The following is a 113625-nucleotide window of genomic DNA, read 5'->3' on the forward strand; positions in this document are numbered from 1 at the left end:
TATGGCCGCGGCGTCAAACTGATCGGCGCCACCGCCCATTACGTCACCGCCGACCTCGACGAAGGCCCGATCATCGAGCAGGATACGGCGCGCATCACCCATGCCCAGTCGCCCGATGACTATGTTTCGATCGGCCGCGACGTCGAAAGCCAGGTGCTGGCCCGCGCCATCCACGCCCATATCCACCATCGCACCTTTATCAACGGCAATAGAACAGTGGTCTTCCCTGCAAGCCCCGGCAGCTACGCTTCCGAACGCATGGGTTGAACGCGGTCGAGACCCACATCTCTTTTGCTGACAGACGACAATCTCCCGTTGCCTGCCAGCAGCAAGTATTTGATTATCGCCTTCAATAGGTAATCGAATCATGCTGCGGGAGGGGTGTCATGACCGACGAGGCGCTTGTTGATCGCATGTCACTGCCGCGTCCCAACGTGACCGTTGCCGACGCGGAAGAGATCCTTCTTGCCCATTACAGCCTGTCAGGCACCATCGCCGAACTCGGCAGTCAGCAGGATCGGAACTACCGCGTCGATAGCGATCGCGGCCGCTACGTCCTGAAGATCTGCCATGCCGCTTACGAGACCCGCGAACTCGAAGCGCAGAATGCAGCGATCCATCACCTCAAGAGCAAGCAGGATGCGCCACGCGTTCCCAATGTGATTGCCAGCAATGAGGGGCGGGAGATCGTCGTGCTGACGGTGCGCGGGCAGGGCTACCAAGTCCGGCTGCTGGAATATCTGGAGGGCCAAGGGCTGACGGAACTGACCTACCTGGCGCCGGCTTCCGTTGCTGCGCTCGGCGCGCTCTGCGCCAAGCTGGCGCAGGCGCTTGCCGATTTCAACCATCCCGGCCTCGACCGCAGCTTGCAATGGGATCTGAGGCGGGCCGGGCCGGTCGCGGTGCAACTGCTTTCCGCCATCACCGACAGTGCCGCGCGCGACCGGATCGCCAAGACCATGGTGATGGCCGTTCGCCGCATCCAGCCCTTGGCGCCGTCGCTTCGGCTGCAGGCGGTGCATCACGACGTCACCGGCGATAATGTCGTCGGTCATCGCAGTGCCCATGGCCAAATCATTCCCGACGGAGTGATCGATTTCGGCGACATCATCCGCGGCTGGCTGGTCGGCGACCTCGCCGTCACCTGCGCCTCGCTGCTGCATCACGCCGAGGGCGACCCTTTTCATATCCTGCCTGCCGTCACTGCCTATCAGGCGATCTATCCGCTGACCGAGGAGGAATTGAAGGCGCTCTGGCCATTGATCGTCGCCCGCGCGGTCATCCTCGTCGCCAGCAGCGAGCAGCAGATTTCGGTCGATCCCGACAATGATTATGTCCGCGGCAATCTCGATCGCGAGCGGGCGATCTTCGATACGGCGATGTCGGTTCCCTTCGAATTGATGGAAGCAGCAATCCTCCAGGCAGCCGGCGGGAATGTCGCTGCCCCGGAAACATCAGGATGGTTGCCGCTGCTGCCTGACATCGATCCCACCGGGATCGCCTATGTCGACCTTGGGGTGTGCAGCCCGCATTTTTCCGCCGGCAACTGGCTGAATGCCGACATGGACTGGCGGCTGCTTGCCCGGGCCGCAACCGAAAACGGCACGGCAGCAACGCGCTACGGCGAATATCGGCTGTCCCGGGCGGGAACCGCCGGGAGACAGGCGACCTGCGCCCTGCATATCGATATATGCCTTGCCGCCGGCAGCGCGGTTGCCGCGCCCTTTACCGGCCGCATCGGCTGGAAGGACCAGCATCTGACGCTGACCGGCGACGGCATGACCCTGCATCTCGACGGGCTCGACCTCTCGGTCGAGGACGGCGCCGAGGTTGCCGGCGGCGAGCCGCTCGGCGCGGTCGTCGGCGAGGCTTCATCGCTCGGTGGGCTGCGCGTCCAGCTTTGCAGCATCGCGGGGCTCGAGCCGCCGCTCTTTGCTACATCGCGCGAGGCGGCGGCTTGGTCGGTGCTCTGCCCTTCTCCCTCGCTGCTTCTCGGCCCTGGGGCCGATGCGCCGAAACCGGAAACCGCCGAGCTGCTCGCCAGGCGGCAGGCACATCTGGCCGGGGCACAGAAGAATTATTACGCAGCGCCGCCGCAGATCGAGCGCGGCTGGAAGGAGCATCTGTTCGATGTCGAGGGCCGCGCCTATCTCGACATGGTCAACAACGTCTCCATTCTCGGCCATGGCCATCCCAAGCTTGCGGCGGCGATCAGCGCCCAATGGCTGCGGCTCAACACCAACTCACGCTTCCACTATGCCGCGATCACGGAATTTTCCGAGCGGCTCGCAGCACTTTCGCCCGACGGGCTCGATACGGTCTTCCTGGTCAATAGCGGCTCGGAGGCGAACGATCTGGCGATCCGGCTGGCGCAGGCTCATAGCGGCGCGCGCAACATGCTCTGCCTGCTCGAAGCCTATCATGGCTGGTCGTCGGCAAGTGACGCCGTCTCCACCTCGATCGCCGACAATCCTGAGGCTCTGACCACCCGGCCGGACTGGGTGCATGCCGTCGCGTCGCCGAATACCTATCGCGGCGCATTCCGAGGTCCCGATACGGCGGCCGGCTATCTCGGCGCGATAACGCCGGTGCTGGAGGGGATCGACGCTGGCGGCGAAGGCCTTGCCGGCTTCATCTGCGAATCGGTCTACGGCAATGCAGGCGGCATTCCGCTGCCGGACGGGTATCTCGCCCAGGTCTATGCACAGGTGCGCGCCCGCGGCGGCCTCTGCATCGCCGACGAAGTGCAGGTCGGTTATGGCAGGCTCGGCCATTATTTCTGGGGCTTCGAACAGCAAGGGGTCGTGCCCGACATCATCACCATCGCCAAGGGCATGGGTAACGGCCATCCGCTCGGCGCCGTCATCACCACGCGGGAGATCGCCAGGTCGCTGGAGAAGGAGGGCACGTTCTTTTCCTCCACCGGCGGCGGCCCGGTCAGTTGCGTCGCCGGCATGACGGTGCTCGACATCATGGCCGAGGAAAAGCTGCAGGAAAATGCGCGAGAGGTCGGCGATCATCTGAAGGCGCGGCTTGCCGCACTGATCGACCGCCATCCGATCGCCGGCGCCGTGCACGGCATGGGCCTCTATCTCGGGCTCGAATTCGTCCGCGACAGGACGACGCTGGAGCCGGCGACCGAAGAGACGGCAGCAGTCTGCGAGCGGCTGCTGAGCCTCGGCGTCATCATGCAGCCGACCGGCGATCACCAGAATGTGCTGAAGATCAAACCGCCGCTCTGCCTCGGCATCGACAGCGCGGATTTCTTCGCGGACATGCTGGAAAAGGTGCTCGATGAAGGCTGGTGACAAGGGCTTGCGGCCTTAACCAAATCGTTCATTTCAGGGCATTTCGATTTTTAATGAAACGGCCCATTGCCTGAATCAGCCGGGCTTCCTATCTCTGCTGCGGCGATCGAAAGAGTTTCGATTCTGTCATGCGAATTTTACGAAGAGCTGATATGTTTCTTTCCGTAAAGTTCGGCTGGGATGGAATGAATTTTTTCGGATCGTCGATATTTTGACACGTTTCGGAATATGTTTCTGACAGGCTGCAGGGTAATCTCTACCAAGTTAGTAGATTTATCGGTGACAGCCATCGCCGGTCCTGGGCTCTTCCGGGACCTCTCAAGTGCAACGCCAACGCAAGGAACGAGCATGATAGACATCGATATTCTCGCCGACCTTGGGCGATCTGTGCTTGGCAATGACCGTCCGGGCGCCCTCTCCCGCCCGAACTGTCGAATGTGACGTTCGTCCTCCTTTCAACGGTACCAGACAAGTCAATTCGCCATGGCTGCGCATGTCGCGCGGCAGGAGTTCTATCTATGAAGAAGCAAGTTATCGAATATGCAGGCGTTCCCGTCGGGATCGTCATTCCCGATGAAGACCGGCTGAAATTCATCGCCGTGAAGTTTCATGTCCACGACCTCGACGAGCAGCGTTTCGGCTCGCCCGACGAGGTGCGGCTGGCCATCCACGATCTGATGACCCGCCGTCATCCGAAGCCGCTTCATGCCTGAGGGCATGAGGCCGGCAATAGCATTCACGGCTTTTTTCGATGTCCGACCGGTCCCGCCATTTGGGGCCGGTCTTGTTTTTTAAGAGCAATTGCCGTCCTATCGGCGGCCTATCCGCATAAGGATCCGCCCTTGCCCGATCTTCTGAACCTCATCACCGACATCGAAGGCGTTTCCGTCGGCCATGCGACCGACCTTGCGCTCGGTTCCGGCGTCACGGTCATCGTCTTCGACGAACCGGCCGTCGCCTCCGGCACGGTGCTTGGCGGTGCGCCCGGCGGGCGCGACACCGGCCTGCTCGATCCGTCGATGACCGTCAATGCCGTCGATGCCTTCGTGCTTTCCGGCGGCTCGGCTTTCGGGCTGGATGCCGCCGGCGGCGTGCAGGCGGGCCTGCGCGAGCTCGGCCGCGGTTTTGCCGTCGGGTCGGTGCGCATTCCGATCGTGCCGCAGGCGATCCTGATGGACCTGCTGAACGGCGGCGACAAGGATTGGGGCCTTCACTCGCCCTATCGCGACATGGGTTACACGGCACTCCAGGCTGCGGCCAAGGGCACATTCGCGCTCGGCACGACAGGTGCCGGGACGGGAGCGACGACGGCCACCGTCAAGGGCGGGCTCGGCTCGGCCAGCGCCGTCAGCAGCGCCGGGTATCGCGTCGCGGCGATCGTCGCCGTGAATGCGCTCGGTTCGGCAACGATCGGCGACGGGCCGCATTTCTGGGCGGCGCCTTTTGAAAAAGATGCGGAATTCGGCGGGCTCGGCATGCCTGCGGTGGCCGACCACCGGATGCGGCTCAAGGGCATGAACACGCCGGCAACCACGATCGGCGCAGTGGTGACCGATGCGCAGCTGACGAAGGCCGAGGCGCACCGGCTTTCGCTCGCCGGCCATGACGGCCTTGCCCGAGCCCTGCTGCCGGCGCACCTGCCGCTCGACGGCGACACCGTCTTTGCCGCTTCGACGGCGAAGCATCGAAGAGACGACATGGCGAGCCTGATGGAGCTGTGCCACCTCGCGACCATCGTCATGGCCCGGGCGATCGCCCGTGGCGTCTACGCCGCGACCGCCCTTCCGGTCGAGGGCGCACAAAAGGCCTGGCGCGACCGCTATCCGAGCGGCGGCTGATTGAATAGGGTCAGACTCTCTACAGATCCAATATGCCCAATGGCGGAGAGACGTGAATGCAGATCCGGGCGCTGATGTATTTCGACGAGCTGGTCAGGACCAATTCGATGCGCCAGGCGGCCGAAAACCTCAATGTCGCGCCGACGGCGATCAGCCGGCAGATCGAGAACCTCGAATATCATTTCGGCGCGCCGCTCGTCGAACGCAGTGCCCGCGGCGTCAAGCTGACGGCCGCCGGCGAACTGCTTGCCGCCCGCGCCGGCCGGACGTTGCGCGAACTCGATCACGTGCAGCAGCTGATCGAAGACCTGAAGGGCCTGCAGCGCGGCCGTGTCAGCATCTATGCCAATGGGGCGACCGTCGCCAATCTGCTGGCGCCGGCGCTTGCCGAATTCAGCCTGAAATATCCGAAGCTGCGCTTTACCGTGACAATCACCAGCGCGCGGCAGGCGGTCGATGCGGTCAACAGCGCCGAGGCGGATATTGCGGTGACGCTGTTTGCGCCACCGATGTCCGGCACCAAGGTCCGGCTGCGCTCCGAGATTGCCTATGATCTCATCGTCACGCCGCAGCATCCGGCCGCCGCGCATACCGAGATCCCTATCGGGCAACTTGCCGACTACGCATTGGCGCTGCCGGATCAATCCTTCGGCTTCCGCCAGGCTTTCGATGCGCTGTTCGAGAAGGAGGGGTTGAGCATCGATCCCGTCTTCGTCACCAGCTCGCTCGAAATGCTGAAGGAACTTGTGCTCAGCGGGGCTGCGGCCACGCTGCTGCCGGCGCTGACTGTCCGCCGCGAGATCGAGGCGGGTCAGCTCCTTGCTATTCCGCTCGCCGGTAAGACCGGCATCCGCACCCATGTCGATCTCTGCGTTGCACCGGACCGGCAGCTGTCCTTCGCCGCGACGAAACTGCTCGACTTCATCGAAAGGTTCATGCGCGAGCGCACGAACCGCCGGGCCGAGACGAAGGACTGACGCTTCGAGCTTGCATTGCCCCCAGATTTACGGTGTAGCTTTTTCGGCTACACTGGGCACACAAAATCGTCATTGTGTGTGCACCGGCATAGTGTCACTCTCCTCGCAAAAGGTCTTCGTCATCGACGCGCGGCCAGATAAGGGAACATGATGATCAAGCTTTCGTTTGCGCCTTCAGCGCGTTTCGCCCGGCGGCTTTCGCTCGGTGCTGCGCTTTCGGCCGGCCTGGTGATGACGGCAATGACGCCGGCCGAGGCGGCGAAGACCACGCTTAATCTCGGCATGAGCGTCGAGCCGACCGGTCTCGACCCAACGATCGCAGCACCCGTCGCAATCGGCCAGGTGACCTGGCAGAACGTGTTCGAGGGCTTGGTGACGATCGACCAGGCTGGTAAGATTCAGCCGCAGTTGGCGAAAAGCTGGGAGATCTCTCCCGATGGCCTGACCTATACGTTCAAGCTGCAGACCGGCGTCAAATTTCATGACGGCGAGGTTTTTGATGCCGCTGTCGCCAGGTTTTCGCTCGACCGCGCCCGCGGCGCGGATTCGATCAATCCGCAGAAGCGCTTTTTCGCCTCGATCGCCTCGATCGATACGCCCGATGCCGAAACGCTGGTGTTGCATCTTTCGGCGCCGACCGGCAGCCTGATCTACTGGCTCGGCTGGCCAGCCTCGGTGATGGTCGCGCCGAAGACGGCTGCCGACGACAAAACGACGCCAGTGGGCACCGGTCCCTTCAAATTCGCCAGCTGGGCGAAGGGCGACAAGGTCGAACTCGCCAGGAATGCCGATTATTGGAACAAGGATGCGGCCGCCAAGCTCGACACGGTGACCTTCCGCTTTATCGCGGATCCGCAGGCGCAGGCGGCAGCGCTGAAGTCCGGCGATCTCGATGCCTTTCCGGAATTTGCAGCACCCGAACTGATGAGTTCCTTCGATGGCGATGCGAGGCTGGTCACCAGGATCGGCAATACAGAGCTCAAGGTCGTTGCCGGCATGAACAATGCCAAGAAGCCGTTCGACGACAAACGCGTCCGCCAGGCGCTGATGATGGCTATCGACCGCAAGACGGTAATCGATGGCGCATGGTCCGGCCTCGGCACGCCGATCGGCAGCCACTACACGCCGAACGATCCAGGCTATCAGGACATGACCGGCGTGCTGCCATACAACGTCGAAAAGGCGAAGGCGCTGCTGACCGAAGCCGGCTATCCCAACGGCTTCACCTTCACGATCAAATCGCCGCAGATGGCCTATGCGCCGCGCAGTGCCCAGGTGATGCAGGCGATGTTTGCCGAGATCGGCGTAACGATGAATATCGAGCCGACCGAATTTCCGGCGAAATGGGTCCAGGACATCATGAAGGACCGCAACTTCGACATGACGATCGTTGCCCATGCCGAACCGCTCGACATCGACATCTATGCCCGCGATCCCTATTATTTCAATTACAAGAACGCCGCTTTCAACGCGCTGATGAAGAAGGTCCAGGAGACGACCGATCCCGCCGCGCAGAATGCGATCTATGGCGAAGCGCAGAAGATCCTCGCCGAGGACGTGCCGGCGCTCTACCTCTTCGTCATGCCGAAACTCGGCGTCTGGGACAAGAAGCTGAAGGGGCTGTGGGAGAACGAGCCGATCCCTTCCAACGTACTCTCCGGCGTTTCCTGGGACGAGTAGGCGGCGAGTTCGTGCGGATTGAGAGGCATGGGATGAGCGCAGGGAAGCTGCATAGCGAAACGCTCAATGCTGGTCGCAACCCTCTCCGTCCCTCATTGCTGGGCTCGACACAGGAATCCAGCGCGCCCAAGTCCTTGGGCGCGGGAGACTTCCGTGCCTGGACGAGAGTTATTCACGGCGCAGATGCGCCGTGGCTGGATTCCTGTGACGAGCACAGGAATGAGGGAGGGCGGGGAAGCCGCCGTGCCGCATCGAAAGCGTGGCACGCATGATCCCCCTCCTCGCCCGCCGCTTCGCCGGTCTTCTCGTCACGCTGGCCGTCGTTTCGCTGCTGATCTTCGCCGTCATGGACCTTCTGCCCGGCGATCCCGCCTCGATCATGCTCGGCACCTCGGCAACACCGGAAACGCTTACCGCACTGCGCCACGATCTCGGGCTCGATCAGCCGCTGCTGCTGCGCTACGGGCAATGGTTGACCGGCGTGCTCTCCGGCAATCTCGGCAATTCCTTAACCTATGGCGTGCCAGTCGCGGGATTGATCGTCGAGCGGCTGGCGGTGACGCTGCCGCTGGCGCTGATGGCGATTATGCTTTCTGTGGCGATTGCCCTGCCGCTCGGGGTGCTGGCCGCCTCGCGCCGCGGCGGTGTCTTCGACATCATCGCAACGCTGTTTTCGCAGATCAGCATCGCCGTGCCCGCCTTCTGGGTGGCACTGCTGTTGATCATTCTATTTTCGACGATGCTCGGGCTGATGCCGGCCGGCGGCTTCCCGGGCTGGAGCTCCGGTCTGCTGCCGGCATTGCAGGCGCTGGTTATGCCCGCCGTCGCGCTGGCGATGCCGCAAGCGGGCGTGTTGACGCGGGTGGCGCGCTCGGCGGTGCTCGATACGATGCATGAGGATTTTGCCCGCACCGCCGTGGCGAAGGGACTGTCACGCAGTGCAGTGCTTTGGCGGCATATCGTGCCGAACGCGCTGATCCCGATCCTGACTATGATCGGGCTGCAATTCACCTTTCTCGTCGCCGGCGCGGTGCTGGTGGAAAACGTCTTCAACCTGCCCGGCCTCGGGCGGCTCGCGCTGCAGGCGCTCTCCCAGCGTGACATCATCGTCATGCAGGATGTCGTGCTGTTCTTCGCAGGCCTGGTCATCGTGATGAATTTCATCGTCGATCTCTCCTATCTGGCGATTGATCCCAGGATGAGAAAGGCGGCCTGACGCATGGCACCGATCGTATCCACCGCAATCATCAGCCGCCGCCGGGTCTTTAGATTTAGCCGGCGAATGAACCTAATTGCAGGGTCTGTCATCATCGGCCTGCTGGTCGCCGTTGCGCTGCTGTCGCTCGTCTGGACACCGCTGCCGCCGGCGAAAATGCAGATCATCCACAAGCTGCAGCCGCCGCTTGCCTTCGGCCTGCTCGGCACGGACCAATTCGGCCGCGATGTGCTTTCGATGCTGATGGCGGGATGCTGGAATTCACTGTCGATCGCCATCACTGCGGTTGCGATCGGCGGGACGCTCGGCTCGATATCAGGCATCTCGGCGGCGGCAATCCGCGGTCCCTTCGAGGCGTTGCTGATGCGGATCTGCGACGTCATCTTCGCGCTTCCGCCGATCCTGTCGGCCATGGTGCTCGGCGCCTTTCTCGGGCCAGGGCGGTTCACCGCGATCACCGCGATCGCCGTCTTCATGATCCCGGTTTTTGCCCGTGTCACACTCGCGACCTCGCTGCAGGCCTGGAGCCGCGACTATGTGACGGCGGCGCGCGCGATCGGCAATACACGCCTGACCATTTCGCTGCGCCATGTACTGCCGAATATCATCAGCCAGATCATCGTGCATGGTGCGATCCAGCTGGGGCTGGCGATCCTGACCGAAGCGGGTCTCAGCTTCCTCGGGCTCGGCATGGCGCCGCCGGCGCCGACCTGGGGCCGGATGCTTGCCGATGCGCAAACCTATCTGGCGCTCGCCCCCTGGCTGGCGATCCTGCCCGGCCTTGCCATCGCTGTGACCGTCTTCGGCTTCAACATGCTCGGCGACGGTTTGCGCGATCTGCTCGACCCGCGCGAGGCGAGCCGCTGATGTCCTCCCAAGACGAAAAGCCCGAAAGACCATGCCATGACCGAAACCGACCTCACCATCCGCCAACTCAGGCAGCGTTTCACCGATAAAAGCCTTTCCCCTCTCGAATACTGGCTCGCCCTCGAAGACCATATCGCCGCCTGGGAGCCGTCGATTTCGGCGCTCTACCTCTACGATCCGGAATCGGCGCGCGCCCAAGCGAAAGCTTCGACGGAGCGCTGGGCGAAGGCAGAAACGCTAGGTCCCCTCGACGGCATCCCGGTGACGCTGAAGGAACTGATCGCCACGAAGGGCCAACCGGTGCCATCAGGCACAAGGGCAGTGGAGCTCAAACCGGCAGAGGCCGACGCGCCGGCCGCGGCCCGGCTGCGGGAAGACGGCGCGGTGATCTTCGCCAAGACCACCTGCCCCGATTACGGCATGCTTTCCTCCGGGCTTTCGAGCTTTCATCCTCTCAGCCGCAATCCCTGGAACACCACGCAGAATCCCGGCGGATCGAGCGCCGGGGCTTCCGCAGCGGCAGCGGCCGGTTACGGACCGCTGCATATCGGGACCGATATCGGCGGCTCGGTGCGCCTTCCCGCCGGCTGGACCGGCATCTTCGGCTTCAAGCCAAGCCATGGCCGCATTCCGGCCGATCCCTATTATGTCGGGCGCTGCGTCGGGCCGATGGCACGCACAGTCGAGGATGCGGCCTTTTCGATGGCGACGCTGTCACGGCCGGACTGGCGCGACGGCACCAGCCTCCCGCCGAACGATTTCAACTGGATGGATCTCGACATCGACCTGTCGGGCATGACGATCGGGTTGATGCTCGATGCCGGCTGCGGGCTTGCGGTGGACGACGAGATCAGGGCCGCGGTCGAAACGGCGGCGAAACAATTCGAGGCGGCCGGCGCGACCATTCTATCGGTCCAGCCAGTGCTGACACGTGCAATGCTGGATGGGCTCGACAATTTCTGGCGATCCCGGCTCTGGGGCGATATTGCTGATCTCGACGAGGAGCGGCGCGACAGCATCTTGCCCTATATCAGGGATTGGGCGAAGGGTGGCGCCGACATCCGCGGCGTCGATGCGGTCAGAGGCTTCAACCAGACGATCGAGATGCGCAAGAGCTGCGGACGGTTCTTCACCGAGGTCGACGCCCTGCTTTCGCCGACCAATCCGATCATCTCCTATCCGGCCGAATGGGCATCTCCGACCAATGATCCGGCCCTGCCGTTCGAACATATCGCTTTCACGGTGCCGTGGAACATGTCGGAGCAGCCGGCCGCCTCGATCAATTGCGGTTTCTCCCGCTCAGGCATGCCGATCGGGTTGCAGATCGTCGGGCCGCGCTTCGACGACATGCGGGTGCTCAGACTGTCGAAAGCCTTCGAGGACTGGACGGGTGGGGTAAGATCCTGGCCGCGGCCTCCGATCAGCTGACCGGGCGGCGATACCCGGTCGGTTGCTCGTAGAGCCAGCCGATGCGCTCGACCGCGGCCTCGAAATTCTCGCGCGCCACCGTCATGCTATGGCCGTTGGCGTGCAGAATGGTTTCCGGATCTTCGAAGACGGCGACATGACCCTTCCAGAATACCAGGTCGCCACGGCGGATTTCGGATCGGTCGATCGGCTGGCCGAGGCCTGCCGCCTGCATATCGGTATCGCGTGGCGCAGCTCTGCCCGTCATCAGCATCGCCAGCTGGACGAGGCCGGAACAATCGATGCCGAGGCCGGAACGTCCGCCCCAGAGATAGGGCGTTTCCAGGAAACGGGCTGCGATCTCGACGTAATCGGCACCGTCGAGCGTGCCGATCGGCTGGACGTGTTTGGCGAAGATCGCGGTTCCATCCTCCAGCACGACATAGCGATTACCGCGCGCTTCCGCCTCGCCGGCCACATGGACGCGACTTCCCATGGATAGGATCGCCTGGTGGGGTTTGCGCAGCTCCGGTTCCGGATAAAGGAAGGTGCGCTGGACGGTGACGAAATGGGTCGGCGCCGGCCTGCCTTCCGAAAGCGCTTCTGCGGAGAGATAACCGACATAGCCGTCCGAAGCGGCTTTCACCCAGCACCAGCCGTCGGCGCGATCGAACACCGTCACATCCTCGCCAAGCAGCACCTCGGTATCGATGCCGCGCGCAAGGTCTGGTTCGGGGCGCAAGGCCGCGACCGGAACGGCAATGCGGGCCGGGGCGCCTTCGACGAAGCGCAACGCCTCCACCTTGCCTTCAAGTCCCGCTTCAGCGAGATCCGGCCGATAGGCATGCAGGCGGCGGTCGAGCATCGTCATTGAGTTTCCTTTTCAATTGGCCTCTCAGAGCGGCAGCCGGCGGGCCTGATCACGGACGAGGTCGCCGAGCTTTTCCAGGTATAGCGCGCCGCCGACGGTACGCTTGATGATCACGCTGCGCCGGTCGGCATCGTCGCGCACACGATCGACCAGGCCCATCTCGCCCATCGTGTCCAAGGCGCGGGTAATGACCGGCTTGGTGACCTCAAGTGTCGCGGCAAGCCCGCGCACCGTATGCGGCGGCGGCACCAGATAAATATGCAGCAGGATCGCCATCTGGCGCAACGTCAAATCGCGGTCATCGTGGCGGACCTGATCGAGCGCCACGCCATGCCAGAGCCCCAGCGCCTGCGAGGCGGTCAGTTCGATCGGCACGGCCCCTCCGGAAAATCGTTACGCTAACGTTTCATTTTCCGGCAGTTGCCATGGACATGCAAGAGGCGGCAGCAATTGCCGCCCGGCAGGGTGAATAAAATTTTAACGATCGACAGCGGGGGCAGCGCATGAAAAGTCATGCCACCGCCCCTCAGCCCTCGTTTGCAGCCGTCAGCGCAGGCTCTCGCGGATATGATGGAAGAGCGCGCGGATGGCCTGTGCTTCACCGCCGCCCGGCGAATGCGGCCGCTCGGACTGGGCCCAGCCGTAAATGTCGAAATGCGCCCAGCTCTTCGCCTTGCCGACGAAACGCTTGAGAAAGAGCGCCGCGGTGATCGCTCCCGCCATGCCGCCGGCCGGCGCGTTGGTGAGATCGGCGAATTTGGCGCGGATATCCTTGTCATAACCGGAATAGAGCGGCAGCCGCCAGATCGGATCGTCGGTTTCCAGGCTCGCTTCGGTCAGGTCATGCGCCAGATTGGCGTCGTCGGTGAAGAAGGGCGGGAGATCCGGACCCAGCGCGACACGGGCCGCACCGGTCAGCGTCGCCATGTCGATCAGGAGATCGGGCTCTTCCTCGTCGGCATAGGCGAGCGCATCGGCAAGGATAAGACGGCCTTCGGCGTCGGTATTGTCGATCTGGACGGTCAGTCCCTTGCGGCTCTTATAAATGTCGCCGGGGCGGAAGGCATTGGACGAGATGGCGTTTTCGACGACCGGGACGATGACACGCAGATCGACCTTCAGCTTAGCGTCCATGATCATCAGCGCGAGCCCCATGACATTCGCCGCGCCGCCCATGTCCTTCTTCATCAGCAGCATGGAGGCGGCGGGCTTGATGTCGAGGCCGCCGGTATCGAAGCAGACGCCCTTGCCGACAAGCGTCACCTTGCGATGGCCCTTTTTGCCCCAGCGCAGCTCTAGAAGACGCGGCGCATCGGCACTGGCGCGGCCGACGGTATGAACCAGCGGGAAATTCTGCTCGAGCAGCTCGTCGCCCGTGATAACCGAAACCTCTGCCTTGTAATGTGCAGCCAAACCACGGAACACGGTTTCGAGTTGGTTCGGCCCCATGTCATTGGTCGGCGTATTGATGAGGTCGCGGGCGAGAAAGACGCCGGCAAGCTGGCGCTTGATGTCGGCACTGTCGGCATCGCGGGGGATCATCAGCGTCGCCGCCGGCGATTTTTCAGACTTGTAACGGTCGAAGCGGTAGCTGCCGAGACCAAAGCCGAGCGCCAGGCGATTTGCCGTCAGCGGTGCGGTTTCGATGTGCCAGTCGCCGGCGGGCAGCGCCCGGGCGAGCCTGCCGGTGATGTAAGGCTGCTCGGACGGATTGGTGCCGAGACCAAAAAGCGCGCCGCCGAGATGGCCTTCGGCCGTCGGAATCAGCAGCAGCGACCCGCTTTCGGCCTTGTAACCCGCCCTCTGCGCCCAATCGAGCGCGATCGGATCAATCGTGCCAGTCTCAATATGGGCAGGGGTGACGGCAAAGATCGGCAGCGTCGAACCGCCCTTCGTGTTGAAAGGGGTCGGTCTCTCGATGAACTGATAGGGGGCCATGATTGTCCTTCGGCGGTCGTAAGGAATCACTCCTTAACGGTCTGTTAGGGTTAACAGACTATTGCTGGAGCGAAGATTGCGTCAAACCTTTCCCTGTTCCGCGTTCGAGGTCAGGCGCCGATTTCGGAATCCAGGGAACGCGTCATGCCGGCCTCGCTCACCACCACATTCACCCATCGTCTCCTGCAGGGCGTTGCCGCATCGCTGCTCGTCCTGGCACTCGCCGGCTGCTCGACGACCAAGGATCGGATGACGACAGGCTCGGTGCCGAAGCTCACCAAGCCGGTTGAAGAGATGGACGCGACCGAGCTGCGCTCGGCAACCGACCGCCTCGGCCAGGCCTATGAAAAGAACCCGCGCGATCCGGTCACCGGCGTCAACTACGCCAATCTGCTGCGCATGAACGGCCGTGATGCGCAGGCGCTCGCCGTCATGCAGCAGGTGGCGATCAGCAATCCCGCCGACCGCAACGTGCTGGCCGCCTATGGCAAGGCGCAGGCGGCGGCCGGCCAGTTCCAGCAGGCGCTCGACACGATCGGTCGCGCCCAGACACCGGATCGTCCGGACTGGAAACTGATCTCGGCCGAAGGCGCGATCCTCGACCAGATGGGCCGGGCAAGCGATGCCCGGCAGCGCTACCGCGACGCGCTCGACATTCAGCCGAACGAGCCCTCCATCCTTTCCAACCTCGGCATGTCCTATGTGCTGACCGGCGATCTGCGCACCGCCGAAACCTACCTGCGCTCCGCCGCCGGCCAACCGACAGCCGACAGCCGCGTCAGGCAGAACCTTGCGCTCGTCGTCGGCCTACAGGGACGTTTCCCGGAAGCCGAGCAGATCGCGCGGCGCGAACTTTCGCCGCAACAGGCCGATGCCAATGTCGCCTATCTCCGCGGCATGCTCTCGCAGCAGAATTCCTGGCAGAAGCTTGCCGCCAAGGACAAGACGCCGGGTGCCGCGGACGGCAGCAACACCAACTGACAATGGTCTTAGACAAAAATTAGAGCATGATGTCGTCCGAAAACCGCTCACACTTTTCGGCATCATGCTCTAGCGGGCGCTCAGGCCCGACAGAATAAGACGCAATCCGAGGCCGCCCATGACGGCGCCGGCGGTCCGGTCGATCCAGCTCTTCGCGGCGAGATAGAGCCGCCGCGGATGGCGGGCCGAAAAGGCCAGCGCCACGATCGAATACCACCCCGCTTCCACCGCAAAGACGCCGAGCGGCAGCGCAATCATGAGATCGAGCGGCACCGTCCTCGGAAGGAGCGCGGCAAAGAGGCTGGCATAGACAATAATGGTCTTCGGGTTGCTGAGCTGGGTCAGTAGCGCGGTCATGAAGCTCCGCCTCGGTGCGCGGTGGCTATCGCCGGCTTCGCACACCTCCAGCGGCTCTCCAGCACCTCTCCAGATATTGACGGCGATATAGATGAGATAGGCGCCGCCTGCGACTTTGAGCAAGATATAGAGCCATTCGAATTGCGACAGCAGCGCCGTCAGACCGGCGAGCGCCAATACGGCAAAAACCACGCCGCCGGCGCCCATGCCGATTGCGGCCGCGAGACCATCCAGCCGCGACCGCGAAATGGCAATCCTGGAGACGACCACGAAGCTCGGGCCGGGACTCATCGCTCCGACCACCAAGGCTGCCATGATGCTGATGAAAACGCCTGCGGAAGACATTCAAGAACCCTCGTTCGAGATCGAAGGTATCGCATTATTCCTTAAATCGGAATCGATTTAACCGGCGGCAAGATCAGAACTTGTCTGACACCTGGATGCCGGCCGGGCCGAGGATGACGGCGATCAGCACCGGCAGGAAGAACAGGATCATCGGCACCGTCAGTTTCGGCGGTAGGGCGGCCGCCTTCTTTTCCGCTTCGTTCATGCGCTCGTCGCGCCCTTCCTGGGCGAGAACGCGCAGCGCCTGCGCCACCGGCGTGCCGTAGCGGTCGGCCTGGATCAGCGCTTGCGTGACCGAGCGTACAAGCTCGATCTGGGTGCGCGTGGCAAGATTTTCGAGCGCCACGCGGCGATCCGGCAAGAAGGAGAGCTCGGCCGTGGTCAGCACCATCTCCTCGGCGAGCGGTGGCGACTGCTCGCCGAGTTCTTCCGACACGCGACGCATCGCCGCCTCGATCGAGATGCCGGATTCGACGCAGATCAGCATCAGGTCGAGCGCATCCGGCCAGGCCCGCTTGATCGAGTGCTGACGCTTGCCCATGCGGTTCGAGATATAGATGTTCGGCGCGTAAAAGCCGACATAGCCGATGCCGATGACGGCAAAGAGGCGGATGGGCATGCCCCTTTCGGGCAGATTGCCGAGGCCGAAGACCCAGAAGGCGGCAAGCGCCAGGAAAAGGAACGGCAGCAGAAAACGCGCCACGAGGAAAGTATTCAGCGCATTCTCCGAGCGAAAACCGGCAGCACGCAGCTTGTTGACGGTATTCTCGTCGACGAGCGCCTTGCGCAGGTTGAAACGCTCGACGATCTGGCGGACCGAGCGATTGTTCTGGCTCCTGAGCGAGGCTTTGCCGGCGCCGGTTTCGGTGTTCATACGGGCGCGCTCGCGTGCGCGGATCTGCTCGCGCTCGGTCGAAACGGCCTTCATACGCTTGTTGAGATCGCCGCGCTCGAAGAAGGGGACAGCGATCGTATAAAACGTGGCGAAGACCGCAATCGCGACGAGGAGCGCGATCAGCATGCTCGGATTGGTCAGGGTTGCGGCAAGGTCCTGCGACATGGGGCGTCCTTCCGGCTAAATGTCAAAATTGACCATGTTGCGCATGACGAAGATGCCGATCGACATCCAGATCGCCGAGACGCCCATGATGAAATGGCCGCGTGGATCGGTAAAAAGGATCATCATGTAGCTCGGCGAGGTGAGATAGACGAGGGTCGCGACGATGAAGGGCAACGCACCGATAATGACGGCCGACGCCTTGGCTTCCATCGACAGCGCCGAGACCTTGGCCTTCATCTTCCTGCGCTCGCGTATCACCTTGGAAAGGTTGCCGATCGCTTCCGACAGATTGCCGCCGGCCTGCGACTGGATGGCGATGACGATGGCGAAGAAGCTGACTTCCTGGAGCGGCATGTGGGCCGTCATGCGGGCGCAGGCGTCGGGGATGCTGAGACCCACCTGCTGCGCCTCGATTACGCGCCGGAATTCGCTCTTCACAGGCTCGGTGCCTTCGGTGGCGATAAGACGGATCGCATCGTTCAGCGGCAGGCCTGATTTGATCGAGCGGGTGATCACGTCAAGCGCATTGGGGAGTTCATTGAGGAACTTGTTCTGGCGGCGCTTGATCAGGAAGCCGACGATCCAGCGCGGCAGGCCGAGACCGGCGACGACGGCGATCCCGATTATCACCATCAACGATACACCGATGATGAACGCCATGAGCAGCAGCACGCAGGCGAAGATGGCGCTGATGAGATAGAATTTCCCGACCGTGATCGTCAGGCCGGCCTGGACCAGCCGGGATTTCATCGTCAGGGTCTTCTTGGTCTTTTCGTGCTGGCGCTTTTCCAGATCTTTGAGATTGTCCTGCACCGATTTTCGGCGCTTCGACATTTCCTGCACCCGGTCGCGGGCAGCCTTGACCTTGACCCGGTCGCTTTCGGCCGATTTGACGCGGTCGATGCGGCTTGCCGATTTCTTGTCGGCCTCGATCCGGGAATACATCAGGGCATAGGCGACTGCCGCCGCGGATACGGCGGCGAGGACGACGATTGCCAGCACTATCGGATCGAACCCGAACATTTCGCCTAGTCCTTCGATTTCGCTTCCATCGCGTCGAGGGCGGCGGCAAGACGCTTTTCCTCGTTGAAATAGCGGGCGCGATCCCAGAAATGCGGTTTGCCGACGCCGGTCGACATGTGCCGGCCGATCAGGCGGCCGCCGGCATCTTCGCCTTCGATCTCGTAACGCATCAGGTCCTGGGTGATGATGACGTCGCCTTCCATTCCGATCACCTCGGTGATCTGGGTGATGCGGCGCGAACCGTCGCGAAGGCGCGCCGCCTGGACGATCACATCCACCGAGCTGGAAATGATCTCACGCACCGTCTTTGCCGGCAGAGTGAAGCCACCCATAGCGATCATCGATTCGATACGGCTCAGGCATTCGCGCGGCGTGTTGGCGTGGATGGTGCCCATCGAGCCGTCGTGACCGGTGTTCATCGCCTGCAGCAGGTCGAAAACTTCAGGTCCGCGCACTTCGCCGACGATGATGCGCTCGGGACGCATACGCAGGCAGTTCTTGACGAGATCGCGCATGGTGATCTCGCCCTCGCCTTCGATATTCGGCGGGCGCGTTTCCAAACGCACGACATGCGGCTGCTGCAGCTGCAGTTCTGCGGTATCCTCGCAGGTGATGACGCGTTCGTCCCTGTCGATATAGTTGGTAAGGCAGTTCAGCAGCGTCGTCTTGCCGGAGCCGGTACCACCCGAAATGACGACGTTGCAGCGCACCCGGCCAATGATCTGCAGCACAGTCGCACCCTCAGCCGTGATCGCACCGAAACGGACGAGCTGATCGAGCGTCAGCTTGTCTTTCTTGAATTTGCGGATGGTGAGCGCAGGCCCGTCAATCGACAGCGGCGGCGCGATAACGTTGACACGCGAGCCATCAGGCAGGCGGGCGTCGCAGATCGGGCTCGATTCGTCGACGCGGCGTCCGACCTGGCTGACGATGCGCTGGCAGATCGAGAGAAGTTGCGCATTGTCGCGGAAGCGGATCTCCGATTCGATCGTCTTGCCGCCGACTTCGATGAAAGTCTGGCCGGCGCCGTTGACCATGATGTCGGCGATGTCGTCACGCGCCAGCAACGGCTCTAGCGGACCGTAGCCGAGGACGTCGTTGCAGATATCCTCGAGCAGTTCTTCCTGCTCGGAGATCGACATCGCAAAGTTCTTGATGGTGATGATGTCGTTGACGATGTCGCGGATTTCCTCGCGCGCGCTTTCGCCGTCGAGCTTGGAAAGCTGCGAGAGATCGATCGTATCGATCAGCGCAGAAAAGACCTGCGCCTTGGTGTCGTAATATTCATCAGTGCGGACAGGGCGCTTGCGCTGCGGCGTCTGCATCGGCGGCGGCGTCACCTGCTGGCGTGCGGGTTCGCGAGAGGGTTCGACCAGAATGGAGGGGGAAGAGGCCGCAGGGGCGGCAGCCGGAGCCGACGGCGGGGGAGCAATCGCCCCTCCGACCTTTCCGGACCCTTCATTTCCGCGTTTTCCAAACATGCCGCTTAATCCAATCTGCTTGTTCTAGTGCGTTTCCGTTTTCTCCGAGTCACGGAAATGCTCTATCTTTTTGTTTTGACGCAATTCCCGGCAAAAGCGCTTCGCGATTTGCCTGGCGAAACCGCTGCACAGTTTTGCTGGAATTGCTCATCGTCTACTTACGCTTCAGGAGGCCCAGCAAGCCGCCCTTCTTCGCCTTCCTGATTGCAACACGGCCGGTGACGATGTGCGCGATCTGCGAAAAGGTCTCCGCCGTCGGCGATTTTGGGTCGACTTCCGAGATCATCCGGCCGCTATTGGCGGCGTTGCCGAAAAGATTGATGTCGAAGGGGATGATCGCGATCGGATCGATCTCCAGCGGCTCACAGAAATCCGACGGTGAAATCTCCGGGCGCTTCGGCATGCCGACCTGATTGAGGACGAGATGCGGCGGCTTGTCGTTCGGCCGCATCTTGCGCAGCGCATCCAGCATGTTCTTGGCATTGCGCAGGTTGGCGAGATCGGGAACGGCGGTGATGACCACCTCGTCAGCGCTCGACAGCACCGAGCGTGTCCATTCCGACCATGCATGCGGAACGTCGAGCACGGTGACGGGCGCGCTGCGCTGCAGAACATCGAGCACCGGCTGGAAAGCATGGCCGTCGAAATCATAGGCGCGGTCGAGCAGCGAGGGTGCTGCAAGCAGGGAAAGATGCTCGGAGCATTTCGTCAGCAGGCGGTCGAGGAAGACCTCGTCGAGACGATCGGGCGCAAAGACCGCTTCGGCGATGCCGAGCGCCGGATCCTGATCGAAGTCGATGTTCGCCGTGCCATATGGCAGGTCGAGATCGGCCAGGATCGTTTCAGTGGAGAAGAGATTGGAAATGCCGAAGGCGCAATTATGCGCGATGGTCGAAGCGCCGGTGCCGCCTTTCGAGCCGATGAAGGCGATGCTGCGGCCGAGCGGCTCGGCTTCTGGATCGACGAAGATCGAGGCCATCGCCGTCAGAATATCAGGCATGGCGACCGGTTGGACCATATATTCGGAGATGCCGTTACGGATGAGTTCGCGATAAAGCGCGATATCGTTGTAGTAGCCGACGATGACGACCTTGGTCGTCGGGTCGCAGACAGCGGCGAGCGGCGCAAGCTCGGCGAGGAGGCTGCCCGCGTTCGCCTTGGTCTCGAGGATGATGAGGTTCGGCGTCGGGGCGCCGGAAAACATATTGGCGGCAGCGGCGATGCCGCCGCTGGTGATGCGCAGGCTGACCTTGGCCACACGTCGATCATTGGCGCAGCGTTCCATGACCTGCTGCAAAGCCTCACTCTCGCAGAAGGCATGCACGGAGATGCGTGGCAGCGGCCGCATGTTTTCCAAATCCGCCATGCGCACGGCCTCCTCGGCGTGGCGAAGCTCGCTCGGATTTTTGATTTCGTATTCGATCGCGCTCATCATCCCGTTCCGTCTCAGAAGCTGCTGTCGCTGCCGGTGACCTCTTCGATCGTCGACGTGGTCGTCCGGTATTCCTGGATAGCATTGTTGCGCCGCTGTGCGTCGATCGGCGTCATGCCGCGGGGCGCCACCAGATCCTCCGGATTGGCGATCTGGGCGGCGAGGTTGTTCTGCGAGGCACAGCCGAAATTATAGTAATTCTGGTTGGTGAAATCGTTCGAGATGTCTTTCGGCCACTGGCCGCATTGAGTGGTGATGGCAGTGGTGCCGGTAAAGCTCAGCCGGATCGGCGCCGCATCGCCGGGCCCGACCGCGGCATAGGAGGTATTGACGATTTTCGAGCTTGCGATTCCCCTTGAGGCCAGCTCGGCACGGACCTGATTGCGCAGCTGATAGGCTGCCGCCGAATTCGGCGAGCCTTGCGGCGACAGCACATAAACCGGACCCGAGGCGCGGGCGATATAGTTTGCGGCAAAACCGCGAATGAGGTCGCGCTGGGCGTTTGTCAGCCGGCGATCGGTGGAGGCGACGGGTATATCGACCGTCTGTTCCGCTTCGGTCACGATGATCGGATGGCGGGCGCGATAGTCGTCGGGAATGCCGCCGGTCGTCAGCTGGTCGTGCGGGCCGGCGCATCCGGAAAGCACGGCCAGCGCCATGGCGACCGCGGCAAAAAGCCCCTTCTCGATTCCGAGGCGGGGTGTCGTCGAATTGATATGGGCCATCGCCTGATCTCTGTTCTCTTCCATTGCTGCCGATCCTGCCCCGCTCATTTGTAGATGAACCCGATCGATCCGTGGAACTGTGCATCGGCGACGGGCGCCTCGCGGCGGCCATAGACCTTGTTGACGCGGTTGAGGAAGAAGGTCGCACCGTCGTTCTCGGGGCTGAAATTATCGTCCGGCCGATTGAGTTGATTGCGCGCCACCGGACGCACCAGATAGGGCGTCGCGATGATGACAAGCTCGGTTTCCTGACGCTCGAAACCCTTCTGGCGGAAGAGCGTACCGAGCAGCGGGATTTTCGAAACACCGGGCGTGCCGCCCATCGTCTGCGAGACGTTGTCACGGATCAGGCCGGCCAGCGCGATGGATCCGCCCGAGGGCAGTTCCACCGAGGTTTCCGCCGAGCGCCGCTGATAGGTCGCGCCGCTGCTGCCGGCGACCGGTTCGGAGACATTGGTCTTGATCTGCAGGCTGATGCGTCCCGATGAGAGCACGACCGGCTTGAAGGCGAGGTTGATACCGTAGTTGAACGGCACGACGGTGACGTTGCCGTTGCTGTCGGTTGTCGAATAAAGCTGTTGGCCGCCGGAATTGAAGGTCGCGGCCTGGCCCGATATTGCCGTCAGCGTCGGCTCGGCGAGCGTCTTGACGACTTTGGCCTGCTCCAGCGCGTTGAGGTAGGTGGAAATGTCATATTTTCCGATCGAACTCTTGAACAGCGCCGCCAGGCCGCCGCCAACGACGGATGTGGCGCTGTCGGCGCTGGGGCTGCCAAGCTGGGCGACCGTCATGCCGGAGGAATTGGAAACCAAATTGTCGAAGCCGAGTTGCTTCAGCACCTCGCGGCGGACCTCGGCGATCGTCACCTTCAGGGTGACCTGGTCTTCGCCTTCGATCTGCAGCAGGTTGACGACCTGCGAGGTCTGGCGGCCTTCGGCAAAGAGCGCCACCGAGCTGTCGCCGCCGGTACCCGATGCCGTCTCGGTTCTGGTCGTCGCTTCGCCGCCCTTCAGGAAGACCTGCGCCAGATCGGCCGCCTGCGTGGCATCCTGCGGCGTGCGCACGGTGCCGGTCAGCACGATGTTGTCGGAGACGATTTCGACATTGATGTTGGAGTCTGGAATGAAGCGGTGGAGATTGACTTCGAGGCCGGAAACATCGCGCTCGATCTCGATGTCGAGATTGACGATCTCCTGCCCGCCGGCGCCGAAAACAAAAATATTCGTCTGGCCGACCTTCTTGCCGAACAGGTAGATGCGCCGCGAGGTGCGGGTGACGGCATCGGCCATGGTCGGATCGGAGACGAGAATATCATGCGCATCCTCCGGCAGATCGACGACAACAGCCTTGTTCAGCCCAAGCTTCAGCCGACGATGGGCATCGCGGCCGGTCTGCGAGATGCGGACCAGGTTTTCGGAATCGGCACGCGCCTCGCTTGAGCCCAGAAACGGCGCGAAAGAGGCCGGCGCAATACCGGAGACGCCGACCGCCAGCGAGAAGAAACCTGTCAGGAGAAGCCCGGCGCGCCGCGTTGAATTGCCCATTTGCACGTTCTTTTACTCCGCCTTCGGCGCGGCGCTGGCATCGGTGACGATGGCGCCCGATTTGATGACCTGAATGCTCGCACTGCCGTTGTCGCCGCTCAGCAGATAGTCCGCAGCGCTGGTATCTTGCTCCTGCGCATCGGCGACCGAGCGCAGCGCCAGCGACAGCCGGTCCGCCATCTGCTGGGCGACAGCGAGAACCTTGGTCTGATCCGGCGTAAGCTCGAGTGTGGCGGTCGTGCCGACCACGGCCTTCGAGCCGTCGTCCTTTTCCTGGATCTGCTGGTCGATGGCGAGGACGCGGACATTGCTCAGCACGGTTTCGGTGATGAGCTTATTGGCCTCGGTACCCTTGCGGACCATGATGACGTCGACGCGGTCGTTCGGCAGGATGAAACCGCCGGCACCGGTTGCCACCGATATCTCGGTCGCGACGGCGCGCTTGCCGGCCGGCAAGAGCGAGGAAAGGATGCGGCTGTTGGAATCGGCGACCTTTTCCGGCCGGATCGGTTCGCCTTCGAAAATCGGCAGACGCACGACGGCACCCTGCAGACCCTTGATCGCGTCCGGCTTGTCGGCTTCGGTGATCAGGCCGGGGACGACACCGCCCTGCGGCCAGGGCATCCAATGAACCGACTTATCGTCAAGCCTTTCGCCGACCGCCAGATTGGCGCTCGAGACGAGGATGTTGACGGTCGGCTCCCTCTCGATGACCGACTGAACCTGGGTGACGACACCGCCACTGCCTGCCATTTGCATCGCCAGGAAGCCGGCAAGGCCGGCTGCCACCACGGCGACAGCTAGGATTATAAGGCGGGCCGGTTTCATCGATCATTCCTCAGGGCACGATATGTTCGCCCTGCAGAATGCTCAGCAATTGGTATAATTATGGTTAATGGAACGCTTACATTTTAAGTTAACGGGCATTTAAAATGCCGTTATTTCAGGCTTTCCAGCGTGGTGAGGAAGAGCGGCGAGGACGGGAAGGCCATGAAGCCGCCGATCGCGATTGCAATGCCGTAGGGGATCTTCTTGGCGAATAGGACCGAATTCGGCACCGGCAGGCCGATAGCGAGGATCGTGTTCGACTGCGCTCTCACCATCAGGATCAACAAGGTGATGAAGCCGCCGATTATGGCAACATCGGTCATCAGGAAAAGAAGGGATTCGTTCAGACCGAACCAGAGCGCGGTGGCGCTCAACAGCTTGGCGTCGCCGCCGCCCATCACATTGAAGGCAAAAAGAGCGAAACAGGCGGAAAAGACGATGGCGGCTGCGGCGAGATGCATGCCGATCGCTTGCAAGCCAAGGCCGGAAAGGGGCGCGAGAACGAAGAAGGAGGCGATGAGGATCAAGGAAACGCGATTCGGGATCGTCATGGTGAACAGATCCGAGAAGGCCGCCATGGCCAGGCAGAGTGGCAGTATCACGAAGACTGCAGCTGCGATCATGCGTATACCCGATCCTGACTTGATGCGAAAAGGCTCACGGCTGTTCAGCCTGTGAGCCCGCTCGATAGTTCGGCCGAAGCAAATCCGGCCGGTATTAGGCAGAGGCCGCGTCGGCAACGCTCGTCTTAGTTGGCCGCCGAAGTGGCGCTGTCCATCTTGGTGCTCAAGCCGTTGAACGTGTTGCCGATCTTTGTGCCGAGCGCGGTTGCGCCGGTGATGAGCGCTACGGAAATGAGGGCGGCGATCAGGCCGTATTCGATTGCGGTCGCGCCGGATTCGTCCTTCAGAAAACGGCTAAAAAGCTTGGTCATGGTAACTCCTAACTCCAGTTGATGTTCAGCACGTCCGCCAACTGTTGCCGTTGATCGGATGACTGCAACCTAGCGAATGGGCGTTTCTATCGACTTAAGGAAAAGAGTTAACGAGATTTGAACGAGACAACATGCCTTTGTAGAGTAAGTATTTTCTTACGGGCTTACCTCAATATTTAACAATATTCCCGTTATACCACCTCCATTCATCCGGAAATAGCACATAGCACGATGTCCAACCGCCGCGTGCGCCTCAGAGGCCGTGCCATATCGGATCATCGCGCCTCATTCCGGAACAAGGCTGCTGGCTTAAGGCTTCGTTCACCATTTTTTTCCATTCTATGTCGATATTGCGCTGTGATCGTGAAAGAGGACCAAATGTCATCGAGCGGCAAATCTATTTTCTTTGCCGGCATGATCGCCGTTTTCGGTGTTTCGGGAGTTTCCGCGGCCGCAGACGATGACATGCTGCGTGTCTATATGGATCACGCGCGCGTATTGAAGCTCGATCGCCCCGTCAGCAAGGTCATCGTCGGCAATGCCAAGGTCGCCGATGCGACCGTCGCCGACGCCAAGACCATCGTGCTGACAGGACGCAGCTTTGGCACCACCAATCTGGTGCTGCTTGATGCCGACGGCAATGCCATCCTCGACGAGCGCATTCTGGTGTCGATCGATGAGGGCAATACGGTGCGCGTCTACCGGCAGACCGAACGCTCCGTGCTGTCCTGCACGCCGAACTGCGAACAGCACGCGCAACAGGCGGCGACCGGCACCACCTCGCCCTGATCGGCTTCCCGCCCTTACTTTAGCCATTCGTTAAAATCGTCGCGTCAGACTGAAACGGAAAATCAACGAACGGACCCTAGTGTGGCGGACAGAGAATGTCGCTCGGGTCCAGGCAATGACGGTAATTGATCAGAAGACGGATAAGGCGCACTCCCCAGCGCCGTTCCGATTCCTGCGGTTTCGCGCTCTCGCCCGCTCGCGCGAGGGGGCTGCGGCGATCGAATTTGCCTTGCTCGCCATTCCCTATTTCCTGGTGATTTTCGCCATCCTCGAAACCTTCGTCGCCTTTGCCGCCGAGGAGCTCGTCTCCAACGCCGTCGATACGATGAGCCGGAAGATGCGAACCGGGCAGATCACCTATAATCTCGGCCGCACGACCGATATGAACCAGGCGCAGTTCCGCCAGGCCTTTTGCAATGAGATCTCGATCCTGATCCGCTGCTCAACGACCGAAGTGGCGACGCCGAGCAAGCTCTACGTGGATGTGCAGACGTTCAATACTTTCTCGGCCATTCCGACAACGGTTCCCAAGCTTTCCACCGACAAATATGCCGACATCAACACGGCTGCCTTCAAATATACACCGGGCGGCGCCGGCACCATCAACATGGTCCGCGCCTACTACCGCTGGGAAATCATCACGGATCTGGTCCGGCCTTATATCACGACGATACGGCCCTCCGACGGTTCGATGCCGAATTATTATCTGATCGTCGCCACCGCGGCCTTCCAGAGCGAGCAGTATCCATAATGGTGCCTCTCAACCCGTTCATCAGGCTGGTATTGACGGTGCGGCGGCTGGCACAAGACCGCAAGGGCGCCGGAGCGATCGAATTCGCGATCCTCTTTCCTGTGCTCATTATGCTCTATATCGGCGCTTTCGAGATCACGGTCGGCCTCAGCGTCAGCAAGCGGGCGACACGCGCCGCAAGCACGGTGGCCGACGTCGTCACCCAGCAGCAATCCGTCACCAAGAGCGCGCTTGCGCAGATGCCGTCGGTCGCAAACTCGATCTTCGTGCCCTACAATACGACGTCGCTGACGCTGAAAATCACCGGGATCACCATCGACGCCAGCGCCAATGCGAAGGTGCTCTGGTCCTGGGCGCAGGATGGGACGGTGCCCTATGCCAAAAACACGGCCGTGAGCAATGTGCCGTCCGATATGAAGACGGCGAACAGCTTCCTTGTTCGCACCGAGCTCAGCATCCCCTATACGATGTTCCTGTTTGCACCGAACTTCATGCCGGACGGCATGCGGACGATCACCATCAGCCGCAGCTATTTCTACCGCCAGCGGCAAGGCGACTCGATCCCTTGCGGCGACTGCTGACGCCCCTTCTCGAATTTGCCAAGCCGGCCGCAGCATTATATGGCTGAGGCTATGCTGCCTCCGACGTTTCCGGGGCGGTGATCGGCTCTTCGGGTGTAAAATGGCGCGTGCCTTTCTTTTCGTTCTGGATTCCTTCGGCGTCGGCGGAGCGCCGGATGCGGCGGCCTATGGCGATGAGGGCGCCGATACGCTCGGCCATATCGCCGAGTTTTGCGCGGCGGGAGCCGGAGATCGCGCCGGATTGCGCAGCGGGCCGCTTTGCCTGCCCAACCTGTCGGAACTCGGACTGATGCAGATCGCCCGCTCCGCCTCCGGCCGGTTCCCGGCCGGCATGCCGATCCCGGAGAAGGTCTACGGCATTTACGGCGCCGCCACCGAAATCTCCCGCGGCAAGGATACGCCGTCAGGCCATTGGGAGATCGCAGGAACACCCGTCAGTTTCGATTGGGGTTATTTCCCGACGGAGGGCGATGCCTTTCCCGAGGAACTCATCGAGGCTCTCTGCAAGGAGGCCGGCGTGTCCGGCATTCTCGGCAATTGCCATGCTTCGGGAACGGAGATCATTGCCCGGCTTGGCGAGGAGCATATCCGCACCGGCAAGCCGATCTGCTACACCTCCTCGGATTCGGTCTTCCAGGTGGCGGCGCATGAAGTGCATTTCGGCCTCGATCGTCTGCTCGCCTTCTGCCAGGTCGCCCGGGGACTGCTCGATCGCTACAATATCGGCCGTGTCATCGCCCGGCCCTTCGTCGGCCATTCCAGCTCTACCTTCCAGCGCACCGGAAACCGGCGCGACTTCTCGGTGCTGCCGCCGGAGCCGACGCTGCTTGACCGGCTGGTCGAACACGGCCGGCACGTGCACGCTGTGGGAAAGATCGGCGACATCTTCGCGCATCAAGGGATTTCGCGCCTCATCAAGGCGAACGGCAACGAGGCGCTGATGGATGCGACGCTCTCCACCATCGACGAGGCCGGGGACGGCGATCTGGTTTTCACCAATTTCGTCGACTTCGACATGGTTTACGGCCATCGGCGCGATGTGCCGGGTTATGCCGCCGCACTCGAAGCCTTCGATGCACGCCTGGCCGAAGTCCACAAGAGATTGAAGCCGGGCGATCTCGTCGTGCTCACTGCCGATCACGGCTGCGACCCGACCTGGCGCGGAACGGACCATACGCGCGAGCGCGTGCCTGTCATCGCCTATGGTCCCGGCATTCGGTCGCGTTCAATCGGCGTGCGCCGCAGCTATGCCGATATTGGCGAGAGCATTGCGCGCCATCTCGGCATTCCGGCCGGACCGCATGGAAGGAGTTTTCTGTGACGTCGCATTTGAAGAAGGTCGAATTGCACTGCCATCTGGAGGGTGCGGCTCCTCCAGAACTGACTGCGGCGCAGGCGCGCAAATACGGCGTCGACATCAGCGGCGAGCTTCGCGGCGGAGCCTATGTCTGGCATGACTTCGCAAGTTTCCTCGAATGTTACGACAAGGTTTCCGAGGTCTACAGGACCGAAGAGGACTATGCGCTTCTGACCGAGACCTATCTCGACGAACTGGCGGGCATCAATACGATCTACAGCGAACTCATCGTTTCGCCCGATCATGGCAAACGCATCGGCCTCGGCGCCGATGCCTATATATCAGGGATCTGCGAGGGCATCCGGCGGGCCAGGGAAAAGAGCGGCATCGAGGCCCGGCTGATTGTCACCGGCGAGCGGCATTTCGGTCCGGAGAGCGTGATCGGTGCGGCCGAATACGCAGCAAAGGCCGGCAATCCTTTGATAACCGGCTTCAACCTTGCCGGTGAGGAGCGCATGGGCCGCGTCGCCGACTATAGCAGGGCCTTCGATATCGCCCGCGATGCCGGACTGGGGCTGACCATCCATGCCGGCGAGGTCTGCGGCGCCTTCAGCGTCGCCGACGCGCTCGATGCCGTGCGCCCCTCGCGCATCGGCCATGGCGTGCGCGCCATCGAAGATGTCGATTTGGTGAAGCGGCTAGCCGATCTCGGCACCGTGCTCGAGATCTGCCCGGGCTCCAATATCGCGCTCGGGGTCTTTCCCGATTTCGGCTCCCATCCGCTGCGCCGGCTGAAGGAAGCCGGCGTGCGGGTGACGATCAGCTCGGACGATCCGCCTTTCTTTCATACATCGCTTGCGCGGGAATACGAACTTGCCGCCGAGGCTTTCGGCTTCAGCGACGCCGAGATCGATGCCATGACGCGAACAGCGATCGAAGCGGCCTTCGTCGACGAAGTGACACGCGAGGCGCTGCTCGCCCGGCTTTGAGGCCAAATGTGGAGCGAGGCTGGGGAAGATCGGTGCAAATTGGCCGCCACTCTTGCGGTCGGGCCGATTTCCGTGAAAGAAACATTCGATAGAAAGAATGAAAGGCTTCCCCATGGACGGCGTCACGGTCATCGATCATCCGCTTGTGCAGCACAAGCTCACCATCATGCGGCGCAAGGAGACATCGACGGGAAGTTTCCGGCGATTGCTGCGCGAAATCTCCACACTGCTCTGTTACGAGGTGACCCGCGATCTCGAACTGACGATGGAAACGATCGAGACGCCGCTGCAGACGATGGAATCGCCGATCCTCGAGGGCAAGAAGCTGGTCTTCGCCTCGATCCTGCGCGCCGGCAACGGGCTGCTCGAGGGTATGCTGGATCTCGTGCCCTCCGCCCGCGTCTCGCATATCGGCGTCTACCGCGACCACGAGACACTGCAGCCGGTCGAATATTACTTCAAGGCGCCGGAAGATGTGGCCGAGCGCCTGATCATCGTCGTCGACCCGATGCTGGCAACCGGCAATTCCTCGATCGCCGCAATCGACAAGCTCAAGGAACGCGGCGCCCACAATATCCGCTTCCTCTGCCTGCTCGCCGCCCCGGAAGGCATCCAGAACTTCCGCGCCGCCCATCCCGACGTTCCCGTTTTCACCGCGTCGATCGACAGCCATCTCAACGAGAAGGGCTATATCATGCCCGGCCTCGGCGATGCCGGCGACCGCATGTACGGCACCAAGTAAACTTCAGCCTTCTTTTACCAAATCGAAAGAGTTTGCGGCCCGGCGGCTCAATCCGGGCCGTTTTTATTGTCGGTATTAGCAACTTGTCAGCACTTGGAGCGTAGCAAGCTTGAAGAATGAGGCCCCGCATGAAGCGGGGTTTATACAGGAAGGATTTCTGTTTCATGCTCGTGCGTACCGTCATATTCGCCAGTATCGCCGCGGTGCTGGCCACACAGGCGCCTTCCTTCTTCGGAAGCACCAGCCAGCAGCCTGCCGACGCTCTTTCCGCCAATTACATCTCAACCGAAGGCGACAAGCCCGCAGCACCCGCGCCGGTTTCCGCCGGCAATGCGATCCGCCTGCAAGCGGATGCCCAGGGCCATTATACCGGCAGCTTCAAGATCAACGGCAAGCCGGTGCAGGGCCTGATCGATACCGGCGCGACCTATGTCGCGCTCAACGAGACGCTTGCCCGCCGGCTCGGCTACACGGCCAACCAGCTCGATTTCCGCTACGGCGTCAACACGGCCAACGGCCAGACGAAGGCGGCGCATGTGATGCTCGACCGGGTCGAAATCGGCGGTATTCGCGTGCGGGACGTCGAAGCCTTCGTCCTCAAGGACGATGCACTGACAACGACGCTGGTCGGCATGAGCTTCCTGCAGAAGCTCGCCTCCTATTCCGTCGCCGACGGTTCGCTCAGCCTCAAGCAATAACCGCGTCAGATCCGGGTCGAAATCACCGGCGTCAGCTCCGGACTGTCTTCGGTGATGCGGTAGTGCGCGGCAAGGGCGGCCGCTGCCCTTGCCGCCGCTGCGTCGTCGGCGGCATGAACCAGCGCGATCGGCTCGCCCGCGCTGACGCGGGTGCCAAGCGGCAGCAATTCTGAGAAGCCGACGCGATGATCGATCCGGTCGGCCGGATGGCGTCTGCCGCCGCCGAGATCGATGACGCTGACGCCGATGCCGCGCGCGTCGCATGCGGCAAGCCAGCCGGATCGGGCGGCTAGGACAGGCTTTTCCACAGGCGCCCTGACGAGGTACTTGTCGGGGTTTTCCATGAGATCGGCCGGACCACCAAGCATGGATACCATGCGCGCGAAAACCTCCGCAGCCTTTCCCGATGACAGCACCCGACGCGCCATCCCCTCGCCTTCGTCGGAGGACGCGGCAATCCCTGATTTCACCAGCATCTCGGCGGCGAAGGCGAGAACGACGGCCTCAAGCCGCGTGTCCGCCTTCCCACCCGCCAGGAAAGCCAGACAATTGCGCATTTCAACGGCATTGCCGGCGGCATCGGCGAGCGGCTGGCTCATGTCGGTGATCAGCGCCGAGGTCCTGACGCCTGCGCCATTGGCAACCTCGACCAGCGACCGCGCCAGGGTCTCCGCCTGGGCAGGGTCGGCCATGAAGGCGCCGTTGCCGACCTTGACGTCGAGCACCAGCGTTTGAAGCCCGGCCGCAAGTTTCTTCGACAGGATGGAAGCGGTGATAAGCGGAATGGAATCGACGGTGGCGGTCACGTCGCGAACGGCATAGAGCCTGCCGTCGGCCGGCGCCAGGGCGCCGGTCTGACCGATAATGGCGCATCCCACCTGCTTCACGACCTTGTGAAACTGGTCCGCATCCGGGGTGATCCTATAGCCGGGAATGGATTCGAGCTTATCGAGCGTACCGCCGGTATGGCCGAGGCCGCGGCCTGATATCATCGGGACTGCGAGGCCGCAGGCGGCGGCGAGCGGCGCCAGCATCAGCGAGACATTGTCGCCGACGCCTCCGGTCGAATGTTTGTCGGCGATCGGGCGGTCGATATCCGCCCATTGCAGCCGATCGCCGGAATCGGCCATCGCCAGCGTCAAGGCCACGATTTCCTCACGTGACATGCCCTTGAACCAGACGGCCATGGCAAAGGCGCCGATCTGGCCCTCGGACAATCGACCGGCGGCAAGCGCATCGATGAAAGACCGGATATCGGCAGCGTCGAGTTCGCCGCCGTCGCGCTTGCGCCGGATGATCTCCTGCGGGATCATCTCAATAGCCCGACGCCGCCGCCGATGCCGGCTGCGCTCCGCTGAGAACCGCCAGTATATCGTCGAGCAGGCCGGAAGCGCCGAAACGGAAGGTCGAGGGCATCGCCCAATCCGGCGCCATGATGGTTTCGGCAAGGCTGAGATAGAGCGCCGCATCGGCCACCGAGCCGATGCCGCCGGCCGGTTTGAAACCGACCTTGCGTCCGCTTTCACGAATGGCCCGGATCATGATGTCGGCGGCTTCGAGCGTCGCGTTGACAGCGACCTTGCCTGTCGAGGTCTTGATGAAATCGGCGCCGGCTTCGATGGCGAGTTCGGAGGCGCGGCGGATCATTGCCGCCTCCTTCAATTCGCCGGTCTCGATGATGACCTTCAGCAGAACCGGCCCAGTGCATTCTGCGCGGATGGCCTTGACCATGTCGGTCACCGCCTTCTCATCGCCAGCTATGAACTTGCGATAGGGGATGACCAGATCGATCTCATCGGCGCCGTCGGCAATCGCCTCGCGCGTTTCGGCGGCGACATCGGCCACTTCCATCTCGCCCGCCGGGAAATTGACCACGGTCGCGATGCGCACGGCATGGCCGGTGCCGAGAATATTGCGGGCCTGGGCGACGAAGCGCGGCCAGATGCAGATCGCGGCGCTGTTGCCATAGGGCGTCTGCGCGCGGGCGCAGAGCGCGTCGATCTGCGCCTCGGTGCAATCGTCCTTCAGATTGGTGAGATCGAGAAGGGAAAGGGCGACAGCCGCCGTTTCCCGGATGGAATGGCTATTCATTTTCACTTCCTCTGGAGCATGAGGCCGAAAAGTGTGAGCGGTTTTCGGACGACATCATGCTCTCACTATTTAATGTGGAACAGGATTCAGATTTTAGGCCGACCCGGCCTAAAATCATCCTGTTCTGGCCGCAATCATCTCTTTCAATATGGCGGCGAGACGGGCGCCGCCGATGGGCGCCATGTCCTTGGTTTCTTCGTGGCTGAGTTCATTGCCGGTCATGCCTGCTCCATAGTTGGTGATAACGGAGGCGGCCGCAACCCTAAGGCCCAGCATTCTTGCGATGATCACCTCGGGTACCGTCGACATGCCGACCGCGTCGGCGCCAAGAATGCGCGCCATGCGGATTTCGGCCGGCGTTTCGAAGCTTGGACCGGAGAACCACATATAGACGCCCTGCGCCAGCTCGATCTTGAGCTTTGCCGCAGCCCTCTGCATCGCGGCGGCAAGACCGGCATCATAGGCATTGGTCATGCCGACGAAACGGTGATCGCTTTCCTCGCCGATCAGCGGGTTCATGCCGGAATAGTTGATATGATCGGTGATCTGCATCACCGAACCGGGCGGCATGTCCTCGCGCAGCGATCCGGCCGAATTGGTCAGGATTAGCGCCTCGACGCCGAGCGCCTTCAGCACCTCGATCGGCAGCCGCATGGCGTTGGCATCGCCCTTCTCGTAATAATGGACGCGGCCGGAGAGCATGACGACGGGCACGCCGCCGAGCCGGCCGGCGACGACCTCACCCGCATGGCCGGAGACGGCGCTGACGGGAAAGCCCGGCAGATCGCGATAGGGAATGCGCACGGCGCCGTCCAGCTGACCAACGAGAGAGCCGAGGCCGGAGCCGAGCACGATGCCGTGGCGCGGGTTAATGGTGCCGAGCAATGCGGCGAGCAGATCGACCGTCGCCCTCATCCGAGTTCGGTCTCGAAGCTGAAGGGAAGAAGCTCGTCCATCGTCATGGTTTTCTGCACGCCCATCTCATCGCAGAGATAGATCTTCGTGTCCTTGGAGGCGAATTCGGAGATCTTCTGGCGGCAACCGCCGCAGGGCGGGCAGAGCGGCAGCTTTTCGGCAATGACCGCCATTTCGACGATCTTTTTGGCGCCGCCCATGATCATGGCACTGATCGCCGTCGGCTCGGCGCACCACCCTTGCGGAAAGGACAGGTTTTCAATGTTGGCGCCGGTATAGACCTTGCCGTCCTCGGCGCGAATCGCTGCACCGACCGGAAATTTCGAATAGGGCGCATGGGCAAAAGCCATGGCGCCGCGAGCGGCTTCGAACAGGTCGTGAGACATATCAACGCTCCTTCGTATAGGGCACACCGCCGGCCTTCGGCGGGGTCGCAACGCCGATGAAGCCGGCAAGCAGGATGCAGGTGAGGATGTAGGGCAGCGCCTGGAAGACCTGCACCGGCACCTCGCCGATCAACGGCACCTGCTTGCCCTGCATAAAATTGGCCAGCGCATCGAGGAAGCCGAAGAGCAGGCAGGCAAACATCACAGGCACCGGCTTCCACTTGGCGAAGACGAGAGCGGCGAGCGCGATATAGCCCTTGCCGGCCGACATGTCCTTGATGAAGGCGGCGGACTGGGCGATCGCCAGATAAGTGCCGGCAAAGCCGCAGAGGATGCCGGCGCACATGACGGCGCGGTAGCGCAGCCAGGCGACCGAGATGCCCGCCGTATCGACCGCACCCGGGTTTTCGCCGACGGCGCGCATGCGCAGGCCGAAGCGCGTGCGGTAAAGCACCCACCAGGAAAACGGCACGGCAAGAAAGGCAAGGTAAGTCAGGATATTGTTGCCCGAGATGACATTGGCATAGAGCGGGCCGAGGATCGGCACACTATGGATGGCATCTGCGCCCGGCAGGATGATCGGCGCGAAGCGCGCTTCCGGCGACAGCTGCGGCGTGCGCCCGCCCTGGCCGAACCAGGCCTGGCCGAGCACGATGGTGATGCCGGCGATGAAGAAGTTGATCGCCACACCCGAGACGATCTGGTTGCCACGGTTGGTGATCGAAGCAAAACCATGCACCAGGCTGAGCGCCACCGAGCAGAGGATGCCCGCACCAAGCCCGAGCCAGGCCGAACCGGTGAGATAGGCAATACAGGCGGCAGCAAAGGCCGAGCCCAGCATTTTACCCTCAAGGCCGATATCGAAGATGCCGGCGCGTTCCGAAAACAGGCCGGCGAGAGCGGTGAAAATAAGCGGGATCGACAGGCGAATGGTCGAGCTCAGAACGCTGATGAAGATGTCATAATAGTCCATCGTCCGCTCCTCAGGCTCGCTTGAACTGTCGATAGAGGTGCACCATCGCCGGCCGGAACATATATTCCAGCGCGCCGGCGAACAGGATCACCAGACCCTGGATGACCAAGATCATCTCGCGGGTGATGTTCGGCATTTCGAAAGAGATCCAGTCGCCGCCCTGATAAAGGATGCCGAAGAGGATCGCGGCGAAGATGATGCCGAGCGGATGATTGCGGCCCATCAGCGATACCGCGATACCGACAAAGCCGGCGCCGCCGACGAACTCCACCTGCAGGCGGGCGGAAGAGCCCATGACCGGATTGAGCGCCATCATGCCGGCGAGTGCGCCGGAGATGAGCATGGCGATAATGACGATACGTGCGTAGGGAATGCCGGCATACTCGGCAGCCGTCGAGCTCACACCCAGCGTGCGCATCTCGAAGCCGAGCTTGGTACGCCAGATCAGAATCCAGACAAACCAGGCGGCAAGAAGGGCGATGACGAAGGAGACGTTGAACGGCGCAGCACCTAATTTGCTGCCGAAGATGCTCATGACCCAGCCAAGCTTGGGAAGCTGCCCGCCTTCGAGGAACGTGCGGGTTTCGGGCGCCATCTTGCCGGGCACGATCAGCACATGCACCAGCAGGTACACCATCAGGGCGGCGGCGATATAATTGAACATGATCGTCGTGATGACGATATGGCTGCCGCGCTTGGCCTGCAGGAACGCTGGGATGAAGGCCCAGGCAGCACCAAAGAGCCCGGCGCCGATGACGGCGATCGGCATCGTCACATACCACGGCACGTAACGATCGAGCGCCAGCGCCACCAGCGCGCAGCCCAGTCCACCGACATAGGCCTGGCCTTCCGAGCCGATGTTGAAGAGACCGGCATGGATGGCGACAGCCACGGACAGACCGGTGAAGATGAAGCTCGTCGCATAGTAGAGCGTGAAGCCGATGCCTTCGCCGCTACCGAACGCGCCTTCGATCAGCAGCGACAATGCACCGAGTGGGCTCTCGCCGATCAGCCAGACGACGAAGCCGGAGATCAGGAAGGCGACGATGAGGTTCAGAAGCGGGATCAGGCCGTAATTGATCCAGTTTGGCAGCGGAACGGAAGCAGTGCTCATAAAGGCCTCACGCGGCAATGCCGGCCATCATCAGGCCGAGGGTCTGTTCACCGGCATCGGGCGTCTTCTCGCCGACCACATGGCCGGCAAACATGACAAGGATACGGTCTGAAAGGGAGCGGATTTCATCGAGTTCGACGGAGACGAGCAAGATCGCCTTGCCCGCATCGCGCATTTCGATGATCCGGCGGTGAATGAATTCGATGGCGCCGATATCGACGCCGCGGGTCGGCTGGCCGATGATCAGCATCTTCGGGTCGCGCTCGATTTCGCGGGCAACGACGATCTTCTGCTGGTTGCCGCCGGAGAAATTCGCCGTCTTCAGCCGCGGGTTCGGCGGGCGGATGTCGTATTTTTCGATCTTCTCCATCGCATCCCTGCGGATCGCTTCGAGATCGAGCAGCGGACCTTTGCTGTAGCCCGGTCGCCGGTGATAGCCGAGCACGGAATTTTCGTATTCCTCGAATTTCAAAACCAGGCCCATGTGGTGGCGGTCCTCGGGAATATGGGCGAGGCCGAGTTCGCGCAGGCGAGCGGGATCGGCCTTGTCGATCGTCCGGCCGTCGAGAAGGATTTCGCCGGAGGCCGGCTTGCGGATGCCGGCAATCGCCTCCAGCAATTCGGACTGACCGTTGCCGGCAACCCCGGCAATGCCGACGATCTCGCCGGCACGCACATCGAAGGAGACATTGTCCACCATGGTAACGCCGCGATTGTCCTTGACCGTGAGGTTGCGGACGGAGAGCACAGCCGCTCCAGGGTTCGCCTCGCCCTTCTGCACGCGCAGCAGCACGCGGCGGCCAACCATCAGCTCGGCAAGCTCCTCCACCGTCGTTTCTGCCGTCTTGCGGGTCGCGACCATTTCGCCGCGGCGCATGACGGAGACGGTATCGGTGATCGCCATGATCTCGCGCAGCTTGTGGGTGATGAGGATGATCGTCTTGCCCTGATCGCGCAGCACCTTGAGGATGCGGAAGAGGTGATCGGCTTCGGCCGGCGTCAACACGCCCGTCGGCTCGTCGAGGATGAGGATCTCGGCGCCGCGATACATCGCCTTCAGGATTTCGACGCGCTGCTGCAGGCCGACCGGCAGCTCTTCGATCAGCGCGTCCGGATCGACCTCGAGGCCGTATTCCGTTTCCAGCCGCTTGAGTTCGGCGCGGGCCGATGCGACGCCTCTCGCCAGCAGCATGCCGCCTTCGGCGCCGAGCATGATATTCTCCAGCACCGTGAAATTATCGACCAGCATGAAATGCTGGTGCACCATGCCGATGCCGGTGGCGATCGCCGCCTGGCTGTCGCGGATGCTGACGGGATTGCCGTTGACGCGGATCTCGCCGCTGTCGGCATGGTAAAAACCGTAGATGATCGACATCAGCGTCGATTTGCCGGCGCCGTTTTCACCGATGATGCCGTGGATCGTCCCCTTGGCAACGGTGAGGTTGATGTCCTTGTTGGCATGGACGGCACCGAATTTCTTGTCGATGCCGACAAGCTCGATAGCGGGCTTATCTGTCACTGTAGGCTCCAAATAAGAAAAGGGCGTATGGCGAAAATCCCCTCCGCCATACGCCCGATCTCAATCGTCGATTACATCCGGGCGCGGATCACTTCGGGCAAGCGTTGTCCGAGGTATAGTCGTGAACCTTGATCGTGCCTGCGATGATATCGGCCTTGGCCTTGTCGACAGCCGCCTGCATTTCCGGCGTGATCAGCGACTTGTTGTTGTCGTCGATCGCGGCGCCAACACCATCTTCCTTGACGCCGAGCGCCTGGACACCGCCGGTGAACTTGTCGTTCTTGGTGTCGGTATAGGCATTGTAGACGGCGAGGTCGACGCGCTTGACCATCGAGGTCAGGACGGAGCCCGGATGCAGATGGTTCTGGTTGGAATCGACGCCGATCGACAGCTTCTTGTTGTCGGCAGCCGTCTGCAGAACGCCGAGACCGGTGGCACCGGCTGCCGCGTAGATAACATCGGCGCCCTGATCGATCTGGTTCTTGGTGAGTTCGCCGCCGCGAACCGGGTCATTCCAGGCTGCGCCCGTGGTGCCGGTCATGTTCTGGAAAACTTCGACATCGGCCTTGGCGGCACGTGCGCCCTGCTCATAGCCGCATTCGAACTTGCGGATCAGCGGAATGTCCATGCCGCCGACGAAGCCGACCTTGCCGGTCTTCGACGCCATGCCGGCGAGAACGCCGACGAGATAGGAGCCTTCTTCTTCCTTGTAGACCACCGAGCGGACGTTCGGCTTGTCGACGACGGAGTCGACGATGATGAACTTGGTGTCGGGGAATTCGGCTGCGACCTTCTCGATGGCCGAAGTCCAGGCGAAGGAAACGGCAACCACCGGATTGAATCCGCGGCTTGCGAAGTTGCGGATGGCCTGCTCGCCCTGGGTGTCGCCGGTCGGCTCGAAGTCGCGATAGGCAATGCCGGTCTCGGCCTTGAACTTCTCGGCACCGTTGTAGGCCGCCTCATTGAAGGACTTATCGAACTTCCCGCCGGTGCCGTAAACCAGCGCCGGCTTGACATCGGCGGCAAGCGCCGTCGTCGACATGGCAGCCACGGCAAGGAGAGTGAGAAGGGATTTTTTCATTGTGCAGCCCTGTTGTTGCTATTCGTTAGGGGTCCTCCCGCAAGTCCTTTCCGGACATGTCTGCGGAACCACCGACCTCCCCCCGGAGGCCTGGCTGCGCGCATCCTTGCATGGCTCACGGAAAAATTCACCAGAAATTTTTCGGCTGGTAAAGATTTGCAGGGATTGCCGAAAATCCGTTCCCGGGGGCTGATTTTTAGACATCTCCGCCGCCTGGATGCCAAATTTCCAGCCAATCCAACGGCCACGCCGGGGCTACGGAAACATCGGCGCCGGATCGGAGTGCCCGCCGATCCGCGGAGGAAAACGGCTTGCCTATGCAGTGAAGCGACCAGCCACCGGCGGCTTCTTATAGCCGATCATCCAGAGAAGCAGCGCAATCACCAGGAAAACGGCAAAGGCAGGCTGCAGCATCAGCCACTGGAAGATGAAAGTATAGAAACGCGGATGGATATAATAGGAAAGGGAGGATTGCAGCGATGTGAGGGTTGCCGGGCTGACATCCTGCCAGGCATCGGAGATCGGCGTCACCACCACCGAGGACGCCGCAACCGACTGGATCGAATCGATGGTCCCGGCAATAACGGCCGCCGCAAGCGCGACAAGGCTGGCCAGACGCAACAGGAAACGCATCAATTCCTCCGACGCTCGTTATGCCGGACAATCCCGGCCGGCCGCGCCATTCTCCACCTTGAGAATTACATAGTCGTCGATGGGGTGAAGCACAATGGACGGGCGGAGGCGAGTTTTATCGGAAGAAGTCAAAAAACTGTTAGATTTCGGTTGATCGACAAAAATTCATCGGTATATATCGCGCCGTTCCGACGATTTGCTCCTATCCAGGCGCGAACGCCCAAGAAGGACAGGTGGCCGAGTGGTTTAAGGCGCACGCCTGGAACGCGTGTGTACGTGAAAGCGTACCGTGGGTTCGAATCCCACCCTGTCCGCCATACTCCTCGTTTTCGATATCGATTTCAAACCGTGCCGAGAGCGGGACGCGGAAGCGTCTTTCGTCGGTCTACCGCGATCAGCAACGTCCCGATCGCCCCCCGCATCTCAAAGGCGCTGCAGCAGGGCACGTCCGATCGGCTTCGGAGTCTCGCTGCGCAACACCAGAGATGTCGTCACGGATCCAAAACGGGCGATCGTATCGACGATCGTTTCGAGTTCTCCCGGCGACGGGACCAGCACCTTCAGGAGAAAGCAATCCTCTCCGGTCAGGCGCAGGACTTCCATGACTTGCGGCATTTCGGCAAACTGCTTCAGACAGGCTTTGATATGTTCGTGTGTCGTGCGCAGGCGAAGCACGGCCGTCATTCCAATTCCCAAAGCGGTGGGGTCGATCCGGGCGGAGTAACCGACAATGATACCACGGTCTTCCAGCCGCTTGACCCGCTCGGATGCCGCCGGCTGAGAAAGCCCGACCCGTCGACCGAGTTCGGAAATCGCAATGCGGCCATTTTCCTGCAACGCCTCGATGATCGAGACATCGGTTGGATCGAGCAGCACCCGATTGTTTTCCTGAAAAGCCATGGGAACACCTTGAAATCATCGGAGAAGGACGCCGTTTTCCGATGATCATTCATTCCGGCGCAAATGAAAATGGATCATTTTCATCCGCAGGAATGATCAGAGGAAAACATATGAAGGATATCATCATATTGCCGGGGATCGGTGATTCAGGCGATGCTCATTGGCAAACCCGCTGGGAAATCTCGAACCCGGCAATGCGACGTTTTCAACCAGCCGACTGGGACAAGCCCGACTTGGCGGACTGGATTTCGGCCCTCGATCGCGCTGTGGGCGCATCGGCAACCCCGCCGCTGCTCGTTGCCCACAGCCTTGCCTGTCTGCTGGTTGCTCATTGGCAGCAACTCTCACCGCTTGACGTTGCCGGGGCTTTTCTTGTGGCGGTCCCGGATCCGAAGTCCGCTTCATTCCCGGCCGAAGCGGCCGGATTCGGCAATCCACCATCGAAAAAGATGCGCTTCCCCACTCTGATTATCGCAAGCGCCGACGATCCTTTCGGCTCGCTCGACTATGTCCGGACGCGAGCCAACCTCTGGGGTAGCGGTCTTGTTGAGATCGGCCCTTTCGGCCATATCAACGGGCAGAGCGGCCTTGAGAACTGGGGTCAGGGGAAGGCCTTGCTGACGGCCTTCTCCGCCGGATTGGCAAGGTCGCACCGGGCATGAACTGGCTCGCAAACGCGGGGTTCGGCTTTCGAAGACGTCGTTCCGATGGTGGTGCCCGATGCCGGAAGCCTCGATGCTGCCGGACGCCGCTGCGGCGTCCGGAGCGCGGCCTCTCGGCTTGGCAGCATGAGCGAGGCCGAGCTATGGCGGAAGCATCCATGTGCGCGGATACTGCCGAAAGAACGGCGGTTATGTTCATGGATATACCAGAAGACGTTGGTTATCGCCCGCGGCGCTGTAGGCCCTATTCGAAAATTTCCGAGACGCTCGTGGCTGCGACCGCATTCCCCTGACGTCCTCCCATAGGATGCCGCGGAGCCGCGGAACTCAGCAGTTTGCGAGCCAGGACGATCGAAACGTAGCATAGGCCGAATATCGACGCCCATTGGCAAATCACCAGTATTGCCAAAGCGATGAGGTTCAGTTTTCCGTCCGAAAAGATGCTATCGGCTTCGTATGACATCGATGTTGCTGCCGTCATCAATATCATAGCACAGATGAAGGGCAGAAAAAGTCCGGCAAACAGCCGTAAAAACGTGGGAAGCAAACCGCGTTTCCCCCGGCTGAAAGCAGCTGAAAGCCCGCTTTTGGAGCCCGCAATTCCGGCGATAGGCCAGGTTCCGACAAGGGCAAGCAGCAGTGGCAGGATAATTGCGATCACCGCAAGACATAAGAGTAGAAATACATTCCTTGATAGAGACGCGGCCCCGCATGCGACAGGGCCACCAATCCCGATTCCAAACACGACGAGCACGATAAGCAAGTTCTTCCAGATGTAGCCACCAAAGCCACGCATACCGCCGGTCAGGTTTGAAACTTTCCCGTCTCCATTCAATATTGCTTTCTGAATGAAGAATGCAAAAGACAAGGAAACGAAATATTGCGCTGAATTACTTTTGTTTCCGCCGCTGTAATCATCAAAAGCGACCAGTGCGCAATTGACTGCAACAACAACACAAACAAAAGACAGATTACGTCTTATAAAGGAAATCGCTTCACCTAGCATTGCATCCCTGCCATTCTTCGCCTTTGGATGGAAGATATCGTCATTAAACATGGCGCTGTCAAACGTCGATCTTTCTGTTCAGCAAGTGCCTGTATCGCCACGCCGCGGAAGCCAGCAATCGGTAGTATCGAGGTGTGGCGACGGTATCCGATTAACGTCCTGACAACGTAGCCAAGATTCCTGATTTTTTACCATGCGGCTTCACCGCGTCTTTGCACGTTTGGGTTTATCTTCGGCCAAATTAAAAAACGGAGATAAAACAGGTGGAAGAACTTTCGGTCAAATCGAAGATCATCAAATCCGTCTATTTCAGCCAGAAAGACGGGCGGCTGAGGATTTGCTTCAAGAATGGCGAGGAGCGGCTGTTCGAAGGCGTTCCGTCCTCCGAAGCCCACGCCATGGCGGTGGCGCCGTCTCCCGGCCATTATTACCTCGACCGGATCAGAACACGGTTTCGGCGATTGGCTGCCTGACAAGCAGAGGAATGCCGCCGGCCCACGTCAGGGATTACGCAGGATCGGGACACGTCCGGTGGATATTAACAGCCCTTTAACCGTGCTAACCATCTTGGTTGGATCGCTTCGGCCGGAAGGCGGCAACGTGTCGGCGCTGCCGGCTTCTTCGAGCTCGGCTAGCCGGGAGGCTCGGTGGCGGACCCCAGCCAGGAAGCCGGGCCTCCCCGTCAGGCAATTTTTGCTGATCGTGATCGTATGCCCGGGCCGTTGCGGTCGCCGTTGCCCCTGAACTAGCGATTTGGGGCTAATCCTGTGAAAAACTCCAATTATCGTATCCGGACTCGACAATGCTTTATTAGAATGATTGCATAAATCTATCGGATAGGACCAAGGGGGTGACGATGTTCGAGACTCTGCTTGAGATGCAGGAGCGTGGCGTACGGGACCGTGCGCGTGGCCGCAGCCTAGCCGACAATCCGATGTCGAAGCCGGATATCCTGCCGATCACCGATTTCCAGGAATGGTACTCGATGTTCGACGCCTGGCGCTTCGGCTGGTCGATCGAGGATGCGATGGCCGGGCATAACAATGCGCCGCGGGATGGCGGCGCCGTGTCGCTTGCCTACACCAGAACGGTCTGATCGATCCGGTCCTCGGCGCCGAAGAACTTCAGGTAGCGCTCGACCTCTGCCGGGTCGCCTGTCGCCTTCTGCGGATTGTCGGAGAGTTTAACCGCCGGATGGCCGTCGGCGTCGCTGACCTTGCAGACGACCGAGATCGGATTGAGGCCTGAGATCTCGGTCGGCGCGCAGCCGGAAAAATCGTTCGTCAGGTTGGTGCCCCAACCGAAGCTCATGCGCACGCGGCCTTCGAAATGCCGGTAGGTGTCGATGATGGCGTCGACATCGAGACCGTCGGAGAAAATCAGCAGCTTCTGACGCGGATCGCGGCCCATCTTCTTCCACCAGTCGATGATCTTTTCACCGCCCTCGATCGGCGGGGCGCTGTCGGGGCGGAAGCCCGTCCAGTCGGCGACCCATTCCGGCGCGTCGCGCAGGAAAGCGGCAGTGCCGAAAGCATCCGGCAGGACGATCAGAAGGTTGCCGCCATAGAGCTTGTTCCAGTCGCGAAGGATCTTGTAGGGCGCGTTGCGCAACTGCTCGTCGGTTTGCGCGAGGGCAGCAGCCACCATCGGCAGTTCGTGCGCATTGGTGCCGACGGCCTCGAGATCGGAATCCATCGCCAGCAAGACATTGCTGGTGCCGGTAAAGGCCGGGCCGATGCCTTCCTTCAGCGCCTCGACACACCAGCGCTGCCAGAGGAAACTGTGACGGCGGCGGGTGCCGAAATCGGAGATGCGCAAGCCCGGCAATTCCTTCAGCCGCTCGACCTTCGACCACATCTTCGCCTTGGCGCGGGCATAGAGCACATCGAGGGTGAAGGGACCGAGTGCCCTCATCGCCGAGCGCGACCGCAGCTCGTTGACGATGGCGAGTGCGGGGATCTCCCACATGGTGGTTTCTTTCCAGGACCCGTGGAAATCCAGGACATATTGCCCGTCTTTCTTCGACAGCTCATATTCGGGGAGCTGGAAGTTGGAAAGCCAGGCAAGGAATTCCGGCTCGAAGATCTGCGCGCGGCCGTAGAAACTGTTACCCGCCAGCCAGATCATCTCCTTCTTGGAGAGTTTCAGCGTCCGGGCGTGATCGAGCTGTTCGCGCAATTCGCCTTCGTCGATCTCATCGGCGAGCCGCACACGCTTGGTGCGGTTGATGAGCGTGAAGGATGCGTTCACGTCCGGGTAAAGCTTCCAGATCATCTGCAGCATCAGGAGCTTATAGAAGTCGGTGTCGATCAGGCTGCGGATGATCGGATCGAGTTTCCAGGCGTGATTGTAGACGCGTCTTGCAATATCGGTCCTGGCCATAAAATTCCTGCCCCTGTCCACTCCGGTCAGGTGCTGCCAAACTCCCGGGTGTTGCCAAGTTCCGGGCCGGCGCACGAACCGGCTCGTGCGCCTTGTTATCGAAAAATCGACAGACAAAGTCCAGACAAAACAACAAGCATCCCGCCGCGCATGGCGGCGGGACGCAAGGCGTCGTCCACCGAATATTTATTGTGCCGGCGCCGCAGGTTGGGCCGGTGCTGCGGGCGCAACACCGGGGGCGGCCGGTGCCGTGTTCTGCGTCTCGGTCGGAACCGCAGTGCCGTTTTGCAGGGTTGGGGCAGGTGCCGTGGCGGGCTGCTGCGACTGCAACTGCTGGCCGGGCTGCTGCGGCGCCACCTCGTTTGCTTCGCGCTTGCCCCAAATCTCGACGGGGATCCAGACGACGAAAGCGAGCACCAGTGCGGCGAGCAGCACCAGCAGGATGCGAAAGCCCGCGCGCCCCTGCCTTGCCTTCACCGGCGGGATCTGCTCTTCCCTATGAAGCTTGCCGTCGGACTTTTCCCAGCGTGTTTCCGTCTGATGCGCCATCATCGTCTCCTTCCGCTGTCTGGACAGGCCGATCCGGCCCACAGAACTTCCGCAGAGAAAACGGTCGGCTGTGTCGAAGGTTCCCGATGCCCAACGCTCGTCGCGATCGTTCAGATTCGCTCTTAGCGCTTTAGACCATTGTTTTGTACGCATACCGTTGCGGCAAAAGCGCTTCACGCTTTGCCTGGGAAAACCGCTGCACACGTTTGCGCGACATGCTCTAATAGCCGACGCCGCGGTCGACCAGGAATTGCAGCGGCTCGCCGTGCTCGAAACGGGCGATCTGAGTCTCGACGTGACGGAACAGCGCGTTTTCTTCCGAAACCGCCGCGTCGTGCGGCGTGATGAAGACATTTTCCAGTTCCCATAACGGGTTGTCTGGGCCAAGCGGCTCCGCCTCGAAGACATCGAGGGAAGCGCCGCCGAGGGTGCCGTCGCGGATGGCGGAAGCGATATCGGCTTCGACCTGGCTCTTGCCGCGGCCGGCATTGATGAAGACCGGCCTCCCGAGCGCGCCGTTGCGGCGGAGCTTTTTAAATAGCCCGCTATCATAAAAACCTGTCGTCTCAGGCGTCAGCGGCAGCAGGCCGACAAGGATATCGGTCCGCCCGAGGAACGCGTCCAGCGCGCCGGCATCGAAGGTTTCGACGCCGTCGATCTCCTTGCGGGTGCGCGACCAGCCGATGACGTCAAAACCCATCACCTTCAGCTTAGCGACCGCATCCTGGCCGAGCACGCCGAGGCCCATGACGCCGACCGTCACCTCGGCCGCCTCCGGCGCGATCAGCTTGGCCCATTCACGGCGCCGCTGATGGCTGTCATGCGCATATTGCCCGCGCAGATGCATCAGGCACTGCATGACCACCCATTCGCTCATGCGGGTCGTCAGGCTGCGATCGACAAAACGCACGATCGGGATTTCGGGCAGGCCGTCCATGCCGATGATATGGTCGACGCCTGCGCCGCCCGAGAAGATCACCTTGAGGTTCGGCGCCCGTGCGAAAAGGTCAGCATCCGGTTTCCAGAGCAGCGCATATTCTGCTTCGCTGAGATCACGCCCCCGATCGGCCGGATCGGCGAGATTGATGCTGCCGCGATCGGAAAAGGCCGTCTCCAGCGCGCGGGCAACGCCTTCGGGATTGAACTTGATATCGACGAGAACGGGAGGAGGTGTCGGCATGATGATCTTTACTGCTGAACGGCTGGTGTCGGCACCGCCTCGATGTTGAAGGCGGCCGCCATCAGCGCCTTGGTGTATTCGTCCTTCGGAGCGCGGAAGATTTGCGATGAGGGGCCCTGCTCCACCACCTTGCCGAAACGCATGACGATGACGTCGTTGGCCAGCGCCTTCACCACCTTCAGGTCGTGGCTGATGAACAGATAGGCGAGGTCATGCTTCTTCTGCAGATCGCGCAGGAGATCGACCACCTGGGCCTGAACGCTCATGTCGAGCGCGGAGGTCGGTTCGTCGAGCATGACGAAGCGCGGTTTCAGCACCATGGCGCGGGCAATGGCGACGCGCTGGCGCTGGCCGCCGGAGAATTCGTGCGGATAACGCCAGCGGGTCAGGGGATCGAGACCGACTTCCTCCAGCGCCCAGCAAACGCGCTGGTCGCGCTCTTCCGCTGTCAACGAGCGCTCATGCACCTTCAGCCCTTCGGCGACGATATCGCCGACCGACATGCGTGGGCTGAGCGACCCGTAGGGATCCTGGAAGACTACCTGCAGCTGGTTGCGCAGCGGCCGCATCTCGCTGAACGAATAGCCGGCTATATCCTTGCCGACAAAGGCGATCCGCCCTTGCGAGGAAATCAGCCGGGTGAGCGCCAGGCCGAGCGTGGTCTTGCCGGAACCGGACTCGCCGACGACACCGAGCGTCTGCCCGGCACGCAGCGAAAGATCGATGCCGTCGACCGCCTTCACGTGATCGACGACGCGGCGCATCAGCCCTGCCTTGATCGGGAACCAGACGCGAATGTCGGAGCCTTCCATCACCATCGGCTTTGCGGGGTCGGCAAGCGGCGGCTCGCCGCGCGGTTCGGAGGCAAGCAGATGGCGGGTATAGTCGTGCTTCGGATTGGCGAAGACCTCCTCGACCGTTCCGGTTTCGACGATCCTTCCCTTGGTCATGACGCAGACGCGATCGGCGAATTTGCGCACGATGCCGAGATCATGGGTGATGAACAGCATCGACATGCCGTGCGTGGCCTTCAACTGCCGGAGCAATTCGAGGATCTGCGCCTGCACGGTGACGTCAAGCGCCGTGGTCGGCTCGTCGGCGATCAGCAATTCCGGCCGGTTGGCGAGCGCCATGGCGATCATCACGCGCTGGCGCTGGCCGCCTGACAATTCGTGCGGATAGGCCTTCAACCGCTTTTCCGGCTCGCGAATGCCGACCTGGTTCAACAATTCCAGGATGCGCTGACGCGCCGGCTGGCCGGACAGACCCTGGTGCAGTGCCAGGATTTCGGCAATCTGCTTCTCGATCGTATGAAGCGGATTGAGCGAGGTCATCGGCTCCTGGAAGATCATGGTGATGTCGTTGCCGCGCACCTCGCGCAAGGCCCTCTCCGACGCCTTCAAGAGATCCTTGCCCTTGAACAGGATCTCGCCGGAGGGATGGCTGGCCGAAGGATAAGGCAAAAGCCGCAGGATCGAGTTGGCCGAGACCGACTTGCCGGAGCCGGATTCGCCGACTAGCGCCACGACTTCACCCTTGGCGATATCGAAGGAGATGTGATCGACGGCAAGCGAGGTCTGGCCGCCCTGATGAAAGGCAACCGAGAGATCGCGGACGGAAAGGAGCGGTTCTGTCATGTCACTCATTGAAACGTCTTCCTCGGATCGAAGGCATCGCGCACGGCTTCGCCGATGAAGATCAGCAGGGACAGCATGATCGACATGGCGAAGAAGGCCGTCAGCCCGAGCCACGGCGCCTGCAGGTTGCTCTTGCCCTGGGCGATCATCTCGCCGAGCGAAGGGGAGCCAGGCGGCATGCCGAAGCCGAGGAAATCCAGCGAGGTCAGCGTCGTGATCGATCCGGAGAGGATGAAGGGCAGGAAGGTCAGCGTCGCCACCATGGCGTTCGGCAGCATGTGGCGCCACATGATGGTGCGGTTGTTGACACCGAGCGCGCGGGCGGCGCGGACATATTCGAAATTGCGGGCGCGCAGGAATTCGGCGCGCACGATGCCGACGAAGCCGACCCAGGAAAAGAGCAGCATGATGCCGAGCAGCACGAAGAAGCCGGGCGGCAGAATGGCGGCGATGATTAGCAGGATGTAAAGCACCGGCATCGACGACCAGATCTCGATGAAGCGCTGCAGCAGGAGATCCGTCCAGCCGCCGAAATAGCCCTGCACGGCGCCTGCCGTCACGCCGATGATCGCTGAGCAGATGGTCAGCGCCAGGCCGAAGAGCACGGATATGCGGAAACCGTAGATGACGCGCGCGAGCACGTCGCGCGCCTGGTCGTCGGTGCCGAGCCAGTTGAGATTGCCGAGCGTGCAGGCAGGATCGTTCGCCCCTTCAGGATAACCGGAGCACCGCTCCTCCTTGCTCATCAGCCAGAAGGGGGCGGTCGGCGCCGAATGCGGAATGTTCGAGTTGACCGAGCGGTAGGAATAGCGGATCGGCGGCCAGACCATCCAGCCATTGGCATTGATCTCGTCTGCGATCACCGAAGATCGGTAGTCGGTCTCGGCAAGAAAGCCGCCGAACTTCTCCTCTGGATAGTCGATCAGAACCGGGAACAGGATCTCGCCCTTGTAGGAGGCGACGATCGGCCGGTCGTTGGCGAGGAATTCGGCAAACAGGCTTAGGATGAACAGCAGCAGGAACAGCCACAGTGCCCAATAACCGCGGCCGTTCGCCCGGAAATTCTGCCAGCGGCGAATGTTGGTCGGTGACAGCAGGCCCTTGCGCGGCGGCTTGACGGGTGTTGCGACAGCAGGATTTGCGGCGGCGTCCATCAGACATCCCTCCGCTCGAAATCGATGCGCGGATCGATCCAGGTGTAGATCAGGTCGGAAATCAGGCTGACGACAAGGCCGAGCAGCGAGAAGATGTAGAGCGTGGCGAAGACGATCGGATAGTCCCGGTTGACCACCGAGAGATAGCCGAGGCGGCCGAGGCCATCCAGCGAGAAGATATTTTCGATGAGCAGCGAGCCGGTGAAGAATGCGGAAATGAAGGCGCCGGGGAAACCGGCGATGATGATCAGCATGGCATTGCGGAACACATGGCCATAAAGCACCTGCCGCTCATTCAGACCCTTGGCGCGGGCGGTGACCACATATTGTTTCTTGATCTCCTCGATGAACGAGTTCTTCGTCAAGAGCGTCGTCGTGGCGAAGGCGGCGAGCGACAGCGAGATCAGCGGCAAAGTGAGGTGCCAGAAATAATCGAGCGGCTTCTGCCACCAGGCGAGCTGGTCGAAATTGTCGGAGACCAGGCCACGCAGCGGGAACCAGTCGTAGAACGAGCCGCCGGCGAAAAGCACGATCAGGAGAATACCGAAGAGGAAGCTCGGCACGGCGTAACCGACGACGATGACGCCCGACGTCCAGACATCGAAGGTCGATCCATCCTTGATCGCCTTGCGGATGCCAAGCGGGATGGAGATGGCATAGGAGAAGATCAGGATCCAGATGCCGAGCGAGATCGACACCGGCAGCTTCTCCTTGATGAGATTGAGCACGGAGGTATTGCGGAAGAAGCTCTCGCCGAAGTCGAAGCGGATATAATTCCACATCATCTCGCCGAAACGCGTCAGCGGCGGCTTGTCGAAGCCAAACTGCTTTTCGAGCTTGGCGATCAGCTCCGGATCGAGCCCCTGGGCGCCGCGATATTTGGAGCCTTCGTCGCTGCCGCCGCCCCCGAGAAGATCGCCGCCGCCGGACAGGCGTTGATCGGCACTATCGGCCTGACCGGTCAATTGGGCGATCACCTGCTCGACCGGCCCGCCGGGGGCGAACTGAATGACAATGAAGGAAATCGCCATGATGCCGACAATGGTCGGGATCATCAAAAGCAGGCGGCGAATGACATAAGCGCCCATCAGCTTTCAGCCTCCGGAAATTTCATTCTTGTCTGCCCGCCGTCCAGTCCAATGCCGCTCAATCCGCCAGCCTTCCCTTGCCGGCGCTGCCGGCGTGTCGTGATTCGTTCGTGCCATTTGGAGCCCACGGCCCCTGCATTGCAAGCCCGCTCATTTTGCCGAGGCGGACCACCAGGCTTCCGGGAAACCCAGTCCATAGGTCGGGAAGTCGGTGGGGTGCGTAATCGTGTTCCAATAGGCGAGGTTATAGGTATCGCGATAGAACAGCGGGATGACGTAGTGGTTTGCCAGCAATACGCGATCCATTGCCTTGATCGCTGCGACCTGTTCCGCACGATTGGGTGCGAAGATGATCATGCGGATGAGCTCGTCGACCGCCGGATTGGCGATGCCTGCATAATTGTGGGAGCCCTGCTGGTCGACCGAACCCGACCCCCAATAATCTGCTTGCTCGTTGCCCGGGTTCATCGTCTCCGCCCAGACATTCCAGATCATGTCGTAATCGAAGCTGCGCTCGCGGTTGACGGCTTGCGAGGCGTCGACCGTGCGCACCCGCGCATCGATGCCGATTTTCTTGAGATTGTTGGCATAGGGCACCGCCCAGCGCTCCAATACGGGGCTCGACAACAGGATCTCGAAACTCATCGGCTGGCCGGTCTTGCTATTGACCATGCGATTGTTCTTGATCTCCCATCCGGCTTCTTTCAGCAATGCAATCGCCTTGCGGAGGTTGTCGCGGCTTTTCTGCGGATCGCCCCCAACCGGATTGGTGTAGGGCGTCGTGAAGACCTCAGGCGGAACTTTGTCCTTCATGGCCTGCAGTATTTCCAGTTCACGCCCCTGCGGCAGGCCGGAGGAGGCGAGTTCGGTGTTCCAGAAGTAGCTGTCGATGCGCTTGTAGCTGTTGAAGGCAACGGTCCGGTTCAGCTCCTCGAAATCGAGGCCGTAATTCAGCGCCTCACGGACCCGTTCATCCTTGAAGAGGTCACGCCGCATATTGGGCACGAGCGCTTGCAGGATGCCGGTGGAGCGCAGCGGATTTGCAACCTCTTCTTTCTTGACGCGTCCGTCCTTCACCGCCGGAAAATCATAACCCGTTGCCCAGCGGGACGCCGTTGTCTCCTGCCAATAGTCACTATTGCCGGCGCGAAAGGCTTCGAACTCGACATCCCGGTCGCCGAAATAGGTGTAAATGACGTTGCGGAAATTGTTCTGGCCGACATTCACATTGAGATCCTTGCCCCAATAATCGTCGCGCAGTTCATAACGGATCGTCGCGCCGGACGAAAAGGATGCGATCTTATAAGGCCCCGATCCCATCACAGGCTCGAGCGTCGTCTTTGAGATGTCGCGCGGCTTGCCGTCCGGCCCCTGCCCCTCCCACCAATGTTTCGGCACGATCACCAACTGGCCGAGAATATTCGGGAGCTCGCGATTGTTCTTTTCGTCGAAGGTGAAAGTGACGTCGCGGTCGCCCGTCTTTTCGGCCTTCACCACGTGGCGATAATAGTTCGCGGTGGCAGCGTTTAACTCCTTCGTCTTATCCAGACTGAAGATCACGTCGTCGGGCGTTATCGGCTGGCCATCCGCCCATTTCGCTTCCTTGCGGAGGCGAAAGGTCGCGCTTGAGACGTCATCCGGATAGGACAGGCCCTCAGCAAGCAGACCATAGGAAACAAGGAGCTCGTCATCGGTCGGCTTCATCAACGTGTCGTAGACGAGCGAGAGCCCTGCCGCTATCTGGCCTTTAGCAAGGATAGGATTGAAGGTGTCGAAGGCGCCGCTGGCAGAAAGGCGCAGGTCTCCGCCTTTTGGGGCATTGGGATTGACGTAGTCGAAATGCGCAAAGCCCGGCTTGTACTTCATCTCACTGATGACGGAACTGCCGATCCGAAACGGCTGGTCCTGACCCGTTGCCGTCATGGGCGCCAAGACGCCCGTCAGCGATACAAACAAACCGATCTTCGACCACAAAGCCGCCATTCACGCTTTCCCCTCATTATTGGTGGGTTCGACAATACGAAAAATACAGGCGAAAAACAGGTGAGAGTTTGGTTTTTGCCGGACTCGCGAAAATTTGAGCCGTTGGTGTCACCCCCCTCGCAACTTGCGGTGCAACGCTGCGGCGATCCGTCACCGCCGCCGCCTATCCCCGCCAGCCAAAACATCGATTCACCAAAATCACTTTTCACGATAGATTCGAACGCAAATCACTTCTCAAGGAAACAGCATGGCTTTCGGCTTCGCTCAGGCTTTCAAGACATTCGGCAAACTGACGCTTGCCGGGGCAATCGGCGCGAGCCTTGCGGCCGGCGATGTCGGGGCCGAACAGAAGACGCCGAGCCCCGGCAGCGCCAAGGGCCAGTTCGGCGCCGTCGGCCTGCCGACTCAGGGACCGGCGCAGCCGATCGGGTTTTACGCCAAGGGCTGCATGACCGGTGCGGTGGCGCTGCCGGCCGACGGGCCGACCTGGGAGGCGATGCGGCTTTCGCGCAATCGACGCTGGGGCAACCCGGCGATGATTGCGCTGCTCGAACGTCTTTCACAGGATGGGGTCAAATATGCCGGCTGGCCGGGCCTTCTCGTCGGCGACATCGCGCAGCCGCGCGGCGGGCCGATGTTCAACGGTCATGCCTCGCACCAGATCGGCCTCGATGCCGACGTCTGGTTTACGCCGATGCCGGCGCGCCGCATGACGGCAAAGGAACGCGAGGACCTGCCCTTCACCACCATGCTGCAAAAGGACAAGTTCCTGACCGTCGACCCTAATGTGTGGACGCAATCGCGGGCGCGGCTGCTGATGCTGGCGGCAAGCTATCCCGAGGTCGAGCGCATCTTCGTCAACCCGGCGATCAAGAAGAAAATGTGCGACACCTGGACGGGCGACCGCACCAATCTCGGCAAGCTTCGGCCGGAATACGGTCATGACTCGCATTTCCACATCCGCATCAAATGCCCGGCCGGCGCTGCCGGATGCACGCCGCAGGCGCCTGTTGCCGCCGGCGACGGCTGCGACAAGTCGCTCGCCTGGTGGTTCACGCCTGCCCCCTGGGCCGCGCCAAAACCGCCAAAGCCCGGCGCCAAGCCGCCGAAACCGCCGCGCGAAATGATGGTTTCCGACCTGCCGAAAGCCTGTGCCGCCGTGCTCGATGCCGCGTCCGTTGCCTCGATGCAGGCCGCCACCTATGGCGGGCCCTCCGCCGCAAGCGCGCTGACTGCTGCTCCGGTAGCAGAGCCGGCCGCCGATCCCGATGAGGCACTGCCGGATGTCGGCCCGGTTCCGAACGACAAGCCAGCGATCCAATGAGAACGGCCGAGGCGGACGGAAAGGGCGCTGTCTTTCAAATCTCAAACTCTTGGTATAGAAGCGGTCAAATCGATTGAATTGCTTGGGCGGAGATAGGATTCATGGCCGGCGGCAAATGCCTTGCATTGATTGCGCATGACCAGAAGAAAGACGACATGGCGGCGTTCGCCCGCGCCCACAGCGACATTCTTTCCCGCTGGAAGATCGTCGCCACCGGCACGACCGGCGGGCGCGTGCTCGACGCAGCTCCGGATCTCGATGTCACAAGATTTAAAAGCGGACCACTCGGCGGCGACCAGCAGATCGGCGCGCTGATTTCGACCGGCGAGGTCAGGGCCTTGATCTTCTTCGTGGACCCCTTGACGCCGATGCCGCACGATGTCGACGTCAAGGCGCTGATGCGGCTCGCCATCGTTTACGATATTCCGATGGCGCTCAATCACGCGACCGCTATAAAACTTCTTCCCACACTCGAAGCCTGATCAGCACGGAACCGGCCATGCCAAAACCGAACCACAGCACCGCTCCGCTGCCTTTCCCGATCCTGATCGGCGATATCGGCGGCACGAATGCCCGCTTCTCCATCCTGACCGATGCCTATGCCGAGCCGAAACAGTTTCCGAACGTGCGCACGGCGGATTTCGCCACGATCGACGCGGCGATCCAGCAGGGGGTTCTCGACAAGACCGCCGTGCAGCCGCGCTCGGCGATCCTTGCCGTCGCCGGCCCGATCAACGATGACGAGATCCCGCTGACCAATTGCGCCTGGGTGGTGCGGCCAAAGACGATGATCGAGGGCCTCGGTATGGAGGACGTGCTGGTCGTCAACGATTTCGAGGCGCAGGCGCTCGCAGTCGCCGCCCTTTCGGATGAGAACCGCGAACGCATCGGCGACGCCACTGGCGACATGATCGCGTCGCGCGTCGTGCTCGGACCCGGCACCGGGCTCGGCGTCGGCGGGCTGGTGCATGCCCAGCACAGCTGGATCCCGGTTCCCGGTGAAGGCGGCCATGTCGATCTCGGACCGCGCAGCAAGCGCGACTATCAAATCTTCCCGCATATCGAGACGATCGAAGGGCGCGTGTCGGCCGAGCAGATCCTTTGCGGTCGGGGCCTCGTCAACCTCTATCATGCCATCTGCATGGTCGACGGCATCCAGCCGACCATGAAGGATCCCGCCGACATCACTTCGCACGCGCTTGCCGGCAGCGACAAGGCGGCGGTCGAGACCGTCTCGCTGTTTGCCACCTATCTCGGCCGGGTGGCGGGCGACATGGCGATGGTGTTCATGGCGCGCGGCGGCGTTTATCTATCCGGGGGCATCTCGCAGAAGATCCTGCCGGCGCTGAGGAGGCCGGAATTCCGCTTGGCCTTCGAGGACAAGGCGCCGCATACGGCGCTGCTTCGCACCATCCCGACCTATGTGGTGACGCATCCGCTGGCGGCGCTTGCCGGGCTTTCCTCCTACGCCCGCATGCCGGCGAATTTCGGCGTCTCGACGGAAGGCCGCCGCTGGCGGCGCTGAGCCCGGCGCGCGCGCCACCCGGGCGGGCGGCGCTCTAGCCAAACCAATCCCAACTCTTTATAGAGCCGGCAAAAGTACGCGTCGCACCCTGCGCCGCGTTTGGCGCGAGACAGGAAACCCGATATTTGGAAGCGGCGGAAAGCAGAACGCAGAGCGTCAGCAGCGATACCGTAACCGGCATCCTCAAGCGCATCATCGCTGAAAACGGCCGCGACCATCTCTGGGGCTATGTCTTTGCGATTGCCTGCCTGATCGTCGTGGCGCTTTCGACGGCGTTTACCGCCTGGATCATGCGGGCGATCATCGATGAGGCCTTCGCCAACCGGCGCGCCGATGTCGTCTGGATCATCTGTCTTTCGATCTTCATCGCCTTCGTGCTGCGCGGCTTTGCGAGCTACGGCCAGGCGGTGGCGCTGTCCAAGGTCGGCAACGACATCGTCGCGCGTTACCAGCGCCGACTCTATTCGCATCTGATGACGCTGTCAGTCGGCTTCTTCAGCGAGGCGCGCTCAGCCCATATCGCCGCGCAGGTGAGCCAAAACGTCAGCGGCATCCGCGACGTGCTCAACCTGACGATCACCTCGACGGTGCGCGACCTTTTGACCTTCGTGTCGCTGCTGGCGGTGATGATCCTCCAGGATCCGTTGCTCAGCCTTGCGGTGTTCATCATGGCTCCGCCGCTGCTTTATGCGCTGCGCTACGTTTCCAAGCGGCTGCGCTCGGCGACCCGCGAGGCGGTGCATTTGAACAGCCACGTTCTCGGCGCCATGCAGGAGACGATCCAGGGCATCGCCATCGTGAAAGCCTTCACGATGGAAGACGAGCTGGAACGCAAGGTCACCAAGCTCATCAAGGGTGCCGAAAACAGGGCGAACCGGATTGCCCGGCTTTCCGAACGCACCTCTCCGCTGACCGAGAGTTTCGCGGGTTTTGCCGTCGCCAGCGTACTGGCCTATGCCGCCTACCGCTCGATCTACTACAATGTGCCGCCGGGCGCCTTCTTCTCCTTCGTCACGGCGCTGCTGCTTGCCTATGATCCGGCCCGCAGACTTGCCCGCCTGCAGGTGCAGATGGAGCGGGCCGTCGTCAATGCGCGGATGATCTATGAATTGCTCGACATGGAGCCGCGCCAGCGCGACCTGTCGGATGCTCAGCCGCTGACGGTGACGCAAGCCCGGATCGAATTCCGCAATGTTTCTTTCGGCTACGGCAGCGAGAGCGTGCTGAGTGGTGTAAGCTTCATCGCCGAGGGCGGCGCGACCACGGCGCTGGTCGGTCCTTCGGGGGCCGGCAAATCCACGGTTATCAATCTCATTCCGCGCTTTTACGATCCGCGCGAGGGCGAGATCCTCATCGACGGGCAGGACATCGCCCACATCACCAAGAAATCGCTGCGCCATCAGCTCGCTTATGTCTCTCAGCAGCCTTACCTTTTCGAGGGCACGATCCGCGACAATATCCGCTATGGCCGACCGGAAGCGAGCGATGCCGACGTGGAAGAAGCGGCTCGGCTTGCCTATGCGCATGACTTCATCGCAGCGCAGCCGCAGGGTTACGACACGCCGGTCGGCGAAAACGGCGTGACGCTTTCGGGCGGTCAGCGCCAGCGGCTGTCGATTGCGCGCGCGCTGGTGCGCAATGCGCCGATCCTGCTGCTCGACGAGGCGACGTCTGCGCTCGATACCGAATCCGAAGCGGCCGTGCAAAAGGCGCTCGACGAGGCAATGACCGGGCGCACCGTCGTCGTCATCGCTCACCGGCTTTCGACCGTGGTTCGCGCCGACAAGATCGTCGTCATGCAGCAGGGCCGCGTCGTCGAAGAAGGCAATCACGAGACGCTTGCGAAGGTCAGCGACGGTCTTTACGCTCGCCTCAACAATCTGCAGAGGCCTTCGGCCTCCGATTCAAACTGACCTGGTGAAACTGACATGAGCGATGCTGCGATGAAACTGGTGGTGGTTGGCGCAGCCGGGCGCATGGGGCAGACACTGATCCGGCTCATCCATTCCATCGAGGGCGCCACACTGCATGCGGCGGTCGAGCGCAGCGGTTCACCCTTTATCGGCAAGGATGCCGGCGAGATTGCCGGTCTCGGCCCGAGCGGCATCATCATCGGCGACGATCCGCTCCAGGCCTTCCTCGACGCCGAAGGTGTGCTCGACTTCACCTCGCCCGCCGCGACAGTAGAATTCTCGGGGCTGGCCGCGCAGGCCCGCATCGTCCATGTCGTCGGCACGACCGGCTGCTCGGACGACGACAATGCCAGGATCACTGCTGCGGCCCGCCATGCCCGCATCGTCAAGTCAGGCAATATGAGCCTCGGCGTCAATCTGCTCAGCGTGCTCGCCGAGCAGGCTGCGCGGGCGCTCGAACCCGATGACTGGGATATCGAGGTCCTGGAAATGCACCACAAGCACAAGGTGGATGCGCCTTCCGGCACCGCCCTTCTGCTCGGCGAGGCCGCGGCCAAGGGGCGCAATATCGATCTCGCCTCGAAATCGGTCCGCGTACGCGACGGCCATACGGGCGCTCGGCAAGCCGGCACGATCGGTTTTGCGACGCTGCGCGGCGGCTCCGTCATCGGCGAGCATTCGGTGCTTTTCGCCGGCGAAGGCGAGATCGTCACCCTGTCGCACAGCGCTGCCGACCGATCGATTTTTGCGCGCGGCGCCATCAAGGCCGCACTCTGGGCGCGCGACAAGAAGCCGGGTCTCTATTCCATGCTCGACGTGCTCGGGCTTTCTTCCCAATAACGACATATCGGAGGCATATTCATGAGCGGAACCCTCGTCCTCGTTCGCCACGGCCAGAGTGACTGGAACCTGAAGAATCTCTTCACCGGCTGGAAGGATCCCGATCTGACGGCGCTCGGCATCGAGGAAGCCAATGCCGGCGGCGCCGCACTCGCAGAATACGGGATCAAGTTCGACGTCGCCTATACCTCGGTGCTGGTGCGCGCCCAGCACACGCTGAAGCTCATCCTCGACAAGGTCGGCCAGCCGGATCTCCCTACGATCCGCGACCAGGCGCTGAACGAGCGCGACTATGGCGACCTCTCCGGCCTCAACAAGGACGATGCCCGCGCCAAATGGGGCGAGGAACAGGTGCACATCTGGCGCCGTTCCTACGACGTGCCGCCGCCCGGCGGCGAAAGCCTGCGCGACACCGGCGCCCGCGTCTGGCCCTATTACCTTACCGAGATCCTACCGCGCGTGCTTCGGGGCGAGAAAGTGCTGGTCGCCGCCCACGGCAATTCGCTGCGTTCGCTGGTCATGGTGCTCGACAAGCTGACCAAGGAAGGCGTGCTTGCCCTCAATCTCGCAACCGGCGTTCCCATGGTCTACAAGCTGAAGGCGGATTCGACCGTGGCGTCAAAGGAAGTGCTCGGCGACATGTCCGGCGCGCACTGAATGCAATTTGCCTTCCCTGTTCCGACAGGGAAGGCTGCCCTCAGTTCTCAATCGTGAACTGCACTCGGTCGGCCGCAAAGCGGCTGATCGAATATTGCACCGGCAGACCGTCAAGATCGGTGTTCATCGCCTTGGCGATCAGCAGGATCGCGCCGGGCGTCAGCTCCAGATCGGCCAGATCGGCCGTGTTCGCATGGGAGGCCGTCACTTCGGTCGTCGCACGGACATAATCCGACAGGCCAAGATCGGCGAAGGCCTTGGTGATCGATTCGCGCTTGCGATAGGCCTCGCCGATCCCGGCGAAGCGTGCGGCGGGAAACCAGCTCGTCGCTTTTGAAACCGGCCGCTTGTCCGCCTGACGCAATGTTTCCAGACGGATCACCTGCTCCCCCTGCTTCAGACCCAGCCAGCGGGCGACCTCGGCGCTTGCTTCCTCCTGCACCTCATCGAGCAGTAGGCTGCGCATCTCGCGCGCCTGATCGCCGATGCCTGACGTGAAGCGGGTGCGCCGGGTGATCGGAAAATTCAGCCGCTCCTTGCGCTCGATCAGCGTGCCGCGACCTTGTACGGCGCGCACGATCCCCTCCTGCGCCAAGGCCGCCAGGGCGCTGCGCACCGTGTGGCGGTTGACGCCGAATTGCAGTGCCAGGACCGTTTCCGGCGGCACCATTCCCGTTTCGTCATAGGTACCGTTGCCGATCGTCTCGCGAATCCGGTCAGCGATCTGACGCCAGAGCGCCACGCCGGTCTGCCTTTGCACTTGCTTCAATCCCGCCATTCGTTCCCGCCATTTCCCGCGCCCGATGTCACACGCTTGTCACGACATCGATTTAGGACTAAGTATAGCTTGTATGGTTGTCTATATCAATAGACATTTAAAGGGAAGCGGCGATGATATCGGCGGACAGGACAGACGCTGCGTCACAGACGGCATCCGGGCGCAAACGCGCCGCCGATCTGCTGGCGCGCGCGGAACGCAGCGAACTCTCGGCAGTCTGGGATGCGTTGCCGCAAAAGCCTGCGGCGCATCCGGTGCGCGGGCCGGAGACCGGGCTTGTGATGGTCCGCGGCCGCATCGGCGGCGGCGGCGCTCCCTTCAATCTCGGCGAAGTGACGGTGACCCGGGCCACGGTCCGGCTCGACTCCGGCTCGGTCGGTCATGCCCAGGCGCTCGGCACCCATCGCGAGAAGGCCCGGCTGGCAGCGATCTTCGATGCGATGTGGCAGGACGAGGCGACGCAGGATTTCGTCGAACAGGCATTGCTTCTGCCGATCACTGAGCGGCTCGCCACGGCCGAACGCCGCAAGGCGGAGGAGACGGCGGCCACCCGCGTCGACTTCTTCACCATGGTCAGGGGAGACAACTGATGGGCCTGAAGACGGAAGCCTTGACCGGCGGCTTTGCCGACCCGGTCTTCCACGCCCAAAGTGTCTTCAAGATGCTGATGGACGGCATGGCCCGCCCCGGCATGATCCAGACCGTCCAGCCCGAGGCCGCGCCGCCGGCCCCCCTTGGCAGTGCCGCTGGCGCGATCGCGCTCACACTTTGCGACCACGACACACCAGTCTGGCTTTCCCAGGGGCTTGCGAAATCGGCCGTGCCGGAGTGGCTCGGTTTCCACACCGGCGCGCCGCTGACCACGGAGAAGGCCGAGGCACGCTTCGCCTTCACGGAAGCCGGTACCACGCTTTGCCCCTTCAGCCTCTTCGCCTCAGGCACGCAGGAATATCCCGACCGATCGACGACGCTCGTGATCGAACTTTCCGCACTCGAGGGTGGGCGCAGGCTGGCGCTGATGGGTCCCGGGATTCAGAGTGTGACGGAAATCGCGCCTGTCGGCCTGCAGGAGACTTTCCTGCGGCTCTGGACCGAAAACCGCGGGCTCTTCCCGCGCGGCATCGACATCGTGCTGACATCGGGCAATCGCTTACTCTGCCTGCCGCGCACCACCAAGATCACAGCAATGGAGATCTGAGCTCATGTATGTTGCCGTCAAAGGTGGCGAGGCCGCCATCGCCAATGCCCACCGCCTGCTGGCAGACCGCCGTCGCGGCGACCGTTCGCTGCCGGCGATCGGCATCGACCAGATCGTGGCGCAGCTGGCGCTCGCCGTCGACCGGGTGATGGCCGAGGCCTCGCTTTTCGACCGCACGCTAGCCGCACTCGCCGTTCGCCAGTCGCGCGGCGATATGATCGAGGCGATCTTCCTGCTGCGCGCCTATCGCACGACGCTGCCGCGCTTCGGCTATTCCAGGCCGCTCGACACGGCTGATATGACGATCGAACGGCGGATCTCGGCGACCTACAAGGATCTGCCGGGCGGCCAGCTTCTCGGGCCCACTTTCGATTATACCCACCGCCTGCTCGATCCCTCGCTGCTTGAGGACGAAACGGTCGAGGCGCCTGCCCAGCGCGCCGCCGAAACCGGCCGCGTCATGCGGGTCTCCGAGATCCTCGGCGAGGAAGGCCTGATCGAGGCCGACGGCGACATGCCCGAAGATCACGAGATCGGCGACCTGACCCGCGAGCCGATGGAATTCCCGATGACCCGCGACCTGCGCCTGCAGGCACTGGCCCGCGGCGACGAAGGCTTCCTGCTGGCGCTCGGTTATTCCACCCAGCGCGGCTATGGCCGCAATCACCCCTTCACCGGGGAAATTCGCATCGGCGAGGTCGAGGTGGAATTCGACGTGCCGGAACTCGGCTTCGCCGTCTCGCTCGGCGTGATCCAGGTCACCGAATGCCAGATGGTCAACCAGTTCAAGGGCTCCGCCAAGGCGCCGCCGCAGTTTACCCGCGGCTACGGCCTGGTCTTCGGCCAGAGCGAGCGCAAGGCGATGGCGATGTCGCTGGTCGATCGCGCGCTTCGCGCCGAAGAGCTCGGCGAGGATATCACCGCGCCGGCGCAGGACGAGGAATTCGTCATCTCCCATTCCGACAACGTCCAGGCGACCGGCTTCGTCGAGCACCTGAAGCTCCCGCATTATGTGGACTTCCAGGCCGAACTCGATCTCGTCCGCCGCATGCGCCGCGAATTCGAAGCCGCCCGCAGCAGCGGCGAAGACATGAAGGAAGCCGCCGAATGAGCGATCTGGCCAGCTACAACTTCGCCTATCTCGACGAACAGACCAAGCGGATGATCCGCCGCGCCATCCTGAAGGCGATCGCCATTCCGGGCTATCAGGTTCCTTTCGCCTCGCGTGAAATGCCCATGCCCTATGGCTGGGGCACCGGCGGCGTGCAGGTGACGGCCTCGATCATCGGGCCCGACGACGTGCTGAAGGTCATCGACCAGGGCGCCGACGACACGACCAATGCCGTTTCCATCCGCGCCTTCTTCCAGAAGGTCGCCAATGTCGCGGTGACGACGCATACCAAGGATGCGACGATCATCCAGACGCGCCACCGCATTCCCGAAGAAAAGCTCGGGGTCGGGCAGGTGCTCGTCTACCAGGTGCCGATCCCCGAGCCGCTCCGCTTCCTCGAGCCGCGTGAGACCGAGACGCGCAAGATGCACGCGCTCGAAGAATACGGTCTCATGCATGTGAAGCTCTACGAGGATATCGCCCATAACGGCCGCATCTCGCGGACTTACGCCTATCCGGTGAAGGTCCACGGCCGCTATGTCATGGACCCGTCGCCGACGCCGAAATTCGACAATCCGAAGATGCATATGTCGGAGGCGCTGCAGCTCTTCGGCGCCGGCCGCGAGAAGCGCATCTATGCGGTTCCGCCCTATACCGACGTCGTCAGCCTGGATTTCGAGGACTATCCCTTCGATATCCAGCGTTTCGATAAACCCTGCGCCCTCTGCGGTGCCGAGGATGTCTATCTCGACGAAGTGGTTCTCGACGACAAGGGCGGGCGGATGTTCGTCTGCTCCGACACCGATCATTGCGAAGACCGCCGCGCGCACGGACATGCCGGCGAGATGCTGGCCCGGGAGGCTGCAGAATGAGCGATATCCCGCTTCTCAAAGTCCATGACGTTTCGAAATTCTACGGCAGCCGCATCGGCTGCCGCGATGTCTCCTTCGATCTCTGGCCGGGCGAAGTGCTGGCCATCGTCGGCGAGTCCGGCTCCGGCAAGACGACGCTGCTGAATTGCCTCTCCACCCGGCTGCTGCCGACCACCGGCAGCGTCGAATATCACATGCGCGACGGCAGCTACCGCGATCTCTACCGCATGAACGAAGCCGAGCGGCGTTTCCTGATGCGCACCGACTGGGGCTTCGTGCACCAGAATCCGGCTGACGGCCTGCGCATGGCGGTGTCGGCGGGCGCCAACGTCGGCGAACGGCTGATGGCGATCGGCGACCGGCACTACGGCAAGATCCGCGCCTCGGCGATCGACTGGCTGGAACGTGTCGAGATCGATGCCGACCGCATCGACGACCAGCCGCGCGCCTTTTCCGGCGGCATGCGCCAGCGCCTGCAGATCGCCCGCAATCTCGTCACCGGCCCGCGCCTCGTCTTCATGGACGAACCCACCGGCGGCCTCGACGTCTCGGTGCAAGCGCGCCTGCTCGATCTGGTGCGCGGCCTCGTTAACGATCTCGGGCTCTCGGCGATCGTCGTCACCCACGATCTCGCCGTCGCCCGCCTGCTCTCGCACCGGATGATGGTGATGAAGGACGGCTACGTCATCGAACACGGGCTCACCGACCGGGTGCTCGACGATCCGCGCGAACCCTACACGCAGCTGCTGGTCTCCTCGATCCTGCAGGTCTGAGCGCCACTGCAGGTCAAAAACCAGGAAAGAAGACATCATGCCAACGCCCCTCGTCGTTTCCGAAGTCTCGAAAAGCTTCACCATGCATCTGCGCGACGGCATCCGGCTGCCCGTCGTTTCCAATGTCGCCTTCTCGGTCGCCTCAGGCGAATGCGTCGTGCTCGGCGGCCCATCGGGCGTCGGCAAGAGCTCGCTGCTGAAGATGATCTACGGCAATTATGCTGTCGACACCGGCCAGATCCTCATTCGTCACGACGGACGCATCGTCGATCTCGCCGCCGCCGATCCGCGCACCGTGCTCCACGTGCGGCGCCATACGCTCGGTTACGTCAGCCAGTTCCTGCGTACCGTGCCTCGCGTCGCGGCGATCGACGTGGTCGCCGAACCGCTGGTGGCGCGCGGCGAGGACGCCGGCACGGCGCGGGAAAAGGCCGGCGCCCTGCTTGCCAGGCTCAACCTGCCGGAAGCGCTCTGGCAGCTTCCGCCCGCCACTTTCTCCGGCGGCGAACAGCAGCGTGTCAACATCGCCCGCGGCTTCATCACCGAACACAGAATCCTGCTCCTCGACGAACCCACCGCCTCGCTCGACGCCCGGAACCGTGCCGTCGTCGTCGGCATGATCGAGGAAAAGAAGCAGGCGGGCGTCGCCCTTCTCGGCATCTTCCACGACGGGGAAGTACGCGAGGCGGTCGCCGACCGCATTCTCGACGTTCAGCTCTTCTCTCCCGGAAAGATCGCCGCATGAACCGCAAGCTGGGTATCGAGCCCTCTATCCATGAGACAGCCTCCGTCAGCGAGTCCAGCTTCGGACGCTATACGGAGGTTTCCGAACGCTGCCGCATCAGCGAGGCGACCTTCGGCGACTATTCCTACATCATGCAGGACGGCTCCGTCTGGTGCGCGACGATCGGCAAGTTCGTCAATATCGCCGCCGCCGCGCGCATCAATGCCACCAATCATCCGACCTGGCGGGCGACGCTGCATCATTTCACCTACCGCGCCGCCGATTACTGGCCGGACGGCGACATGGAGGAGGACTTCTTCGCCTGGCGGCGCGCAAACCGCGTGACGGTCGGGAATGACGTCTGGATCGGCCATGGGGCGACCCTCCTGCCGGGCGTCACCGTCGGCAACGGCGCGGTGATCGGCGCCGGCGCCGTCGTCTCGAAGGACGTGGCGGCCTACTCGATCGTCGGCGGCGTGCCGGCTAAATTGATCCGCGAGCGCTTTCCGAAAGCGGTCGGCGAGCGTATGGACAGGCTTGGCTGGTGGGACTGGGACCATGACCTTCTGCGCCAGGCGTTGCAGGATTTTCGCAACCTGAGCGCGGAAGATTTTCTAGCGAGATACGGTGGATAAACCTCCGATATAGGCACGGAGAATTGTGACACGAACTACACAAATATGACATGCGAGGTTCATCAAGCGGGACTAATGCGATCCTGACCAAAGGACTGGATCGCAAGGGAAGAGCATGATGTTCGAGCTCAAGAATGTCACACGCCGTTTCGGAAAAAAGCTCGCCGTCGATTCCGTCACGCTCGCCATCCCGCAGGGCCAGATGGTCGGCATCATCGGCCGCTCCGGCGCCGGCAAGTCGACGCTGCTGCGGATGATCAACCGGCTGCAGGAGCCGAGCTCCGGCTCCATTCATTTCGCCGGCGTCGAGGTTTCCGGGCTTCGCGGCGGGGCGCTGCGCAACTGGCAGCGCGACTGCGCAATGATCTTCCAGCAGTTCAACCTGGTGCCACGCCTGGATGTCCTCACCAATGTCATGCTCGGCCGCCTTAACCACCGCTCGACGCTTCTCAGCCTCCTCAACATCTTCACCCGCGAGGAACGTGTGCATGCGATCGCAGCGCTCGAACGCCTCGGCATCGAGCAGACGGCGTTGCAGCCAGCCGGCACGCTGTCCGGCGGCCAGCAGCAGCGCGTGGCGATCGCGCGGGCGCTGATGCAGAACCCGAAGATGGTTCTTGCCGACGAGCCGATTGCCTCGCTCGATCCGCTGAATGCCAAGATCGTCATGGATGCGCTGCGCGATATCAACGAGCGCGAGGGCATCACCGTCATCACCAACCTTCATACGCTCGATACCGCCCGCAACTATTGTGAGCGCATCGTCGGCATGGCCGGCGGCTGTGTCGTCTTCGACGGCAAGGGCTCGGAACTGACCGCCGAGGCGGTGAAGGCGATCTACGGGACGGACAGGGATGGTGCCGGCATCGACGAAACGATGACCTCGACATCCATCAATCCGGCTCCCGAGCGGGCAGACAATCAATCCGCCGGCACCCAACCGCTGGCGCTGGCCGGCCTCTGAGCGAGGCGGCCGCGATCGAACGCCCGCGTCAAGGGCACACTTCTTCGTAACGGAAGACCGGGGGCACCGGTCAATAGGAGAGACGACATGTTGAAGAAAGCACTCTTTGCGGCAACGGCGCTCTTCGCGCTAGCCGGCGCTGCCCATGCAGCCGATCTCAAGGAATTCCGCATCGGCATTCTCGGCGGCGAAAACGAAACCGACCGCTTGCGCAACTATGCCTGCCTTGCCGACCACCTGAAGCAGGAATTCGGCTTCGAGAAGGTGTCGCTGTTCCCCGCCGCCGATTATGACGGCGTTATCCAGGGCCTGCTCGGCGGCACGCTCGACTTCGCCGAACTCGGCGCTTCCGGCTACGCAGCCGTCTCGATCAAGGATCCGAAGGCCGTTACGCCGATCCTGACGACGCAGCAGAAGGACGGCTCGACCGGCTACTACTCGATCGGACTGGCGCTCAAGTCCTCCGGCATCAAGACCATCCAGGACGCCAAGGGCAAGAAGCTCGGCTACGCCGATCCGGACTCCACCTCGGGCTATCTCGTGCCGCTGACCCAGATCCCGAAGGACACGGGCATGCCGAACGACAAGTTCTTCGCCTCGACCCAGTTCAACGGCGGCCATGAGAACAACCTTCTCGCCGCTTACGACGGCAAGGTCGACGTCGCCGTCGACGATTCCTCGGGCATCGGCGAATTCAAGGACGGCTACACCTCCGGCACCTTCCGCAAGGAAGTCGACAAGGGCGCCGTCGATCCGAACAAGCTGGTCGAAGTCTGGCGCTCGCCGCTGATCCCGAACGGCCCGCTCGTCGTTCGCAACGCGCTCGGCCAGGACTGGCAGACGAAGCTCGCAGCCTTCTTCACGGCTCTGCCTGAGAAGGATCACAAGTGCTTCGCAGCTGTCGAAGGCGGCGACTACAAGGGTTACGTCCCGGTCAAGCACGACTTCTACAATGCCGTCGTCGAAGTCCGTAAGGCTGCCATCGGCGGCTGATCGGCTTTTGGAATGCGGGGCGGCCGGAAACGGCCGCCTTTTATGTTTGATCGGGCGAGGCGTCCATGACTGTTGCCGATACACAGCCGCATATGCAGAGCACCAGGGAGATCCGCACCGCCTGGGAGCGGATGGTCGCCAGGCGCCGCTTCTACACCATCCTCGGCCTGGTTATTCTGATTGCGGCTTTCGCAAGCTCCGTTCGCTTCGCCGACGAGAGCAATGCCGGCCATTTCTTCGACCGCCTGCCGCATCTTTTCGATTTCCTGAGCTGGCTCATCCCTAAGGATTGGAACGACGTCTGGCGCGCGCTGTTCGACACTGCGAGCGTAAACGACAAGGGCGGCGAAGAATTCAATTTCGACAAGGGCCGCGTCTACGTCTGGGGCGCCTTCTATATCCCTGAATATTTCGAACTGATGATCGTGACGATCAACGTGGCGCTGATTTCGACGATCGTCGCCTTCATCTTTGCCGTTCCCTTGAGCTTCTTTGCCGCGCGCAATCTGACGAGTTCATGGCCGCTGCGCATCTTCACCAAGCGCCTGATGGAATTCCTGCGCGCCTTCCCCGAGATCGTCATCGCCGGCCTGTTTTCGGCGATCCTGTCGATCGGGCCGGTCGCCGCCATCATCGCCATAACCCTGCACACGATCGGCGCGCTCGGCAAACTCTTCTACGAGGTGGCCGAAAATATCGACATGAAGCCGCATGAGGGCATGAAAGCCGTCGGCGCCAACTGGTGGGAGCGGGTGCGCTTCGCCGCCGTGCCGCAGGTGCTGCCGAATTTCACCTCCTATGCGCTCTTACGCCTCGAGATCAACGTGCGTGCCTCGACCATTATCGGCGCCGTCGGCGGCGGCGGCATCGGCGAGGAGCTGAAGCTTTCGATCTCGCGTGGTTTCGGCGCCAAGACGATGGCGCTCGTTTTGATGCTGTTCGTGACGATCGTCGCCGTCGACCAATTCTCCGCATGGCTGCGCCGCCGCCTCGTCGGCGAGCACGCCTTCCTCCTGCAACATTGAGGCCGCCATGACGGTGATCGACGCCAACCGCATGCACGAAATCGAAGCGCGCTATCCGGAATATTTCCACCGCTCGTTCCGCCAGCGTTTCGGCGGGCTGATGATCCTAATCGCGACGCTGCTCTACAGTCTCTATGCCGTCTGGTTCTTCGACCTGCCCAAGCTTTTCGCCGAAGCCCATTGGGAACGCGTCGGCATTTATCTCAGCCAATGGGTGAGCTACGACGTTCAGCCGGAATTCCGCATCGAGGACGACGGCTCGATCGACATCCGCTATCCGCGCTTCTCGCCGCTCGGCGACAATCCGCATCCGGACTGGCTGGTCAACAATCCCGACGGCAGCATCACCGTGTCGATCAGCGGCACCAGCCGTACGGTCACCGTTTCGAAGAGCCAGACGGTCGTCACCGCCCACGGCATCACCGTTCCGGTCGATGTTTCGAGCGGTGCGCCTGAGGTGGTCGGACCAGTGCCCGGCTGGATGACCGTCTATAACGACAATGTGCTTGCCGATCTCGGATTTGCCGGTAATGTCAGCATCTCAGTCGACCGAGTGAAGATCCGCAAACGTTTCATCGGCTGGGCAAATTTCATCTTCGACACGCAGTCGTCCTTCTTCGACAAGCCGCTCGGCGAGGTCGTCGGCCTCATCGTCTCCGGGCCGCGCATCAAGCCCGACCAGTCCAACCTGTCGCTCGCCTTCGACGACATCTGGAACAACAGCGAATGGCAGCATGGCGACGTCTGGACCAAACTTTTCCAGACGATCGTCATGGCATTCCTCGGAACGCTGCTGGGGTCGCTCGCCGCTTTCCCGCTCGCCTTCCTGGCGGCACGCAACATCACGCCGAACCGGCTCCTCAATCAGATCCTCAAGCGTTTCTTCGACTTCCTTCGTTCGGTCGACATGCTGATCTGGGCGCTGTTCCTGACACGCGCCTTCGGGCCCGGCCCGCTTGCCGGCAGCGGCGCGATCTTCCTCACCGAGACCGGCACACTCGGCAAGCTCTATTCCGAAGGGCTGGAGAATATCGACAACAAGCAGCGGGAAGGCATCAAATCGACCGGCGCTCAAACCGTGCTGGTCCATCGTTACGGCATTATGCCGCAGATCGTTCCCGTCATCGTCAGCCAGACGCTCTACCAATGGGAATCGAACGTGCGTGGCGCGACGATTATCGGCGCCGTCGGCGCCGGCGGCATTGGTCTCAAACTCTGGGAGGCGATGCGCACCAACGCCAACTGGGAAAACGTCGCCTACATGGTCATCCTGATCCTGATCGTCGTCTTCCTTTTCGACGCCGCCTCGAACGCGCTGCGCCACCGGCTGATGGGCACGAAAACCCACTGATCCATCGGCTGGAAAGGCCGTGGCGGCGCTGCCGCCATCATCATTCTGTCACGGAAATCTTTTAGCCGGGAGCCTGCTTGCGGTTCGCCGCCAAATCACTGCACATTGCGCTCCCCGTTCGACGATCCCCAGGATAAAAGCCTTGCGCTACGCTCTCTATTTTTCGCCGCCGAAGGATGATCCCCTGACCGGCGCGGCCTCGCTCTGGCTCGGCCGCGATGCTTTCAGTGACGAGACCTATCCTGCACCGGAGCATGAGCGGCTCGGTGCGGCAGAGCAGTTCGAGCTGACTGCCGATCCGCGCCGCTACGGCTTTCACGCGACGATCAAGGCGCCGTTTTCGCTCGCCGCTTCGGTCACCGAGAGGGATCTTATGGCCGTCGTCGAGGAGTTTGCCGCGCGCACTGAAGCCTTCGAGATTCCCAAGCTGGTGCTCGGCCAGCTCGGCCGTTTTTTTGCCCTCGTTCCCGGTTCTGTTCATCAACCGCTTCAAGATTTCGCCGCGAAGGTGGTAAGATCCTTCGAACCGTTCCGCGCAGCGCTTACCGAGGCCGATATGGCGCGGCGCAACCCGGAGAAGCTCAGCGACAGCCAGCGCGCCAATCTGCAGCGCTGGGGTTATCCTTATGTGATGGAGGATTTCGGCTTCCACATGACGCTCACCGGCCAGGTGCCCGAGCCACGCGCCTCGGTGATGAAAACCATTCTGACCGAGCGTTTTGCCGATTTCACCGGCCGGCCGCTTACGATTTCCGGCCTCGCCGTCTTCACCGAGGAGACGCGCGGCGCCCCGTTCAAAGTTCATTCCTGGCTGCCGCTTTCCGGCGCCAAAAGCTGAAAGACCCGACGAGATGAGCAAAGAGACCGTGTTTTCCAACGCCCGCATCGTTCTCGAGGATAACATCCTCGCAGGCTCGATCCTCATTCGCGACGGCAAGATCGCCGACATTTCCGAAGGAAGCTCGGTAGCCGGCGAAGATTTCGAAGGCGACTATGTCATTCCCGGCCTCGTCGAGCTGCATACCGACCATCTCGAAGGCCATTATCAGCCGCGTCCCGGCATCCGTTGGAACAAGACAGCCGCGGTCCAGGCGCATGACGCCCAGATCGTCACATCGGGCATCACCACGGTGTTTGACTGCCTGCGCATGGGTGCGGATGAGGACGGCGGCTTCGAACATGGCGAGATGCGGGAAATGGCCGACGCCATCCAGTCGGCGGAGAAGGAAGGCCGGCTGCGCGCCGAGCATCTCCTCCACCTGCGCTGCGAGGTCTCGGCCGACAATGTGCTCGAACATTTCGGCGATTTCGAAAACGATCCTCATGTGCGGCTCGTTTCGCTGATGGACCATGCGCCCGGCCAGCGGCAGTTCCAGACGATGGACCAGTATATCTTCTACTACCAGAAGAAGCGGGGCCTGAGCGACGAGGTCTTCGCCCGTTTCGTCGCCAAGCGCCAGGCCGAATCGGCGCGAAATTCGACGCCGCACCGCAATGCCATCGCCAAGGTCTGTGCCGAACGCGGCATCACGGTCGCCAGCCATGACGATGCGACGCTGTCGCATGTCGGCGAGGCGATCGACAACGGCGTGCGGCTTGCCGAATTCCCGACCAGCTTCGACGCCGCCCGCGCCTCGCACGAACACGGCATGAGTGTGCTGATGGGTGCGCCGAACATCGTGCGCGGCAAATCCCATTCCGGCAATATCGCCGCCCGCGACCTCGCCGAGATGGGCGTGCTCGACGTGCTGTCCTCCGATTACGTGCCGCTCAGCCTGCTGCATGCGCCCTTCATCCTCGCCGATGAAGTCGAGAGCATTACCCTGCCGAAGGCAATCGCCATGGTGACGTCGACGCCGGCGCGCACCGTCAGTCTCAACGACCGCGGCCGGATCGCCACCGGGCTGCGCGCCGATCTCGTCCGCGTCCACCGTTCGCATGGCGTGCCGGTGACACGCTCCGTCTGGCGCCAGGGACGCCGTGTCGCATGAGCCCGTACGAACCCCATCCAGGAGCCGGAGCCGAACGCGGCATCATGGTCGTCGTCGTCGGGCCGAGCGGCGCCGGCAAGGACACGCTGATGAACCTTGCCGCCCGGCATTTCGCCGGCCGCGCCGACATTCATTTCACCCGCCGCGTCATCACCCGGCACCGCGACGCAGGCGGCGAAGACCATCTTTCCGTCTCCCTCCAGGGGTTTGCCGCCATGGAGCAGTCGGGCTCCTTCGCCGTTTGGTGGGAGGCCCATGGCTTGAAATACGGTATTCCAGCCGAGGTCTCGGTGGCATTGTCGCGCGGCCATGTCGTCGTCGCCAATGGTTCACGCTCGGCGCTTCACCGTTTCCAGTCCGCTTTCCCGCGGCTCAAGGTGATCAACGTCACCGCTCGCCCGGAAGTGCTCGCCAGCCGGCTGGAGGCGCGCGGGCGCGAGACGCATGAGGATATCATGGCGAGACTCGCCCGCGGGCCGCTGACGGTGCGCGGCGACTATGACGTGGCGGAGCTCGACAATAGCGGCTCGCTCGAAGAGGCCAAGCAGAAGATGGTCACGATCCTCGATGGGCTGCTCGCCGAGGTATGACCGCAATTGAGAGGAAGGGCATGCGCGCCATCAAAGTGGTCGGCTACGATCCTTCCTGGCCGCGGCTCTTTGCTGACATCGGCGCCGAAATCTCCATCCTGCTCGGCAATCTCGTGCTGTCCATCGACCATATCGGCAGTACCTCGGTGCCCGGGCTCGCCGCCAAGCCGAAGATCGACCTCGACGTCGTCACCATCTCCGACGACGTTCTGCCGAAAGCGATCGAGATCGCGCGCGCGTCAGATTTCGTTTTCCATGGCGACAGAGGCGAGAAACGCTGGGCGTTCACCCGAGATCGTGAAGGCTACGGGTTCAAGCTCTATCTCTGCGGCCCCGACAATTGCGCCCATCGCGAGCGCATCCTGTTTCGCAACTATCTGCGGGATCACCCCGAAAGGGCCAAAGCCTACGCCGATCTGAAACGCCGCCTGGCCGCCGAGGCAGACGGCGATTGGGATTTATACACCGGCGGAAAGACCGCGTTCATCAGCGAGACGCTGCGGTTGGCATGCCTATCGACTATTGGCGTGGATCGCCGCTTTCATTAGAGGCGTGACCTCCCGTCGTTTCAGCGATCGACTGCTGCAGCCACGCTCGGAAACGCGCCGATGTCACCTCGTTCCATCGCTCACGGGGTCCGACGACATAATATCCGCCAAGCCGAACATCGGTTTCGAGCAATTCGACGAGCCGCCCGGCGCGCAGGTCATCCGCAGCGATCAGGCGGGTGGCCAGCGCTATTCCTTGACCTGCCACCGCGGCGTCGACCGTCAGGTTGGCTGACCACAGCCGCGGACCGTTCAATGTCACTTCATGCTCGAAGCCAGCCTTGCGAAACCATTGCCGCCACTGATCGCGGCTTTCCTCGTGGATCAGCGGCTGTCGCACCAGATCGTCGAGGGTCCGTATCGGAGCGTTTCGGCTGATCCATTCGGGGCTGGTGACCGGGAACATGCGAGGCCTTTCCAGCAGGATCCAGCGGACATTCCCCCTTGGCTCCTCGGAATAGCGGATGTCGATATCGGCCTCATAACGGGTGAAATCTGGCTCAAGATCGGTCGCGCGCATCACGAAATCGATGCCCGGCAAGGCAAGCTGGAGCTGATTGAAGCGTGGCGTCAGCCACCGTGTCGCGAAACCGGGCACGCACCAAATGCGCAAGACCGTGCGGTTGACTGCTGGGCGCAGCTCTGCCGTCGATTTGGCAATGAGATCGAAAGCCGCCCCGACTGTCTCGGCAAAAACTCTGCCTTCCGCCGTCAGCCTGATGCCGCGCGGGCCGGCATCGACAAGCCGCGTGCCAAACCAGGCTTCGAGATTGCGGACGTGACGGGATATGACGGTGTGACTGAGATTGAGATCGTCCGCAGCTCTCCGCATCGATCCCAGGCGGCTGACCGCCTCGAAGGCGCGCACCATGGAAAGCGGCGGCAAACGTCCGCGTTTTGGAACACCTTCCTGTTCATCCGCCGATGATTTCCCCCTGCGCAATCCTGTCTCCCAGAACGGAAATTGGTTCTGCCGAACCAAGATCGGAATGCCGTCTACATCCTCATATGCCATGGAATTTGCAATTTTGGCGTAACGAAGAGTGGTGCACGGTGGTGCATAGGATGCACCACCTGCTTACTGATTGGCAATCGCGTTTTTCCGCCTTTCGCAAGCGAAAACATCCAATTTGCCGGCGGTGCGACCACTTGTCGGAGGAGACTGGTCGGGAGCGGTGCATCTATGTGTCCACCGCGGTCAACAAAAAGCGCCTTTCCGCCCCGCAGGACATTCGCCAGCATTGCCCGCAACACGCCGCTCCGCCTCGGAGATGACACCACGGCAAAGTCCGCAGACGCCGGCTTTGCCCATCCCTTGCGAGCGGCCGCGATTGCCGACGATCCCCAAGGATCGTGGCTGTCAACCGGCGTCAGACGGACGCTCAACAAACAGGGGAAGCGAATGAAATTCAACAACACTTCGACGATTGCAGCTCTCAGCCTGCTGTCGCTGGCGCTTGCTACGGGGCCGAGCGCGGCCCGGGATCTTACCATCGCGTCCTGGGGCGGGAACTTTCAGGATGCGCAGCGAGAGATCTATTTCAAGCCGTTCTCCAATATTGCCGGCAAGCCTCTGCTCGACGAAGGCTGGGACGGCGGCATTGGTGTCCTTCAGGCAAAGGTCAAGGCGGGCAATCCTTCCTGGGATGCCGTGGAGGTTGAAGCCGACGAGCTCTCGCTCGGCTGCGCCGACGGGCTTTTTGAGAAAGTGGACTGGAACAAGCTTGGCGGCAAGGATGCGTTTCTGCCTTCCGCGGTGAGTGATTGCGGCGTCGGCGCCATCGTCTGGTCGACCGCCATCGCCTATGACGGTGCCAAGATTGCCGATGGCCCGAAGTCCTGGGCCGATTTCTGGGACGTGAAGAAATTTCCCGGCAAGCGCGCCCTGCGCAAGGGACCGAAATACACGCTCGAATTCGCGCTGATGGCCGACGGCGTGCCGGCGCACAAAGTTTACGACGTCCTCGCGACGCCTGAGGGCATCGACCGCGCCTTCGCCAAGCTTGACGCGTTGAAAGCGCACCTTGTCTGGTGGACCTCGGGTGCGCAGCCGCTGCAACTGCTTGCTTCCGGCGAAGTGGCCATGACCAGTGCCTATAATGGCCGCATCACCGGCATCAACCGTTCCGAGGGTCGGCAGTTCAAAGTTGTCTGGCCGGGCAGCATCTATGCCGTGGATAGCTGGGTCGTTCTGAAGGGCGCCGAAAACAAGGAGGCGGCCTTTGACTTCATCGCCTTCGCCAGCAAAGCGGAAAACCAGGCAAAGCTGCCGCAATTTATCGCCTACGGCCTCCCGAACAAGGAAGCCGGCAAAAGCGTGCCGCCGGACCAGTTGGCCGACTTGCCCACCACCCAAGCCAACATGCAGGAAGCAGTCAGCCTTGATACGGATTTCTGGATCGACAATTCGGAAGCATTGACCAAAAGGTTCGACGCCTGGCTGGCACAATAGCGGACGGAATATCGCCCCCGCGGGATCGCTTCTGCCGATCGACCCGTGGGGGCTTCCGCACATTTTCGTCACTTCGCTCCCAGGAGCCGACAATCCGAACGGAGGGCCATCATGGCTGCGCCGCGCATACGCTTTGAAAGAATCTCAAAATCCTTTGGCGTGCACCAGGTCGTCAAAGACCTGACGCTCGACATCGAGAGGGGCGAGTTCGTCAGCCTTCTGGGCCCGTCCGGTTCAGGCAAGACAACTTTGCTGATGATGCTGGCGGGTTTCGAAAACCCGACCGCCGGCGGTATTTTTCTCGACGGCCGCCGCATCGACCACCTGCCTCCGCATCGGCGCGAGATGGGCGTCGTCTTCCAGAATTATGCGCTCTTTCCGCATATGTCGATCGCCGACAACATCGCCTTTCCTCTGAGGATGCGCGGGGTCGGACGAAGCGAGATCGACGAGCGCGTGAAACGCGCCCTCGATATGGTGCAACTGTCGGCGATGAGCAGCAGGAGGCCCGCCCAGCTTTCCGGCGGCCAGCAGCAGCGCGTGGCGCTTGCCCGCTCCCTGGTGTTCGAGCCGGCCGTCGTGCTGATGGACGAGCCGCTTGGGGCACTCGACAAACAGCTGCGCGAACAGATGCAGCTCGATATCCGAGCCCTCCACAAGCGCCTGGAACTGACCGTGGTGTTCGTGACCCACGATCAATCCGAGGCACTGACCATGTCGGACCGGATTGCGGTCTTCAACCACGGCAACATCGAGCAGATCGGTTCGCCGCGTGATATTTACGACCGCCCGCAGACACGTGTCGTCGCCGAATTCATCGGCGAAACCAATCTGATAGAAGGAACGGTCAAGGTGACGGGCACAGCCGGCACCTCCGTCGAGATCGCCGACGGACGGCATGTGATGGTACCGGGCAACAGTTCTCTCTCTGTCGGAAGCCGCGTCCACATTTCCGTTCGCCCCGAGCGCATTTCTCTGGCGGCCGGCGGCATCGGCGCAGCGGCGAACGCCCTGCCGGCAAAAATACTCGACAGCGTCTATCAGGGCGACCACCTGCGGGTGCAGCTCGATGAGGATGCCTTCCGCTTCGTGGTCCGGACGGACATGCGATCGGCGGAGTGGCCGATCGGAGCCGAGGTGGTGGCGCACTTCACACCTGATGACTGCTGGGTGATCGCAGCATGAGTGCTTTCCGTCGACGCACCGGCACCTTTGCCCTCATCCTCCCCCTGACCCTGTTCCTGGGTGTCTTCTTCATCTGGCCGCTTCTGACCGTGCTGGAGCAGGCGGTGTCCGATCCAGTCGTCAGTAAAAACCTGCCGCGGACGACAGCGGCGATTTCGGCCTGGAACCTTAACTCCGAACCCACCGACGAAATGCGGAGGGCTCTTGTCGACGACCTGAAATCGCTCGACGACGACCAGAAACTGGGAGAGGTGGTTCGAAGACTGAACAGCGCCCAGCCGGGTTTCCGCACACTGATGCGAAAGACCGTCGCGGCCGTGAGAGACAGTACCGGGCCGGTAAGCCTCGCAGAGATCGACGCTCGATGGAACGACGTTGCCTTCTGGCGGGCAATCGCCGAAGCGACCTATCCTTATACCGATCGCAACCTGCTTGCCGCGGTCGATCTTCAGCATGACGCATCGGAGGCGATCGTGGCGATGCCGGCCGGAGAGTCCGCCAATCAGGCGATTCTGCTGAGAACATTCGCCGTGGCCGCCGTCGTGACGCTCGCGACCTGTCTCATCGGCCTGCCATATGCGATGCTGGCCGCCGCCTCGAGCGGCTGGCGACGACAACTCCTGCTTGCGGCGGTCCTCCTGCCGCTATGGACATCGCTGCTGGTGCGCACGGCCGCCTGGTACGTGCTCCTTCAGGACAAAGGACTCATCAACTCCCTCCTCGTATCGCTCGGCCTCCTCAACACTCCGTTGCCGCTTCTTTTCAATCGGACGGGTGTCGTCATCGCCATGACGCATGTGCTGCTGCCGTTCATGGTTCTGCCGATCTACAGCGTCCTTATCGCAATCCCGCGGAACCTGATGCCGGCGGCAGCCTCTCTCGGCGCGAGGCCGATCCGGGGCTTTCTGCATATCCTGCTGCCTCTGGCCCTGCGCGGCATTGCCTCCGGCGGACTGCTCGTGTTCATGGCAGCACTCGGTTACTACATCACACCGGCGCTCATCGGCGGACCGAAGGACCAGATGATCAGTTCGGTGATCGCCTTCTACGCCACGGGCTCCGCCAATTGGGGCATGGCCGGTGCGCTCGGTATGGTGCTGCTCGCCGTGACGATCGCGCTCTACGGCGTTTACGGCCGGATATCCATGAAGACGACGGGGGCGTGACATGACAATTCGGTTGCTAAAATTTCTGTTCGGCGCAGCAACGGTCACTTTTCTGCTGGCTCCGCTTTTGGCGATCCTTCCGATCGCATTTACCTCCAGCAGCTTCCTGGCCTATCCCATTCCTTCTTTTTCGGCTCGCTGGTTTGCGGAACTGGCAACCGAGGAGGCCTGGCGACGATCCATCGTCAACAGCTTGCTGATCGGAACGGGGACCACTTTGCTTTCCACCATGCTCGGCATTCTGGCTGCACTGGCGTTGCGCAGGCGCGTTGTTTTTGCCGCGGCGCTGAGGACGATATTCCTCCTGCCGATGGTCGTTCCAGCCGTGGTGCTCGGCGTCGGGCTGCAGATCCTGTTTGCCGGCCTCGGATTTCCAAACACATTTGCGGCCGTCATCGTGGCGCATACGGTTGTCGCCGTGCCCTTTGTGCTGGTCAGCATCACCGCCTCGCTTGAGGGCATCGACTGTCGCACCGAGCGTGCGGCCGCGAGCCTCGGGGCTTCTCCGGTAAAAGTCTTCTGGAAAGTGACGCTGCCGCTCGCCATGCCCGGCGTACTCTCAGGCGCGGTGCTTGCCTTTGCGACATCGCTTGATGAAGTCGTGCTGACGCTGTTTGTCGCCGGACCAAACCAGTTGACGCTTGCGCGCCAGATGTTCTCGTCGATTCGCGAAAACATCAGCCCGGCCATCGTGGCGGCGGCATTTCTGTTTATCGTCGGGACGATCTTTCTCGGAGGCCTGCTCGCGGTGGTGCACAAACGCGCCGCCCGGTCTGCGGCCCCAGCCTGAGGCCAAGGCCGTTCGTTCTTCGGGGGACCGATGACTCCCGTTACTCGCCGTCACCCCGACCGGAAACGATCTCGCGCTTGCCGACATGGTTGGCCGGCCCGACCAGGCCTTCCTTTTCCATGCGTTCGACCAGCGAGGCGGCTCTGTTGTAGCCGATGCCGAGGCGGCGCTGGATGTAGGAGGTGGAGCACTTCTTGTCGCGCATGACGACCTTGACCGCCTGCTCGTAGAGCTCGTTGCCATCCTCGGAGGCCATGGCGCTCTTGTCGAAGACGGCGCCGGCTTCCTCCTCTTCGGGCTCTTCCTCCTCGTCGGCGGTGACGGTGTCGAGATATTCGGGGCGGCCCTGGGTCTTCAGGTGGGCAACGACCTTTTCGACCTCGGCATCAGAGACGAAGGGACCGTGGACGCGGGAAATCCGCCCGCCGCCCTGCATGTGCAGCATGTCGCCCTGGCCGAGCAGCTGCTCGGCACCCTGTTCGCCGAGAATGGTGCGGCTGTCGATCTTCGAGGTCACCTGGAAGGAGATGCGAGTCGGGAAGTTCGCCTTGATCGTGCCGGTGATGACGTCGACCGACGGGCGCTGCGTCGCCATGATCAGGTGGATGCCGGCGGCACGCGCCATCTGCGCTAGACGCTGGATCGCGCCTTCGATCTCCTTGCCGGCGACCATCATCAGGTCGGCCATTTCGTCGACGATGACGACGATATAAGGCATCGGCGTCAGGTCCAGCGCCTGGTTTTCTTCGATCGGGGCACCGGTGCCCTTGTCGAAGCCGACCTGGACCATGACATGGATGGTCTCGCCCTTGTCGCGGGCCTGCGCCACGCGGTCGTTATAGCCATCGATGTTGCGCACGCCGAGGCGCGACATCTTGCGGTAACGCTCTTCCATCTCGCGCACGGCCCATTTCAGCGCCATGACCGCCTTCTTCGGATCGGTGACGACGGGCGTCAGCAGATGCGGGATGCCGTCATAGACCGAGAGTTCGAGCATCTTCGGGTCGACCATGATCAGCCGGCACTGTTCCGGCGTCATGCGGTAGAGCAGCGACAGGATCATCGTGTTGATGGCGACCGATTTGCCCGAGCCGGTGGTGCCGGCGACGAGCAGATGCGGCATCTTCGCCAGCTCGGCGATCACGGGCTCGCCGCCGATGGTCTTGCCGAGGCCGAGCGCCAGCTTGTAGCCGCTCTTCTCGAAATCCTGGCTTTCGATCATCTCGCGGAAATAGACTGTTTCACGGGTGACATTCGGCAGTTCGATGCCGATGACGTTGCGGCCGGGCACGACGGCGACGCGGGCCGAAAGCGCCGACATCGAGCGGGCGATATCGTCGGCGAGACCGATGACGCGCGATGACTTCACGCCGGGCGCCGGCTCGAACTCATAGAGGGTGACGACGGGGCCGGGGCGGACATGGATGATCTCGCCCTTGATGCCGAAATCCTCAAGCACGCTTTCCAGAAGCCCGGCATTCTGCTCCAGCGTCTCCTGCGACATGATCTCGCCGAGCCGTTCCGGCGGCTCCTGCAACAGGGCACGCGGCGGGAATTCATAGCCGGAGGCGTCGATCCTTTCCGGCCTTGCCGCCAGGCGCGGCGACGGCAGAACCGCGGCGACGGGCGGCGTGCGCTGGGGCACAGGCGCGGCCTGAGGGGCTGGAGCGACGTGAAGAGCAGGCGCCGGCTGAGGCACGGGCGCAATCGGAGAGGTCAGCGCAGGCGCAGGGGCCGGCACAACAGGGATCTCGACGGGGATGCGCCTTGGCCGTTCCAGGGATATGGCGGCCGGGGGGCGCGGGGCAGGCTTTGCGGAGGGCGCAGCGGCCGGCAGAACCGGGCGGGAGGCGGCGGTAGCAGCGGCCGGCCGGCCCGGGCGCCATTCCATGATGCGGAACAGCGACGTGATCGATTCTGGCGCCGTCTCGGCCTTCGGGAACGAGATCACGGCAGGCGCGCGAACCGGCTCGGCCTCTTCGAAGGCCATGACCTCCCAGAAGGCGAAATCCGAAATGGAAGAAAGCTCGGCGGTGGCCCGGAAAGCAGGCGCGGCTAGCTCGTCGGGAACAAGGGATGGCTGCAGTTCGATCATCTGCGGTGCTGCGGGAAGTTCGTCCGGCTCCGGCAGATAGATATCGAAGGGCACGTCGACGGCGACCGGCTCGATCCGTATCGCCTGCTGCCCCATCTGCGAATCATCGCGGACGGGTTCATCCGGCACCCGCCGCTTGCTGATCAGCGTTTCCGGCGTGCGGGTAAAACGGACGTTCGGCGCGAGGGAAAAATTGCTCTGCCAGATCGGCGCCGCCGGCTTTTCTCCCGGCTCGACCGCCGGAAGGTCCGTTTCAGTCCCGCTGGAAAAGTCCCCGGCGTCCGTCAAATTGGTTCTGGGAAAACGCATGCGTCCGCTACTCACTCATGCCTAACAAATTACGACCCTACCGGGATAGAAAAGGAAGGTTAATAAGTTCCTTCCCGCCGTATCGTTCCGACACGGCTCCCGTCGCTAATTCGCTGCGATTTCAGTGAGTTGAATTGAACGGAAAAATCTTTGCCGATTTTGTGGAGACGAGGCTAATGCGCCTCGTCCCAATTGCTGGCGGCGCGCGCGTCGACCCTCAGCGGCACGCGCATTTCGAGCGCCGGCATGGTGGCGTTTTCCATGACCGAGACGATAACCGGCATCGCCTTTTCGACATCCTCGTCCTCGACTTCGAAAATGAGTTCGTCATGCACCTGCAACAGCATGCGGACGCGATCGCCAAGACCGACTTCGGCGAGCGCCGGCTCCATCCTGATCATCGCCCGGCGGATGACGTCGGCGGCCGAGCCCTGGATCGGCGCGTTGATCGCGGCACGCTCGTTGAAGGCGCGCACGGACGGGTTGGAAGAGCGAATTTCGGGATAGTTGATTCGCCGGCCGAAGATCGTCTCGACATAACCTTTGTCGCGCGCCATCGCCTTGCGGCTTTCCATATAATCGCGGATGCCGGGGAAACGCTCGAAATACTTCTTGATGTAGTCGCCGGCTTCCGAGCGCTCGATCGACAGCTGGTTGGCAAGGCCGAAGGCCGAAATGCCGTAGATGATGCCGAAATTGATCGCCTTGGCGCGGCGGCGGACTTCGCCCGGCATGCCTTCAACCGGCACGCCGAACATTTCCGAGGCGGTCATGGCGTGGATATCGACGCCATCCTCGAAGGCTTTGGTCAGCTGCGGGATCTCGGCCACATGGGCAAGCACGCGCAATTCGATCTGGCTGTAGTCGGCGGAAATCAGCTTGTGGCCCGGCGTCGAGATGAAGGCGGTGCGGATCTTGCGGCCTTCGGCGGTGCGCACCGGAATATTCTGCAGGTTCGGCTCGGAAGAGGACAGGCGCCCCGTCGTCGTCGATGCCAGCGAATAGGAGGTGTGGACCCGCTTCGTCTCGGCGTGGACATAGCCGGGGAGCGCATCGGTATAGGTGGATTTCAGCTTGGTCAGCTGGCGCCAGTCGACGATCTTGCGCGGCAGCTCGAAACCGGCGGCGGCTAGATCCTCAAGCACCTGCGCCGAGGTGGACCATTGCCCGGTTTTCGTCTTGCTGCCGCCGGCAAGACCCATCTTGCCGAACAGAATATCGCCGAGCTGCTTCGGCGAGCCGATGTTGAACCGCTCGCCGGCGAGCATATAGATCTCGTCTTCCAGCCTGGCGGCGCCCTGGGCCAATTCACCGGACAGGCGCGACAGGATCTGCCGGTCGACGGTGATTCCGCGCGCTTCCATGCGCGCCAGCACCGGCAGCAGCGGCCGTTCCAGCCGTTCATAGACGCTGGTCAGCCCGGCCGCCACCAGCCGCGGTTTCAGCACCAGCCAGAGCCGCAGCGTCACGTCGGCATCTTCGGCGGCATAATGGGTGGCGCGGTCGATATCGACGAGATCGAAGGTGACGTTCGCCTTGCCGCTGCCCGCCACATCCTTGTAGGGGATCGGCGTGTGGCCGAGGAATTTTTCCGAGAGCGGGTCCATGCCGTGGGCGCCGGTGCCGGCGTCGAGCACGTAGGAGATCAGCATCGTGTCGTCGAAACTCCTAGTCTCGATGCCGTAGCGCTGCATCAGCAGGTAATCGTATTTGAGGTTCTGGGCGACCTTGAGGACCGCAGCGTCCTCCAGCAGGGCCTTCAGCCGCGGCAGAGCGTCACGCATGGGGATCTGGTTGTCGGCAAGGCCGCCGCCGAGCAGATCGCCGACGCCGTTCTTGTGGGCGAGCGGTATATAGGCGGCGCGGATCTTCGTGCCGGTGGGATCCGCCGTATTGTCGGCGATTGCCAGCGAGAAGCCGACAAGCTCGGCCTGCATCGCATCCAGCGACGTTGTCTCGGTATCGAAAGCAACGAGGCCTGTGGCGCGCGCATCGGCGATCCACCGGTCGAGCGTGGCGAGATCCCGGATCGTCGCATAGGCCGTGTGATCGAAGGGCAGCGTCGCAAAGGCTTCGGCCCGCGCCTTGGCCAGATCGGCGGGCGAAAAGGCGCCTTCGACTGAAGCCTTGGCCTTCGCACGCGGCGGCACCGGCACCGATTCGCCGGAAACCTCGGGTATGCCGCCGGCAACCGGGGCCGGCTCGGCCGCATCGAGATCGGGGCCATGGGCAGCCTTGCCCCATTCAATGTTGACGATCGCCGGTTCGATGGCGCTCGCATCGCAATCGCAGACCTCGGCGACGCGGCGCGTCAGCGTCGTGAATTCCATCGTCTTCAGGAAACCGATCAGCTTCGGGCCGTTCTGCGGCTCCAACACCAGCGCGTCGAGATCGAGGTCGAGCGGTACATCGGTGCGCAGCCGCACGAGGTCGCGCGAGAGCCTGGCCATATCGATATTGGCAAGGATCGTCTCGCGGCGCTTGACCTGCTTGATCTCGGTGGCCCGATCGAGCAGCGTGTCGAGATCACCATATTCCTCGAGCAGCTGGGCGGCGGTTTTCGGGCCGATGCCGGGAATGCCGGGCACATTGTCGACGGAATCACCGGTCATCGCCTGCAGGTCGATCATCTTTTCCGGCGGCACGCCCCATTTCTCGATGACATCGGGAATGCCGATCTGCTTGTCCTTCATGCTGTCATACATATGGACATTCGGGCTGACGAGCTGCATCAGGTCCTTGTCGGAAGAGACGATGGTGACATCGGCCCCCGAGGCCTCGGCCTGGCGGGCATAGGTGGCGATGATATCGTCGGCCTCAAAACCTTCGGTCTCGATGCAGGGCAGATTGAAGGCGCGGGTCGCCTCGCGGATCAGGCCGAATTGCGGAATGAGCTCTTCCGGCGGGGCGGAGCGGTTCGCCTTATAGGCGTCGTAGAGATCCTTGCGAAAGGTCTTGGCGGAATAATCGAAGATGACGGCAAGATGCGTCGGCGTGACGCCGACATCGGTGTTGCGCGCGTCCCGCAACAGCTTCCACAGCATGTTGCAGAAACCGGAAACGGCGCCGATCGGCAGGCCGTCGGTCTTGCGGGTCAGTGGCGGAAGTGCATGAAACGCCCGGAAGATGAACCCGGAACCATCGACTAGGAAGAGGTGATCGCCTTTTTTCATGGCTGCATGGATAGCGCGGGCACGGGACAAGGTCCATATAAAGTTCGGCGGGCGAGGCGGAAGATTCCGCTCACCAAACTGTTACCGATTTGTAACGATCACCCTCCCTTGAAAAACCACATTCTCAAGCACAAATCCATGTCACCGGCGCTTGATCGCGCCGCGGGTCTGATTACCGGCTTGTCCCCCGCCGCGTCAGGCTTGGACAAAGGCCTTATCCCCCTCTCCGGGCCTTTGTCCCCACTTTAAGGTCGCCATGGCCAACCTCCAGGCCATGGCGACTTTTGTTTTTCCAGGCACTCGAAATTATCGTCGCGGCTTGCATATTTTGGAGTATCGCATGCGATTTGCTGCATTGTCTCCGGCATGGTTTTGAGCCTAACTTGCAATCATGGGATTTAACCGCATGGATTCGGGAGCCTACCTTGCCAGCCAGCTGGCGAAGGGTTTTGCCCGCTCGCTGCACCAGCGCGCGGTCGGGCTCGGTTTTTCTCCCGGCCAGTTCCCCATCCTGCTGGAACTCTGGGCCGAGGACGGACTGACCCAGAAACAGCTTCTCGAGCGGGTCGATATCGAGCAGGCGACCATGGCTAATACGCTGTCGCGCATGGTCCGCGACGGGCTGATCGAACGCCGGCCGCATCCATCCGACAAGCGGGCGCAACTGCTCTTCCTGACGCCGAAAGCCCGCGCCATGGAGGCCGAGGCGATCGAAACCGCGCGCGAGGCCGACCTTGCGTTGTTTAAAGGTTTTCGGGTTTTCGAGCGCGAGCTGACGCTCGAATATATCCGCCGTCTTCTGGAAAACGCCAAGGCGCTCTGAGCGCGATCATTCGCTGCGATTATTCGCTGACAAGGCGTGTGCGCCGTCGCGGCGGCACGGCGGTTCCGGCCTGCTCCGACAGGATGCTTTTGCGAACGGCCGGCTTCATGCTCGGCTCGATATCCGGCTTGCCGAGCAGTAGGCCCTGCACCTGCGCGCAGCCTTCCTCGACGACGATCCGGCGCTGCATCTCGGTTTCCACACCCTCGGTGACGACGGGCATGCCGAGGCTGTGGCCGAGACCGATAATCGCCCGCACGATCGATCGCGCCGCCGCGTCATGCTCCAGCACCCCGGTGAAGCTGCGGTCGACCTTGATCTTGTCGAAGGGAAACGAGCGCAGGTTCGAAAGCGAAGAGTAGCCGGTGCCGAAATCGTCCATGACGATGTGCACCCCCAACCGACGCAGGCGCTGCAGCGTTGCCATCACCCGGTCGCGATCGCGGATCAGGGCTGTCTCGGTGATTTCAAGCTCCAGCCGATCGGCTGCTAGCCCCGTCTCGGCGAGGACCGCCTCGACCCGCTCGCACAGGTTGGGCAGCATGAACTGCACCGGCGAAACATTGACCGCAATCCTCAGCGGCTGCGGCCAGCGCGCGGCCTCCATGCAGGCCTGCTGCAATATCCATTCGCCGAGCTGAACAATCGATCCGCTTTCCTCGGCGATCGGGATGAAAATGTCGGGCTCGGTCATGCCGTGGCCCGGCCGGTGCCAACGCATCAAGGCCTCGTAGCCGCTGATCTCGCCGTTCTGCGCGTTGAGGATCGGCTGATAGCTGACATAGAGTTGGTTGCGGATGATCGCGTGGCGCAAGTCACTTTCGATCTGGCGGCGGTTGCGCGCCGCTTCGTCCATTTCCGCGTCGAAGAAACAGGCCCTGCCGCGGCCATCATGCTTGACACGGTAGAGCGCGGTATCGGCGTTGTTGCAGAGTTCTTCGGCCGTGCTCCCATCTCTTGGATAGAGCGCGATGCCGAGGCTGACGCCGACCGCTGTGGGGTCACGGGCCGTGTCCATCTCGGCAGCGAATTCGTCGATGATATCAGCCGCAAGCTTTTGAGCCGCCGCCGGCTGCTGCCCATCGGACTGGATGATGGCGAATTCGTCGCCGCCGAGCCGGGCGATCGTATCACTCTCACCGGCAACCCGGCGCAGGATAGCGGCGACCTTGCGGAGAATCCGGTCGCCCTCGGCATGGCCGAAGATGTCATTGACGGCCTTGAACCGATCGAGGTCGAGACAGAACAGCGCAACCTCGGTGTTCTTGCGTTCCGCCACCTGCAGCGCCTGCCGGATGCGGGTGTCGAACAACGACCTGTTCGGCAGATCGGTGAGCACGTCGTGGTGGGCGAGATGCTCGATCATCTCCTCGGCCTGTTTGCGCTCGGTGAGATCGCGCACCGCCAGCACCTCGCAATCGCGGCCACGATAGACGATCCTGCTGGAGTTTACGTCTACGGCAATCTCTCTGCCGGTGCGGGTGTTCAGCAGCGTCTCGCCGGGCCTGTTCTCCCGGGGCGCCTGAACGACCGTCAGCACATCCGAGGGCGCCTTGCCCGAGAGATCGGCCAGCTTCCAGCCCGATAATGCCTGGAACCGTTCGTTGACATCGATGATCCGGCCTTCGCGCAGGATCAGCAGGCCCTCCTGCGAGGCATTGGCAAGTCCGCGCAGATCCGTCAGATGGCTTTGGACGAAGACCACGGCAAGGGCGACGAGGATAAGAGCCGTTGCCGCCACCACGACGATCGCGGCGAGCACCCGCGTGTCGAGCACCAATGTCGGAACCTGCATGCCGGGGTCCGGCACAAGGGTAATGCTGCCCATCGAGATGAAGTGAAGGGTGCAGATGGCGAGGACGAAGACCAGCGATGAGGTTAGGAGACGCCTCATGCCCTTCAGATTGAAAAAAATGTGGAAGGCGGCGCTCGACAGAAGCATTCCGGCGACGACCGCCGTCAGCGTCATCAAGGGATCGTAGAGGATGACCGCCTGTGTCTCGATCGCCTGCATGCCGGTCAGGTGCATGGAGGCGATGCCGAGTGCCATCAGCGCCCCGCCGCGAATGGAGGAAAATCTTCCCTCACGTTGCGAGGCGGCGAGGATCGCCACCCACGAGCCTCCTACCGACAGGAAAAAGGAGAGCAGCGTCAGGTCGAGCGCATAACTGATCGGCGTGCCACCATCATAAGCGAGCATGGCGATAAAGTGGGTTGCCCATACGCCGGTGCCGAAGGCAAAGCCCGACGCGCCGACCCAAAGCTTGCGCTGCCCGGCGTCGCACTCCTGGGCACGGGAATACAGCAGCATCGCCGCCATGGCGCCGACCAGGCAGACCACGGCCGCCACGATGACCAAGCGCCAATCATGATTGTCGCGAATACATGCAATGACCGAAAACATGTGCGCGCCCCCGAACAGCTGATTTTCGGCCGATGCTATTTAGGTTGTGCTAATTAACTGTAAATTGAATTAGATCTTTCTTTATTATCGCGGCAGATGTTTCCACAAGACCGAATTGCGTGGTTTCAGCATGCTAGCGCGCCCCTGATTTTTTACTTTTTGCGCCTCGCCTGCTTTCCCGGTTTGGTCTATCGTCCCGCCGAATTTCGAAAAGGAGTCGAAAATGGCCGACATACAACCGGTTCTTTCGCGTGCGGACCAGAATCTTTCATCGAGCCTCGAAAAACTGTTCGAGCTGCTGCGCATCCAGTCGATTTCCACCGATCCCGCCTACAAAGCCGAATGCCGCAAGGCCGCCGAATGGCTCGTCGCCTATCTCGAAGCGCTCGGCTTCGAAGCCTCCGTTCGCGACACGCCAGGCCATCCGATGGTCGTCGCTCACCATGCCGGCGCGTCCACCGGCGCGCCGCACGTTCTGTTCTACGGCCATTACGACGTTCAGCCGGTCGACCCGATCGAGCTTTGGGAAAACGACCCCTTCGAGCCGACGATCAAGGATGTCGGCAACGGCCGCAAGATCCTGACCGGCCGCGGCACGTCCGACGACAAGGGCCAGTTGATGACCTTCCTCGAGGCCTGCCGCGCCTATAAGGAGATCAACGGCGCGCTTCCCTGCCGCGTCACCATTCTCTTCGAAGGCGAGGAAGAATCCGGCTCGCCATCGCTGAAGCCCTTCCTCGAAGCCAATGCCGCCGAGCTCAAGGCCGATTATGCGCTGGTTTGCGATACCGGTATGTGGGACCGCGACACGCCGGCGATCGCCGCGGCACTGCGCGGCCTTGTCGGCGAGGAAGTCACCGTGACGGCCGCCGACCGCGACCTGCATTCCGGCCTCTTCGGGGGCGCTGCCGCCAATCCCATCCACATCCTCGTCGAGGCTCTCGCCGGCCTGCATGACGAGACCGGCCGCATCACGCTCGAGGGCTTCTACAACGGCGTCGAGGAAACGCCCGACAACATCAAGGCCTCATGGGAGACGCTGGGCAAGACCGCCGAGACCTTCCTCGGCGAAGTCGGCCTTTCCATTCCATCCGGCGAAAAGGGCCGTTCGGTGCTGGAACTCACCTGGGCGCGGCCGACCGCCGAAATCAACGGCATCTGGGGCGGATATACCGGCGAAGGCTTCAAAACGGTGATCGCCGCCAAGGCATCGGCGAAAGTTTCGTTCCGGCTTGTCGGCACGCAGGATCCGGCCGCCATCCGCAAAGCCTTCCGCAGCTATATCAGCTCGAAGATTCCCGCCGATTGCTCGGTCGAGTTCCATCCGCATGGCGGCTCGCCGGCGATCCACCTCTCCTATGATTCGCCGGTTCTGACCAAGGCGAAGACCGCACTTTCCGACGAGTGGCCGAAACCCGCCATCGTCATCGGCATGGGCGGATCGATCCCGATCGTCGGCGACTTCCAGAAGATGCTCGGCATGGAATCTCTGCTCGTGGGCTTCGGCCTCAGCGACGACCGCATCCATTCGCCGAACGAGAAATACGAGCTCGTCTCCTACCACAAGGGCATCCGCTCCTGGGTGCGGATTCTTCAGGCGCTCGCCGCCTGAGCGTAAGGCATGCCAGATCGCAATAACAAAAAGGCCGGTTAAAACCGGCCTTTCGTCATCCGCTCGCTCAGTGCCAGTTCATCCGTGGTCAATGAGAAGCAGGTATTGCAGCCAGACTGCCTCGGAAAGGTTAACGGATCGTTAATGTATCGCAGAGCCGACAACTTTCGCGTCCTGCGCATTCGCGATTTCATCCGGCATATCGAAAACGCCATACCACATCACAAAATCCCCCTCGTTCAAGCTGCGTTCATCGCGACCCGGATATAAACCCTTGAAAGACAAGGAGAATGGCGACGCCCTAACAAATGCGGGCGATCGCTCTATCTTTTCTATAGATGGCATATGCCAAGAGAAGGCAGCGCCGCGCTGCCTGAAAACGCGCCAACCAGGAGTGAGAAGCGTGAAAAATCTCATTGTTAAGATCGCCGCGGCTGGCCTGTTTGTGCTGGCGCCGGTGATCGCACAGGCCGCCGAGGGCTACTCGACGGCGAACGTCAACATGCGAGCGGGTCCGAGCACCCGATATCCAGCCGTCGCAGTCGTGCCTGCCGGTTCCCCCGTCGAAATTCGTGGATGTCTTTCCAACGTCAACTGGTGCGACGTCGAATTCTATGGCGGTCGCGGCTGGGTGTCCGGCCAATATGTACAGGCCGTCTACCAGCAACGCCGTGTCTATGTCGGTCCGCAATATTACCGCCCGCTGGGCATTCCGATGATCAGCTTCAGCGTCGGCAATTATTGGGACCGCAACTACCGCGACCGCGATTTCTACCGTGAGCGCGACCGCTGGAGCCGCGGCCCCGATTATTACTACCGTAACCGGGATCGGGATCGCGACTACGGCGACCGCAACCGGGATAGCAACCGGGACTGGCGCGACGACAATCGAAGGGACGACCGCAGAGACGAAAGCCGCAGGTCGGACCGTCGAGATGACAACAGAGATAATACCAGGAGTTCGGATTTCCGCGACCTGCCGCAGTTCAGGGGCGGGAAGGCCGATACCTACAATCGCCCGGACCCCAGGGCTTCGCCCTTCGTCTGCCGCCCGGGCGATCCGTCCTGCGACTGAGATATCAGGAGCGGCGGCCGCAAGGCCGCCGCTTATCTCAATGGCAGCGTCCATCGCGCGGAAAAGGCGAGAAGGACGCCGTAAGAAAAAGCCCGGCGCTCCCAAGAGGGATGCACCGGGCCTGATGTCGATCGGCGCGTGTTGAGGGGAGACGGCCGATCATGCGCGGGACGTGAGGGGTTGAGGGGTGTCCCGCTTCTCCCTAAACTATCGCGGACGCACTTGGTTCCGCCGGCCGGTCAGAAGATTGCGGCGGCGCAGCGAAAGCAGCCCGCACAATTCGGCGCAACGCATGGTCAGGCTGGTTTCCTCGCTCCTCGCGAGGCGGCATCGCCCCGCGAAAGCAAGCACGCTCCAGACGCGCGCAAGTCGGCGCGACGCTGTCAGATCGTGACAGTCGCGACGACCGGCAATCATGCCTGTGGGAGGTCAGCGACAATTTGATGTGAGAGCATCGTGATGCTCTTGTCTTGCAGCATTCTTTATTGCAGTTTTGAGATGTTGCGGATCGATTTTGATCCGTTCGAGGCTGGACCCTGATGACGCGAGACTACCTGGTTTTCCCAAGGCTTTTCGGCGCTCGGGCAGCCGCTATTGATGTTACCGTCTGGCATAAACACAACCCCCTCCTTCCTGTGCGACTTACCGATGGGGCGAACCTCAATCCTTCCGGCCAGATCTGGCGGCGTTTTCATCTCGGCGAATGGGAATATAAGCAGGATCCGGAAACGCTCGACGATTACGAAGCTCGCCAGTTTTGAGCGCCGATGCATGTTGCCCACAACGGTGCAGCGGTTTTGGGATAACGACATCCATAAAACGAGTTGAAACGCAGCGCACGAAGCCGGAATGACGCAAAGCGCTTTATCGGCGCGTTCTGCTTTGCTTTCCATAATTAACACCCCGTTAAATCGCCGCATTTACAGTTCAGTCGGGTGACGGCGACTGCAAGAGTGCCGTTGTGCGAAGTCACGCTTCGCGATCGAACATGGGGTGTGACCGGTCGGCGATGGCAGGCAGAGGCAGATCAGGCGACAGAATCGAACCGTCCTTCAGCGGCCGCCCGGCCCGCGACGATGACGAGTTTTCCCTCGATGCCGATGACCGCATTGCCAGGAGCCGATCCACACGGCGCGGCAGCTCCAAGCCGCCCGAACGCCCTGCCCCCCGGCGGCGGCGCGAACCGCGGGAACGCGAAGGCGGCGGCTTGTTCGGCTTCGTGCGACGCGTGATCTATTGGTGCGTCGTGCTGTTCATCTGGGCCGGCATCGGCGTAGCCGGGCTGGTGGTCTATTATGGCTCGCGCATGCCGAGCGCCAGCACATGGGCGATCCCGGAACGGCCGCCGAACGTCAAGATCACCGCCGTCGACGGCAGCGTCATCGCCAATCGCGGTGCCACCGGCGGCGAGGCGTTGTCGCTCGAAAACATGTCGCCCTATATTCCGGAGGCCGTCATCGCCATCGAGGATCGGCGCTTCTATTCGCATTTCGGCGTCGATCCGCTCGGCCTCGGCCGGGCTGTAGTGACCAACTTCACGGCTGGCCACATGGTGCAGGGTGGCTCGACGCTGACGCAGCAGCTCGCCAAGAACCTCTTCCTCTCCCCGGAAAGAACGCTGGAACGCAAGGTGCAGGAGGTGCTGCTCTCGCTCTGGCTGGAGCAGAAATACACCAAGGACCAGATCCTTGCCATGTATCTTAACCGGGTGTTCTTCGGATCGAACGCCTATGGCGTCGAGGCGGCGTCACGCCGCTATTTCAACAAATCGGCGCGGGATGTGAACCTCGGCGAGGCGGCGGTGCTGGCCGGCCTGCTCAAGGCGCCGTCGCGGCTTTCGCCGGCCCGCGACGCGGACGCTGCCAATGCCCGCGCCCAGCTCGTGCTTGCGGCAATGCGCGAGCAGGGTTTCATCACCGACTCCGAGGTCAAGACCGCAATGTCGCAGACCCCGGCTTCAGCCAAGAGCTATTGGTCGGGCGCCGGACACTATGTTGCCGACATGGTGATGGACGAGCTGCCGGGTCTGATCGGTGACGTCAAGGAAGACGTCATCGTCGATACGACCATCGACAAGTCGCTGGAAAAGAAAGCCGAGCAATCGCTGGTCGACGTGCTCGACAAGGAGGGCGGAAAGCTCGACGCTTCGCAGGCGGCCCTCGTCTCGATCGACGGCACCGGCGCGATCCGGGCGCTCGTCGGCGGCAGGGATTATGCGACGAGCCAGTTCAACCGAGCCGTCAAGGCCAAACGCCAGCCGGGCTCCTCGTTCAAGCCCTTCGTCTATGCCGCCGCGCTCGAAAAAGGACTGACGCCCTTTTCGGTGTTCAACGACGCGCCGATCCGCATCGGCGACTGGACGCCCGAAAATTACGAGAAGAAATACAATGGCGAGGTGACGCTGGCCACCGCACTTGCCAAGTCGCTGAATACGGTGGCCGCCCAGCTGGTGATGTATGACGGGCCGGATCAGGTGATCAAGCTTGCGCACCGGCTCGGCATCGAAAGCGAGCTGCAGCCGAATGCCTCGATCGCGCTCGGCACCTCTGAGGTGTCGCTGATGGAACTCACCGCCTCCTATGCCGCCTTCATGAACGGCGGCTACAAGGCGACGCCGCACGTCATCCGCCGGGTGACGACCGCCGAGGGCAAGGTTCTCTACGAAAATACTTATGACAGCCCGCCGCGCGTGCTGTCCGAGCAGATCGTCGCCGAAATGGATGCGATGATGATGGGCGTCATCGACAGCGGCACCGGCAAGAGCGCCAAGATCCCCGGCTGGCAGGCGGCGGGAAAGACCGGCACGACGCAGAATTCACGCGACGCACTCTTCGTCGGCTTCACCAGCAACCTCACCACCGGCGTCTGGTTCGGCAATGACGACGGCAAGCCGATGAAGAAGGTGACCGGCGGCGGTCTTCCGGCCAAAGCCTGGAAGGAATTCATGATCGCCGCCCATAAGGGTCTTTCGCCGGCGCCGCTGTTCGGCAACGGCCAGTTGATCGGCGATCCCAATGGTCAGCCGATGGCGCAGACGGCACCGGGCGGTGGACAATCGGGCAGCGGACAACCGATGACGGCCGAGGCGCCGCCGTCGACAATCGGCGGCATCATTTCCGGCGTCTTCGGCGGCGGCGACAGTGCTAACCGCTATCCGCAGGCGCCTGTCCGGCAACAGAGTGCGACCTCCGGCAACGGGCCCGTTCCTCCCGCCGACGTTGCCGAAGGCGGCTACGACAGCATGGTGCCGCCCGGCGATGTCGGGGGGCCGCAATCGACCTCTTCGGTCCAGCCGCGGCGCACGACCCTGCTCGATCTGATCATGGGCCAGTGAGATCTTTGGCTGCACGGCCGGCACAAGCCGGATACGCTGGAAATCGGCCACTTTCCGGACGGCGGGCGGTCTGTTTCCCGGTGACTGTAAAAATTGAATGCACCACATTCGTTTTGCTGGATTCCGGGCCATTTCTCGCCTTGCAGTCCAGAAAACCGCTCCTTATATACGCCGCATCACCGCAATCACGATTGCGTAATCTTAAGTAGACCCATCCCGTAAGGGGCTGTCAGGGAATGCCTTCTCGGGGTTCAGACAGCTTGCTTCAAGGAGAGAATGACATGGCAAAAGTAATTGGTATCGACCTTGGAACGACGAATTCCTGCGTCGCAGTCATGGACGGCAAGGACGCGAAGGTTATCGAGAATGCGGAAGGTGCACGCACGACCCCTTCCATGGTGGCATTTTCCGATGATGGCGAACGCCTCGTCGGCCAGCCGGCCAAGCGCCAGGCGGTCACCAACCCGACGAATACACTCTTTGCAGTCAAGCGCCTGATCGGCCGCCGCTATGAAGATCCGACCGTCGAGAAGGACAAGCACCTCGTTCCCTTCACCATCGTCAAGGGCGACAATGGCGACGCCTGGGTCGAAGCCAATGGCAAAGGCTACTCGCCCGCACAGATTTCCGCGATGATCCTTCAGAAGATGAAGGAAACCGCCGAATCCTATCTCGGCGAAAAGGTCGAAAAGGCCGTCATCACCGTTCCCGCCTATTTCAACGACGCGCAGCGCCAGGCAACCAAGGATGCCGGCCGCATCGCCGGACTTGAAGTTTTGCGCATCATCAACGAGCCGACCGCTGCCGCACTCGCCTACGGGCTCGACAAAAAAGAAGGCAAGACGATTGCCGTCTACGACCTTGGTGGCGGTACCTTCGATATCTCGATCCTCGAGATCGGCGACGGCGTCTTCGAGGTGAAGTCGACCAACGGCGATACTTTCCTCGGCGGTGAAGACTTCGACATGCGTCTCGTCGAATATCTCGTCGGTGAATTCAAGCGCGACAATGGCATCGACCTGAAGAACGACAAGCTTGCCCTGCAGCGCCTCAAGGAAGCTGCGGAAAAGGCGAAGATCGAGCTTTCGTCCTCGCAGCAGACCGAAATCAATCTGCCGTTCATCACGGCCGACGCCTCCGGCCCGAAGCACCTGACGCTGAAGCTGACCCGCGCCAAGCTCGAAAGCCTGGTCGACGATCTCGTCCAGCGCACGATCGCACCGTGCAAGGCCGCTCTCAAGGATGCCGGCGTCACCGCTGCCGAAATCGACGAAGTGGTTCTCGTCGGCGGCATGAGCCGCATGCCGAAGGTCCAGGAAGTCGTCAAGCAGCTGTTCGGCAAGGAGCCGCACAAGGGCGTCAACCCGGATGAAGTCGTTGCACTCGGCGCCGCCATTCAGGCCGGCGTTCTGCAGGGCGACGTCAAGGACGTGCTGCTGCTCGACGTCACGCCGCTGTCGCTCGGCATCGAGACGCTCGGTGGCGTCTTCACCCGCCTGATCGAACGCAACACGACGATCCCGACGAAGAAGAGCCAGACCTTCTCGACGGCCGAGGACAACCAGCAGGCGGTGACTATCCGCGTTTCGCAGGGCGAGCGTGAAATGGCTGCCGACAACAAGCTGCTCGGCCAGTTCGACCTCGTCGGCCTGCCGCCGTCGCCGCGCGGCATGCCGCAGATCGAGGTCACCTTCGACATCGACGCCAACGGCATCGTGCAGGTTTCGGCCAAGGACAAGGGCACCGGCAAGGAACAGCAGATCCGCATCCAGGCCTCCGGCGGTCTTTCCGACGCCGACATCGAGAAGATGGTGAAGGATGCCGAAGCTCATGCCACCGAGGACAAGAAGCGTCGCGAGGCCGTCGAAGCTCGGAATCAGGCCGAAAGCCTGATCCATTCCACGGAAAAGTCGCTGAAGGATTACGGCGACAAGGTTTCCGAGGCTGACCGCACCGCGATCTCGGATGCGATCGCCGCGCTGAAGACGGCTTCGGAAGCGACCGAGCCGGATGCCGACGACATCAAGGCGAAGACCCAGACGCTGATGGAAGTGTCGATGAAGCTCGGCCAGGCGATCTATGAAGCGCAGCAGGCCGAGGGCGGCGCAGCTGCGGGCGATGCCTCGGCAGAAGGCGGCGATAATGTCGTCGACGCCGACTACGAGGAAATCAAGGACGACGACCGCAAAAAGTCCGCGTAATCCGCGACGGCGTGGTTATGCTTCAACACCTGATCCGGCTGCTCACCATGGCAGCCGGAAATCCATTTCCGGGGTTTAATCCTTAATGGCAAAAGCGGACTTTTACGAAACTCTGGGTGTAGCCAAGACGGCGGATGAGAAAGAGCTGAAGAGCGCCTTCCGCAAACTGGCGATGAAATTCCATCCGGACAAGAACCCGGATGACAAGGACGCCGAACGCAAGTTCAAGGAAATCAACGAAGCCTACGAGATGCTCAAGGACCCGCAGAAGCGGGCCGCCTATGATCGTTATGGTCATGCGGCGTTCGAGCATGGCGGCATGGGCGGCGGTGGCGGCGGCGGATTTGCCGGCGGCGGCTTCTCCGACATCTTCGAGGATATTTTTGGCGAGATGATGGGTGGCGGTCGTGCGCGCCAGCGCTCATCGGGCGGCCGCGAACGCGGCGCCGATCTTCGCTATAACATGGAAATCACGCTGGAAGAGGCTTTCTCCGGCAAGACGGCGCAGATCCGCGTTCCCACCTCGATCACCTGCGACGTCTGTTCGGGTTCGGGCGCCAAGCCCGGCACGCAGCCGAAGAATTGCGGCACCTGCCAGGGAAGTGGGCGCGTGCGCGCCGCACAGGGCTTCTTCTCGATCGAGCGGACCTGCCCGACCTGCCACGGCCGCGGCCAGATCATTCCCGATCCCTGCCCGAAGTGTCACGGCCAGGGCCGGGTGACGGAAGAGCGCTCGCTCTCGGTCAATATCCCGGCCGGCATCGAGGACGGTACCCGCATCCGCCTGCAGGGCGAAGGCGAAGCCGGCGCCCGCGGCGGACCGGCAGGCGACCTTTATATCTTCCTGTCGGTGAAGCCGCATGAATTCTACCAGCGCGACGGCGCCGATCTCTATTGCGCCGTTCCGATCTCGATGACGACGGCTGCTCTCGGCGGCACCTTCGACGTGGCGACGCTCGACGGCACCAAGTCGCGCGTCAGCGTGCCCGAAGGCACGCAGGCGGGCAAACAGTTCCGCCTGAAAAGCAAGGGCATGCCGGTGCTGCGTTCGGCGCAGACAGGCGATCTCTACATCCAGATCCAGATCGAGACACCGCAAAAGCTGACCAAGCGCCAGCGCGAGCTGCTGCAGGAATTCGAGCAGCTGTCCTCCAAGGAGAACAATCCCGAATCGACCGGCTTCTTCGCCCGGATGAAGGAATTCTTCGAAGGCTGAGACGCGATCGATTAGAGCATCTCGAAAGCCGGGGACCGAAACGTTTCCGGCTTTTTCGTTTCAGCGGATCCCGATTTGAGACATTTGCCGTTCGACGCCGCCAGTTTGTCCCAGATCGGCACGGCGATGGGTCGGCTCATTACTTGCGTTAACGCAGCCGCGTGATGCCGCTTGCAAGTTTTCCAAATGAATTCAGTCTCTGCCGTCAGCGCATAAGCCCGAAAATCGGAATCGATATCCGGAAAGGATTAGGCGCGGAATCAAACAACAGAGCGTCCTCAGACGCGCGGGACAATCAAACCAAGGGTATCTGCCATGGCGCCAGCCTTTTCCTCTCAGTCCGAAGACGTCGACGTTCTCGCCGGCGCCATCTACACATGGTGCGCCGAGCGCAACATCAAGCTTCGCAGCCAGCAGGGCCTTTCCATCGCCAGCATCGCGATCGACCTCTATCACGCGGGCCACCAGACGCAGGACGAGCTGCTGACGGCGCTGCACGAATGCGAGATCCACTGAACGCAGCGTGCGGACCGTGAACGAGCGCGCTATCCCGCTCGGCGAGATCAGGCGGCGTTTTCGGCTGTTTCCCCACTCATGATCGTGACGATGGTCTTGACCGCTTCCTTGCCGGCCGATGAGTTCAGTCTGTCGTAGCTCAGCGCAAGCGCATAGGCGTCGGGGCTGAGTTCGATACGGCTGCCGAATTGCGACATGCCGGCTCCCTCGAAGAGAGCGGAGATCTCGACATCGAGAAAAACTGCGATCTGATGCAGCTTGCTGGCGGAAACGCGGTTCGTCCCTTTTTCGTATTTCTGAATCTGCTGGAACGTCAGTCCGAGTGCTTCGCCAAGCTCGAGCTGGGACACACGGCGAAGGGCGCGAAACTGCCTTACGTTGCGACCAACGATAATATCAACCGGATCTGGCACTTCATCACTCTCTGATACCTAAACACTTCGTTTACCATATCGGTTTCAGAGGATAACTCAACCCTGCAGTTGCAAAATTCAACCAACTTTTTTGGGCTTCACGTAACGTCAGTTGGTCGAGGCGATTGTGGCAGAACCCCGAATATACCGGGTTCGCAGACACTGAAGAAGGCTGCCGGCCATAGCGCCCGTCCGACACCGGAACGCCCTTCTCCAGGTTGTATTTTCATTGAGAATTTGGTTCCGCGCTGCATCGTGCCTGATGCTCATCCCGCACCGAGGGCAGCACCAATGATCCATGTCAGCGAAGCCGCGAGCCTTGCCATCAACGCCGCTTGGGCTTAGCTGTCACGCTTCACGATTCCGGACATTCGATGCCGCACAAGGTTTCTCTTTCCCGCCTGAAGCTGACAGACTTCCGCAACTATGCGGCGGCGGCGCTTGACCTTGATGGCCGGCACGCCGTGCTGACGGGAGATAACGGCGCCGGCAAGACCAATCTCATGGAGGCGGTCTCGCTGCTTTCGCCCGGCCGGGGACTGCGCCGTGCTGCCTATGGCGACATTACCCGCGTCGGTGCAGCCGGCGGTTTTTCGATCTTCGCCGCGCTCGACGGCATGGAAGGCGAAGTCGAAATCGGCACCGGCATAGAAACGGGCGAGGAGACCACCGCCCGTAGGCTGCGGATCAACGGTACTGCGGCCAAGACCGCAGACGAACTCACCGACCATCTGCGGCTTCTCTGGCTGACACCGGCGATGGACGGCCTCTTTACCGGCGCCTCCTCCGACCGGCGCCGCTTTCTCGACCGGCTGGTGCTGTCGCTCGATCCCGCCCATGGCCGCCGCGCCAGCGATTTCGAGCGTGCCATGCGCAGCCGCAACAAATTGCTGGATGAGGGCCGCTTCGACCCCTCCTGGCTTACCGGCATCGAGGAACAGATGGCGAGCCTCGGCATCGCCATGGCGCTCGCCCGGCAGGAGATGCTCGGCCTGCTGACCCGGCTGATCGAGGAAACGCGCGAGACGTCACCCTTCCCTTCGGCATCGCTGCAGCTCTCCGGCTTCATGGACGGTCAGTTTTCGCGCCCCTCGGTCGACCTCGAGGACGATTATGCGGCCATGCTGGCGGAGAGCCGCTACCGCGACGCCGGCGCGGGGCGCACGCTTGACGGGCCGCATCGGGCCGATCTCATCGTGCATCACCGGGAAAAGGCGATGGAGGCGGAACGCTGCTCCACCGGCGAGCAGAAAGCGCTGCTAGTCGGCATGGTGCTAGCGCATGCGCGCCTCGTCGGCAATCTCACCGGCCATGCGCCGATCCTGCTGCTCGACGAGATCGCCGCCCATCTCGACGAGGGCCGCCGCGCCGCGCTGTTCGACCTCATCGACGGGCTGGGCGGCCAGGCCTTCATGACCGGAACGGATCGCGCGATGTTTTCGGCGTTGGGCGACAGGGCGCAAGTCTTCACGGTGGCCGACGGAAAGGTATTCGAATGACGGAGGCGACTTTTCCCGGTATCGAGCGCCATGATAAGATCGGCGCCATGGAACCGCTCAGCCCCGACGAAATCGCCCGTTATCACCGTCACATCCTACTCCCCGAAATCGGCGGCGCGGGTCAGCAAAAGTTGAAAGCCGCTCGTGTGCTGGTGATCGGCGCAGGCGGCCTCGGTGCGCCCGTCCTGCAATATCTGGCCGCAGCCGGGATCGGCACGCTCGGTATCGTCGACGACGACCGGGTGTCGCTGTCGAACCTGCAGCGCCAGGTGATCCATGATTCCGGCACGATCGGCGAATTAAAGACGGAAAGTGCCGCCTTCGCCATCGCGAGGCTCAATCCGCATGTCCGGCTGATCCGCTTCGAGGAGCGCTTTTCCTCCGAGACCGCCTTCCGGCAACTGGCCGGCTTCGATCTGCTGATCGACGGCTCCGACAATTTCGACACGCGTTATGCCGCGGCCGATGCGGCTGAGGAAGCGCGCCTTCCGCTTGTCAGCGGCGCCGTCGGGCGGTTCGACGGCTCGCTGACGGTTCTCAAACCCTATGAGAGCGCCGAGGACGGGACGCCCAACCCTAGATATCGCGACCTTTTTCCGGAAGCGCCGCCGATGGGGCTCATTCCCGCCTGCGCCGAGGCCGGGGTCATCGGCGCGCTAACCGGCGTCATCGGCACGATGATGGCGATGGAGGCGATCAAGCTCGTCACCGGCACTGGCGAGCCGCTGATCGGACGGCTGCTGCTCTATGACGCGCTCTCGGCCCGCTTCGACACGGTCCGCTATAAACGACGCCGAACAACGCAAAGACAGGCCGGATGACGATTTTTCCTCTTGATCATAGTTTCACGCGCTGGGACGAGTTGCTCGCACTGATCCTCGCCGCCTTTGCTTCGATGAACGGCAGGATCGATCCGCCATCCTCGGCGCTGACGCTGACGGCGGAGTCGCTGGCCGAAAAGGCAAGAGCCGAGATCGGTCATGCCGCCGTCGATGAGGGAAAGCTGGTCGGCTGCCTGTTCCTGCGGCCGGAGGCCGATTGTCTCTATGTCGGCAAGCTCGCCGTTCTGCCTGAGGTCCAGGGCAAGGGCCTCGGCAAGCGGCTGCTGGCGATTGCCGAAGAAACGGCCGTAAGGCTCGGCCTTCCCGCTTTGCGGCTGGAGACGCGCATCGAGCTCACCGACAATCACGCCGTCTTCGCCGCCTGCGGATTTTCGAGAACCGCCGAGAAGGCGCATCCGGGCTTTGCCAGGACGACCTTCGTCGAGATGCGCAAGACCCTTGTGCCTCTAATCGAGGTCGTCTGACTCAACTCGGCTTCAGCGGCCGGGCAGCACCCGGTTCGGCGGCCTGTGACCGTCGATGAAGGTGCGGATATTGATGATGACCTTGTCGCCCATGTCGATGCGGCCCTCGATCGTCGCCGAACTCATATGCGGCAGCAGCACGACCTTGCCCTCATTGGCGAGCTTGACGAGCTTCGGATTGACGGCGGGCTCGTTTTCGAAGACGTCGAGGCCGGCGCCGGCGATCCGACCCTCCCTCAACGACTTGATCAGCGCAGCTTCATCGACGACGTCGCCGCGCGCGGTGTTGACAAGATAGGCCGTCGGCTGCAGCAGCGCCAGGCGGCGCGCTGAGATCAGGTGGAAGGTTGCCGGAGTCGACGGGCAATTGACCGACACGATGTCGACGCGGGCGAGCATCTGGTCGAGACTTTCCCAATAGGTCGCTTCCAACTCGTCCTCGACGGCCGGATTGACGCGCTTGCGGTTGTGGTAGTGGATCGACAGGCCGAACGCCTTGGCGCGGCGGGCGACCGCCGTGCCGATGCGGCCCATGCCGACGATGCCGATGCGCTTGCCGTGAATGCGCCGGCCGAGCATCCAGGTCGGAGACCAGCCGGCCCATTCGCCGGGCTTGTCGGTGAGCACACGCGCGCCTTCGCCGAGCCGCCTCGGAACCGCGAGAATGAGCGCCATCGTCATATCGGCGGTATCCTCGGTCAGGACGTTCGGCGTGTTGGTGACGGTGATGCCCTTACGCGCTGCCGCCTCGACGTCGATATGGTCGGTGCCGTTGGAGAAGCTTGCAATCAGCTTCATCTGCGGCCCCGCCTGATCGATCAGCGCCGCATCGATGCGATCGGTGACGGTCGGCACCAGCACGTCGGCGGTCCTGACGGCGGCGATCAGCTCGGGCACGGAGCGCGGCGCGTCGTCGATGTTCAGCTCGGCGTCGAACAGCTCGCGCATGCGAGTTTCGACGGCATCGGGCAGCTTGCGGGTGATATAGACCTTCGGTTTTTTCTTCGCTGTCATGGCTGGCTGTGGTGCCTTGTTCAGAGGTCTTTAACCAAGAGGGGTGATAATTTTCCCATCCGGGCATTTTCTACCAGACCCGCGCGCGAAGACAAACAAAACTCGCGGTGCAGCTGGGGAATGTCAGAGCCCGGACCGCGAGCAGGCCGGGCCTGCCCGCGAATTCGAGCAAACGGAAACTTCCATGCGCAGCAAAGTCCTGAAGTCCTGCCTTGCCCTTGCCATCGCTCTGGCCGCATCCATGGGAACCGTCGAATTGGCCCATGCGCAGGCCGCCAAGGGGCCAAGCGGGCTGCCATTGCCGCGTTTCGTCACCCTGAAATCCAAGCGCGTCAACCTGCGCATCGGCCCGGGAACGGATTATGCCGTTTCGTGGATGTATCTGAAATCCGGATTGCCGGTGGAGATCATTCAGGAATACGACAACTGGCGCCGCATCCGCGATGCCGACGGCACCGAAGGCTGGGTCAACCAGTCGCTGCTGTCAGGCCAGCGCGCGGCGATCGCCGCCCCGTGGATGAAGACGAAGGCCAAGGGCGTATTCGTCAATCTGCGCCGCGAGGCGCAGCCCTCCGCGTCGATCGTCGCCAAGCTGGAACCCGGCGTGATGCTGACGATCGGCGAATGCAACGGCGACTGGTGCCGCGCCGAAATCGACGGCGCCTCCGGCTGGGTGGCGCAGTCGGAAATCTGGGGCGCTTATCCCGGCGAAGCCTTCAAATAAGCCCAGCCTGCTTGGCGGCATCGGACAGCGAGGTCATTGGGCGCGGGCCGATCTGCTGGATAACGATGCCGGCTGCGAGGCAGCCGAGCTTGCCGCAATCCTCCAGAGAGCGTCCCTGCGTATAGCCATAGAGAAAGCCGGAGGCGAAGAGATCGCCAGCGCCCGTCGTATCGACGACTTCCCTGATCCTAATCGCATCGACGTAATAACGCTCGCGGCCCTTCAGGATGACGGCGCCATCCTCGCTCATGGTCACGGCGGCGATCTTGCAATCGGCAGCGATCCTGTTCAGCGCCTCTTCGAAATCGTCGGTTTCATAAAGCGACAGCGCTTCCTGGCGATTGGCGAAGACGATATCGATCTTGCCGGAGCGCATCAGATCGAGGAACTCACCACGATAGCGGCCGACGCAGAAGCTGTCGGACAGCGTCATCGACACTTCCCGGCCGTTTTCATGGGCGATGCGGGCGCAATCGAGGATCGCTTCCTTGGCGCGCGGCGGATCCCAGAGATAACCTTCGAAATAGGTGACCTTGGCGTCGGCCACGACATCGGCCTCGACGTCCTCCGGCCCGAGCTCGACGCAGGCGCCGAGATAGGTGTTCATCGAACGTTCGCCGTCCTCGGTGACGAAGATCATCGAGCGTGCCGTCGGCGGGAACGTGCCCTTGGGCTTCGTCTGGTAGTGGACGCCCTGGGCGCGGATGTCGTGGGTGAAGATGTCGCCCAGCTGATCGGCGGCGACATTGCCGAAATAGGCGGCCTTGCCGCCGAGGTTGGCAACGCCCGCAGCCGTATTGCCGGCGCTGCCGCCGGAGGCTTCGAGCGCCGGCCCCATGCGCGAATACAACAGTTCGGCCCGTTCCGCATCGATGAGGTTCATCGCCGCCTTGGTGATCTGGTTGTCAATGAGGAACTGGTCGTCGCAACGGGCAATGATATCCACGATCGCGTTGCCGACTGTCAGAACATCGAATCTTGTCATGAAATGGGGAGTCCCGGATTTGTGATAGCCGGGGTTCGGTCTTAGCGAAATTTCCACGGTTTGGAAGGATAAATGGTGGATGGCGCATCTATTTCTTCGCAAAACTGCCGCTTGTTCGTCATGCCCCTGTCATTTTCGAAATCTAGACATAGTCGCGAGAAGACCGGCATGAGCAGCTTTCAGTTGCAGTCGGACGCACGAGGGATGAAACCCTCGATCTTACCGGCGCGATGCTGACCACGGATGAACTGGCAGCTTCGCGATCGCTCCGGCAAGGCCGGAGCGGAAAAGCGGGCTGTGCCCGCTTTTTTTGTTTCTCGGATGCTGCAGGATCGGCGGCGATTGGTTTTTCAATCCAAGCCGTTTGCTGCTGCAGCATTGTCAAGTGCTGCATAATTTATCCTTAAATCGATTCCGATTTACGGAATTATGCGGTAGAGGTGCGACACTCCCCCCGCGCAAAGCAGCCTCCCCCATGTCAGCCATCATCCTCGACGTTCTTCCTATCTTCATCCTGATCCTCATCGGCTGGGTGATCGTCCGCAGCGGCTTGATGGCATCGAATGTCGGCGAAGCGCTCAGCGAATTCGTATTCAAGATCGCCGTGCCGCTCTTACTCTTCCGCACCATTGCCGAGGCGGATTTTCACGGTGCCTCGCCTTTCCGGCTGTGGATCGTCTATTTCTCCGGCGTTGCCATTACCTGGGCGACCGGCCATATCGCCGCCACGCGCCTCTTCGGCCGCGACGAGCGGATCGGCGTGCTGGCCGGCGTTTCCTCGGCTTTCGCCAATAATATCTTCATCGGCCTGCCGCTGGTCGAGCGCACCGTCGGCGACGAAGGGCTGGTGGCGCTGTCAATCCTGCTCGCCGTCCATCTGCCGGTGATGATGGTCGCCGGCACGGTGCTGATGGAGCATGCCGAGCGCAAGATCGCCGGCAAGAGCGATCGCAGCATGGTGCTGGTGCTTCGCCAGATCGCCGTTAATCTTGTGCGCAACCCGTTGGTGATCGGGCTTGCGGCCGGCATGACGATGCATCTTTCCGGCCTCAGCATGCCGGTAACGCTCGCCACTGTCGTCAAGCAGATCGCCGGCATTGCCGGCCCGGCAGCGCTGATCTCGCTCGGCATGGCGCTGGAGAAATACGGCATTTCCGGCAATCTCGGCATAGCAAGCGTCACATCGAGCTTGAAGCTGCTGCTGCTGCCCGGCTGCGTGTGGGCGGCGAGCCATCTCCTCGGCCTCAGCCCGGAATGGACGGCGGCGATCGTGCTGACGTCCTCGGTGCCTACAGGCGTCAACGCTTGGCTGATCGCCAACCGATTCGGTGTCGGCCATAGTATTGCTGCCTCGACGATCACCGTGACGACAGCGCTCGGCGCCATCACGGTTTCGCTCTGGGCCTATTTCCTGGGCGCCTGAACACTCTCCGCACAACAAAAAGCCCGGCGTCGCGGGCCGGGCTCTCTTCGAGGTGCGTTGTTGCGTCCGCGTTACTGCGTCGCGGTGTTCGGGTCCGGCAGCGGTACCGGCGAATCGGCCAGCGTGTGCAGGTAGAGAATGACATTGGCGCGGTCCTGATCCTTCGCCAGACCGGCAAAGCCCATCGCCGTGCCCGGAACGTCCTTCTTCGGCGCCAGCAGGAACTTGTTGAGGAATTCGAAGGTCCACTTCTCGCTGCTGCCCTTGGAGAAATCCTTCATCGCAGCGGAATAGGCGAAGCCCTCATGCGAGGCGATCGGGCGATCTACGACACCAAAGAGGTTGGGACCGACCTTGTTCGGTCCCCCTTTGGTGCCGTCATGACAGGCCTGACACTTCTTGAAGACCGTTTCACCGGCCTTGGCATCGGCAGAAGCGAGCAATTGCGCGATCGGAACGGCAGCAGCGGCAGGCGCAGCTTCGCCACCAGCGGCGGGCGCCTCTTCGGCAACGATCGCGAAACCTTCCTTTTCCGGTGCTTCGGAATGGAAGATCCCTTCGGACGCGATAGAGACCGACATCAGAACGAAAATCGTTCCGAGCAGTGCCCCCACGGCCGTATTGACGTATGAATTCATCTGCAATGCTCCCCTTGCAGCCGGCAGACCATAACCGGACCATCTTGAAATCGCGCGGAACCTATGTCTTTTGGCTGATCGTTGCAACTGTCTAAATGGTCTTGTGCGTGAGACTTTTTGACACTTTTCAGCCCGGAATAGAAGGCCCGACCAATGAGTGATTCAAATTTAGACGGTGTGCTCGTATTGATCCCGGCGCGGATGGCTTCCACCCGGCTTCCGGGCAAGCCGCTCGCCGATATTTGCGGGCTGCCGATGATCGTCCAAGTGGCGATGCGCGCCAAAGAGGCAGCCATCGGCCGCGTCGTCGTCGCTGTCGACGACATCAGGGTGTTCGATGCGGTTTCTGCCGCCGGCTTCGAAGTCGTCATGACCAGCAGCGATCATCAATCGGGTTCCGATCGGATCTTTGAGGCGCTGCAGAAAGTCGATCCTGCCGGCAAGGCGAAATTCATCGTCAACGTCCAGGGCGATCTGCCGACGATCGATCCGGAAACCGTGCGCGCGGCTTTGCGCCCTCTGGAGAACGAGGCGGTCGATATCGGCACGCTAACGACCGAAATCGATAATGAAGAGGACAAAACCGCGCCGCACATCGTCAAGGTCGTCGGCTCGCCCGTTTCCGACACCCGACTGCGCGGGCTCTATTTCACGCGCGCGACCGCACCTTACGGCAAGGGTCCGCTCTACCATCATATCGGCCTATACGCCTATCGGCGCGCGGCGCTGGAACGGTTCGTCTCGCTCGGGCCTTCGACACTCGAAAGGCGCGAAGCGCTGGAGCAGCTGCGGGCGCTGGAGGCCGGCATGCGCATCGACGCCGAGATCGTTGACACGGTTCCGCTCGGTGTCGATACTCCCGCCGACCTCGAAAAAGCGCGGCGCATCCTCTCCGCCAGAACAGGATGATTTTAGGCTCGGTTGGCCTAAAATCTGAATCCTGTTCTCAATTAAAGAGTTAGAGCATGATGTCGTCCGAAAACCGCTCACACTTTTCGGCATCATGCTCTAAGTCGAACTGACGGAACCATCATGAACATCAAGACCAACAGGATCGCCTTCCAGGGCGAATTCGGCGCCAATTCCGACATGGCCAGCCGCGACATGTTCCCCACCATGGAGCCGCTGCCCTGCCAAACCTTCGAGGATGCGTTCACGGCGGTCGACAATGGCGACGCCGACATCGGGATGATCCCGATCGAGAACACGATCGCCGGGCGGGTCGCCGATATCCACCATCTGCTGCCGGAATCGCGGCTGCACATCATCGGCGAATATTTCATGCCGATTCGCTTCCAGCTGATGGTGCTGCCGGGTGTGACCAAGGACGAGATCCGCACGGTGCACAGCCATATCCACGCGCTCGGCCAGTGCCGGAAGATCGTCCGCGCCAACGGCTGGAAGCCTATCATCGCCGGCGATACAGCCGGTGCAGCAAAGCTGGTGAAAGAAACCGGCGATCGCTCCATGGCCGCCTTGGCGCCACGCCTTGCCGCCGATCTCTATGGGCTCGAGATCATCGCCGAAAATGTCGAGGATACGGAAAACAACGTCACCCGCTTCGTCGTGCTGTCGCGCGACGAGGAATGGGCGCAACGGAATTCGGCTGATGAAAAGGTTGTCACTACCTTCGTCTTCAACGTCCGCAACATTCCGGCCGCGCTCTATAAAGCGCTCGGCGGGTTCGCCACCAACAACATCAACATGACGAAGCTGGAAAGCTATCAGCTCGGTGGAAGATTCGTGGCAACGCAGTTCTACGCCGATATCGAAGGCCACCCGAACGATCCGAACGTGCGCCGGGCATTGGAAGAACTGCGGTTCTTCTCCGAGAAGGTGCGCATCCTCGGCGTCTACAAGGGGCATGCGATGCGAGGCCTGCTGTAACTCCTCAGTTCCATGCATATGCCCGGAAGCGCTGAAGACTTCCGGGCATATGCATGAGACGCCTCCATATCAGCTATTATTTATCCGGCTCACAGACGCGAAGGCGATGGCCGTCCGGATCGAGCACGACGAAGGTCGGGCCGAAATCCAGTTCGGTCAGTTCCTGGGCGATCGGCAGACCGCGACCGCGCCAGTCCTCGTAATGATTGGCGACGGCGTTTTCCCCCTTGACCATGAAGGCCACTTCGCCGCGGTTGCCGATCGCGGAAGGCTGCGGCTCGACCTTGCTGCGCCGCCAGAGGCCGAGGGTGAAGCCGCCCTCGAGCGGAAAGGCGACAAAATTCGGTGCTTCCACGGCTGGTTCGCGGTTCAGGAGGTTGCGGTAGAAGCTGGCGCTTTCGCCGGGGTCCTTGACGTAGAGGATAATCAGGTTCGGACTGGTCATTTCGGTTCTCCCGTTGATGTGAAATGGTAAGGACGATGGACCCGACTGCTGCCAATGGATGGCAGCAGGAAGTGGAGGCGCGCGCGCCCCGTTCGTCGGGTGGAATATCAATGGTAATGAAGTGGCTTACAGCGGAAAACGATCCTCGCGGCGCGGGCCGCGCCCATCCAGAAAGCCGAGGTCACGCTTCAAGGAATCCGATGTCGTTTCAAGATCGAGTTTCGAGCGGTTTCCCCCGGGATTGCGGAGAAGGCCGATGACCCGTCCTAGCAAGCCGGAGCGCGCCGATTGGCGGACGTCGGCAAAAGTTTCGGCCGAAATGACATCGGCAAAGGTCTCAGCTGTAAAACGCTCGTTGGCGAAATGGATGGCGGGAGGCATTGCCATGATCAGTACTCCTTCCTGGTGGATTGGTACTGATAATAACGCCCGCTGCTGACAGTTTATGGCAGCAGCGTTTCAGTTCTCAAGCGGCACATCCTGCTCGCGCCATTCTTTCAGAAGAACCGTGCGGCGGCGCGGATAACGCACCTCATGCAGCGTCATGTCGATAATGCGGTCGGTGCGGAAATGGCGGAAGTCCTGGCGCAGTTCGCACCAGGCCATGAGGACCCGCACATGCTCGAAATAGCCGAGTGCGAAAGGCCAGACCCGGCGACGCGAGATCCGGCCCTGTTCGTCGCCGTAATGCAGTTCGAGGATACGCTCGAGGCGGATCGCCCGGCGGATGGCCGAAACGTCGGCTTTGTCCTCGTCCCGGCGCTTAGGGCCGACGAAGAGGGCGGCCGAATCGATCATGTCCCGCATATCCGCCGGCAGCACCGCGGCAATCTTGGCTAGCGCATCGGCGCCGGCGCCGGCCAGGCGCGGCTCGGCGGCGCGGGCGACCCAGCGCGAACCGAGGACCAGCGCCTCCAGCTCCTCTTCGGAAAACATCATCGGCGGCAGCATGAAGCCGGGCTTCAGCACGTAGCCGATGCCGGCTTCGCCTTCGATCATCGCCCCCTGGGCCTGGAGGCTGGCAATATCGCGATAGAGCGTACGCAGGCTGACGCCGGTCTCCTCGGCAAGCACCGTGCCGGTCACCGGCCGCCGGTAACGCCGAAGTGTCTGAAGCAGCGTCAGCAGCCGTTCCGAGCGCGCGACCGGCATGGTGTTACCGCTTCCACTCCACCCAGTCGCGCATCAGGCGGTGGGCGATCGCCCCTTTCGGCGGCGAGGCCTTGCCAGTCGCGCTCGGGCGTTCCAGCATCTCGATCGTTTCCTCGCGAGTGAACCAGCGGCAATCCTCGAGTTCCGTCTCGTCGCGGGTGATTTCGGTGGATTTGGCCTCGGCGTAGCAGCCGATCATCAGCGAGTGCGGCATCGGCCAGGGCTGCGAGGCGTGGTAGCGGATGCGGCCGGTGCGGATGCCCGACTCCTCCAGCGTTTCGCGCCGCACGGCGTTTTCGATGGTCTCGCCGGGTTCGAGGAAGCCGGCAAGGCAGGAATACATGCCAGGCGCAAAATGCGGGCTGCGGCCGAGCAGGCAGAGGTCGCGGCTCTCGTCGACCGTCAGCATGATGACGACCGGGTCGGTGCGCGGGAAGATCATGTGTTCGCAGGCAGCGCAGACACGCTTGTAGCCGCCGATGTGGATCTCCATCGCCGAGCCACAGCGGCCGCAGAAGCGGTTGTCGCCATTCCAGCGGATCAGGCTCGCGGCCTGGGCGAATTCGCCGAGTAGCACCTCGTCGATCAGCATTTCGCGAAACAAAGTGCGGCCGTCGGCAGGCTTGTAATGGCTGGCGAGGTCGTCGACGTCGATGCCGACGGGGACGGCAAGCCGCGGCTCGCCCGATTTGCGGTAGCCGAGAAGCACGGTCTCGTCCCAATCCGGCTGCAATTCCTGCAGCTCGTAGCGGGCAAAGAGCGGATCGAGCACCTGGCCGTCATGCTTCAGCACCAGCCTGTCTCTGGCGAAGGCGAAGATATGCGTGCCGTCCCTTGCCAGCGCCTTTTCGACGGAGTGTTCGTCGCGATGCTCGGAATCGCGATTGAGGTCGTTGGCGGCAAAAGCCGTGAGATTGCTGGGTTCGGGATGCGGCACATCCGAATCGAAAAGCGAATGACTCATGATGAAAGGGCTTCCCGCAGTTTCGCTATGAATTCGTCTCTCTTTCCGTCCTCGTAGGGCTCCGCGCGCCCGAATCCCCAGACGGGACCCGGCCAATTGGCATCGCCTTCGAAGCGGGCAATGACATGAACATGAAGCTGGCGGACGATATTGCCAAGAGCCCCGATATTGATTTTTGTTGCGCCGGTGATCTCTTTCAGGGCTTTGGCGACAAGCTCCGTCTCGAAGGCAAGCAGCACCTGGTCGAGCGGCGTGAGCTCGAAGATTTCGGTGATTTCAGCCCGGCGCGGCACGAGAATGAGCCAGGGCCAGCGGGCATCCCTCGACAATCTGAGATCACAGAGGCCGGTGACCATGACGCTGGTGCTGTCGTTTTCCAGCCGGGGGTCGAGCACGAAACCGTTCAAAGGGCATTCCTCCCATGTTTTCCAACGACTAGCAGTTTTTTCGCATGTTGGCTTGCTTTTGATGACGATATTGCCGATATGTGCATCCGGGAGGTTGGTGGTGGACGAGCCACTCGCCAACCGGGTCAGGTCCGGAAGGAAGCAGCCCTAACGAGCCCGGCACGGGTCATCGTGCCAGCCTCCCACCTTCTCTCCACGAAGTGCCCGACGATCCGGGCGACAAGCAGGGCGATGAGCGACACCGAGCGACAATCAAAAGATGCCGCCTCGACGGGCACCGGATACCGGGTGCTGGCTCGCAAATACCGCCCCAAGGATTTCACGGACCTGATGGTCGGCCAGGAGCCGATGGTCCGCACCCTGACCAACGCCTTCGAAACCGGCCGCATTGCCCAGGCCTACATGCTGACCGGCGTGCGCGGCGTCGGCAAAACGACGACGGCGCGCATCCTGGCGCGGGCGCTGAATTACAAGACATCCGATGTCGACAAGCCGACGATCGACCTTCGCACGCCCGGCGAACACTGCCAGGCGATCATGGAAGGCCGGCATGTCGACGTGATCGAGATGGACGCCGCCTCCCATACCGGCATCGACGATATAAGAGAGATCATCGAGCAGGTGCGCTACCGGCCAGTTTCGGCGCGCTACAAGGTCTATATCATCGACGAAGTGCACATGCTGTCGACGCAGGCCTTCAACGGCTTGTTGAAGACGCTGGAAGAGCCGCCGGAGCACGTGAAGTTCATCTTCGCCACCACGGAAATCCGCAAGGTGCCGATCACCGTGCTGTCGCGCTGCCAGCGTTTCGACCTGCGCCGCATCAGCGCGTCGGATCTCGTCGGGTTGTTTTCGACAATCGCCGCCAAGGAAGGCATCGAGGCCGAACCGGACGCGCTGGCGATGATCGCACGTGCCGCCGAAGGCTCGGCGCGCGACGGGCTGTCGCTGCTCGACCAGGCGATCGCCCATGGCGCGGGTGCGGTGCAGGCGGAAGCCGTGCGCGGAATGCTCGGCCTTGCCGACCGCGCCCGGATCGTCGACCTCTTCCAGCATGTCGTCAAGGGCGACGTCGCCGCAGCCCTCGGTGAATTCCAGAGCCAGTACGAGGCCGGCGCCAATCCGGTGGTGGTGCTGACCGATCTTGCCGATTTCACCCATCTGGTGACGCGGCTAAAATATGTGCCGGATGCGGCAAACGACCCCTCGCTCAGCGAGGTCGAGCGTACCAAGGCCGCCGAATTCGCCAAGGGCGTCGCGGTCACGACGCTGTCGCGCATCTGGCAGATGCTGCTGAAAGGCATTCCCGAAACGGAAGGCTCGTCGCGGACGGCGGGTGCGGCCGAAATGGTGCTGATCCGGCTCGCGCATGCGGCGCATCTGCCGGCGCCCGAGGATGCAGCGCGGCGGCTTGCCGAATTTTCCGGCGACAATGCCGGCCCGCGGCCCTCCTCCCTGCCTTCCGGCAACGGCGGCGGCAGCGGCACGCGCGTTCCCTATCAAAGCAGCGTCGCACGCGCGCCGGACATCGCACCTGGCAAGCCGCAGGCGTCCGCGCCGGTGGCGATGCTGCGCGCCGTGCCGAGCAGCCAGCCGGAGACGATGCCTGTCGGGCGGATCGAGACGATACCGGCCGAGACACCGAAGCCGCTCGTTCCGGTCAATTCGGTCAGCGATATCGTCGATCTCGCCGCCGAAAAGCGGGACGTCAAGCTGAAGGCGCTGGTGCGTAACTTCGTGCGGCCCGTCCGCATCGAACCCGGCCGGCTCGATGTGAACTTGACCGAAGGCGCACCCGGCACACTGCTGAACGAGCTTGCCGTCAAGCTGAAGGAATGGACGGGCATCCACTGGATCGTCAGCACCAGCCGCGAAGAAGGCGGGCCGACGATGGTCGAGGCGGAAGCCAAGGCTCAGCAACAGCGCGTCAGCGATGCCCGCCAGGACCCCGATGTCGCGGCCATCCTGACGCAGTTTCCGGGCGCCAAGATCATCGACGTGCGCGTCAGGGCGCCGACCCCCGAGGAAGAAGCGGATGAGGCGACGCCGCCTGCCGCCGCCGAATCGGAAGACGGTGATATCCTGCCCGGCGACGACATAGAATTCTGATTTCAAGAAGGAGCGAGACGATGCGCGACATCATGGGCATGATGGGCAAAGTCAAGGAAATGCAGGCCAAGATGGAGCAGATGCAGGCGGAGATCGCCGAGCTCACGGCCGAAGGTAAGGCGGGCGGCGGCCTCGTTACCGTCATCATCTCCGGCAAGGGCGAGCTGAAGAGCCTGAAGATCGACCCGTCGCTGTTCAAGGAAGACGATGTCGAGATCCTCGAGGACCTGATCGTCGCCGCCCACAAGGACGCCAAGGACAAGGCCGAGGCGCTCGCCGCCGAAAAGACCAAGGCGCTGACCGCCGGCCTGCCGATCCCGCCCGGGTTCAAGCTGCCATTCTGATAGCAGGCAACTTAATTTATTGCATCGCTGCCCGGATGGACGATGCGATCATCGCCCTCGCGATCCGAGGGTGACAAATTGTTCCTAGCGCTGCGCTTCCAGCATTGCCCGCAGCTTGTAGTGAATAGGAGCAGCGAGATATCGCGCCCGGTCCGTCTCCGAAAGCCGCCGACCGAAGGTTTCCATCAGTTCCGGCATCGTCACCTTTTTTCCGGGAAAAGGCTGATATTCCACCGGCGTCCCGGCTTCGGCCACGCCACCCGCGACAACCCGGCAATAGATGCCGGGGCGGGCGGCTGCGGTATAGCGCTTGGCAAATTTCGGATCGTTCATCCTGGCGGCGAAGGTGGCGCAGGGGATGCGGCATGCGCTGACTTCGAGGACGAGATCGCCTGATATGAAGCGATCGCCGACGGAAACGTCGCGATTGTCGAGACCTGAGATCACCATGTTTTCGCCGAAAGTGCCAGCCTCGTATGGCCGGCCAAGCTCGCCGCTCCACCAGTCGAGCGTCAGCGATCCCTCGATATAAACAGCCTGATCGACGCCGCCATGGTGTTTGCGGTTGCAGATGGCATCACCGACCAGCCCCTCGGCATCGATCATCACCGCGCCGTTGACCGCGTGTTTGAAGATGCCGGTCTTGTAGCTCTTGCCGGCCAGCCTTTCCGGATTGCCGATGCACAGCGCCAGGATTTTCATGGGACGGCCGATCCTTCCGCGATTCCGTTTTCGTTGCATATCAGCTAAGAACGGCGCATGGCAAAACGAGTCACCGGCCCCGAAATCGAAAAACTCATCCAGCTTTTGGCGAAGGTGCCGGGCCTCGGGCCGCGCTCGGCGCGCCGGGCGGCACTACATCTGATCAAGAAGAAGGACCAGCTGCTGGGGCCCCTGTCGAATGCGATGGGCGAAGCTTACGACAAGGTGAAGATCTGCTCGCGCTGCGGCAATGTCGATACCGTCGATCCCTGCACCGTCTGCACCGACACGCAGCGCGATCAATCGATCATCATCGTCGTCGAGGACGTCTCCGACCTCTGGGCGCTGGAGCGGGCGGGCGCGATGAACGCCGCCTATCACGTGCTCGGCGGCACGCTTTCGCCGCTCGACGGGATCGGTCCCGACGATCTGAATATTCGCGGCCTGATCGACCGGATCGGCGAAGGCGGCATCCGGGAGCTGATCATCGCGGTCAACGCCACCGTCGAGGGACAGACGACGGCGCATTACATCACCGACCAGCTGCAGGGGCTTAACGTGAAGATCACCCGCCTGGCGCACGGGGTGCCGGTCGGCGGCGAGCTCGACTATCTCGACGAGGGCACTCTTGCCGCAGCACTTCGGGCACGGACGGTAATATGAGACGGTTTCATTTGCCGCGGATATTCGCCCTCGCGATAACAACCGCCCTCCTCCCCCTCTGCGCCCACGCAGCCCCTTCAAAAGCCGATGTCGAGGCGCAGTTCGAGACGTGGGTGCAGAAGGACCTCTGGCCGGAGGCGAAGGCGAACGGGATTTCCGAGAAGAGCTTCAAGGCCGCCTTCTCCGGTATCACCCTGAACTGGAACCTGCCCGATCTCGCGCCGCCCGGTTTCCCTCCGCCGAAGGAGCAGAAGCAGACGCAGGCGGAATTTTCCTCGCCCGGTCCCTATTTCAACGAGGACCATCTGAAGAGGCTTGCCGCAACCGGCCGCGGCTTTGCCGCGCAATATGGCTCGACGCTGAAGCGGATCGAGAAGACCTATGGCGTGCCGGGGCCGATCGTGCTGGCCATCTGGGGCCGGGAGACCGGCTTCGGCGCCGCGAAGATCCCGAATTCGGCGATCGAGGTGCTGGCGACCAAGGCCTTCATGTCGACGCGCAAGGAGATGTTCCGCACCGAGCTGGTGGCGGCGCTGCATATTCTCGACGGCGGTGACGTGACGCCGGCCGGTTTCAAGGGTTCGTGGGCCGGCGCGCTCGGGCAGCCGCAATTCATGCCGACGAGCTACCTGAAATATGCCGTCGATTTCGACGGCGACGGCCATCGCAATATCTGGACCTCAGTGCCGGATACGCTCGCCTCGATCGCCAATTTCCTGGTCAAGAAGGGCTGGCAGCGCGACCACGACTGGGGTTTCGAGGTGTCGATACCGGAGGCGGTCTCCTGTGCGCAGGAAGGGCCGGATCTCTCAAAACCGCTGTCGCACTGGGCCTCGCTCGGCATCGACCGCATCTCCGGCAAGGATTTCCCCTCA

General features: G+C 62.0%; 110 protein-coding genes, 1 tRNA gene and 1 other RNA gene (1 of these 112 only partly in view). 66 read left to right on the forward strand and 46 right to left on the reverse strand.

Annotated features, from left to right (window positions below; translation table 11 throughout):
- The 9 genes from FHX03_RS28630 to FHX03_RS28670 all read left to right on the forward strand — a co-directional run.
- A partial coding sequence (locus FHX03_RS28630; protein WP_281413123.1) for a formyltransferase family protein occupies nucleotides 1–267 on the forward strand: 267 nt, incomplete at its 5' end.
- 119 nt (nucleotides 268–386) lie between these two features.
- Nucleotides 387–3308, forward strand: a complete 2922-nt coding sequence (locus FHX03_RS28635) for an aminotransferase (RefSeq protein ID WP_183856569.1) — start codon at nucleotides 387–389, stop codon at nucleotides 3306–3308.
- Nucleotides 3309–3826: 518 nt separating this feature from the next.
- The gene (locus FHX03_RS28640; RefSeq protein ID WP_003544544.1) at nucleotides 3827–4021 is read left to right on the forward strand and encodes a hypothetical protein; all 195 of its coding nucleotides are present in this window, start codon (nucleotides 3827–3829) and stop codon (nucleotides 4019–4021) included.
- Nucleotides 4022–4150: 129 nt separating this feature from the next.
- Complete coding sequence (locus FHX03_RS28645) at nucleotides 4151–5146, forward strand: P1 family peptidase (protein WP_097630096.1); 996 nt, start codon at nucleotides 4151–4153, stop codon at nucleotides 5144–5146.
- Between the two features lie 56 nt (nucleotides 5147–5202).
- Nucleotides 5203–6123, forward strand: a complete 921-nt coding sequence (locus tag FHX03_RS28650) for a LysR family transcriptional regulator (RefSeq protein WP_183856570.1) — start codon at nucleotides 5203–5205, stop codon at nucleotides 6121–6123.
- A 150-nt stretch (nucleotides 6124–6273) separates the two neighbouring features.
- The gene (locus FHX03_RS28655; protein WP_183856571.1) at nucleotides 6274–7803 is read left to right on the forward strand and encodes an ABC transporter substrate-binding protein; all 1530 of its coding nucleotides are present in this window, start codon (nucleotides 6274–6276) and stop codon (nucleotides 7801–7803) included.
- A 268-nt stretch (nucleotides 7804–8071) separates the two neighbouring features.
- Nucleotides 8072–9019 (forward strand): ABC transporter permease, encoded by a 948-nt coding sequence (locus FHX03_RS28660; protein WP_183856573.1) that lies wholly within the window; start codon nucleotides 8072–8074, stop codon nucleotides 9017–9019.
- Nucleotides 9020–9022: 3 nt separating this feature from the next.
- Nucleotides 9023–9886 carry an ABC transporter permease gene (locus tag FHX03_RS28665; protein WP_097630092.1) on the forward strand — a complete coding sequence of 288 codons (864 nt, stop codon included), beginning with the start codon at nucleotides 9023–9025 and terminating at the stop codon, nucleotides 9884–9886.
- Nucleotides 9887–9922: 36 nt separating this feature from the next.
- On the forward strand, nucleotides 9923–11314 hold the full coding sequence (locus FHX03_RS28670; RefSeq protein WP_097630091.1) for an amidase: 1392 nt from the start codon (nucleotides 9923–9925) through the stop codon (nucleotides 11312–11314).
- Here FHX03_RS28670 and FHX03_RS28675 read toward each other — a convergent pair.
- The 3 genes from FHX03_RS28675 to FHX03_RS28685 form a co-directional block, all read right to left on the reverse strand.
- Nucleotides 11307–12164, reverse strand: coding sequence for an NlpC/P60 family protein (locus FHX03_RS28675; protein ID WP_183781673.1), 858 nt, complete (start codon nucleotides 12162–12164; stop codon nucleotides 11307–11309). The genes FHX03_RS28670 and FHX03_RS28675 overlap by 8 nt on opposite strands.
- A gap of 24 nt (nucleotides 12165–12188) precedes the next feature.
- On the reverse strand, nucleotides 12189–12539 hold the full coding sequence (locus FHX03_RS28680) for a MarR family transcriptional regulator (protein ID WP_007634042.1): 351 nt from the start codon (nucleotides 12537–12539) through the stop codon (nucleotides 12189–12191).
- 171 nt (nucleotides 12540–12710) lie between these two features.
- Entirely contained in the window at nucleotides 12711–14102 is a 1392-nt protein-coding gene (locus FHX03_RS28685; protein ID WP_097630089.1) for a leucyl aminopeptidase family protein, read from the reverse strand.
- Between the two features lie 144 nt (nucleotides 14103–14246).
- Between FHX03_RS28685 and FHX03_RS28690 the strand changes: the two genes are divergently transcribed.
- Entirely contained in the window at nucleotides 14247–15083 is an 837-nt protein-coding gene (locus FHX03_RS28690; RefSeq protein WP_097630088.1) for a tetratricopeptide repeat protein, read from the forward strand.
- A 69-nt stretch (nucleotides 15084–15152) separates the two neighbouring features.
- Here the strand turns inward: FHX03_RS28690 and FHX03_RS28695 are convergent, their stop codons facing one another.
- From FHX03_RS28695 to FHX03_RS28740, 10 genes are all read right to left on the reverse strand, one after another.
- The gene (locus tag FHX03_RS28695) at nucleotides 15153–15785 is read right to left on the reverse strand and encodes a LysE family translocator (RefSeq protein ID WP_097628320.1); all 633 of its coding nucleotides are present in this window, start codon (nucleotides 15783–15785) and stop codon (nucleotides 15153–15155) included.
- Nucleotides 15786–15858: 73 nt separating this feature from the next.
- Nucleotides 15859–16845, reverse strand: a complete 987-nt coding sequence (locus FHX03_RS28700) for a type II secretion system F family protein (protein WP_003589212.1) — start codon at nucleotides 16843–16845, stop codon at nucleotides 15859–15861.
- 15 nt (nucleotides 16846–16860) lie between these two features.
- Nucleotides 16861–17868, reverse strand: coding sequence for a type II secretion system F family protein (locus FHX03_RS28705; protein WP_097628321.1), 1008 nt, complete (start codon nucleotides 17866–17868; stop codon nucleotides 16861–16863).
- 5 nt (nucleotides 17869–17873) lie between these two features.
- A complete protein-coding gene (locus FHX03_RS28710) occupies nucleotides 17874–19349 on the reverse strand; it encodes a CpaF family protein (protein ID WP_183781682.1) in 1476 nt (491 codons plus the stop codon).
- Between the two features lie 154 nt (nucleotides 19350–19503).
- The gene (locus FHX03_RS28715; protein WP_097628476.1) at nucleotides 19504–20781 is read right to left on the reverse strand and encodes a CpaE family protein; all 1278 of its coding nucleotides are present in this window, start codon (nucleotides 20779–20781) and stop codon (nucleotides 19504–19506) included.
- Between the two features lie 14 nt (nucleotides 20782–20795).
- Nucleotides 20796–21554, reverse strand: a complete 759-nt coding sequence (locus FHX03_RS28720; protein ID WP_097628323.1) for a CpaD family pilus assembly protein — start codon at nucleotides 21552–21554, stop codon at nucleotides 20796–20798.
- Nucleotides 21551–23050, reverse strand: a complete 1500-nt coding sequence (locus tag FHX03_RS28725; RefSeq protein WP_097628324.1) for a type II and III secretion system protein family protein — start codon at nucleotides 23048–23050, stop codon at nucleotides 21551–21553. The genes FHX03_RS28720 and FHX03_RS28725 overlap by 4 nt, the downstream gene beginning before the upstream one ends.
- 12 nt (nucleotides 23051–23062) lie before the next feature.
- Entirely contained in the window at nucleotides 23063–23878 is an 816-nt protein-coding gene (gene cpaB / locus FHX03_RS28730) for a Flp pilus assembly protein CpaB (protein WP_097628325.1), read from the reverse strand.
- Nucleotides 23879–23988: 110 nt separating this feature from the next.
- A complete protein-coding gene (locus tag FHX03_RS28735) occupies nucleotides 23989–24501 on the reverse strand; it encodes a prepilin peptidase (RefSeq protein WP_097628326.1) in 513 nt (170 codons plus the stop codon).
- 125 nt (nucleotides 24502–24626) lie between these two features.
- Entirely contained in the window at nucleotides 24627–24812 is a 186-nt protein-coding gene (locus FHX03_RS28740) for a Flp family type IVb pilin (RefSeq protein ID WP_003589224.1), read from the reverse strand.
- A 378-nt stretch (nucleotides 24813–25190) separates the two neighbouring features.
- Here FHX03_RS28740 and FHX03_RS28745 point away from each other — a divergent pair, with 378 nt between their 5' ends.
- From FHX03_RS28745 to FHX03_RS28775, 7 genes are all read left to right on the forward strand, one after another.
- The gene (locus FHX03_RS28745; RefSeq protein WP_131710695.1) at nucleotides 25191–25601 is read left to right on the forward strand and encodes a pilus assembly protein N-terminal domain-containing protein; all 411 of its coding nucleotides are present in this window, start codon (nucleotides 25191–25193) and stop codon (nucleotides 25599–25601) included.
- A gap of 115 nt (nucleotides 25602–25716) precedes the next feature.
- Nucleotides 25717–26352 (forward strand): TadE/TadG family type IV pilus assembly protein, encoded by a 636-nt coding sequence (locus tag FHX03_RS28750; RefSeq protein ID WP_183856575.1) that lies wholly within the window; start codon nucleotides 25717–25719, stop codon nucleotides 26350–26352.
- Entirely contained in the window at nucleotides 26352–26933 is a 582-nt protein-coding gene (locus FHX03_RS28755; RefSeq protein WP_097628329.1) for a TadE/TadG family type IV pilus assembly protein, read from the forward strand. The genes FHX03_RS28750 and FHX03_RS28755 overlap by 1 nt, the downstream gene beginning before the upstream one ends.
- Before the next feature lie 100 nt (nucleotides 26934–27033).
- Nucleotides 27034–28254: a phosphopentomutase gene (locus FHX03_RS28760; protein WP_097628330.1), complete on the forward strand. Its 1221-nt coding sequence runs from the start codon at nucleotides 27034–27036 to the stop codon at nucleotides 28252–28254.
- On the forward strand, nucleotides 28251–29219 hold the full coding sequence (locus tag FHX03_RS28765; protein ID WP_183856577.1) for an adenosine deaminase: 969 nt from the start codon (nucleotides 28251–28253) through the stop codon (nucleotides 29217–29219). Before FHX03_RS28760 ends, FHX03_RS28765 begins: the two co-directional genes overlap by 4 nt.
- 112 nt (nucleotides 29220–29331) lie before the next feature.
- Nucleotides 29332–29961 (forward strand): uracil phosphoribosyltransferase, encoded by a 630-nt coding sequence (upp, locus tag FHX03_RS28770; protein ID WP_097628332.1) that lies wholly within the window; start codon nucleotides 29332–29334, stop codon nucleotides 29959–29961.
- A 128-nt stretch (nucleotides 29962–30089) separates the two neighbouring features.
- Nucleotides 30090–30659, forward strand: a complete 570-nt coding sequence (locus tag FHX03_RS28775; RefSeq protein WP_183856579.1) for a TIGR02281 family clan AA aspartic protease — start codon at nucleotides 30090–30092, stop codon at nucleotides 30657–30659.
- A 5-nt stretch (nucleotides 30660–30664) separates the two neighbouring features.
- Here FHX03_RS28775 and deoA read toward each other — a convergent pair whose 3' ends face one another.
- The 9 genes from deoA to FHX03_RS28820 form a co-directional block, all read right to left on the reverse strand.
- Nucleotides 30665–31972: a thymidine phosphorylase gene (deoA, locus tag FHX03_RS28780; protein WP_183856581.1), complete on the reverse strand. Its 1308-nt coding sequence runs from the start codon at nucleotides 31970–31972 to the stop codon at nucleotides 30665–30667.
- Nucleotide 31973: 1 nt separating this feature from the next.
- Complete coding sequence (gene deoC, locus FHX03_RS28785; protein ID WP_097628335.1) at nucleotides 31974–32750, reverse strand: deoxyribose-phosphate aldolase; 777 nt, start codon at nucleotides 32748–32750, stop codon at nucleotides 31974–31976.
- 114 nt (nucleotides 32751–32864) lie between these two features.
- On the reverse strand, nucleotides 32865–33665 hold the full coding sequence (locus tag FHX03_RS28790; RefSeq protein ID WP_183856583.1) for a purine-nucleoside phosphorylase: 801 nt from the start codon (nucleotides 33663–33665) through the stop codon (nucleotides 32865–32867).
- Nucleotides 33662–34051: a cytidine deaminase gene (locus FHX03_RS28795; RefSeq protein WP_097628337.1), complete on the reverse strand. Its 390-nt coding sequence runs from the start codon at nucleotides 34049–34051 to the stop codon at nucleotides 33662–33664. The genes FHX03_RS28790 and FHX03_RS28795 overlap by 4 nt, the downstream gene beginning before the upstream one ends.
- A gap of 1 nt (nucleotide 34052) precedes the next feature.
- Nucleotides 34053–35024: an ABC transporter permease gene (locus FHX03_RS28800; protein WP_097628338.1), complete on the reverse strand. Its 972-nt coding sequence runs from the start codon at nucleotides 35022–35024 to the stop codon at nucleotides 34053–34055.
- 10 nt (nucleotides 35025–35034) lie between these two features.
- A complete protein-coding gene (locus tag FHX03_RS28805; protein WP_097628339.1) occupies nucleotides 35035–36138 on the reverse strand; it encodes an ABC transporter permease in 1104 nt (367 codons plus the stop codon).
- A gap of 7 nt (nucleotides 36139–36145) precedes the next feature.
- Nucleotides 36146–37657, reverse strand: a complete 1512-nt coding sequence (locus FHX03_RS28810) for an ABC transporter ATP-binding protein (protein WP_097628340.1) — start codon at nucleotides 37655–37657, stop codon at nucleotides 36146–36148.
- An 88-nt stretch (nucleotides 37658–37745) separates the two neighbouring features.
- On the reverse strand, nucleotides 37746–38738 hold the full coding sequence (locus tag FHX03_RS28815; RefSeq protein WP_097628341.1) for a BMP family protein: 993 nt from the start codon (nucleotides 38736–38738) through the stop codon (nucleotides 37746–37748).
- A 315-nt stretch (nucleotides 38739–39053) separates the two neighbouring features.
- Complete coding sequence (locus FHX03_RS28820; protein WP_097628342.1) at nucleotides 39054–39371, reverse strand: hypothetical protein; 318 nt, start codon at nucleotides 39369–39371, stop codon at nucleotides 39054–39056.
- Between the two features lie 227 nt (nucleotides 39372–39598).
- Between FHX03_RS28820 and FHX03_RS28825 the strand changes: the two genes are divergently transcribed.
- Nucleotides 39599–39688: transfer RNA gene (locus tag FHX03_RS28825), tRNA-Ser, on the forward strand.
- 106 nt (nucleotides 39689–39794) lie between these two features.
- Here FHX03_RS28825 and FHX03_RS28830 read toward each other — a convergent pair.
- On the reverse strand, nucleotides 39795–40271 hold the full coding sequence (locus FHX03_RS28830) for an Lrp/AsnC family transcriptional regulator (protein ID WP_097628343.1): 477 nt from the start codon (nucleotides 40269–40271) through the stop codon (nucleotides 39795–39797).
- A gap of 41 nt (nucleotides 40272–40312) precedes the next feature.
- Between FHX03_RS28830 and FHX03_RS28835 the strand changes: the two genes are divergently transcribed.
- Complete coding sequence (locus tag FHX03_RS28835; protein ID WP_183856585.1) at nucleotides 40313–40933, forward strand: RBBP9/YdeN family alpha/beta hydrolase; 621 nt, start codon at nucleotides 40313–40315, stop codon at nucleotides 40931–40933.
- Between the two features lie 244 nt (nucleotides 40934–41177).
- On the opposite strand, the gene FHX03_RS28840 is transcribed toward FHX03_RS28835, so the two are convergent.
- Entirely contained in the window at nucleotides 41178–41990 is an 813-nt protein-coding gene (locus tag FHX03_RS28840) for a hypothetical protein (protein WP_239619928.1), read from the reverse strand.
- A gap of 212 nt (nucleotides 41991–42202) precedes the next feature.
- Between FHX03_RS28840 and FHX03_RS28845 the strand changes: the two genes are divergently transcribed.
- Both FHX03_RS28845 and FHX03_RS28850 read left to right on the forward strand, forming a co-directional pair.
- Entirely contained in the window at nucleotides 42203–42412 is a 210-nt protein-coding gene (locus FHX03_RS28845; RefSeq protein WP_097628345.1) for a KTSC domain-containing protein, read from the forward strand.
- Nucleotides 42413–42795: 383 nt separating this feature from the next.
- Nucleotides 42796–43035, forward strand: a complete 240-nt coding sequence (locus tag FHX03_RS28850) for a CrpP-related protein (RefSeq protein WP_003589249.1) — start codon at nucleotides 42796–42798, stop codon at nucleotides 43033–43035.
- Here the strand turns inward: FHX03_RS28850 and pncB are convergent.
- From pncB to FHX03_RS28885, 7 genes are all read right to left on the reverse strand, one after another.
- A complete protein-coding gene (gene pncB, locus FHX03_RS28855; protein ID WP_097628347.1) occupies nucleotides 43017–44321 on the reverse strand; it encodes a nicotinate phosphoribosyltransferase in 1305 nt (434 codons plus the stop codon). The genes FHX03_RS28850 and pncB overlap by 19 nt on opposite strands.
- A 186-nt stretch (nucleotides 44322–44507) precedes the next feature.
- Nucleotides 44508–44873 carry a hypothetical protein gene (locus FHX03_RS28860; protein ID WP_183856587.1) on the reverse strand — a complete coding sequence of 122 codons (366 nt, stop codon included), beginning with the start codon at nucleotides 44871–44873 and terminating at the stop codon, nucleotides 44508–44510.
- Nucleotides 44874–45090: 217 nt separating this feature from the next.
- A complete protein-coding gene (locus FHX03_RS28865; RefSeq protein WP_183856588.1) occupies nucleotides 45091–46050 on the reverse strand; it encodes a 2-hydroxyacid dehydrogenase in 960 nt (319 codons plus the stop codon).
- 8 nt (nucleotides 46051–46058) lie between these two features.
- Complete coding sequence (locus FHX03_RS28870) at nucleotides 46059–47696, reverse strand: ABC transporter ATP-binding protein (protein WP_183856590.1); 1638 nt, start codon at nucleotides 47694–47696, stop codon at nucleotides 46059–46061.
- Complete coding sequence (locus FHX03_RS28875) at nucleotides 47693–48841, reverse strand: ABC transporter permease (RefSeq protein ID WP_097628350.1); 1149 nt, start codon at nucleotides 48839–48841, stop codon at nucleotides 47693–47695. The genes FHX03_RS28870 and FHX03_RS28875 overlap by 4 nt, the downstream gene beginning before the upstream one ends.
- The gene (locus FHX03_RS28880; RefSeq protein ID WP_097628351.1) at nucleotides 48841–49929 is read right to left on the reverse strand and encodes a microcin C ABC transporter permease YejB; all 1089 of its coding nucleotides are present in this window, start codon (nucleotides 49927–49929) and stop codon (nucleotides 48841–48843) included. The genes FHX03_RS28875 and FHX03_RS28880 overlap by 1 nt, the downstream gene beginning before the upstream one ends.
- A gap of 150 nt (nucleotides 49930–50079) precedes the next feature.
- Nucleotides 50080–51912: an extracellular solute-binding protein gene (locus FHX03_RS28885; protein WP_097628352.1), complete on the reverse strand. Its 1833-nt coding sequence runs from the start codon at nucleotides 51910–51912 to the stop codon at nucleotides 50080–50082.
- Nucleotides 51913–52159: 247 nt separating this feature from the next.
- On the opposite strand from FHX03_RS28885, the gene mepA reads away from it, so the two are divergent.
- From mepA to FHX03_RS28915, 6 genes are all read left to right on the forward strand, one after another.
- Nucleotides 52160–53236, forward strand: coding sequence for a penicillin-insensitive murein endopeptidase (gene mepA / locus FHX03_RS28890; RefSeq protein WP_183856592.1), 1077 nt, complete (start codon nucleotides 52160–52162; stop codon nucleotides 53234–53236).
- Between the two features lie 101 nt (nucleotides 53237–53337).
- On the forward strand, nucleotides 53338–53718 hold the full coding sequence (locus FHX03_RS28895; RefSeq protein WP_183856594.1) for a methylglyoxal synthase: 381 nt from the start codon (nucleotides 53338–53340) through the stop codon (nucleotides 53716–53718).
- Nucleotides 53719–53735: 17 nt separating this feature from the next.
- Entirely contained in the window at nucleotides 53736–54761 is a 1026-nt protein-coding gene (locus tag FHX03_RS28900) for a glucokinase (protein ID WP_183781711.1), read from the forward strand.
- 125 nt (nucleotides 54762–54886) lie between these two features.
- Nucleotides 54887–56674, forward strand: coding sequence for an ABC transporter ATP-binding protein (locus FHX03_RS28905; protein ID WP_183781715.1), 1788 nt, complete (start codon nucleotides 54887–54889; stop codon nucleotides 56672–56674).
- Nucleotides 56675–56689: 15 nt separating this feature from the next.
- Nucleotides 56690–57514, forward strand: coding sequence for a 4-hydroxy-tetrahydrodipicolinate reductase (dapB, locus tag FHX03_RS28910; protein WP_183781718.1), 825 nt, complete (start codon nucleotides 56690–56692; stop codon nucleotides 57512–57514).
- Nucleotides 57515–57535: 21 nt separating this feature from the next.
- Nucleotides 57536–58171, forward strand: a complete 636-nt coding sequence (locus FHX03_RS28915) for a 2,3-bisphosphoglycerate-dependent phosphoglycerate mutase (protein ID WP_097628358.1) — start codon at nucleotides 57536–57538, stop codon at nucleotides 58169–58171.
- Nucleotides 58172–58211: 40 nt separating this feature from the next.
- Here the strand turns inward: FHX03_RS28915 and phnF are convergent, their stop codons facing one another.
- Complete coding sequence (gene phnF, locus FHX03_RS28920; protein WP_097628359.1) at nucleotides 58212–58949, reverse strand: phosphonate metabolism transcriptional regulator PhnF; 738 nt, start codon at nucleotides 58947–58949, stop codon at nucleotides 58212–58214.
- Between the two features lie 113 nt (nucleotides 58950–59062).
- On the opposite strand from phnF, the gene phnG reads away from it, so the two are divergent.
- From phnG to FHX03_RS28995, 15 genes are all read left to right on the forward strand, one after another.
- Complete coding sequence (gene phnG, locus FHX03_RS28925; RefSeq protein WP_183856596.1) at nucleotides 59063–59539, forward strand: phosphonate C-P lyase system protein PhnG; 477 nt, start codon at nucleotides 59063–59065, stop codon at nucleotides 59537–59539.
- A complete protein-coding gene (phnH, locus tag FHX03_RS28930; RefSeq protein WP_183856598.1) occupies nucleotides 59539–60147 on the forward strand; it encodes a phosphonate C-P lyase system protein PhnH in 609 nt (202 codons plus the stop codon). Before phnG ends, phnH begins: the two co-directional genes overlap by 1 nt.
- Nucleotides 60148–60151: 4 nt before the next feature.
- Nucleotides 60152–61258 (forward strand): carbon-phosphorus lyase complex subunit PhnI, encoded by a 1107-nt coding sequence (locus tag FHX03_RS28935; protein WP_097628362.1) that lies wholly within the window; start codon nucleotides 60152–60154, stop codon nucleotides 61256–61258.
- The gene (locus FHX03_RS28940; RefSeq protein ID WP_097628363.1) at nucleotides 61255–62130 is read left to right on the forward strand and encodes an alpha-D-ribose 1-methylphosphonate 5-phosphate C-P-lyase PhnJ; all 876 of its coding nucleotides are present in this window, start codon (nucleotides 61255–61257) and stop codon (nucleotides 62128–62130) included. Before FHX03_RS28935 ends, FHX03_RS28940 begins: the two co-directional genes overlap by 4 nt.
- Nucleotides 62127–62903 carry a phosphonate C-P lyase system protein PhnK gene (gene phnK / locus FHX03_RS28945; protein ID WP_097628364.1) on the forward strand — a complete coding sequence of 259 codons (777 nt, stop codon included), beginning with the start codon at nucleotides 62127–62129 and terminating at the stop codon, nucleotides 62901–62903. Before FHX03_RS28940 ends, phnK begins: the two co-directional genes overlap by 4 nt.
- Nucleotides 62904–62940: 37 nt before the next feature.
- On the forward strand, nucleotides 62941–63648 hold the full coding sequence (gene phnL, locus FHX03_RS28950) for a phosphonate C-P lyase system protein PhnL (RefSeq protein ID WP_097628365.1): 708 nt from the start codon (nucleotides 62941–62943) through the stop codon (nucleotides 63646–63648).
- On the forward strand, nucleotides 63645–64262 hold the full coding sequence (locus FHX03_RS28955; RefSeq protein WP_183781730.1) for a DapH/DapD/GlmU-related protein: 618 nt from the start codon (nucleotides 63645–63647) through the stop codon (nucleotides 64260–64262). Before phnL ends, FHX03_RS28955 begins: the two co-directional genes overlap by 4 nt.
- A gap of 118 nt (nucleotides 64263–64380) precedes the next feature.
- Nucleotides 64381–65226, forward strand: a complete 846-nt coding sequence (phnC, locus tag FHX03_RS28960; protein ID WP_183781732.1) for a phosphonate ABC transporter ATP-binding protein — start codon at nucleotides 64381–64383, stop codon at nucleotides 65224–65226.
- Nucleotides 65227–65313: 87 nt separating this feature from the next.
- Entirely contained in the window at nucleotides 65314–66219 is a 906-nt protein-coding gene (gene phnD, locus FHX03_RS28965; RefSeq protein WP_183781734.1) for a phosphonate ABC transporter substrate-binding protein, read from the forward strand.
- A gap of 65 nt (nucleotides 66220–66284) precedes the next feature.
- Nucleotides 66285–67244, forward strand: coding sequence for a phosphonate ABC transporter, permease protein PhnE (gene phnE / locus FHX03_RS28970; RefSeq protein ID WP_183856600.1), 960 nt, complete (start codon nucleotides 66285–66287; stop codon nucleotides 67242–67244).
- A gap of 7 nt (nucleotides 67245–67251) precedes the next feature.
- The gene (gene phnE / locus FHX03_RS28975; protein WP_097628370.1) at nucleotides 67252–68595 is read left to right on the forward strand and encodes a phosphonate ABC transporter, permease protein PhnE; all 1344 of its coding nucleotides are present in this window, start codon (nucleotides 67252–67254) and stop codon (nucleotides 68593–68595) included.
- A 142-nt stretch (nucleotides 68596–68737) separates the two neighbouring features.
- A complete protein-coding gene (locus tag FHX03_RS28980; protein WP_097628371.1) occupies nucleotides 68738–69433 on the forward strand; it encodes a DUF1045 domain-containing protein in 696 nt (231 codons plus the stop codon).
- 13 nt (nucleotides 69434–69446) lie between these two features.
- Nucleotides 69447–70586, forward strand: a complete 1140-nt coding sequence (locus FHX03_RS28985) for an alpha-D-ribose 1-methylphosphonate 5-triphosphate diphosphatase (protein WP_097628372.1) — start codon at nucleotides 69447–69449, stop codon at nucleotides 70584–70586.
- Entirely contained in the window at nucleotides 70583–71176 is a 594-nt protein-coding gene (phnN, locus tag FHX03_RS28990; protein WP_097628373.1) for a phosphonate metabolism protein/1,5-bisphosphokinase (PRPP-forming) PhnN, read from the forward strand. The genes FHX03_RS28985 and phnN overlap by 4 nt, the downstream gene beginning before the upstream one ends.
- A gap of 20 nt (nucleotides 71177–71196) precedes the next feature.
- Nucleotides 71197–71724 carry a GrpB family protein gene (locus tag FHX03_RS28995; protein ID WP_097628374.1) on the forward strand — a complete coding sequence of 176 codons (528 nt, stop codon included), beginning with the start codon at nucleotides 71197–71199 and terminating at the stop codon, nucleotides 71722–71724.
- On the opposite strand, the gene FHX03_RS29000 is transcribed toward FHX03_RS28995, so the two are convergent.
- Nucleotides 71696–72667: a LysR substrate-binding domain-containing protein gene (locus FHX03_RS29000; RefSeq protein ID WP_245426864.1), complete on the reverse strand. Its 972-nt coding sequence runs from the start codon at nucleotides 72665–72667 to the stop codon at nucleotides 71696–71698. The two genes, FHX03_RS28995 and FHX03_RS29000, sit on opposite strands and share 29 nt — an antisense overlap.
- Before the next feature lie 459 nt (nucleotides 72668–73126).
- On the opposite strand from FHX03_RS29000, the gene FHX03_RS29005 reads away from it, so the two are divergent.
- The 4 genes from FHX03_RS29005 to FHX03_RS29020 all read left to right on the forward strand — a co-directional run bounded on the left by FHX03_RS29005 (nucleotide 73127) and on the right by FHX03_RS29020 (nucleotide 77317).
- Nucleotides 73127–74176, forward strand: a complete 1050-nt coding sequence (locus FHX03_RS29005; RefSeq protein ID WP_183856602.1) for an ABC transporter substrate-binding protein — start codon at nucleotides 73127–73129, stop codon at nucleotides 74174–74176.
- Between the two features lie 111 nt (nucleotides 74177–74287).
- Nucleotides 74288–75361, forward strand: a complete 1074-nt coding sequence (locus FHX03_RS29010) for an ABC transporter ATP-binding protein (protein ID WP_131710697.1) — start codon at nucleotides 74288–74290, stop codon at nucleotides 75359–75361.
- The gene (locus tag FHX03_RS29015; RefSeq protein WP_183856604.1) at nucleotides 75358–76527 is read left to right on the forward strand and encodes an ABC transporter permease; all 1170 of its coding nucleotides are present in this window, start codon (nucleotides 75358–75360) and stop codon (nucleotides 76525–76527) included. Before FHX03_RS29010 ends, FHX03_RS29015 begins: the two co-directional genes overlap by 4 nt.
- Nucleotide 76528: 1 nt before the next feature.
- Nucleotides 76529–77317, forward strand: coding sequence for an ABC transporter permease (locus tag FHX03_RS29020; protein WP_183856605.1), 789 nt, complete (start codon nucleotides 76529–76531; stop codon nucleotides 77315–77317).
- 40 nt (nucleotides 77318–77357) lie between these two features.
- Here the strand turns inward: FHX03_RS29020 and FHX03_RS29025 are convergent, their stop codons facing one another.
- Nucleotides 77358–79721 (reverse strand): DNA translocase FtsK, encoded by a 2364-nt coding sequence (locus FHX03_RS29025; RefSeq protein WP_097628379.1) that lies wholly within the window; start codon nucleotides 79719–79721, stop codon nucleotides 77358–77360.
- 173 nt (nucleotides 79722–79894) lie between these two features.
- Nucleotides 79895–82894, reverse strand: coding sequence for a DNA polymerase I (gene polA / locus FHX03_RS29030; protein ID WP_097628380.1), 3000 nt, complete (start codon nucleotides 82892–82894; stop codon nucleotides 79895–79897).
- A gap of 406 nt (nucleotides 82895–83300) precedes the next feature.
- Between polA and FHX03_RS29035 the strand changes: the two genes are divergently transcribed.
- A complete protein-coding gene (locus FHX03_RS29035; RefSeq protein ID WP_003583451.1) occupies nucleotides 83301–83717 on the forward strand; it encodes a MarR family winged helix-turn-helix transcriptional regulator in 417 nt (138 codons plus the stop codon).
- A 19-nt stretch (nucleotides 83718–83736) separates the two neighbouring features.
- Here FHX03_RS29035 and FHX03_RS29040 read toward each other — a convergent pair whose 3' ends face one another.
- Complete coding sequence (locus FHX03_RS29040) at nucleotides 83737–86121, reverse strand: EAL domain-containing protein (RefSeq protein WP_183856607.1); 2385 nt, start codon at nucleotides 86119–86121, stop codon at nucleotides 83737–83739.
- Nucleotides 86122–86344: 223 nt separating this feature from the next.
- On the opposite strand from FHX03_RS29040, the gene FHX03_RS29045 reads away from it, so the two are divergent.
- From FHX03_RS29045 to FHX03_RS29075, 7 genes are all read left to right on the forward strand, one after another.
- Nucleotides 86345–87733 carry a dipeptidase gene (locus tag FHX03_RS29045; protein ID WP_097628383.1) on the forward strand — a complete coding sequence of 463 codons (1389 nt, stop codon included), beginning with the start codon at nucleotides 86345–86347 and terminating at the stop codon, nucleotides 87731–87733.
- Between the two features lie 403 nt (nucleotides 87734–88136).
- On the forward strand, nucleotides 88137–88808 hold the full coding sequence (locus FHX03_RS29050; RefSeq protein WP_183856609.1) for an SH3 domain-containing protein: 672 nt from the start codon (nucleotides 88137–88139) through the stop codon (nucleotides 88806–88808).
- 539 nt (nucleotides 88809–89347) lie between these two features.
- A complete protein-coding gene (locus FHX03_RS29055) occupies nucleotides 89348–89569 on the forward strand; it encodes a hypothetical protein (protein WP_003589305.1) in 222 nt (73 codons plus the stop codon).
- 248 nt (nucleotides 89570–89817) lie between these two features.
- Nucleotides 89818–92142, forward strand: coding sequence for a transglycosylase domain-containing protein (locus FHX03_RS29060; RefSeq protein ID WP_097628385.1), 2325 nt, complete (start codon nucleotides 89818–89820; stop codon nucleotides 92140–92142).
- Nucleotides 92143–92423: 281 nt separating this feature from the next.
- The gene (dnaK, locus tag FHX03_RS29065) at nucleotides 92424–94343 is read left to right on the forward strand and encodes a molecular chaperone DnaK (protein ID WP_003589308.1); all 1920 of its coding nucleotides are present in this window, start codon (nucleotides 92424–92426) and stop codon (nucleotides 94341–94343) included.
- Between the two features lie 85 nt (nucleotides 94344–94428).
- Nucleotides 94429–95559, forward strand: coding sequence for a molecular chaperone DnaJ (dnaJ, locus tag FHX03_RS29070; protein ID WP_012559503.1), 1131 nt, complete (start codon nucleotides 94429–94431; stop codon nucleotides 95557–95559).
- 315 nt (nucleotides 95560–95874) lie between these two features.
- Nucleotides 95875–96075, forward strand: coding sequence for a hypothetical protein (locus FHX03_RS29075; RefSeq protein ID WP_131710700.1), 201 nt, complete (start codon nucleotides 95875–95877; stop codon nucleotides 96073–96075).
- A gap of 47 nt (nucleotides 96076–96122) precedes the next feature.
- Here FHX03_RS29075 and FHX03_RS29080 read toward each other — a convergent pair whose 3' ends face one another.
- The gene (locus FHX03_RS29080) at nucleotides 96123–96488 is read right to left on the reverse strand and encodes a helix-turn-helix domain-containing protein (RefSeq protein ID WP_003589313.1); all 366 of its coding nucleotides are present in this window, start codon (nucleotides 96486–96488) and stop codon (nucleotides 96123–96125) included.
- Nucleotides 96489–96862: 374 nt separating this feature from the next.
- Between FHX03_RS29080 and recF the strand changes: the two genes are divergently transcribed.
- From recF to FHX03_RS29095, 3 genes are read left to right on the forward strand one after another with little or no spacing between them, the layout of a single operon-like run.
- Nucleotides 96863–97987, forward strand: a complete 1125-nt coding sequence (gene recF, locus FHX03_RS29085) for a DNA replication/repair protein RecF (protein ID WP_183856611.1) — start codon at nucleotides 96863–96865, stop codon at nucleotides 97985–97987.
- The gene (locus FHX03_RS29090; RefSeq protein WP_183856613.1) at nucleotides 97984–98808 is read left to right on the forward strand and encodes a molybdopterin-synthase adenylyltransferase MoeB; all 825 of its coding nucleotides are present in this window, start codon (nucleotides 97984–97986) and stop codon (nucleotides 98806–98808) included. Before recF ends, FHX03_RS29090 begins: the two co-directional genes overlap by 4 nt.
- Complete coding sequence (locus FHX03_RS29095) at nucleotides 98805–99293, forward strand: GNAT family N-acetyltransferase (RefSeq protein ID WP_097628389.1); 489 nt, start codon at nucleotides 98805–98807, stop codon at nucleotides 99291–99293. Before FHX03_RS29090 ends, FHX03_RS29095 begins: the two co-directional genes overlap by 4 nt.
- A gap of 12 nt (nucleotides 99294–99305) precedes the next feature.
- Here FHX03_RS29095 and FHX03_RS29100 read toward each other — a convergent pair whose 3' ends face one another.
- Nucleotides 99306–100307, reverse strand: coding sequence for a 2-hydroxyacid dehydrogenase (locus FHX03_RS29100; protein ID WP_183856615.1), 1002 nt, complete (start codon nucleotides 100305–100307; stop codon nucleotides 99306–99308).
- Between the two features lie 184 nt (nucleotides 100308–100491).
- Here FHX03_RS29100 and FHX03_RS29105 point away from each other — a divergent pair, with 184 nt between their 5' ends.
- Nucleotides 100492–101031, forward strand: a complete 540-nt coding sequence (locus FHX03_RS29105; protein WP_183856616.1) for an SH3 domain-containing protein — start codon at nucleotides 100492–100494, stop codon at nucleotides 101029–101031.
- Here FHX03_RS29105 and FHX03_RS29110 read toward each other — a convergent pair.
- The gene (locus FHX03_RS29110; protein WP_097628392.1) at nucleotides 101024–102016 is read right to left on the reverse strand and encodes an adenosine kinase; all 993 of its coding nucleotides are present in this window, start codon (nucleotides 102014–102016) and stop codon (nucleotides 101024–101026) included. The two genes, FHX03_RS29105 and FHX03_RS29110, sit on opposite strands and share 8 nt — an antisense overlap.
- Nucleotides 102017–102491: 475 nt before the next feature.
- Between FHX03_RS29110 and FHX03_RS29115 the strand changes: the two genes are divergently transcribed.
- Nucleotides 102492–103439, forward strand: a complete 948-nt coding sequence (locus FHX03_RS29115) for an AEC family transporter (RefSeq protein ID WP_183856618.1) — start codon at nucleotides 102492–102494, stop codon at nucleotides 103437–103439.
- 71 nt (nucleotides 103440–103510) lie between these two features.
- On the opposite strand, the gene FHX03_RS29120 is transcribed toward FHX03_RS29115, so the two are convergent.
- Nucleotides 103511–104077: a c-type cytochrome gene (locus FHX03_RS29120; protein ID WP_064835704.1), complete on the reverse strand. Its 567-nt coding sequence runs from the start codon at nucleotides 104075–104077 to the stop codon at nucleotides 103511–103513.
- 153 nt (nucleotides 104078–104230) lie between these two features.
- On the opposite strand from FHX03_RS29120, the gene FHX03_RS29125 reads away from it, so the two are divergent.
- Both FHX03_RS29125 and FHX03_RS29130 read left to right on the forward strand, forming a co-directional pair.
- On the forward strand, nucleotides 104231–104986 hold the full coding sequence (locus FHX03_RS29125; protein ID WP_183856620.1) for a 3-deoxy-manno-octulosonate cytidylyltransferase: 756 nt from the start codon (nucleotides 104231–104233) through the stop codon (nucleotides 104984–104986).
- 123 nt (nucleotides 104987–105109) lie between these two features.
- Complete coding sequence (locus FHX03_RS29130; protein ID WP_003589326.1) at nucleotides 105110–105964, forward strand: prephenate dehydratase; 855 nt, start codon at nucleotides 105110–105112, stop codon at nucleotides 105962–105964.
- 76 nt (nucleotides 105965–106040) lie between these two features.
- Here FHX03_RS29130 and FHX03_RS29135 read toward each other — a convergent pair whose 3' ends face one another.
- From FHX03_RS29135 to FHX03_RS29155, 5 genes are all read right to left on the reverse strand, one after another.
- Nucleotides 106041–106409 carry a VOC family protein gene (locus FHX03_RS29135; protein ID WP_003589327.1) on the reverse strand — a complete coding sequence of 123 codons (369 nt, stop codon included), beginning with the start codon at nucleotides 106407–106409 and terminating at the stop codon, nucleotides 106041–106043.
- Nucleotides 106410–106535: 126 nt separating this feature from the next.
- Nucleotides 106536–106796, reverse strand: coding sequence for a hypothetical protein (locus FHX03_RS29140; RefSeq protein ID WP_183856622.1), 261 nt, complete (start codon nucleotides 106794–106796; stop codon nucleotides 106536–106538).
- Nucleotides 106797–106868: 72 nt separating this feature from the next.
- Nucleotides 106869–107561 carry a helix-turn-helix transcriptional regulator gene (locus FHX03_RS29145; protein WP_097628396.1) on the reverse strand — a complete coding sequence of 231 codons (693 nt, stop codon included), beginning with the start codon at nucleotides 107559–107561 and terminating at the stop codon, nucleotides 106869–106871.
- Nucleotides 107562–107565: 4 nt separating this feature from the next.
- On the reverse strand, nucleotides 107566–108525 hold the full coding sequence (nudC, locus tag FHX03_RS29150) for an NAD(+) diphosphatase (RefSeq protein ID WP_097628397.1): 960 nt from the start codon (nucleotides 108523–108525) through the stop codon (nucleotides 107566–107568).
- Nucleotides 108522–108932 carry an HIT domain-containing protein gene (locus FHX03_RS29155; protein ID WP_097628398.1) on the reverse strand — a complete coding sequence of 137 codons (411 nt, stop codon included), beginning with the start codon at nucleotides 108930–108932 and terminating at the stop codon, nucleotides 108522–108524. The genes nudC and FHX03_RS29155 overlap by 4 nt, the downstream gene beginning before the upstream one ends.
- 89 nt (nucleotides 108933–109021) lie before the next feature.
- Between FHX03_RS29155 and ffs the strand changes: the two genes are divergently transcribed.
- From ffs to FHX03_RS29170, 3 genes are all read left to right on the forward strand, one after another.
- Nucleotides 109022–109118: signal recognition particle sRNA small type (gene ffs, locus FHX03_RS29160), an RNA gene on the forward strand.
- 45 nt (nucleotides 109119–109163) lie between these two features.
- Complete coding sequence (locus FHX03_RS29165; protein WP_183856624.1) at nucleotides 109164–111041, forward strand: DNA polymerase III subunit gamma/tau; 1878 nt, start codon at nucleotides 109164–109166, stop codon at nucleotides 111039–111041.
- A 20-nt stretch (nucleotides 111042–111061) separates the two neighbouring features.
- Nucleotides 111062–111385, forward strand: a complete 324-nt coding sequence (locus tag FHX03_RS29170; protein ID WP_003571208.1) for a YbaB/EbfC family nucleoid-associated protein — start codon at nucleotides 111062–111064, stop codon at nucleotides 111383–111385.
- An 84-nt stretch (nucleotides 111386–111469) separates the two neighbouring features.
- Here the strand turns inward: FHX03_RS29170 and FHX03_RS29175 are convergent, their stop codons facing one another.
- Entirely contained in the window at nucleotides 111470–112087 is a 618-nt protein-coding gene (locus tag FHX03_RS29175) for an MOSC domain-containing protein (RefSeq protein WP_179867162.1), read from the reverse strand.
- A gap of 57 nt (nucleotides 112088–112144) precedes the next feature.
- On the opposite strand from FHX03_RS29175, the gene recR reads away from it, so the two are divergent.
- Both recR and FHX03_RS29185 read left to right on the forward strand, forming a co-directional pair.
- Nucleotides 112145–112750 carry a recombination mediator RecR gene (gene recR, locus FHX03_RS29180; protein ID WP_012559493.1) on the forward strand — a complete coding sequence of 202 codons (606 nt, stop codon included), beginning with the start codon at nucleotides 112145–112147 and terminating at the stop codon, nucleotides 112748–112750.
- On the forward strand, nucleotides 112747–113625 hold the 5' portion of the coding sequence (locus tag FHX03_RS29185) for a lytic murein transglycosylase (protein ID WP_183781740.1). The gene runs 375 nt beyond the window's last position; only the first 879 of its 1254 coding nucleotides appear in the window; it begins with the start codon at nucleotides 112747–112749; the stop codon falls past the right edge of the window. The genes recR and FHX03_RS29185 overlap by 4 nt, the downstream gene beginning before the upstream one ends.

Origin of the sequence: Rhizobium sp. BK456, from assembly GCF_014194045.1 — a bacterium.
Lineage (GTDB): Bacteria > Pseudomonadota > Alphaproteobacteria > Rhizobiales > Rhizobiaceae > Rhizobium > Rhizobium redzepovicii.

Excerpts from the sequence above, each read along its gene's own strand:
- FHX03_RS28635 (WP_183856569.1), top strand. The coding sequence starts at position 387 with ATGACCGACGAGGCGCTTGTTGATCGCATGTCACTGCCGCGTCCCAAC.
- FHX03_RS28640 (WP_003544544.1), top strand. The coding sequence starts at position 3,827 with ATGAAGAAGCAAGTTATCGAATATGCAGGCGTTCCCGTCGGGATCGTC.
- FHX03_RS28650 (WP_183856570.1), top strand. The coding sequence starts at position 5,203 with ATGCAGATCCGGGCGCTGATGTATTTCGACGAGCTGGTCAGGACCAAT.
- FHX03_RS28655 (WP_183856571.1), top strand. The coding sequence starts at position 6,274 with ATGATCAAGCTTTCGTTTGCGCCTTCAGCGCGTTTCGCCCGGCGGCTT.
- FHX03_RS28660 (WP_183856573.1), top strand. The coding sequence starts at position 8,072 with ATGATCCCCCTCCTCGCCCGCCGCTTCGCCGGTCTTCTCGTCACGCTG.
- FHX03_RS28665 (WP_097630092.1), top strand. The coding sequence starts at position 9,023 with ATGGCACCGATCGTATCCACCGCAATCATCAGCCGCCGCCGGGTCTTT.
- FHX03_RS28670 (WP_097630091.1), top strand. The coding sequence starts at position 9,923 with ATGACCGAAACCGACCTCACCATCCGCCAACTCAGGCAGCGTTTCACC.
- FHX03_RS28675 (WP_183781673.1), bottom strand. The coding sequence starts at position 12,164 with ATGACGATGCTCGACCGCCGCCTGCATGCCTATCGGCCGGATCTCGCT.
- FHX03_RS28685 (WP_097630089.1), bottom strand. The coding sequence starts at position 14,102 with ATGGCCCCCTATCAGTTCATCGAGAGACCGACCCCTTTCAACACGAAG.
- FHX03_RS28690 (WP_097630088.1), top strand. The coding sequence starts at position 14,247 with ATGCCGGCCTCGCTCACCACCACATTCACCCATCGTCTCCTGCAGGGC.
- FHX03_RS28695 (WP_097628320.1), bottom strand. The coding sequence starts at position 15,785 with ATGTCTTCCGCAGGCGTTTTCATCAGCATCATGGCAGCCTTGGTGGTC.
- FHX03_RS28700 (WP_003589212.1), bottom strand. The coding sequence starts at position 16,845 with ATGTCGCAGGACCTTGCCGCAACCCTGACCAATCCGAGCATGCTGATC.
- FHX03_RS28705 (WP_097628321.1), bottom strand. The coding sequence starts at position 17,868 with ATGTTCGGGTTCGATCCGATAGTGCTGGCAATCGTCGTCCTCGCCGCC.
- FHX03_RS28710 (WP_183781682.1), bottom strand. The coding sequence starts at position 19,349 with ATGTTTGGAAAACGCGGAAATGAAGGGTCCGGAAAGGTCGGAGGGGCG.
- FHX03_RS28715 (WP_097628476.1), bottom strand. The coding sequence starts at position 20,781 with ATGAGCGCGATCGAATACGAAATCAAAAATCCGAGCGAGCTTCGCCAC.
- FHX03_RS28720 (WP_097628323.1), bottom strand. The coding sequence starts at position 21,554 with ATGAGCGGGGCAGGATCGGCAGCAATGGAAGAGAACAGAGATCAGGCG.
- FHX03_RS28725 (WP_097628324.1), bottom strand. The coding sequence starts at position 23,050 with ATGGGCAATTCAACGCGGCGCGCCGGGCTTCTCCTGACAGGTTTCTTC.
- cpaB (WP_097628325.1), bottom strand. The coding sequence starts at position 23,878 with ATGAAACCGGCCCGCCTTATAATCCTAGCTGTCGCCGTGGTGGCAGCC.
- FHX03_RS28735 (WP_097628326.1), bottom strand. The coding sequence starts at position 24,501 with ATGATCGCAGCTGCAGTCTTCGTGATACTGCCACTCTGCCTGGCCATG.
- FHX03_RS28740 (WP_003589224.1), bottom strand. The coding sequence starts at position 24,812 with ATGACCAAGCTTTTTAGCCGTTTTCTGAAGGACGAATCCGGCGCGACC.
- FHX03_RS28745 (WP_131710695.1), top strand. The coding sequence starts at position 25,191 with ATGTCATCGAGCGGCAAATCTATTTTCTTTGCCGGCATGATCGCCGTT.
- FHX03_RS28750 (WP_183856575.1), top strand. The coding sequence starts at position 25,717 with ATGACGGTAATTGATCAGAAGACGGATAAGGCGCACTCCCCAGCGCCG.
- FHX03_RS28755 (WP_097628329.1), top strand. The coding sequence starts at position 26,352 with ATGGTGCCTCTCAACCCGTTCATCAGGCTGGTATTGACGGTGCGGCGG.
- FHX03_RS28760 (WP_097628330.1), top strand. The coding sequence starts at position 27,034 with ATGGCGCGTGCCTTTCTTTTCGTTCTGGATTCCTTCGGCGTCGGCGGA.
- upp (WP_097628332.1), top strand. The coding sequence starts at position 29,332 with ATGGACGGCGTCACGGTCATCGATCATCCGCTTGTGCAGCACAAGCTC.
- FHX03_RS28775 (WP_183856579.1), top strand. The coding sequence starts at position 30,090 with ATGAAGCGGGGTTTATACAGGAAGGATTTCTGTTTCATGCTCGTGCGT.
- deoA (WP_183856581.1), bottom strand. The coding sequence starts at position 31,972 with ATGATCCCGCAGGAGATCATCCGGCGCAAGCGCGACGGCGGCGAACTC.
- deoC (WP_097628335.1), bottom strand. The coding sequence starts at position 32,750 with ATGAATAGCCATTCCATCCGGGAAACGGCGGCTGTCGCCCTTTCCCTT.
- FHX03_RS28790 (WP_183856583.1), bottom strand. The coding sequence starts at position 33,665 with ATGAGGGCGACGGTCGATCTGCTCGCCGCATTGCTCGGCACCATTAAC.
- FHX03_RS28795 (WP_097628337.1), bottom strand. The coding sequence starts at position 34,051 with ATGTCTCACGACCTGTTCGAAGCCGCTCGCGGCGCCATGGCTTTTGCC.
- FHX03_RS28800 (WP_097628338.1), bottom strand. The coding sequence starts at position 35,024 with ATGGACTATTATGACATCTTCATCAGCGTTCTGAGCTCGACCATTCGC.
- FHX03_RS28805 (WP_097628339.1), bottom strand. The coding sequence starts at position 36,138 with ATGAGCACTGCTTCCGTTCCGCTGCCAAACTGGATCAATTACGGCCTG.
- FHX03_RS28815 (WP_097628341.1), bottom strand. The coding sequence starts at position 38,738 with ATGAAAAAATCCCTTCTCACTCTCCTTGCCGTGGCTGCCATGTCGACG.
- FHX03_RS28820 (WP_097628342.1), bottom strand. The coding sequence starts at position 39,371 with ATGCGTTTCCTGTTGCGTCTGGCCAGCCTTGTCGCGCTTGCGGCGGCC.
- FHX03_RS28830 (WP_097628343.1), bottom strand. The coding sequence starts at position 40,271 with ATGGCTTTTCAGGAAAACAATCGGGTGCTGCTCGATCCAACCGATGTC.
- FHX03_RS28835 (WP_183856585.1), top strand. The coding sequence starts at position 40,313 with ATGATCATTCATTCCGGCGCAAATGAAAATGGATCATTTTCATCCGCA.
- FHX03_RS28840 (WP_239619928.1), bottom strand. The coding sequence starts at position 41,990 with ATGTTTAATGACGATATCTTCCATCCAAAGGCGAAGAATGGCAGGGAT.
- FHX03_RS28850 (WP_003589249.1), top strand. The coding sequence starts at position 42,796 with ATGTTCGAGACTCTGCTTGAGATGCAGGAGCGTGGCGTACGGGACCGT.
- pncB (WP_097628347.1), bottom strand. The coding sequence starts at position 44,321 with ATGGCCAGGACCGATATTGCAAGACGCGTCTACAATCACGCCTGGAAA.
- FHX03_RS28860 (WP_183856587.1), bottom strand. The coding sequence starts at position 44,873 with ATGATGGCGCATCAGACGGAAACACGCTGGGAAAAGTCCGACGGCAAG.
- FHX03_RS28865 (WP_183856588.1), bottom strand. The coding sequence starts at position 46,050 with ATGCCGACACCTCCTCCCGTTCTCGTCGATATCAAGTTCAATCCCGAA.
- FHX03_RS28870 (WP_183856590.1), bottom strand. The coding sequence starts at position 47,696 with ATGAGTGACATGACAGAACCGCTCCTTTCCGTCCGCGATCTCTCGGTT.
- FHX03_RS28875 (WP_097628350.1), bottom strand. The coding sequence starts at position 48,841 with ATGGACGCCGCCGCAAATCCTGCTGTCGCAACACCCGTCAAGCCGCCG.
- FHX03_RS28880 (WP_097628351.1), bottom strand. The coding sequence starts at position 49,929 with ATGGGCGCTTATGTCATTCGCCGCCTGCTTTTGATGATCCCGACCATT.
- FHX03_RS28885 (WP_097628352.1), bottom strand. The coding sequence starts at position 51,912 with ATGGCGGCTTTGTGGTCGAAGATCGGTTTGTTTGTATCGCTGACGGGC.
- mepA (WP_183856592.1), top strand. The coding sequence starts at position 52,160 with ATGGCTTTCGGCTTCGCTCAGGCTTTCAAGACATTCGGCAAACTGACG.
- FHX03_RS28895 (WP_183856594.1), top strand. The coding sequence starts at position 53,338 with ATGGCCGGCGGCAAATGCCTTGCATTGATTGCGCATGACCAGAAGAAA.
- FHX03_RS28900 (WP_183781711.1), top strand. The coding sequence starts at position 53,736 with ATGCCAAAACCGAACCACAGCACCGCTCCGCTGCCTTTCCCGATCCTG.
- dapB (WP_183781718.1), top strand. The coding sequence starts at position 56,690 with ATGAGCGATGCTGCGATGAAACTGGTGGTGGTTGGCGCAGCCGGGCGC.
- FHX03_RS28915 (WP_097628358.1), top strand. The coding sequence starts at position 57,536 with ATGAGCGGAACCCTCGTCCTCGTTCGCCACGGCCAGAGTGACTGGAAC.
- phnF (WP_097628359.1), bottom strand. The coding sequence starts at position 58,949 with ATGGCGGGATTGAAGCAAGTGCAAAGGCAGACCGGCGTGGCGCTCTGG.
- phnG (WP_183856596.1), top strand. The coding sequence starts at position 59,063 with ATGATATCGGCGGACAGGACAGACGCTGCGTCACAGACGGCATCCGGG.
- phnH (WP_183856598.1), top strand. The coding sequence starts at position 59,539 with ATGGGCCTGAAGACGGAAGCCTTGACCGGCGGCTTTGCCGACCCGGTC.
- FHX03_RS28935 (WP_097628362.1), top strand. The coding sequence starts at position 60,152 with ATGTATGTTGCCGTCAAAGGTGGCGAGGCCGCCATCGCCAATGCCCAC.
- FHX03_RS28940 (WP_097628363.1), top strand. The coding sequence starts at position 61,255 with ATGAGCGATCTGGCCAGCTACAACTTCGCCTATCTCGACGAACAGACC.
- phnK (WP_097628364.1), top strand. The coding sequence starts at position 62,127 with ATGAGCGATATCCCGCTTCTCAAAGTCCATGACGTTTCGAAATTCTAC.
- phnL (WP_097628365.1), top strand. The coding sequence starts at position 62,941 with ATGCCAACGCCCCTCGTCGTTTCCGAAGTCTCGAAAAGCTTCACCATG.
- FHX03_RS28955 (WP_183781730.1), top strand. The coding sequence starts at position 63,645 with ATGAACCGCAAGCTGGGTATCGAGCCCTCTATCCATGAGACAGCCTCC.
- phnC (WP_183781732.1), top strand. The coding sequence starts at position 64,381 with ATGTTCGAGCTCAAGAATGTCACACGCCGTTTCGGAAAAAAGCTCGCC.
- phnD (WP_183781734.1), top strand. The coding sequence starts at position 65,314 with ATGTTGAAGAAAGCACTCTTTGCGGCAACGGCGCTCTTCGCGCTAGCC.
- phnE (WP_183856600.1), top strand. The coding sequence starts at position 66,285 with ATGACTGTTGCCGATACACAGCCGCATATGCAGAGCACCAGGGAGATC.
- phnE (WP_097628370.1), top strand. The coding sequence starts at position 67,252 with ATGACGGTGATCGACGCCAACCGCATGCACGAAATCGAAGCGCGCTAT.
- FHX03_RS28985 (WP_097628372.1), top strand. The coding sequence starts at position 69,447 with ATGAGCAAAGAGACCGTGTTTTCCAACGCCCGCATCGTTCTCGAGGAT.
- phnN (WP_097628373.1), top strand. The coding sequence starts at position 70,583 with ATGAGCCCGTACGAACCCCATCCAGGAGCCGGAGCCGAACGCGGCATC.
- FHX03_RS28995 (WP_097628374.1), top strand. The coding sequence starts at position 71,197 with ATGCGCGCCATCAAAGTGGTCGGCTACGATCCTTCCTGGCCGCGGCTC.
- FHX03_RS29005 (WP_183856602.1), top strand. The coding sequence starts at position 73,127 with ATGAAATTCAACAACACTTCGACGATTGCAGCTCTCAGCCTGCTGTCG.
- FHX03_RS29010 (WP_131710697.1), top strand. The coding sequence starts at position 74,288 with ATGGCTGCGCCGCGCATACGCTTTGAAAGAATCTCAAAATCCTTTGGC.
- FHX03_RS29015 (WP_183856604.1), top strand. The coding sequence starts at position 75,358 with ATGAGTGCTTTCCGTCGACGCACCGGCACCTTTGCCCTCATCCTCCCC.
- FHX03_RS29020 (WP_183856605.1), top strand. The coding sequence starts at position 76,529 with ATGACAATTCGGTTGCTAAAATTTCTGTTCGGCGCAGCAACGGTCACT.
- FHX03_RS29025 (WP_097628379.1), bottom strand. The coding sequence starts at position 79,721 with ATGCGTTTTCCCAGAACCAATTTGACGGACGCCGGGGACTTTTCCAGC.
- polA (WP_097628380.1), bottom strand. The coding sequence starts at position 82,894 with ATGAAAAAAGGCGATCACCTCTTCCTAGTCGATGGTTCCGGGTTCATC.
- FHX03_RS29035 (WP_003583451.1), top strand. The coding sequence starts at position 83,301 with ATGGATTCGGGAGCCTACCTTGCCAGCCAGCTGGCGAAGGGTTTTGCC.
- FHX03_RS29040 (WP_183856607.1), bottom strand. The coding sequence starts at position 86,121 with ATGTTTTCGGTCATTGCATGTATTCGCGACAATCATGATTGGCGCTTG.
- FHX03_RS29045 (WP_097628383.1), top strand. The coding sequence starts at position 86,345 with ATGGCCGACATACAACCGGTTCTTTCGCGTGCGGACCAGAATCTTTCA.
- FHX03_RS29055 (WP_003589305.1), top strand. The coding sequence starts at position 89,348 with ATGACGCGAGACTACCTGGTTTTCCCAAGGCTTTTCGGCGCTCGGGCA.
- FHX03_RS29060 (WP_097628385.1), top strand. The coding sequence starts at position 89,818 with ATGGCAGGCAGAGGCAGATCAGGCGACAGAATCGAACCGTCCTTCAGC.
- dnaK (WP_003589308.1), top strand. The coding sequence starts at position 92,424 with ATGGCAAAAGTAATTGGTATCGACCTTGGAACGACGAATTCCTGCGTC.
- dnaJ (WP_012559503.1), top strand. The coding sequence starts at position 94,429 with ATGGCAAAAGCGGACTTTTACGAAACTCTGGGTGTAGCCAAGACGGCG.
- FHX03_RS29075 (WP_131710700.1), top strand. The coding sequence starts at position 95,875 with ATGGCGCCAGCCTTTTCCTCTCAGTCCGAAGACGTCGACGTTCTCGCC.
- recF (WP_183856611.1), top strand. The coding sequence starts at position 96,863 with ATGCCGCACAAGGTTTCTCTTTCCCGCCTGAAGCTGACAGACTTCCGC.
- FHX03_RS29090 (WP_183856613.1), top strand. The coding sequence starts at position 97,984 with ATGACGGAGGCGACTTTTCCCGGTATCGAGCGCCATGATAAGATCGGC.
- FHX03_RS29095 (WP_097628389.1), top strand. The coding sequence starts at position 98,805 with ATGACGATTTTTCCTCTTGATCATAGTTTCACGCGCTGGGACGAGTTG.
- FHX03_RS29100 (WP_183856615.1), bottom strand. The coding sequence starts at position 100,307 with ATGACAGCGAAGAAAAAACCGAAGGTCTATATCACCCGCAAGCTGCCC.
- FHX03_RS29105 (WP_183856616.1), top strand. The coding sequence starts at position 100,492 with ATGCGCAGCAAAGTCCTGAAGTCCTGCCTTGCCCTTGCCATCGCTCTG.
- FHX03_RS29110 (WP_097628392.1), bottom strand. The coding sequence starts at position 102,016 with ATGACAAGATTCGATGTTCTGACAGTCGGCAACGCGATCGTGGATATC.
- FHX03_RS29115 (WP_183856618.1), top strand. The coding sequence starts at position 102,492 with ATGTCAGCCATCATCCTCGACGTTCTTCCTATCTTCATCCTGATCCTC.
- FHX03_RS29120 (WP_064835704.1), bottom strand. The coding sequence starts at position 104,077 with ATGAATTCATACGTCAATACGGCCGTGGGGGCACTGCTCGGAACGATT.
- FHX03_RS29125 (WP_183856620.1), top strand. The coding sequence starts at position 104,231 with ATGAGTGATTCAAATTTAGACGGTGTGCTCGTATTGATCCCGGCGCGG.
- FHX03_RS29130 (WP_003589326.1), top strand. The coding sequence starts at position 105,110 with ATGAACATCAAGACCAACAGGATCGCCTTCCAGGGCGAATTCGGCGCC.
- FHX03_RS29135 (WP_003589327.1), bottom strand. The coding sequence starts at position 106,409 with ATGACCAGTCCGAACCTGATTATCCTCTACGTCAAGGACCCCGGCGAA.
- FHX03_RS29140 (WP_183856622.1), bottom strand. The coding sequence starts at position 106,796 with ATGGCAATGCCTCCCGCCATCCATTTCGCCAACGAGCGTTTTACAGCT.
- FHX03_RS29145 (WP_097628396.1), bottom strand. The coding sequence starts at position 107,561 with ATGCCGGTCGCGCGCTCGGAACGGCTGCTGACGCTGCTTCAGACACTT.
- nudC (WP_097628397.1), bottom strand. The coding sequence starts at position 108,525 with ATGAGTCATTCGCTTTTCGATTCGGATGTGCCGCATCCCGAACCCAGC.
- FHX03_RS29165 (WP_183856624.1), top strand. The coding sequence starts at position 109,164 with ATGAGCGACACCGAGCGACAATCAAAAGATGCCGCCTCGACGGGCACC.
- FHX03_RS29170 (WP_003571208.1), top strand. The coding sequence starts at position 111,062 with ATGCGCGACATCATGGGCATGATGGGCAAAGTCAAGGAAATGCAGGCC.
- FHX03_RS29175 (WP_179867162.1), bottom strand. The coding sequence starts at position 112,087 with ATGAAAATCCTGGCGCTGTGCATCGGCAATCCGGAAAGGCTGGCCGGC.
- recR (WP_012559493.1), top strand. The coding sequence starts at position 112,145 with ATGGCAAAACGAGTCACCGGCCCCGAAATCGAAAAACTCATCCAGCTT.